Source organism: Mesorhizobium sp. B2-3-7 (genome assembly GCF_006442695.1).
GTDB lineage: Bacteria > Pseudomonadota > Alphaproteobacteria > Rhizobiales > Rhizobiaceae > Mesorhizobium.
Window position 1 is genome coordinate 55975 of record NZ_VFVV01000005.1, and the last position, 114324, is coordinate 170298.

The 114324-nt window shown below is 61.5% G+C and carries 108 protein-coding genes and 8 pseudogenes (2 of these 116 cut by a window edge); 64 read left to right on the plus strand and 52 right to left on the minus strand.

Translation table 11 applies throughout. From position 1 onward, the window contains the following. Window positions 1-444 carry the 5' portion of an FCD domain-containing protein gene (locus FJ940_RS11565; RefSeq protein ID WP_140515030.1) on the minus strand. 360 nt of this gene lie to the left of the window's left edge, so the window shows 444 of its 804 coding nt (coding positions 1-444); the start codon lies at window positions 442-444; its stop codon lies beyond the left edge, outside the window. Between the two features lie 210 nt (window positions 445-654). Here FJ940_RS11565 and FJ940_RS11570 point away from each other — a divergent pair, with 210 nt between their 5' ends. The 4 genes and pseudogenes from FJ940_RS11570 to glcF all read left to right on the plus strand — a co-directional run bounded on the left by FJ940_RS11570 (window position 655) and on the right by glcF (window position 6393). Then, the gene (locus FJ940_RS11570; RefSeq protein WP_140498370.1) at window positions 655-1977 is read left to right on the plus strand and encodes a DUF3422 family protein; all 1323 of its coding nucleotides are present in this window, start codon (window positions 655-657) and stop codon (window positions 1975-1977) included. A gap of 160 nt (window positions 1978-2137) precedes the next feature. Further along, window positions 2138-3634 (plus strand): FAD-linked oxidase C-terminal domain-containing protein, encoded by a 1497-nt coding sequence (locus FJ940_RS11575; protein ID WP_140656596.1) that lies wholly within the window; start codon window positions 2138-2140, stop codon window positions 3632-3634. Window positions 3635-3851: 217 nt separating this feature from the next. After that, a pseudogene (glcE, locus tag FJ940_RS11585) lies at window positions 3852-5056 on the plus strand (glycolate oxidase subunit GlcE). Window positions 5057-5067: 11 nt separating this feature from the next. After that, the gene (gene glcF / locus FJ940_RS11590; RefSeq protein WP_140656598.1) at window positions 5068-6393 is read left to right on the plus strand and encodes a glycolate oxidase subunit GlcF; all 1326 of its coding nucleotides are present in this window, start codon (window positions 5068-5070) and stop codon (window positions 6391-6393) included. A gap of 14 nt (window positions 6394-6407) precedes the next feature. Here the strand turns inward: glcF and FJ940_RS11595 are convergent, their stop codons facing one another. Together FJ940_RS11595 and FJ940_RS11600 are read right to left on the minus strand one after the other, a co-directional pair. Next, a complete protein-coding gene (locus tag FJ940_RS11595; protein ID WP_140524795.1) occupies window positions 6408-7328 on the minus strand; it encodes a bifunctional 5,10-methylenetetrahydrofolate dehydrogenase/5,10-methenyltetrahydrofolate cyclohydrolase in 921 nt (306 codons plus the stop codon). 252 nt (window positions 7329-7580) lie between these two features. Further along, window positions 7581-8315, minus strand: coding sequence for a L,D-transpeptidase (locus FJ940_RS11600; protein ID WP_140498365.1), 735 nt, complete (start codon window positions 8313-8315; stop codon window positions 7581-7583). A 214-nt stretch (window positions 8316-8529) separates the two neighbouring features. Here FJ940_RS11600 and FJ940_RS11605 point away from each other — a divergent pair, with 214 nt between their 5' ends. Beyond that, complete coding sequence (locus tag FJ940_RS11605) at window positions 8530-9168, plus strand: DNA-3-methyladenine glycosylase I (protein ID WP_140656599.1); 639 nt, start codon at window positions 8530-8532, stop codon at window positions 9166-9168. A gap of 2 nt (window positions 9169-9170) precedes the next feature. Here FJ940_RS11605 and FJ940_RS11610 read toward each other — a convergent pair whose 3' ends face one another. Continuing rightward, entirely contained in the window at window positions 9171-9416 is a 246-nt protein-coding gene (locus FJ940_RS11610; RefSeq protein WP_140560408.1) for a hypothetical protein, read from the minus strand. A gap of 249 nt (window positions 9417-9665) precedes the next feature. Here FJ940_RS11610 and hisS point away from each other — a divergent pair, with 249 nt between their 5' ends. From hisS to FJ940_RS11645, 7 genes are all read left to right on the plus strand, one after another. Next, window positions 9666-11171, plus strand: a complete 1506-nt coding sequence (gene hisS, locus FJ940_RS11615; RefSeq protein WP_140558679.1) for a histidine--tRNA ligase — start codon at window positions 9666-9668, stop codon at window positions 11169-11171. A gap of 178 nt (window positions 11172-11349) precedes the next feature. After that, window positions 11350-12471, plus strand: a complete 1122-nt coding sequence (locus FJ940_RS11620; protein WP_140656749.1) for an ATP phosphoribosyltransferase regulatory subunit — start codon at window positions 11350-11352, stop codon at window positions 12469-12471. Continuing rightward, window positions 12468-13166: an ATP phosphoribosyltransferase gene (hisG, locus tag FJ940_RS11625; protein WP_140656600.1), complete on the plus strand. Its 699-nt coding sequence runs from the start codon at window positions 12468-12470 to the stop codon at window positions 13164-13166. Before FJ940_RS11620 ends, hisG begins: the two co-directional genes overlap by 4 nt. Before the next feature lie 246 nt (window positions 13167-13412). Further along, window positions 13413-15185: an AMP-binding protein gene (locus FJ940_RS11630; protein ID WP_140656601.1), complete on the plus strand. Its 1773-nt coding sequence runs from the start codon at window positions 13413-13415 to the stop codon at window positions 15183-15185. Between the two features lie 432 nt (window positions 15186-15617). Next, window positions 15618-16433 carry a DUF427 domain-containing protein gene (locus FJ940_RS11635; protein ID WP_246671022.1) on the plus strand — a complete coding sequence of 272 codons (816 nt, stop codon included), beginning with the start codon at window positions 15618-15620 and terminating at the stop codon, window positions 16431-16433. Window positions 16434-16462: 29 nt separating this feature from the next. Further along, entirely contained in the window at window positions 16463-18226 is a 1764-nt protein-coding gene (locus tag FJ940_RS11640) for an MOSC and FAD-binding oxidoreductase domain-containing protein (RefSeq protein ID WP_140498357.1), read from the plus strand. Window positions 18227-18247: 21 nt separating this feature from the next. Then, window positions 18248-18703 (plus strand): VOC family protein, encoded by a 456-nt coding sequence (locus tag FJ940_RS11645; RefSeq protein WP_140515048.1) that lies wholly within the window; start codon window positions 18248-18250, stop codon window positions 18701-18703. Between the two features lie 341 nt (window positions 18704-19044). Here the strand turns inward: FJ940_RS11645 and FJ940_RS28720 are convergent, their stop codons facing one another. From FJ940_RS28720 to FJ940_RS11660, 3 genes are all read right to left on the minus strand, one after another. After that, complete coding sequence (locus FJ940_RS28720) at window positions 19045-19314, minus strand: TMEM175 family protein (RefSeq protein WP_246670999.1); 270 nt, start codon at window positions 19312-19314, stop codon at window positions 19045-19047. Window positions 19315-19877: 563 nt separating this feature from the next. Then, the gene (locus FJ940_RS11655; protein ID WP_140515049.1) at window positions 19878-20750 is read right to left on the minus strand and encodes an NmrA family NAD(P)-binding protein; all 873 of its coding nucleotides are present in this window, start codon (window positions 20748-20750) and stop codon (window positions 19878-19880) included. Between the two features lie 45 nt (window positions 20751-20795). Then, window positions 20796-21218 carry a DoxX family protein gene (locus tag FJ940_RS11660; protein WP_140515051.1) on the minus strand — a complete coding sequence of 141 codons (423 nt, stop codon included), beginning with the start codon at window positions 21216-21218 and terminating at the stop codon, window positions 20796-20798. Between the two features lie 117 nt (window positions 21219-21335). On the opposite strand from FJ940_RS11660, the gene FJ940_RS11665 reads away from it, so the two are divergent. Beyond that, window positions 21336-22241 (plus strand): LysR family transcriptional regulator, encoded by a 906-nt coding sequence (locus tag FJ940_RS11665; protein ID WP_140498353.1) that lies wholly within the window; start codon window positions 21336-21338, stop codon window positions 22239-22241. 195 nt (window positions 22242-22436) lie between these two features. Here the strand turns inward: FJ940_RS11665 and FJ940_RS11670 are convergent. From FJ940_RS11670 to FJ940_RS11680, 3 genes and pseudogenes are all read right to left on the minus strand, one after another. Further along, a pseudogene (locus FJ940_RS11670) lies at window positions 22437-23353 on the minus strand (NADP-dependent oxidoreductase). Between the two features lie 154 nt (window positions 23354-23507). Next, window positions 23508-24209 carry a nitroreductase family protein gene (locus FJ940_RS11675; protein WP_246671000.1) on the minus strand — a complete coding sequence of 234 codons (702 nt, stop codon included), beginning with the start codon at window positions 24207-24209 and terminating at the stop codon, window positions 23508-23510. A gap of 130 nt (window positions 24210-24339) precedes the next feature. After that, on the minus strand, window positions 24340-25296 hold the full coding sequence (locus FJ940_RS11680; protein ID WP_140498351.1) for an AraC family transcriptional regulator: 957 nt from the start codon (window positions 25294-25296) through the stop codon (window positions 24340-24342). Between FJ940_RS11680 and FJ940_RS11685 the strand changes: the two genes are divergently transcribed. Continuing rightward, window positions 25270-26127 (plus strand): EamA family transporter, encoded by an 858-nt coding sequence (locus FJ940_RS11685; protein WP_281405875.1) that lies wholly within the window; start codon window positions 25270-25272, stop codon window positions 26125-26127. The genes FJ940_RS11680 and FJ940_RS11685 overlap by 27 nt on opposite strands. Before the next feature lie 12 nt (window positions 26128-26139). On the opposite strand, the gene FJ940_RS11690 is transcribed toward FJ940_RS11685, so the two are convergent. Further along, window positions 26140-27576: a PLP-dependent aminotransferase family protein gene (locus FJ940_RS11690; RefSeq protein ID WP_140656604.1), complete on the minus strand. Its 1437-nt coding sequence runs from the start codon at window positions 27574-27576 to the stop codon at window positions 26140-26142. 598 nt (window positions 27577-28174) lie between these two features. On the opposite strand from FJ940_RS11690, the gene FJ940_RS11695 reads away from it, so the two are divergent. Both FJ940_RS11695 and FJ940_RS11700 read left to right on the plus strand, forming a co-directional pair. Beyond that, a complete protein-coding gene (locus tag FJ940_RS11695) occupies window positions 28175-29299 on the plus strand; it encodes an acetylserotonin O-methyltransferase (protein WP_246671002.1) in 1125 nt (374 codons plus the stop codon). Between the two features lie 121 nt (window positions 29300-29420). Continuing rightward, window positions 29421-29948, plus strand: coding sequence for a cytochrome c (locus tag FJ940_RS11700; RefSeq protein WP_140498540.1), 528 nt, complete (start codon window positions 29421-29423; stop codon window positions 29946-29948). Between the two features lie 160 nt (window positions 29949-30108). Here FJ940_RS11700 and FJ940_RS11705 read toward each other — a convergent pair whose 3' ends face one another. Continuing rightward, a complete protein-coding gene (locus FJ940_RS11705) occupies window positions 30109-31653 on the minus strand; it encodes an alpha/beta hydrolase (RefSeq protein ID WP_140656753.1) in 1545 nt (514 codons plus the stop codon). Window positions 31654-31948: 295 nt separating this feature from the next. On the opposite strand from FJ940_RS11705, the gene FJ940_RS11710 reads away from it, so the two are divergent. Beyond that, on the plus strand, window positions 31949-32731 hold the full coding sequence (locus FJ940_RS11710) for a class I SAM-dependent methyltransferase (RefSeq protein ID WP_246671003.1): 783 nt from the start codon (window positions 31949-31951) through the stop codon (window positions 32729-32731). On the opposite strand, the gene FJ940_RS11715 is transcribed toward FJ940_RS11710, so the two are convergent. Further along, the gene (locus FJ940_RS11715) at window positions 32725-33795 is read right to left on the minus strand and encodes an ROK family transcriptional regulator (protein WP_224684945.1); all 1071 of its coding nucleotides are present in this window, start codon (window positions 33793-33795) and stop codon (window positions 32725-32727) included. The genes FJ940_RS11710 and FJ940_RS11715 overlap by 7 nt on opposite strands. An 81-nt stretch (window positions 33796-33876) precedes the next feature. Beyond that, on the minus strand, window positions 33877-34527 hold the full coding sequence (locus FJ940_RS11720; RefSeq protein ID WP_140566495.1) for an SGNH/GDSL hydrolase family protein: 651 nt from the start codon (window positions 34525-34527) through the stop codon (window positions 33877-33879). 321 nt (window positions 34528-34848) lie between these two features. Here FJ940_RS11720 and FJ940_RS11725 point away from each other — a divergent pair, with 321 nt between their 5' ends. The 5 genes from FJ940_RS11725 to FJ940_RS11745 all read left to right on the plus strand — a co-directional run bounded on the left by FJ940_RS11725 (window position 34849) and on the right by FJ940_RS11745 (window position 40209). Next, window positions 34849-35928, plus strand: coding sequence for a substrate-binding domain-containing protein (locus tag FJ940_RS11725; RefSeq protein ID WP_140656605.1), 1080 nt, complete (start codon window positions 34849-34851; stop codon window positions 35926-35928). A 68-nt stretch (window positions 35929-35996) separates the two neighbouring features. Beyond that, window positions 35997-37508, plus strand: coding sequence for a sugar ABC transporter ATP-binding protein (locus tag FJ940_RS11730; protein WP_140656606.1), 1512 nt, complete (start codon window positions 35997-35999; stop codon window positions 37506-37508). A gap of 9 nt (window positions 37509-37517) precedes the next feature. Further along, window positions 37518-38480 (plus strand): ABC transporter permease, encoded by a 963-nt coding sequence (locus FJ940_RS11735; protein ID WP_140656607.1) that lies wholly within the window; start codon window positions 37518-37520, stop codon window positions 38478-38480. Window positions 38481-38483: 3 nt separating this feature from the next. Then, window positions 38484-39437 carry an ABC transporter permease gene (locus FJ940_RS11740; protein ID WP_140498342.1) on the plus strand — a complete coding sequence of 318 codons (954 nt, stop codon included), beginning with the start codon at window positions 38484-38486 and terminating at the stop codon, window positions 39435-39437. 88 nt (window positions 39438-39525) lie between these two features. Beyond that, window positions 39526-40209, plus strand: a complete 684-nt coding sequence (locus FJ940_RS11745) for an SGNH/GDSL hydrolase family protein (RefSeq protein ID WP_140656608.1) — start codon at window positions 39526-39528, stop codon at window positions 40207-40209. A gap of 228 nt (window positions 40210-40437) precedes the next feature. On the opposite strand, the gene FJ940_RS11750 is transcribed toward FJ940_RS11745, so the two are convergent. Continuing rightward, window positions 40438-41346: a hydrogen peroxide-inducible genes activator gene (locus FJ940_RS11750; RefSeq protein WP_140515065.1), complete on the minus strand. Its 909-nt coding sequence runs from the start codon at window positions 41344-41346 to the stop codon at window positions 40438-40440. A 125-nt stretch (window positions 41347-41471) separates the two neighbouring features. Here FJ940_RS11750 and katG point away from each other — a divergent pair, with 125 nt between their 5' ends. Next, window positions 41472-43670: a catalase/peroxidase HPI gene (gene katG, locus FJ940_RS11755; RefSeq protein WP_140581174.1), complete on the plus strand. Its 2199-nt coding sequence runs from the start codon at window positions 41472-41474 to the stop codon at window positions 43668-43670. Between the two features lie 78 nt (window positions 43671-43748). On the opposite strand, the gene FJ940_RS11760 is transcribed toward katG, so the two are convergent. Next, the gene (locus FJ940_RS11760) at window positions 43749-44426 is read right to left on the minus strand and encodes an MIP family channel protein (protein WP_140498338.1); all 678 of its coding nucleotides are present in this window, start codon (window positions 44424-44426) and stop codon (window positions 43749-43751) included. Window positions 44427-44743: 317 nt separating this feature from the next. Here FJ940_RS11760 and FJ940_RS11765 point away from each other — a divergent pair, with 317 nt between their 5' ends. The 5 genes from FJ940_RS11765 to FJ940_RS11785 all read left to right on the plus strand — a co-directional run bounded on the left by FJ940_RS11765 (window position 44744) and on the right by FJ940_RS11785 (window position 50591). Then, entirely contained in the window at window positions 44744-46033 is a 1290-nt protein-coding gene (locus FJ940_RS11765) for an RsmB/NOP family class I SAM-dependent RNA methyltransferase (RefSeq protein ID WP_140656609.1), read from the plus strand. Between the two features lie 128 nt (window positions 46034-46161). Next, entirely contained in the window at window positions 46162-46620 is a 459-nt protein-coding gene (locus FJ940_RS11770; protein ID WP_027146613.1) for a PaaI family thioesterase, read from the plus strand. 134 nt (window positions 46621-46754) lie between these two features. Then, entirely contained in the window at window positions 46755-47423 is a 669-nt protein-coding gene (locus tag FJ940_RS11775) for a 5'-methylthioadenosine/S-adenosylhomocysteine nucleosidase (protein ID WP_140656611.1), read from the plus strand. Window positions 47424-47477: 54 nt separating this feature from the next. Beyond that, window positions 47478-49040 (plus strand): glutamine-hydrolyzing GMP synthase, encoded by a 1563-nt coding sequence (gene guaA / locus FJ940_RS11780; RefSeq protein ID WP_140498335.1) that lies wholly within the window; start codon window positions 47478-47480, stop codon window positions 49038-49040. Window positions 49041-49334: 294 nt separating this feature from the next. Beyond that, window positions 49335-50591 carry a site-specific integrase gene (locus FJ940_RS11785; protein ID WP_140656612.1) on the plus strand — a complete coding sequence of 419 codons (1257 nt, stop codon included), beginning with the start codon at window positions 49335-49337 and terminating at the stop codon, window positions 50589-50591. Here FJ940_RS11785 and FJ940_RS11790 read toward each other — a convergent pair. From FJ940_RS11790 to FJ940_RS11825, 8 genes are all read right to left on the minus strand, one after another. Continuing rightward, window positions 50545-50841, minus strand: coding sequence for an AlpA family phage regulatory protein (locus FJ940_RS11790; RefSeq protein WP_140656613.1), 297 nt, complete (start codon window positions 50839-50841; stop codon window positions 50545-50547). The two genes, FJ940_RS11785 and FJ940_RS11790, sit on opposite strands and share 47 nt — an antisense overlap. A gap of 656 nt (window positions 50842-51497) precedes the next feature. Then, complete coding sequence (locus FJ940_RS11795; RefSeq protein WP_140656614.1) at window positions 51498-52256, minus strand: ABC transporter ATP-binding protein; 759 nt, start codon at window positions 52254-52256, stop codon at window positions 51498-51500. Further along, complete coding sequence (locus FJ940_RS11800; RefSeq protein ID WP_140656615.1) at window positions 52249-53409, minus strand: hypothetical protein; 1161 nt, start codon at window positions 53407-53409, stop codon at window positions 52249-52251. Before FJ940_RS11800 ends, FJ940_RS11795 begins: the two co-directional genes overlap by 8 nt. A gap of 81 nt (window positions 53410-53490) precedes the next feature. Continuing rightward, window positions 53491-53892 (minus strand): periplasmic heavy metal sensor, encoded by a 402-nt coding sequence (locus tag FJ940_RS11805; RefSeq protein ID WP_140656616.1) that lies wholly within the window; start codon window positions 53890-53892, stop codon window positions 53491-53493. Next, entirely contained in the window at window positions 53889-54323 is a 435-nt protein-coding gene (locus FJ940_RS11810) for a hypothetical protein (RefSeq protein WP_140656618.1), read from the minus strand. Before FJ940_RS11810 ends, FJ940_RS11805 begins: the two co-directional genes overlap by 4 nt. Continuing rightward, window positions 54320-54904 (minus strand): sigma-70 family RNA polymerase sigma factor, encoded by a 585-nt coding sequence (locus FJ940_RS11815; protein ID WP_246671004.1) that lies wholly within the window; start codon window positions 54902-54904, stop codon window positions 54320-54322. The genes FJ940_RS11810 and FJ940_RS11815 overlap by 4 nt, the downstream gene beginning before the upstream one ends. Window positions 54905-55012: 108 nt before the next feature. Further along, a complete protein-coding gene (locus FJ940_RS11820) occupies window positions 55013-55396 on the minus strand; it encodes a hypothetical protein (RefSeq protein WP_140656620.1) in 384 nt (127 codons plus the stop codon). 43 nt (window positions 55397-55439) lie between these two features. Then, window positions 55440-55874 carry an EF-hand domain-containing protein gene (locus FJ940_RS11825; RefSeq protein ID WP_140656621.1) on the minus strand — a complete coding sequence of 145 codons (435 nt, stop codon included), beginning with the start codon at window positions 55872-55874 and terminating at the stop codon, window positions 55440-55442. A gap of 249 nt (window positions 55875-56123) precedes the next feature. Between FJ940_RS11825 and FJ940_RS11830 the strand changes: the two genes are divergently transcribed. Genes FJ940_RS11830 through FJ940_RS11840 form a run of 3 tightly spaced genes read left to right on the plus strand, consistent with a single transcriptional unit; the run spans window position 56124 to window position 57504 of the window. Continuing rightward, complete coding sequence (locus FJ940_RS11830) at window positions 56124-56546, plus strand: EF-hand domain-containing protein (protein ID WP_140656622.1); 423 nt, start codon at window positions 56124-56126, stop codon at window positions 56544-56546. Between the two features lie 36 nt (window positions 56547-56582). Further along, window positions 56583-57008: a BA14K family protein gene (locus FJ940_RS11835; RefSeq protein WP_140581741.1), complete on the plus strand. Its 426-nt coding sequence runs from the start codon at window positions 56583-56585 to the stop codon at window positions 57006-57008. A gap of 52 nt (window positions 57009-57060) precedes the next feature. Continuing rightward, window positions 57061-57504, plus strand: coding sequence for a VOC family protein (locus FJ940_RS11840; RefSeq protein ID WP_140656623.1), 444 nt, complete (start codon window positions 57061-57063; stop codon window positions 57502-57504). Window positions 57505-57865: 361 nt separating this feature from the next. Here FJ940_RS11840 and FJ940_RS11850 read toward each other — a convergent pair. Then, window positions 57866-59059 (minus strand): annotated as a pseudogene (locus FJ940_RS11850) (IS91 family transposase). 2 nt (window positions 59060-59061) lie between these two features. After that, window positions 59062-59970: a tyrosine-type recombinase/integrase gene (locus FJ940_RS11855; RefSeq protein ID WP_140656626.1), complete on the minus strand. Its 909-nt coding sequence runs from the start codon at window positions 59968-59970 to the stop codon at window positions 59062-59064. On the opposite strand from FJ940_RS11855, the gene FJ940_RS11860 reads away from it, so the two are divergent. Next, entirely contained in the window at window positions 59969-60208 is a 240-nt protein-coding gene (locus FJ940_RS11860; RefSeq protein WP_140656627.1) for a hypothetical protein, read from the plus strand. The two genes, FJ940_RS11855 and FJ940_RS11860, sit on opposite strands and share 2 nt — an antisense overlap. Window positions 60209-60520: 312 nt before the next feature. Here the strand turns inward: FJ940_RS11860 and FJ940_RS11865 are convergent, their stop codons facing one another. Continuing rightward, complete coding sequence (locus FJ940_RS11865; protein ID WP_140656628.1) at window positions 60521-61294, minus strand: HAD-IIA family hydrolase; 774 nt, start codon at window positions 61292-61294, stop codon at window positions 60521-60523. A 470-nt stretch (window positions 61295-61764) separates the two neighbouring features. On the opposite strand from FJ940_RS11865, the gene FJ940_RS11870 reads away from it, so the two are divergent. The 3 genes from FJ940_RS11870 (at window position 61765) to FJ940_RS11880 (ending at window position 63595) form a co-directional block, all read left to right on the plus strand. Next, a complete protein-coding gene (locus FJ940_RS11870; RefSeq protein ID WP_140656629.1) occupies window positions 61765-62052 on the plus strand; it encodes a hypothetical protein in 288 nt (95 codons plus the stop codon). 175 nt (window positions 62053-62227) lie between these two features. Further along, window positions 62228-62899 (plus strand): DUF4145 domain-containing protein, encoded by a 672-nt coding sequence (locus tag FJ940_RS11875; RefSeq protein ID WP_140656630.1) that lies wholly within the window; start codon window positions 62228-62230, stop codon window positions 62897-62899. Between the two features lie 102 nt (window positions 62900-63001). Next, the gene (locus tag FJ940_RS11880) at window positions 63002-63595 is read left to right on the plus strand and encodes an SOS response-associated peptidase (RefSeq protein WP_140656632.1); all 594 of its coding nucleotides are present in this window, start codon (window positions 63002-63004) and stop codon (window positions 63593-63595) included. 1 nt (window position 63596) lies between these two features. Here FJ940_RS11880 and FJ940_RS11885 read toward each other — a convergent pair whose 3' ends face one another. After that, a complete protein-coding gene (locus tag FJ940_RS11885) occupies window positions 63597-63872 on the minus strand; it encodes a hypothetical protein (protein ID WP_140656633.1) in 276 nt (91 codons plus the stop codon). 104 nt (window positions 63873-63976) lie between these two features. Beyond that, window positions 63977-64732, minus strand: coding sequence for a hypothetical protein (locus tag FJ940_RS11890; RefSeq protein WP_140656634.1), 756 nt, complete (start codon window positions 64730-64732; stop codon window positions 63977-63979). A gap of 158 nt (window positions 64733-64890) precedes the next feature. Here FJ940_RS11890 and FJ940_RS11895 point away from each other — a divergent pair, with 158 nt between their 5' ends. Further along, window positions 64891-65352, plus strand: a complete 462-nt coding sequence (locus FJ940_RS11895; RefSeq protein ID WP_140656635.1) for a hypothetical protein — start codon at window positions 64891-64893, stop codon at window positions 65350-65352. 475 nt (window positions 65353-65827) lie between these two features. On the opposite strand, the gene FJ940_RS11900 is transcribed toward FJ940_RS11895, so the two are convergent. The 3 genes from FJ940_RS11900 to FJ940_RS11910 form a co-directional block, all read right to left on the minus strand. Further along, window positions 65828-67855: a hypothetical protein gene (locus tag FJ940_RS11900; protein WP_140656636.1), complete on the minus strand. Its 2028-nt coding sequence runs from the start codon at window positions 67853-67855 to the stop codon at window positions 65828-65830. Further along, the gene (locus tag FJ940_RS11905) at window positions 67801-68118 is read right to left on the minus strand and encodes a DUF1003 domain-containing protein (RefSeq protein WP_246671005.1); all 318 of its coding nucleotides are present in this window, start codon (window positions 68116-68118) and stop codon (window positions 67801-67803) included. Before FJ940_RS11905 ends, FJ940_RS11900 begins: the two co-directional genes overlap by 55 nt. 227 nt (window positions 68119-68345) lie before the next feature. Next, on the minus strand, window positions 68346-69356 hold the full coding sequence (locus FJ940_RS11910) for an alpha/beta hydrolase (protein ID WP_181171760.1): 1011 nt from the start codon (window positions 69354-69356) through the stop codon (window positions 68346-68348). A 515-nt stretch (window positions 69357-69871) separates the two neighbouring features. On the opposite strand from FJ940_RS11910, the gene FJ940_RS11915 reads away from it, so the two are divergent. The 5 genes from FJ940_RS11915 (at window position 69872) to FJ940_RS11935 (ending at window position 73395) form a co-directional block, all read left to right on the plus strand. Next, entirely contained in the window at window positions 69872-70447 is a 576-nt protein-coding gene (locus FJ940_RS11915) for a hypothetical protein (protein WP_140656639.1), read from the plus strand. A 41-nt stretch (window positions 70448-70488) separates the two neighbouring features. Further along, complete coding sequence (locus FJ940_RS11920) at window positions 70489-70884, plus strand: phage holin family protein (protein WP_140656640.1); 396 nt, start codon at window positions 70489-70491, stop codon at window positions 70882-70884. After that, window positions 70881-71795, plus strand: coding sequence for a hypothetical protein (locus FJ940_RS11925; protein ID WP_140656641.1), 915 nt, complete (start codon window positions 70881-70883; stop codon window positions 71793-71795). The genes FJ940_RS11920 and FJ940_RS11925 overlap by 4 nt, the downstream gene beginning before the upstream one ends. 260 nt (window positions 71796-72055) lie before the next feature. Beyond that, a complete protein-coding gene (locus FJ940_RS11930) occupies window positions 72056-72400 on the plus strand; it encodes a SemiSWEET transporter (protein ID WP_246671006.1) in 345 nt (114 codons plus the stop codon). An 80-nt stretch (window positions 72401-72480) separates the two neighbouring features. Next, window positions 72481-73395, plus strand: coding sequence for an NAD(P)/FAD-dependent oxidoreductase (locus FJ940_RS11935; RefSeq protein WP_140656642.1), 915 nt, complete (start codon window positions 72481-72483; stop codon window positions 73393-73395). A gap of 615 nt (window positions 73396-74010) precedes the next feature. Here FJ940_RS11935 and FJ940_RS11945 read toward each other — a convergent pair. After that, complete coding sequence (locus FJ940_RS11945; RefSeq protein WP_140516719.1) at window positions 74011-74235, minus strand: hypothetical protein; 225 nt, start codon at window positions 74233-74235, stop codon at window positions 74011-74013. A 969-nt stretch (window positions 74236-75204) separates the two neighbouring features. On the opposite strand from FJ940_RS11945, the gene FJ940_RS28600 reads away from it, so the two are divergent. Then, window positions 75205-75399, plus strand: coding sequence for a Na+/H+ antiporter NhaA (locus tag FJ940_RS28600; RefSeq protein WP_210239747.1), 195 nt, complete (start codon window positions 75205-75207; stop codon window positions 75397-75399). A 197-nt stretch (window positions 75400-75596) separates the two neighbouring features. After that, window positions 75597-75999: pseudogene (locus FJ940_RS11955) on the plus strand (host attachment protein). Between the two features lie 757 nt (window positions 76000-76756). On the opposite strand, the gene FJ940_RS28725 reads toward FJ940_RS11955, so the two are convergent. The 8 genes and pseudogenes from FJ940_RS28725 to FJ940_RS11995 all read right to left on the minus strand — a co-directional run bounded on the left by FJ940_RS28725 (window position 76757) and on the right by FJ940_RS11995 (window position 84583). Beyond that, complete coding sequence (locus FJ940_RS28725; protein WP_246671023.1) at window positions 76757-77143, minus strand: hypothetical protein; 387 nt, start codon at window positions 77141-77143, stop codon at window positions 76757-76759. A 146-nt stretch (window positions 77144-77289) separates the two neighbouring features. Next, window positions 77290-77580: pseudogene (locus tag FJ940_RS28730) on the minus strand (acetyl-CoA C-acetyltransferase); the annotation flags it as partial. A gap of 13 nt (window positions 77581-77593) precedes the next feature. After that, window positions 77594-79063 (minus strand): annotated as a pseudogene (gene ctaD / locus FJ940_RS11965) (cytochrome c oxidase subunit I); the annotation flags it as partial. 49 nt (window positions 79064-79112) lie between these two features. Beyond that, window positions 79113-79298 (minus strand): annotated as a pseudogene (locus FJ940_RS11970) (GNAT family N-acetyltransferase); the annotation flags it as partial. Between the two features lie 74 nt (window positions 79299-79372). Continuing rightward, window positions 79373-79738, minus strand: a complete 366-nt coding sequence (locus FJ940_RS11975; protein ID WP_140518341.1) for a response regulator — start codon at window positions 79736-79738, stop codon at window positions 79373-79375. A gap of 106 nt (window positions 79739-79844) precedes the next feature. Further along, complete coding sequence (locus tag FJ940_RS11980) at window positions 79845-82547, minus strand: PAS domain S-box protein (protein WP_140656645.1); 2703 nt, start codon at window positions 82545-82547, stop codon at window positions 79845-79847. Between the two features lie 252 nt (window positions 82548-82799). Next, the gene (locus FJ940_RS11985; protein ID WP_140518343.1) at window positions 82800-83558 is read right to left on the minus strand and encodes a Crp/Fnr family transcriptional regulator; all 759 of its coding nucleotides are present in this window, start codon (window positions 83556-83558) and stop codon (window positions 82800-82802) included. Window positions 83559-84262: 704 nt separating this feature from the next. Continuing rightward, window positions 84263-84583, minus strand: a complete 321-nt coding sequence (locus tag FJ940_RS11995) for a DUF768 domain-containing protein (protein WP_140656646.1) — start codon at window positions 84581-84583, stop codon at window positions 84263-84265. Window positions 84584-84881: 298 nt separating this feature from the next. Between FJ940_RS11995 and FJ940_RS12000 the strand changes: the two genes are divergently transcribed. The 6 genes from FJ940_RS12000 (at window position 84882) to FJ940_RS12025 (ending at window position 89452) form a co-directional block, all read left to right on the plus strand. Beyond that, entirely contained in the window at window positions 84882-85208 is a 327-nt protein-coding gene (locus FJ940_RS12000; RefSeq protein ID WP_140632143.1) for a low affinity iron permease family protein, read from the plus strand. Window positions 85209-85301: 93 nt separating this feature from the next. Then, window positions 85302-86552 (plus strand): phospholipase D-like domain-containing protein, encoded by a 1251-nt coding sequence (locus FJ940_RS12005; protein WP_246672554.1) that lies wholly within the window; start codon window positions 85302-85304, stop codon window positions 86550-86552. Between the two features lie 258 nt (window positions 86553-86810). Continuing rightward, entirely contained in the window at window positions 86811-87329 is a 519-nt protein-coding gene (locus FJ940_RS12010; RefSeq protein ID WP_140518325.1) for a ferritin-like domain-containing protein, read from the plus strand. Window positions 87330-87363: 34 nt separating this feature from the next. Next, entirely contained in the window at window positions 87364-87684 is a 321-nt protein-coding gene (locus FJ940_RS12015; protein WP_140656647.1) for a Rieske 2Fe-2S domain-containing protein, read from the plus strand. Window positions 87685-87686: 2 nt separating this feature from the next. Continuing rightward, window positions 87687-88973, plus strand: a complete 1287-nt coding sequence (locus FJ940_RS12020; protein WP_140518323.1) for an SDR family oxidoreductase — start codon at window positions 87687-87689, stop codon at window positions 88971-88973. Beyond that, the gene (locus tag FJ940_RS12025) at window positions 88973-89452 is read left to right on the plus strand and encodes a DUF2269 family protein (RefSeq protein ID WP_140518322.1); all 480 of its coding nucleotides are present in this window, start codon (window positions 88973-88975) and stop codon (window positions 89450-89452) included. The genes FJ940_RS12020 and FJ940_RS12025 overlap by 1 nt, the downstream gene beginning before the upstream one ends. 159 nt (window positions 89453-89611) lie before the next feature. On the opposite strand, the gene FJ940_RS12030 is transcribed toward FJ940_RS12025, so the two are convergent. Next, entirely contained in the window at window positions 89612-90493 is an 882-nt protein-coding gene (locus FJ940_RS12030) for a manganese catalase family protein (RefSeq protein WP_140518321.1), read from the minus strand. Window positions 90494-90689: 196 nt separating this feature from the next. Beyond that, window positions 90690-91532 carry an SIR2 family protein gene (locus FJ940_RS12035; RefSeq protein ID WP_140656648.1) on the minus strand — a complete coding sequence of 281 codons (843 nt, stop codon included), beginning with the start codon at window positions 91530-91532 and terminating at the stop codon, window positions 90690-90692. Window positions 91533-92028: 496 nt separating this feature from the next. On the opposite strand from FJ940_RS12035, the gene FJ940_RS12040 reads away from it, so the two are divergent. Further along, window positions 92029-93105: a beta-glucosidase gene (locus FJ940_RS12040; protein WP_140656650.1), complete on the plus strand. Its 1077-nt coding sequence runs from the start codon at window positions 92029-92031 to the stop codon at window positions 93103-93105. Between the two features lie 73 nt (window positions 93106-93178). On the opposite strand, the gene glf is transcribed toward FJ940_RS12040, so the two are convergent. Both glf and FJ940_RS12050 read right to left on the minus strand, forming a co-directional pair. Next, window positions 93179-94321 carry a UDP-galactopyranose mutase gene (gene glf / locus FJ940_RS12045; RefSeq protein ID WP_140518318.1) on the minus strand — a complete coding sequence of 381 codons (1143 nt, stop codon included), beginning with the start codon at window positions 94319-94321 and terminating at the stop codon, window positions 93179-93181. Window positions 94322-94323: 2 nt separating this feature from the next. Then, window positions 94324-95574 (minus strand): glycosyltransferase family 1 protein, encoded by a 1251-nt coding sequence (locus tag FJ940_RS12050; protein WP_246671008.1) that lies wholly within the window; start codon window positions 95572-95574, stop codon window positions 94324-94326. Window positions 95575-95890: 316 nt separating this feature from the next. Here FJ940_RS12050 and FJ940_RS12055 point away from each other — a divergent pair, with 316 nt between their 5' ends. Next, window positions 95891-96814, plus strand: coding sequence for a hypothetical protein (locus FJ940_RS12055; RefSeq protein ID WP_140656651.1), 924 nt, complete (start codon window positions 95891-95893; stop codon window positions 96812-96814). Window positions 96815-97745: 931 nt separating this feature from the next. Here the strand turns inward: FJ940_RS12055 and FJ940_RS28735 are convergent. The 4 genes from FJ940_RS28735 to FJ940_RS12070 all read right to left on the minus strand — a co-directional run bounded on the left by FJ940_RS28735 (window position 97746) and on the right by FJ940_RS12070 (window position 100139). Beyond that, window positions 97746-97940 carry a hypothetical protein gene (locus tag FJ940_RS28735; RefSeq protein ID WP_246671009.1) on the minus strand — a complete coding sequence of 65 codons (195 nt, stop codon included), beginning with the start codon at window positions 97938-97940 and terminating at the stop codon, window positions 97746-97748. A 40-nt stretch (window positions 97941-97980) separates the two neighbouring features. Further along, a complete protein-coding gene (locus tag FJ940_RS12060; protein ID WP_246671010.1) occupies window positions 97981-98478 on the minus strand; it encodes an ATP-binding cassette domain-containing protein in 498 nt (165 codons plus the stop codon). Further along, on the minus strand, window positions 98471-99631 hold the full coding sequence (locus FJ940_RS12065; RefSeq protein WP_140656652.1) for a hypothetical protein: 1161 nt from the start codon (window positions 99629-99631) through the stop codon (window positions 98471-98473). The genes FJ940_RS12060 and FJ940_RS12065 overlap by 8 nt, the downstream gene beginning before the upstream one ends. Window positions 99632-99872: 241 nt before the next feature. After that, window positions 99873-100139, minus strand: a complete 267-nt coding sequence (locus tag FJ940_RS12070) for a hypothetical protein (RefSeq protein ID WP_348641155.1) — start codon at window positions 100137-100139, stop codon at window positions 99873-99875. Between the two features lie 639 nt (window positions 100140-100778). On the opposite strand from FJ940_RS12070, the gene FJ940_RS12080 reads away from it, so the two are divergent. Together FJ940_RS12080 and FJ940_RS12090 are read left to right on the plus strand one after the other, a co-directional pair. After that, entirely contained in the window at window positions 100779-100958 is a 180-nt protein-coding gene (locus FJ940_RS12080; protein WP_140656654.1) for a hypothetical protein, read from the plus strand. A 682-nt stretch (window positions 100959-101640) separates the two neighbouring features. Beyond that, window positions 101641-102033, plus strand: a complete 393-nt coding sequence (locus FJ940_RS12090; protein WP_140656655.1) for a hypothetical protein — start codon at window positions 101641-101643, stop codon at window positions 102031-102033. A gap of 176 nt (window positions 102034-102209) precedes the next feature. On the opposite strand, the gene FJ940_RS12095 is transcribed toward FJ940_RS12090, so the two are convergent. Further along, window positions 102210-102509, minus strand: a complete 300-nt coding sequence (locus FJ940_RS12095; protein ID WP_140656657.1) for a DUF1236 domain-containing protein — start codon at window positions 102507-102509, stop codon at window positions 102210-102212. 1324 nt (window positions 102510-103833) lie between these two features. Here FJ940_RS12095 and FJ940_RS28970 point away from each other — a divergent pair. The 6 genes from FJ940_RS28970 (at window position 103834) to FJ940_RS29045 (ending at window position 108055) form a co-directional block, all read left to right on the plus strand. Then, window positions 103834-104202 (plus strand): GMC family oxidoreductase N-terminal domain-containing protein, encoded by a 369-nt coding sequence (locus FJ940_RS28970; RefSeq protein ID WP_140656658.1) that lies wholly within the window; start codon window positions 103834-103836, stop codon window positions 104200-104202. Window positions 104203-104218: 16 nt separating this feature from the next. Further along, window positions 104219-105169: a GMC oxidoreductase gene (locus FJ940_RS12105; protein WP_140656659.1), complete on the plus strand. Its 951-nt coding sequence runs from the start codon at window positions 104219-104221 to the stop codon at window positions 105167-105169. A gap of 17 nt (window positions 105170-105186) precedes the next feature. Continuing rightward, a complete protein-coding gene (locus FJ940_RS28975; RefSeq protein WP_210242425.1) occupies window positions 105187-105618 on the plus strand; it encodes an aldehyde dehydrogenase family protein in 432 nt (143 codons plus the stop codon). 213 nt (window positions 105619-105831) lie between these two features. Then, on the plus strand, window positions 105832-106620 hold the full coding sequence (locus tag FJ940_RS28980; RefSeq protein ID WP_281405877.1) for an aldehyde dehydrogenase family protein: 789 nt from the start codon (window positions 105832-105834) through the stop codon (window positions 106618-106620). A gap of 11 nt (window positions 106621-106631) precedes the next feature. Next, complete coding sequence (locus FJ940_RS29040; protein ID WP_348641152.1) at window positions 106632-107276, plus strand: hypothetical protein; 645 nt, start codon at window positions 106632-106634, stop codon at window positions 107274-107276. Beyond that, window positions 107162-108055 carry a peptidase dimerization domain-containing protein gene (locus FJ940_RS29045; protein ID WP_348641153.1) on the plus strand — a complete coding sequence of 298 codons (894 nt, stop codon included), beginning with the start codon at window positions 107162-107164 and terminating at the stop codon, window positions 108053-108055. Before FJ940_RS29040 ends, FJ940_RS29045 begins: the two co-directional genes overlap by 115 nt. Here the strand turns inward: FJ940_RS29045 and FJ940_RS28755 are convergent. Together FJ940_RS28755 and FJ940_RS12125 are read right to left on the minus strand one after the other, a co-directional pair. Beyond that, window positions 108052-108205, minus strand: a pseudogene (locus FJ940_RS28755) (IS630 family transposase); the annotation flags it as partial. The gene FJ940_RS29045 and the pseudogene FJ940_RS28755 sit on opposite strands and share 4 nt — an antisense overlap. 922 nt (window positions 108206-109127) lie before the next feature. Then, window positions 109128-110042: a LysR substrate-binding domain-containing protein gene (locus tag FJ940_RS12125; protein WP_140656661.1), complete on the minus strand. Its 915-nt coding sequence runs from the start codon at window positions 110040-110042 to the stop codon at window positions 109128-109130. A gap of 153 nt (window positions 110043-110195) precedes the next feature. On the opposite strand from FJ940_RS12125, the gene FJ940_RS12130 reads away from it, so the two are divergent. From FJ940_RS12130 to FJ940_RS12150, 5 genes are all read left to right on the plus strand, one after another. Then, entirely contained in the window at window positions 110196-111077 is an 882-nt protein-coding gene (locus FJ940_RS12130; RefSeq protein WP_140656663.1) for an ABC transporter substrate-binding protein, read from the plus strand. Between the two features lie 75 nt (window positions 111078-111152). Beyond that, complete coding sequence (locus FJ940_RS12135; protein WP_140656664.1) at window positions 111153-112079, plus strand: amino acid ABC transporter permease; 927 nt, start codon at window positions 111153-111155, stop codon at window positions 112077-112079. Further along, complete coding sequence (locus FJ940_RS12140; protein WP_140656665.1) at window positions 112072-112836, plus strand: amino acid ABC transporter ATP-binding protein; 765 nt, start codon at window positions 112072-112074, stop codon at window positions 112834-112836. The genes FJ940_RS12135 and FJ940_RS12140 overlap by 8 nt, the downstream gene beginning before the upstream one ends. A gap of 75 nt (window positions 112837-112911) precedes the next feature. Continuing rightward, window positions 112912-114090 (plus strand): PLP-dependent aminotransferase family protein, encoded by a 1179-nt coding sequence (locus FJ940_RS12145; RefSeq protein ID WP_140656666.1) that lies wholly within the window; start codon window positions 112912-112914, stop codon window positions 114088-114090. 167 nt (window positions 114091-114257) lie between these two features. Further along, window positions 114258-114324: the start of a GNAT family N-acetyltransferase gene (locus FJ940_RS12150; RefSeq protein ID WP_246671011.1), read on the plus strand. It continues 1181 nt past the right edge of the window; 67 of the gene's 1248 nt are visible here — the first part of the coding sequence; the start codon lies at window positions 114258-114260; its stop codon lies beyond the right edge, outside the window.

Sequence of the window (114324 nt, forward strand, 5' to 3'; positions counted from 1 at the left end):
TTCGTCGTCGAAATCCCCGGTGCGGTGCGCTTCGTCCATGCGTGCCATGATGCGGTCGAGCAGGGCCAGGTCCTCCGGCGTGGCGCGCCGCGCCGCATATTCGGCGGCGATCCCCTCCACCTCGCGGCGATATTCCAGGTAATCGGCCACCGCCTTGCGATGCGTCGAGATCAGGTCCGCCACCGGCTTGGTGAACAGCTGGCCGATGATGTCGGCTACATATGTGCCGCCGCCCGGCCGCGTCGTCAAAAGGCCGCGTCCCTCGAGCGCCTTCAGCGCGTCGCGCAGGATCGGCCGGGACACATCGAACTGGCGTGCCAGCTCGCGCTCGCCAGGCAGCCGGTCGCCGGTGCGCAGCACGCCTTCGAGGACGAGGCTTTCGATCTGCTGCACCACCTCGTCGGCGGTTCGCGAGTGCTCGATCCTGGAAAAAATGTCGCTCAACGGCATGCCTGGGAGTGTTGAACCGGTGTCACGCAAGATAAAGCCAGCGTCGCCAACTGGTCAAATTATTTATCCAATTGGTCGAAGCGTGTCGGCTTCCCCGCTCGCGCCCATATCGTCTTCGGCTAAACTTTGCTGTTTGCGTCAGGAGCCTATTGGCTCTAGAGGACGCAACTGCAAGAGGGTTCAAAGAAACCCGGGGAACAAGCCGTGTCGCACGACCCGTCCAATCTCGAATTTCAGCCGCGCGCCAAGGGCAGCGTGCTCGGCTTTCCGGCGCATGAGGGACGGCCCGGCGCGCTGGGCGAAGTCCATGCCCGTCCGCACCCGCTGGTCGAGAAGCCGCGTGTGCTGATCCAGCTCGCCTTCATGACCGAGGGTGGCGCCGGCGTCGATCATTCGGTGCTTTCCGAGCTGTCGCGCCGGCTCGGCATAGCCGCGCCCGACCGTCAGGCCCGCCATCACGCCATGAGATGGGGCCAGGGCTCGTTGCGCTGGGAGCGGCATACCGAATTCTCCACCTATCTGTGGGAAGGGCCGCTTGCCGAAGGCGGCAAGGGCCAGGAGGATTCGCCGTTCGGCAACGGATTTTCTCCACCCGGAACCGTTATTTCAGGCATCCGGCTCGAGATCCGCAAATGGACGCAGGCGGGCGAGCGGTCGATCGCCGGCTTCGATCCGACCAGCCTCTGCTATTCGCTGGTCGAACGCGGCAATGCAGCAATCGTCACCGATTTCCGCCAGGATGGCGACGGCCTGACCCGTATGCTGATCCTTGACCGCGCCCTGACGCCGGCCAGTACCGGCGCCTTGTCGCAGCGGCTGATCGACATCGAGACCTACCGCACGCTCGCCATGCTCGGCCTGCCGTTGGCGCTGGCCTTGTCCGGTCGCGCCCGCCGTATCGAGGACAGGCTGGCCCAGATCACGCTGGAGATGAAACTCGCCGAGACCCGCGACAGCCAGAAATTGCTTGCCGACCTGACCGAACTCGCGGCTGAGTTGGAAGCCGACGCGGCGTCGAGCCTCTACCGCTTCGGTGCCAGCCGTGCCTATGACGGTATCGTCGGCGAAAGGCTGGAAGCGCTCGAGGAAGAAGCCGTACAGGGATATGACACCTGGGCGGGGTTCCTGCGGCGGCGCATGGCGCCTGCCATGCGCACCTGCCGTTCGGTCGAGGAGCGTCAGGCCAACCTGTCGCGCAAGCTGACGCGCGCCACCACGCTGCTGCGCACCTGGGTCGATGTCGAGGTCGAGAAGCAGAACCGCGACCTGCTCGCCTCGATGAACAATCGCGCCCGGTTGCAACTGCGCCTGCAGCAGACCGTCGAAGGCCTGTCGGTCGCGGCCGTTTCCTACTATGTCGTCGGCCTCGTCGGCTATGTCGCCAAGGGCGCCTCGATCTTCGGCCATGCCTTCGCGCCCGAAGTGGTCACGGCGGCGTGCGTGCCGCTCGCCATCCTGCTGGTCTGGTGGGGCGTGCGGCGGGTGCGGCGCATGCATTCCGAGCCGACGAAACATCCGGGCGAGTAGGCGCGCCTTTACTTCCCACAGGGTAAAGCGCGCCAGCGGCAGATTGCCGCTACGGAAGGCGTCCGTTGCGTCCGTGTCCGCTCTCGGTCAAAGCGGGGTTTGCAACCGACGCCCTTCACTGGTAAAAGATTTTGACCAGTCACGCGAGATGAGGCTGCCGATGTCCGGCCTTGCCATGCCCAAGCCAGACGACGCCACGATGCGCCGGCGCGGCGAGATCGTCGCCGACATGCGCATTATCGTGCCGGGCGAGGGTGTGGTCGACGCGGCCAACGAAATGCGCGCCTTCGAGAGCGATGGCCTGACCGCCTACCGGCAATTGCCATTGGTCGTGGTGCTTCCCGAAACGGTGGCACAGGTTTCGCGCGTGCTGAAATACTGCAATGACCGCAACATCCGCGTCGTGCCGCGCGGCTCCGGCACCTCGCTGTCGGGCGGTGCGCTGCCGCTGGAGGACGCGGTGCTCCTGGTCATGAGCCGCTTCAACCGCATTATCGAGATCGATTTCCCCAATCGCATCGTCGTCGCCCAGCCGGGCGTCACCAATCTCGGCATCACCACCGCCGTCGAGCAGGAGGGTTTTTACTACGCCCCCGACCCATCTTCCCAGATCGCCTGCTCGATCGGCGGCAATGTCGCCGAAAATTCCGGCGGCGTGCACTGCCTCAAATACGGCCTGACCGCCAACAATGTGCTCGGCATCGAGATGGTGCTGATGAGCGGCGAGGTGGTGCGGCTCGGCGGCAGGCATCTGGACGCGGAAGGCTACGACCTGCTCGGCGTCATGACCGGCTCCGAAGGCCTGCTGGGCGTCGTCACCGAAGTCATCGTGCGCATTTTGAAGAAGCCGGAGACGGCACGTGCGCTGCTGATCGGCTTCCCGACCAGCGAGCAGGGTGGCCAATGCGTCGCCGACATTATCGGCGCCGGCATCATTCCAGGTGGCATGGAGATGATGGACCGTCCGGCGATTCATGCGGCGGAGGATTTCGTCCATGCCGGATATCCCCTGGATGTCGAGGCTCTGCTGATCGTCGAGCTCGATGGGCCCAGCGTCGAGGTCGATCATCTCATCACCGCGGTCGAGGCGATCGCCATCCGCAACGGTTCGACCACCTGCCGCATTTCGCAGTCGGAGCAGGAGCGATTGAGCTTCTGGGCAGGGCGCAAGGCTGCCTTCCCCGCGGTCGGCCGTATCTCGCCCGACTATTATTGCATGGACGGCACCATCCCGCGCAAGGAACTGCCGCGCGTGCTGGCCGGCATGCGCGAGCTCTCCGAAAAATACGGGCTCGGCGTCGCCAATGTCTTCCATGCCGGCGACGGCAATCTGCACCCGCTGATCCTCTATGACGCCAACGTGCCGGGCGAACTCGACAAGGCCGAGAGTTTCGGCGCCGACATATTGCGGCTGTGCGTCAAGGTCGGCGGCGTCTTGACCGGCGAGCATGGGGTGGGCGTCGAGAAACGCGACCTGATGCCGGAAATGTTCAACCAGATCGACCTCGACCAGCAGATGCGGGTCAAATGCGCCTTCGATCCCAATCATCTGCTCAACCCGGGAAAGGTGTTCCCGCAACTGCGCCGCTGCGCGGAGCTGGGGCGCATGCATGTGCATCGCGGACAGATGGCGTTTCCGGACATTCCGAGGTTTTGAGGGTTATGTCAGCGCCTGAACGCCCCCCTCTGTCCTGCCGGACATCTCCCCCTCACGGGGGGAGATTGGCAGCTTCGTCGCTTCGCCCTTCCGCCAACGCTGGAGATTGGCGAAACCCGGCGCGGCATCCAATCTCCCCCCTTGAGGGGGAGATGTCCGGCAGGACAGAGGGGGGCGCGAAGGAACGCGGCATTCCCGCATATTGCGCATCGGCGCCATGACCACCTTCACTCCCATCACCCCTTCCGAAGTCCTCTCCACCGTCGCCTGGGCGGCGGCGGAAGGCTCGCCGCTCGAAATCCTCGGTCACGGCTCCAAGCGCGGCATCGGCCGTCCGCTGCAGACGGAGCACACGCTCGACCTGTCGAGGCTCGCCGGGGTCACGCTCTATGAACCAGCCGAACTGGTGCTGTCCGCAAAGGCCGGCACGCCGCTGGCCGAAATCGAGACGCTGCTGGCGCAAAACGGCCAGCAACTCGCTTTCGAGCCGATGGACTACGGCCCGCTGCTCGGCGGCGAGCCGGGCAAGGGCACGCTTGGTGGTGCGCTTGCAGCGAACCTCTCCGGCCCGCGCCGGCTGAAAGCGGGGGCGGCGCGCGATCACATCCTGGGCATCCATGTGGTTTCCGGGCGCGGCGAGGCCTTCAAATCCGGGGGCCGCGTGGTGAAGAACGTCACCGGTTATGACTTGTCCAAGCTGATGGCCAACAGTTGGGGCACGCTGGCTGTGTTCACCGACGTCACCTTCAAGGTGCTGCCGTCGGCCGAGACCGAGGTTACGCTCGCCATCCGCGGCCTGCTCGACGATGCGGCCGCCGCGGCCATGGCCCTGGCGCTCGGCTCCAGTGCTGAAGTATCGAGCGCCGCGCACCTTCCGGAGCGGATTGCCGCACGGGTTGCCGCAGGTGCGCTCGGCAATGATGCGGCCACGCTGCTTCGGGTGGAGGGTTTTGGCCCCTCCGTCGCCTATCGCATCGCCGCGCTGAAGGCGTTGCTCGGAAATGCCGGACCACTGGAGGAGATTTGCAGCGAAGCGTCAGCTGCCCTGTGGCGTGACGTGCGCGATTGCAGGCCTTTCGCGGACAACAACGACAAACCGCTCTGGCGCGTATCGATGGCGCCTGCCCAGGCGCACCAGATGGTTTTGACGCTGCGCATGCAGGCCGCCGTCAGCGCCTTCTATGACTGGCAGGGCGGACTGGTGTGGCTGCGCATGGAGGAGGGTGACCCGGAAGCGACGCTGCTGCGCGGACTTCTGAGAAAACATGGCGGCGGCCATGCGACTTGGTGCGCGCGGCTCCTTCGCACCGCGCCGCCCTGCCGGTGTTCGAGCCGCAGGCTCCCTCACTGGCAGCGCTCAGCCAGCGGCTGAAGCACGAATTCGACCCCAAGAACATCCTCAATCCCGGCCGCATGGCCTAGGACATCAAGAGATGCAGACCAATTTCTCGCCCGCACAGCTTGCCGACCCGCATGTCGCCGAGTCGGAAAAGATTCTGCGCAAATGCGTGCATTGCGGCTTCTGCACCGCCACCTGTCCAACCTATGTGACGCTGGGCAACGAGCTCGATTCACCGCGCGGGCGCATCTACCTGATCAAGGACATGCTGGAAAACGGCCGCCCGGCCGACAAAGAGATCGTCACCCATATCGATCGCTGCCTTTCCTGCCTCGCCTGCATGACCACCTGCCCGTCTGGCGTCAACTACATGCATCTGGTCGACCATGCCCGCGCCCATATCCAGCAGACCTATAGGCGGCCGCTGCTCGATCGCCTGACCCGCGCCATGCTGGCCTTCGTCCTGCCCTATCCCCCGCGTTTTCGCGCCGCGCTCAAATTGGCGAAACTGGGCAAGCCGTTCATCGGCCTGTTCGAGAAGATCCCGGCATTGAAGCCGCTTGGCGCAATGCTCAAGCTCGCGCCGGAATCGATCCCGGGAGCATCGCCGATGGCTTCGCCGGGCACCCATACCGGGCAGGGGGCGAAGAGGGGCCGCGTCGCCATCCTCACCGGTTGCGCGCAATCGGTGCTCGATCCCGCCATCAACGACACGACCATTTCACTGCTGACGCGGCTTGGCGTCGAGGTCGTGGTGCCGCCGGGCGAGGGCTGTTGCGGCGCGCTCGTCCATCACATGGGCCGCGAGCAAGCCGCCCTTGCTTCTGCAAGGCAAAATGTTGATGCCTGGACCCGCGCGATTGAACAAGGCGGGATCGATGCCATCATCATCACCGCGTCGGGCTGCGGCACGACCATCAAGGATTACGGTTTCATGCTGCGGCTTGATCCGGCCTACGCCGAAAAGGCTGCACGTGTCTCCGCGCTGGCCAAGGACATTACCGAATACCTGACCGCCATCGACCTGCCCGAACCGGTGCGCAAGCCGGGCACGGTCGTCGCCTATCATTCGGCCTGTTCGATCCAGCACGGCCAGAAGATCACCCGCCAGCCTAGGGAATTGCTGGCCAAAGCCGGTTTCATCGTGCGCGAGCCGCGCGAAGGGCATTTGTGCTGCGGTTCGGCCGGCACATACAACATCCTGCAGCCGGAGATTTCGGCCAGGCTGCGCGACCGCAAGGTGAAAAACATCGAGGCTACCGGCGCTTCGGTCGTCGCCACCGGCAATATCGGCTGCATAACGCAGATCGCATCCGCCGCGAAGCTGCCGGTGGTGCATACGATCAAGCTGCTCGACTGGGCCTATGGCGGGCCGAGGCCGGAAGGTGTCGCCGAACCCGGCCTGATCGCCGCTGAGTAGGGGCCGCCCCGGCGTTATTCGGCCGCCAGCCTGTCGATCGTGCCGTAGGTCGCCTCGTAGAGCGCGCGCTGGCGGCTGAGCGCCACCATCGTGTTGCGCAGCAGGATCGCAACGGTGATCGGGCCGACGCCGCCCGGCACCGGCGTGATCCAGGAGGCCACGTCCTTCACGCTGTCGGTGTCGACGTCGCCGACGATACGGGTGGAACCGTCCGGCAGCGTCTCGGAATTGATGCCGATATCGATGACGGCCGCACCCGGCTTTACCATGTCGGCCTTGATCAGGCGCGGCTTGCCGACGGCGACGAACAGCGCATCGGCGCGGCGCGCGTGCGCGGCGACCGAGCGCGTCATGTGGTGACAGACCGTGACCGTCGCGCCTTCGCTCATCAACAGGAAGGCGATCGGCTTGCCGACGATCTCGGAGTGGCCGACCATCACCACTTCCAGGCCCTTGAGGTCGAGGCCGGTTTCCTTGAGCAACTCGACCGAGGCGGCCGCCGTGCAGGGCGCCAGATCGAGCTGGTTGTAGACGATGTTGCCGATCGAGGCCGGATGCATGCCTTCGACGTCCTTCAGCGGATGCACCGCCGCCTGCAACGTCCTGATCGGGATATGTGCCGGCACCGGCCGCTGGATGATGATGCCGGTAACGCGCGGATCGGCGTTCAGGCCGTGGATCGCCGCTTCCAGTTCGCCCGCGGTGATGGTGGCGGGAAAGCGCCGTTCGTCGAAATCGATGTCCGCCAGCTCTGCCTTGGCGCGCTGGTTTCGTACATAGACATCCACCGCCGCCGTATCGCCGACGGTGATCGACACCAGTTTGGGCGGGAACCCTTCGGCCCTTGCGATCGCCGCATCCTCGCGCACGGAGGCGATGATGCGCCGGGCAACCGGGCCGCCCTTGAGATAGCGGCTGTCGTCGGACAGTGACATGATCGGACTCTTCTGACCTGAGCGTTGCCTTGCCATAGCAAAAGAACAGCGGCAATGGCAGCACGAATGCGAACCGTCATGCCTTTTGCGCGACGTGCGGGCGCGGCAGTGCTTCGTCCGAAACGGAAAGGGCAGCACGGTTTCCCGTGCCGCCCTTTCTGACCGGCCGCATCCCCATACGGCCCGTCCCCCGTTATTCCTTCCGATCCCGGGAAGCGCTGCGCTTCCGGATCGGGTGATTCGCAGCAACTATTATATCACCTCGACAGTGGTTCCGACATCGACCCGTTCATAAAGGTCGACGACATCCTCGTTGCGCATGCGGATGCAGCCCGACGACACGGCGCCGCCGATCGTCCAGGGCTGGTTGGTGCCGTGGATGCGATATTCCGTACTACCGAGATAGAGCGCGCGCGCGCCGAGCGGGTTCTCCATGCCCCCGGCCAGGTAGGTTGGCAGGTAACGCCCCTTGGCGGCCTCGCGCTTGATCATCGCGGCCGGCGGGCGCCAGTCCGGCCAGACCCGCTTGTTGGTGATCTTGTGCGTGCCCGACCATTCGAAGCCCGGCTTGCCGGTGCCGACGCCATAGCGCCGCGCCTTGCCGTTCTTTTCGACCAGATAGAGGAAGTTCTGGGTCGTATCGATGACGATGGTGCCCGGCTTCTGGGAGCCGTCATAGGCGACTTCCTGCGGCAGGTAGATCGGATTGATCTGCGGGCGCGCGACCATGCGCTTGGCCGGGGCCTGCACGGCCGCCGTTTGCACGCGGTCGGGCTGCGCATAACGCGGGCGCGGCTGCTGCGCGACCTGCCGGTTCTGCCGCACGATCCCCGGCGCTTGGCCAAGCTGCAGCACCCAGGGGGCGGAAAGGTCGGGGCTCACCATCACCGGCGGTCTGTCGGCATAGCGGTCTCCGGCCGTGGAAGGTGTGACGCCTGCGGCAAACGCAGCCACGGCGCCGAGCACGGAAAACAAAACTCTCTTCATCGGGAAAGCACCTTGATCGTCTGACAAACCGGGTGGAAACCACCTCCCGGTTCAGCGATCATTGGCGCGGGAACAGCAACCGAAACATGAATCGGAATGTGTAAAATGCGGAACTGTCGGTAAACCTTTTGGTGTGGTTACCGCCGCGTTCAGGAATCTGGTAAAGCCAAGGTAAAGCAGCGCAACCAGCGCGTTAACGAATGGAATTCTCGCCATGGACAAGGAAAGAACCGGCCTTCTCGCCGGACCCGACGGTGTCGCGCGCTGCTTCTGGCACGGCAATCTGCCCGACTACCTGCATTACCATGACCATGAATGGGGCCGCCCGGTGGCGGACGACCGCCGGCTGTTCGAGAAGATCTGTCTCGAAGGCTTCCAGTCGGGCCTGTCCTGGCTGACCATCCTGCGCAAGCGCGAGAATTTTCGCGCCGCTTTCGCCGGATTCGATTTCGACAAAGTCGCCGCCTTCACCGACAAGGACGTCGAGCGCCTGCTCGGCGATGCCGGCATCATCCGCCATCGCGGCAAGATCGTCTCGACCATCAACAACGCCAAACGCGCCCGCGAAATGGCCGATGAATTCGGCTCGCTCGCTGCCTGGTTCTGGAAGTGCGAACCCGGCAGGGAGGAACGGCCGCAGGTGGTCGACCTCGCCCATCTGCGCGCCAATCCGACCACGGCGGTCTCGATCCGCATTTCCAAGGATCTGAAGAAGCGCGGCTGGACCTTCGTCGGCCCGACCACGGTCTACGCCTTCATGCAGGCGATGGGCCTGGTCAACGATCATCTCGAGGGGTGTGTGTGCCGCAAAGAGGTCGAGAAAGAACGGAAGGCTTTCAAACGGCCGAAATAGCCTCAGGCGCCGTTGGCACTTCCCAGGAACAGGCCGGCGACGATCGCGACCACGGTGGCGACGGTTGGATAGATCACCAGCAGGCCGGTCACCAATGCGTCGCGCAGGGAAGGTCCGGTATCGGCGTGTACCTCGAACGGTCCGGCCGGCTGGCCGATCATGCTGGGAGCATGGACATCTGCGGCGCGCAGGCGTGCCGGCATGTCGCCCGCATCCCTGTTGTCATGAAATTCCACCGCGCTCATCATGTCCCGAACCCCTCCATTGCGGTGCGCTGTATCGGCCTCGATTATGTCGGCACGATGCCGCGCCGATGGCGGGATTGTTTCATTTTCGGTGCGTTTTTGTTTCGGCGAACGCCCGCGTGCCTTCTCGCATGCATGGAGACAGCGCCTGCCGCCGGCCTTGCCCGGTAGGACCTGTTCGGTTAGGACACGCCCGTTGCGAAAATCGCAACGCTGTTGAGTTTTCAGCAACACGAAACACCGGGCGAATCCATGGCCGACAAATCGGAAAAGACGAAAGCGCGGCTGCCGCGCGGTTTTGCCGACCGCAGCGCCGAAGATATCCGCGCCGTCGAGAAGATGATGGCGACGATCCGCTCGGTCTACGAACTCTACGGTTTCGAGCCCGCCGACCAGCCGCTGATCGAATACACAGATGCGCTCGGAAAATTCCTGCCCGACCAGGACCGGCCGAACGAAGGCGTGTTCTCCTTCCAGGACGATGACGACCAGTGGCTGTCGCTGCGCTACGACCTGACCGCGCCGACGGCGCGTTTCGTCGCCGAGAATTTCGAGCGCCTGCCAAAACCCTATCGCAGCTACCGTTCCGGCTGGGTGTTCCGCAACGAGAAGCCCGGTCCCGGCCGCTTCCGCCAGTTCATGCAGTTCGACGCCGACACGATCGGCACGCCGGGCGTCGCGGCCGACGCCGAGATGGCGATGATGATGGCCGATGTGATGGAAGCGCTCGGCATCAAGCGCGGCGACTACGTCATCCGCGTCAACAACCGCAAGGTGCTGGACGGCGTGCTCGAGGCGATCGGCCTCGGAGGTGAAGGGAATACGAGTCGTCGGCTGACCGTGCTGCGGGCGATCGACAAGCTGGACAAGCTCGGGCCGGAAGGCGTGCGGCTTCTCTTGGGACCAGGGCGCTGGGACGGCGGCAAGGAAGGCGAGGGCGACTTCGCCAAAGGCGCCGGGCTGAATGATACGCAAGCCGAGGCGGTTCTTCTGGCGACGGCGCGAAACGCGCAGGCCGGCCAGGATGCCAGCGTCGGTGCGAACGCCGTCTACCAGGAGGGCGTTGGCGAGCTCGCGACCATCGAGGCCCTGGTCAGGGCGGCGGGATACGGCGAAGATCGCGTCGCCATGGACCGCTCCGTCGTGCGTGGTCTCGAATATTACACCGGCCCGGTCTTCGAGGCCGAGCTCCTGGCCGAGATTCCCAACGAGGATGGCCAGATCGTGCGCTTCGGTTCGGTCGGCGGCGGCGGCCGCTATGACGGGCTGGTGTCGCGCTTCCGCGGCGAGCCGGTGCCGGCGACGGGCTTCTCCATCGGCGTTTCCAGGCTGATGACGGCGCTGAAGAACCTCGGCAAGCTCGACAGCGCCGACGTGATCGCGCCGGTCGTCGTGCTGGTGATGGACAGGGATACCGAAAGCCTCGGCCGCTACCAGAAGATGGTGGGCGAGCTGCGTGCCGCCGGCATCCGCTCCGAAATGTATCTCGGCGGCGCCGGCATGAAGGCGCAGCTCAAATATGCCGACCGTCGCGGCTGTCCGGTCGCGATCATCCAGGGCGGCGACGAGCGCGCCAAGGGCGAATTGCAGATCAAGGACCTGATCGAAGGCGCGCGCCTGTCGGCCGAGATCACCGATAACGCCGAATGGCGTGCCGCCCGCCCGGCGCAGGTCACGGTGGCGGAAAGCGAGCTGGTGGCAGAGGTGAGGAAGATCCTGGCGGCGCAGGCAGCCGACCGCGCGAAGGGTGGCGCTTGAGCACCCCCCTCTGGCCTGCCGGCCATCTCCCCCGCAAGGGGGGAGATTGGATGTCGCGTATGCTTTCGCCAATCTCCGTCGTGGCAGAAAAGGCGCTGCGCTCGAAGCTGCCGATCTCCCCCCTTGCGGGGGAGATGTCCGGCAGGACAGAGGGGGGTGCCTCGCGCCCATGGGCTCTATGACCTCCCGCTATCCCGCCATCGCGGCCGACATCGCCGGCCTCTTCGCGACCCGCGACACGCATGCGGTGGAGGTCGCCGTGCTCCAGCCGGCCGATCCGTTCCTCGACATGGCGGGCGAGGATTTGCGCCGCCGCATTTTCCTGACCGAGAGCGAGACTGGCCAGACGCTCTGCCTGCGGCCGGAATTCACCATTCCCGTCTGCCTCGACCATATCGCCAGCCAGGCCGGTACGCCGCGTCGCTACTCCTATCTGGGCGAAGTGTTCCGCCAACGCCGCGAAGGCCGCAACGAGTTCTTCCAGGCCGGCATCGAGGATCTCGGCGACCGCGACACGGCCGCTGCCGATGCCCGTTCGGTGGCCGACGCGCATGCACTGCTGTCGCTGGCGCTGCCGGGCCAGCCGCTCTCGATCACGCTCGGCGACCAGGCCATCTTCGAGGCGGTGCTGGCGGCTCTCGGCCTGCCGCGCGGCTGGCGCATGCGGCTCGCCCGCGCCTTCGGCTCGGCGACGATGCTGGAGGCAGCCCTTGCCGATCTCGCCAATCCGCCGCGCAACAGCCAGCTCTCCGGCCCGGTCGCGGCACTTGTGCTCGACGGTGACCTGGACGGTCTCTCCGCGCATATAGCCGGCGGCATGGAACAGGCCGGCCTGTCGGCTTCGGCCGGACGCGCGCCGGCCGATATCGCGCGGCGGCTGATCGAAAAGGCCGAGCTGCGCAGCGTGCGGCTGTCCAACGAAGCCTTCGCGGCGCTGAAGACCTTTCTGGCGATCGACGTGCCGCTCGACGGCGCGGCCCAGGCGCTCGAGAGTTTTGCCGGTGCCGCCGGGCTATCGCTCGGGGCCGCGCTGGAAAAATTCGCGGCGCGCGCCAAGGCCGTCGAGGCGAACGGCCTGCCGGCGCAAAAGATCCGCTATGACGCCGCCTTCGGCCGCCCGCTCGATTATTACACCGGCCTCGTCTTCGAGATCGCGGCGCAAGATGGTGAAAGGCCGCTGGCCGGCGGCGGCCGCTACGACCGGCTGCTGACGCTGCTCGGCGCCAAGACGCCGATCCCCGGCGTCGGCTTCTCGGTCTGGCTCGACCGCATCGAGGCATTGCGGGAGCACGCGCCATGATCACGCTGGCGATCCCGTCCAAGGGCCGGTTGAAGGAGCAGGCGCTGGAGGTGCTGGCGAAAGCCGGCCTCGCCATCAGCCTGCCCGGTGACGAGCGCAAATATCACGCCCGCGTCGAAGGCATGGACAATGTCGAGGTCGTTTTCCTGTCCGCCTCCGAAATATCGGGCGAGATCGGTCAAGGTGCCGTCGATCTCGGCATCACCGGCGAGGACCTCGTGCGCGAGAACCTCGCCGACTGGGAGGCGCGCGCCGAAATCGTCGCCCGTCTCGGCTTCGGCCATGCCGATGTCGTGGTGGCCGTGCCCGACATCTGGCTCGACGTCGAGACCATGGCCGACCTCGATGATGTCGCCGCCGATTTCCGCCAGCGTCACGGAAGGCGGCTCAGGATCGCCACCAAATACTGGCGGCTGACCCAGCAATTCTTCTCGCAGAAGCACGGTATCCAGGTCTATCGCATCGTCGAGAGCCTGGGCGCCACCGAGGGCGCGCCGGCGGCCGGCCTTGCCGATGTCATCGTCGACATCACCACCACCGGCTCGACGCTGCGCGCCAACCATCTCAAGGTGCTGGTCGACGGCGTCGTGCTGCGGTCGCAGGCGTGTCTTGTCGCATCGCGAAAGACGCGTTCCACGGCCGACGAGACGATGCTGCGCGACATAGCGGCGAGCATGGCCTCGGTGAAGGAATAGCTGGCGGCGGACAAATTTTGTTCTTGTTTTGTGCCGGCCACTATGCTACAAATATCGGTATGGTGATGATTTGCGCCACCCGCCCGTCGAGGCGGGTTTTTCGTTTCTGCGCCATTCTCATGACCCTGCCATTCTCATCACCGTGGAAGGCGGTGCGGCCCGTCTTCGAAGCTTGGCCCTACCTTCGGCGGGATTTCCACCGTCCCGGCAGGCTGATAGGCTCGGATGTCCTGGGAGGAGAGAGCGATGCCGGTCAATCTCGACGAGCTGAAGAACGCCACCAGTTTGCGCGGACGCGGGGCGCGCGCCGGCAGCGTCTTTGTCGCGCCCGTCGACGGCAAGGCGCACGTCTCGGGCGAGCGCGGCGTGCCGCTGCTCGACAAGACCATCCCCGCGCTGTTCTCCGACACGGCCGGCAAATACGGTACGCTCGATGCCGCCGTCTTCGTCGGCCAGGACAAGCGCTTCACCTGGAGCGAGCTTTCCGACACGGTGGATGCGCTGGCCGCCGGTTTCCTGGCGCTGGGCCTCGAAAAGGGCGATCGCGTCGGCATCTGGTCGCCCAACCGCTGGGAATGGCTGGTGACGCAGTTCGCCACCGCCCGCATCGGCCTGATCCTGGTCAACATCAATCCGGCCTACCGGCTCACCGAGCTGGACTATGCGCTGAACAAGGTCGGCTGCAAGGCTCTGGTCACCGCGGCCAGCTTCAAGACCTCGGATTATATCGGCATGATCGAGACGCTGGCGCCGGAGATCGCGACGGCCACGCCCGGCAAGCTTAGGGCACAGAAACTGCCGGCGCTCCGGATCGTCATCCGCATGGGCGAGGAGAACTCACCCGGCATGTTCAACTTCGCCGATGTGCTGGCCATGGCGGGGCGCGACGAGCATGACAGCCTCGACCGCATCTCCGAGGGGCTGAAGCCGGACGACGCCATCAACATCCAGTTCACGAGCGGAACCACGGGCGCGCCCAAGGGCGCGACGCTGACCCATCTGAACATCGTCAACAACGGCAATTTCGTCACCTCGGCGATCAGGTTGACGGTGGACGACCGGCTCTGCATTCCCGTGCCGCTCTACCATTGCTTTGGCATGTCGATGGGCACGATGGGCTGCGTCACCAAGGGCGCGACCATGGTCTTTCCCGGCGAGGGCTTCGATGCCGGCGCGACACTGAACGCCGTGGCGCAGGAACGCTGCACCGGCCTCTACGGCGTGCCGACCATGTTCGTCGGCCTGCTCGACCATCCCGATTTCGCCGCCTTCGACCTGTCCAGCCTGCGCACCGGCATCATGGCCGGCTCGCCATGCCCGATCGAGGTGATGAAGAAGGTGGTGTCGCTGATGCATATGTCCGAAGTGACCATCGCCTACGGCATGACCGAGACCAGCCCGGTCTCCTTCCAGAGCAGCGTCGACGACCCCTTGGAAAAACGCGTCTCGACTGTCGGGCGCGTTCATCCCCATGTCGAGGTCAAGGCCGTCGATGCCGATGGCGCAACCGTTGCCGTCGGTGCGCCGGGCGAACTCTGCACACGCGGCTATTCCGTGATGAAGGGCTATTGGGACGACGAGGACAAGACCCGCGAGGCGATCGATGCCGACGGCTGGATGCATACGGGCGACCTCGCCACGATCGATGCCGAGGGCTATTGCAACATCGTCGGCCGGGTCAAGGACATGGTCATCCGCGGCGGCGAGAACGTCTATCCGCGCGAGGTCGAGGAGTTCCTCTACCGGCACCCCAAGGTCAGGGAGGTGCAGGTGTTCGGCATTCCCGACGCCAAATACGGCGAGGAGCTCTGCGCCTGGATTGTGCTCAAGCCCGGCCAGATCGCCACCGAGCAGGAGATCAAGGCCTTCTGCGCCGGCCAGATCGCGCATTACAAGGTTCCGCGCCACATCCGCTTCCGCGCCGAATTGCCGATGACGGTGACCGGCAAGCCGCAGAAATTCCTGATGCGCCAGGCGATGGTCGAGGAACTGGGGCTGGTGACGCAGAAGACCGCGTGAGGGGAGCGCGGGGCGGGAAGGTGCGGTTGCCGAGACGAGTGTGAATGTCGCATTTCGGGGCCGAAAGCGGACTGGCAGGTTATAGGCAATGCGCCTGCCAAAGTGGACAATCGCTGGGGTGGTTGAATGGCCGATTGCTGCTGCGCCGCGCCGATTTGATCGACCCATATAGCGTGCGAACGGCCGTCCCTCAGCCGGCTTGCAGTCGCCTAGCCGTCTTCCGCGAAGTGGGTGCGAATTTCCGAGCGCGCGAGCCGCTCTGGAAGTTTGCGATCGGTGGTGGAACCAATTTCTCGGACTTACGTTGCAAATAGCTATTTGCGGCTCTGCCGCGATATCGGGAACTGAGCAGTGGGACTGTCTTGGCAACAAGGTCCTCTCTCGACGGGAGCCATCGGTCGGTTTCTCGTCCCCGAAGCGTTGCCCAAGAGAATGTTATATGTGGAACGGCTGCGCCGGCGCATGCGCGTATTGTTTGGCGGGGTTTGGGTTGCCGAAAGCGACGACGTTCTCCTACTGTTTGAACCCGCCCGCTACCCGGTAGCTTATTTTCCGGAGTCCGACATTTCAGCACATGTGTTGGAGCGGACAGAGCAGATCACCCAACATCCTGATCTTGGGTCTACTTCATGGTACACTGTCCGGGTAGGCGAGCAACACGTGGCGGCCAGAGGAGCGTGGCAACACACGAACCTCCCTGCCCATGCAACAGAACTCCAGGGACGATTGGCGTTCGCATGGCGCGCCATGGATGCCTTCTATGAAGAAGACGAACGAATCCTGGGTCATGCTGCCGACCCATACCATCGCATAGATATTCGACAGAGTTCTCGTCACCTCGTGGTCCGCTACAACGACCGCGTCGTTGCGGATACCAGGCATCCATTGGGCCTGTACGAATCCGGGTTCGCTCCACGCTGGTATGTCCCTCGTGATGACATCCACGAGTCCTCCCTCACAGCGGTAAAGCTTCAGACGTTCTGTCCCTACAAAGGGCTCTGCAGCTATTATTCTATTGGCGACGCTCGTCAGGCGGCATGGTCCTACACCGACGCCTATCCCGAAGTCCGCCGCATTGCCAACCTTGTGTCGTTTGAGCCGGACATAGTTTCGGTCTTCCTCGACGACGTTCAGCTTCATCTCGAGCCTGGCCAGACGGTCGTCCCTCACGGTCCTGATCGAAATCTCGATGTGGCCGAGTTGGAGCGGGCACCTGGTGGAGGCCCCGAAATGATTGCCGGCGGCTAGCTACCGGTCGCGATTAAACGGAGCGGAGCATGGCGCGACTATTGTCCGTGAACGTGGGGCTTCCGCGCAACATCTCTTGGAATGACCGCACCGTATACACCGGCATTTTCAAAAACCCGGTAGCCGGACGTTGTCGCGTTGGCCGATTGAATTTGGACGGTGACGGTCAGGGCGACCTCGCCGGGCACGGGGGCGAGCAGCGGGCCGTCTTCGTCTATCAAATCGCATCATATCGCTACTGGCAGAAGCACCTGAACAGGACCGACTTCGTCTATGGTCAGTTCGGCGAAAACTTCACGGTCGAGGGCTTGCCAGACGATGCAGTTTGCATCGGAGATCGATTTCGTATTGGAGGCGCGCTTTTCGAGGTCACTCAACCTCGCGTCACATGCTACCGGGTTGGCATCCGCATGGACGAGCCCCGAATGCCGGCATTGCTGACTTCCAGCGGCCGGCCAGGATTCTACTTCCGAGTTCTGCAAGAAGGCGAGGTAGGAGCGGGCGACGAAATCCTCAAGGTGGGCGAAGCGAATGAACGGGTAACCGTCGCTGAGCTGAATGCACTGCTTTATTCACCGGAACATCCCCGCGTCGAATTGGAGCGCGCGGCGCGGATCAAAGCGCTTTCGCCAGGATGGCGGGGTTCTTTTGAGGCTTTGCTGCGCAGCCAATCGACCGGCGTAGAGAGCGGCAATGCCGGGCTCGCTCCGCCAGCCGCGTTACACCCTGCTGCTCCCGGATTTCAGCCGCTCGCGGTGGCTGATCTAGAGCAGGAGTCCGTGGACGTCGTCTCTCTGTCGATGCGGCATCCCGATGGAAAACCGCTCCCGCCCGCTCTACCTGGTCAATATATCGTGCTGCGCCTTCGCCCGACCCGTTCCAGTGCTGCGCTATTTCGCAGCTACTCGCTCTCGGGCCCACTCTCGGAAGAGCGCTACAGAATCAGCGTCAAGATCGAACCGCACGGGACGGCCGGCCTTTTTCTGCGGGATCATGTGCGGATAGGCGATCTTGTCGACGTAAGCTCGCCGCGCGGAAGCTTTACATTGCAGCCTGGGCAGAGTCCCGTGGTACTGCTCAGCGCAGGCATCGGCGCGACACCTCTTCTGGCAATACTATACGCGCTGGCGGCAGCCCGGGACACGCGGCAGGTCCTCTGGCTATACGCGGCTCGCGACAGACGGCACCATCCTTTTGCAGCCGAAGTCCGCCGTCTGATGGCCAGTCTCCCCCATGGTCGCAGTTATGTCTGCTATAGCAGGCCAGACCCGGTCGACAGACTCGGCGTCGATTTTGATGCAACCGGCCACCTATCATCATTGGTCTTCAATAGTGTCAGTATCCCGCAGGACGCCGACGTCTATCTCTGCGGACCTGTCGACTTCATGGCAGACATGAAAGAGGCGCTAGCTGCATCGGGCGTCGCCCCGGATCGCGTTCGTATCGAGATCTTCAACGGGAGCGAGCCGCTGAACCCCGGTGTTGTTGCCAGCGAGCGGCGCGCGCCACATCTGCCGGAAGGCGACACCGATGCCGGTCCGCTGGTCTCCTTCGCTCGAAGTGGTGTAGCCGCCCATTGGAACCCTTCAGTGTACCGGAGCATTCTGGAGCTGGCAGAGGCCTGTGACGTTCCCTCCCGGTGGTCATGCCGAACCGGTGTTTGTCACAACTGCGAAAGTGGGTTGATATCAGGCGCGATCGCCTATGAGCCTGAACCGCTTGAAAGGCCGGCCGACGGCAACCTTCTCATTTGCTGCTCGCAACCGACCCGTGATCTAGTCATCGATTTGTAAGCTAATCGAAGGGGACGGACTATGAAGTCTGGCACAGCCGCGTTCGGAATATTATCGCTTGAGGTTGTCACACTGCCGATAAGCGATATCGATCGTGCGCTCCGGTTTTATGTGGACCGGGTCGGCTTTGCGCTCGATGTCGACTATGCGCCGAACACCACCTTCCGTGTGGTCCAGCTCACGCCGCCTGGCTCCCACTGCTCAATACAATTCGGCAAAGGCGTTACGGACGCGCCCGCAGGGTCGCTTCGCAACATCTATCTTGTCGTTACGGATATTGAGACTGCGCGAAGCCGGTTGCTCGAACGCGGAGTGGAAGTCAGCGAACTCAAGCACAAGGCTCCGATCGACGGCTGGGGTGGAGCGTTCGCCCCAGGTTTCGACCCCAACCACCGAGACTATGCCAGCTTCGCGGGCTTCTCGGATCCAGATGGCAACACTTGGGTGCTGCAGGAACGGGGACACCCTGATGTGTGATGCGCGAGCAGCGCTGTGAAATCGCAAAAACGCTGCGGAGTTAGGCCTACTTTTGTCAGTTTCGCCGCGTTTCAGCCATTGGCGGTTCGGGATTCAAATAGCCGAGCAGACAGCAGATGCAGAGACCCAAGCCCGCAAGGGGGTACTTCAGCGCAATCATTGCAGCCACGCCGAAGAGGGCCAAGGTCGTAAGGATCGGACGCGCATGAGCCTGCGTACTTTGGGCGAAATCTTGACGCTGCTTCGCCGATCGAGCAGCTCCCAGATCAGCCCGATGTAGGTTGCATTCACCAGAGAGAAGGCGGCTGCGTAAAAGGCTACGGGCTGCGGCTCGAGTTCGCTCACCGCCATCCAAGCAGTGGATAGCGGAGCAGTGAGATCGAAAACAAATGCGCGAAATTGAACCACATGAGGTGCGGTGTCGTCTCGCGAGCGTAGCGCATGAGGTAGTGGTGATTGGCCCAGACGATGGCGATGAAGATGTAGCTCACGGCGTAACTCAGCCACGTCGGCCACAGGGATAGCAACGCAACGAAAGTCGGCTGACCGGGTGGTCTCAACTCCAGCACCAGCACGGTGATGAGAACGGCGAATACGCCATCAGAGAACATGCTCAGTCGTTTCTAGAGTCGCAGGGCAAGATATTTACGTCAATTGGCTGTCGACTTACCTATCTCGGCTCGGAGTTCCGGCATTCAGGGTCTTGCGAGATAGCGTCTTCCCGTGCCACTCAAACCAAGCGCCAATCGGGAAGGCAATGAAGATCGATGATCCGCTCGGATCCGGCTCACATCTCTGCCGCCATGAACGCAGACGAAAACGACCACTTTCGGGAACGTTTGAAGTTTGCTGAATGGCGGGAAAGAGGCGCATAGCAGCCGTCCAACAAACGCGCATTCGCCTTGCGCCGACCTCAAGCCTGGAGGGCACCGACCTCAGCCCTCACTCCTTCACCGCCCCCCCGTAGAGGGGGCTCGACGAAGAATGATAGAGCACCGGCAGCGGATCGATCAGCGCGCCTGCCATTCATAGACGTTCGGGCGCTCGGTAAGCGCGCCAACCGGCACGTCTTGTTTTCGCCTGCCACATCCGCTTCCGAGGCGCTCGCTCCGCGTGAACGGCTGAGCACTTCCCGCGCCGCGTCTAACGCGGGAAGTCTCCGTCTCTCCCGGACTTACGCCTTGGCGGCGTTCTGTGCAGCCTCGAACACATCGCGTGCGGACGTCGTACCGGCTACGTGCTCCGTACTCGCGACGCCGAGGTCCATCCATCCCGCGTTGACGGCCTCGAACATTTCTTGGGCAGGTCCGGAGTGGCCTTTCGGGATGCCGAATTGCTCGAAGGCTTCCGCCCACCCTGCACGCGGGATTGCAAAGGCTTTCACGTCGCGATTGAGGACCTCACCCAGCTGCCCCGCGACGTCATCGGCGGTGACCATCGAACCAACCTCGATGACGCGCTGGCCCGACCACGCCGGCCCGGTCAAAAGGGTTGCGACCTCCGCGCCTATGTCGTTTGTCGCGACCATGGTCGATTTCCGGTTTGTCGGATTGTAGTAGACCGGTAGCGTTCCGCCTTCGGCGACCTGCAAGCCGTAGAGGAAGTTTTCGAAGAACCCGCCGGCGCGCACAAATGCGATTGGCGATTTCAGGTCGCGAAGACCTTGCTCCAGAAGCGACAGGGCCGTGATCACCCCGTGCCCGCTGGTTCGGTTCGCGCCCATCGACGAAAGCGCAACCACTCGCGGCGGCGCTGCCTTGGTGAGCGCCTCGACATAGTTTGCAATCACGCCCTTTGCTTCTTTGTAATCGGGCGAGGGCGCCCAGACAGGGGGCAACATGACGAACGCGCCTTCGACGCCTCCGAGCGCTTGCTCGATGGCTGCCGGATCATTCCAATCGCCCTCCACCAGCTCCACGCCCTTGTTCGCCCAGTTGGCAGCCTTCTCGCGATTGCGGACGAGCGCGCGTACATCCTTGCGGTGCGCCAACAGATGTTCTGCCGTTGCGCCGCCAACTTTTCCCGTGATTCCCATGACTAGAAACATGTGTTTTCTCCTGATGTCGGGGGACAGGGTACTGCCCCGGTTGGTTCAATGGATGAGTGGTAGAATGGCCCGGACTCGGGGATCGCGCAGATAGAGGCCGCCCCACGCCAGCGCGCCCAGAAGCAGGGAAATGATCTCCGGCGGCGATCCCAACTCACCAATGCGGACGTGGGCGCAGATGGCACCGCCCAGAAAGCCCGTCACCAGGATCGCGCCTAGGACGGCGGTGGCCGGAATGGCGTAGAGGATGGCGCAGGCGAGTATGATCGGCCCCACGACACGGGTCAGGTCCATCGCGAACCCGGTTTCCTGCAACATGCCCGCGATCTGTGCCGGCGCGAAAAGCTGAATGGTGCCGTCTGCCACCAGAGCGATAACGACAAGCGCGCTCATGATCCGGCCGGCCCACAGGGCGCGATGCAAGGTCACGGTTTCGGCTGCCTGACGCGGGTTCATGGTTTCGGACACTTGTCGTTCTCCGATGGGGAGATCCCATATCCGAAACTTACTGTGCCTCCTGAGTGTGATAAACATCGAGAAAATGAACCAACTGTTCTCTTCTTGGAAAACAATACGAGGCACGAAATGCAGAATCTCGAGCACGTCCTCATTTTCATAACGGTAGCGGAAATGGGCAGCTTCACCCGCGCGGCCGATAGCCTGGGCATCCAGAAGGGGAGGGCCTCGACGGCGGTCCGGAAGCTGGAAGAAGACGTCGGTGCCAGGCTCCTGCACCGCACGACGCGCAGCGTGCGCCTGACGGAGGACGGGCGCGCGTTTCATGCCCGTGCCCGCGATCTGCTGGCTGAAGTCGATGATCTGCACTCGATGTTCGCCGGCGATCGCGTGGCGCTTCGCGGGCGCTTACGGGTCGATCTTCCGACCGAAGTGGCGCGCACGACGATCGTGCCGGCCTTGCCGGAGTTCATGGCGGCTCACCCCGAGTTGGAGCTGGAGGTGTCGAGTACCGACCGGCAAGTCGATCTGGTTCAAGAGGGGTTTGACTGCGTCTTGCGACTTGGTCCCATCGGAGACGAGACGCTGATTGCCCGCCCGCTGGGCCTGTTGCGCATGGTCAACGCCGCCAGTCCCGCTTATCTGGCGCGCTATGGCGTCCCTCGGTCGCTGGACGACCTCCAGCGCCAGGAACATCGGACAATTCATTTTTCGACGATGCTGGGCGCGAGACCGCATGGATGGGAATATCCGGACGGCGACGGCTACTCGACGCGTCAGTTGCCAGGCGCGCTACACGTCAACAGCGCGCAGACCTACGACGCTGCCGCCGTCGCCGGCCTTGGCCTGATTCAAGCGCCGCTTCTGGGGATTGGCCAATACTTGAAGAGTGGAGCGCTGGTGGAGATCATGCCCGATTTGCGTCGCCGGGCGATCCCCGTGTCCTTCGTCGTAGCACATCGCAGCAATCTGTCGCGCCGCGTCCGCGCATTCATGAAATGGATCGAAGATGTACTGGCGCCGTATCTCGAATAGCGGGACGAACATCTTCGTCCCGCCTCGAAATCAACATTCTGGGTATGTCTGCCGGTCGGCGGCCCGGCGGGCCAACAGAATGCGACACCGAAACCGGCGGGGCCGACATGAGATATCGCTGCTCGCAACCTATCCGGGGCCGCCCGTCTGGACGAAATCGGGGAGAGAGGAACCGTCCCTCTCTCCCCCAAGACCTCACGGGCGAACGCGGATGACCGTTTTCCCCGCGCGTCGCTCGGTCGAGTTGAAGGCGGCGATCGCCTCGTCGAGAGGAGCGACTTTGCCGATGTTCGTCCGCAGCCGTCCGTTCCGCACCCGCTGGACGATCTCGCTCAGCTGGGCACGATCGGCTTCGACGACGAAGTCGACCGCCAGGCCATCCACGGGCCTCGCCTCGGCCGGGCCGACGACAGTCACCATCGTGCCTCCGGCTCGGATCAGCGCCGCGGACCGCTTCTGGATGTCGCCGCCGATGACATCGAACACCAGATCGACGCCGCGCACGTCTTCGAGGGCGTCGTTCTCGAGGTCGACGAATTCGTTTGCGCCGAAGTCGAGCGCCTTCTGGCGGTCGGCAGAGCGTCCGGTGCCAATGACGTAGGCGCCGGCCTCTCGTGCGAGCTGCGTCACCATCGACCCGACGGCGCCGGCCGCGCCATGCGCAAGGACGCTCTGCCCCGCCTGAAGACGGCCGTGCTGAAACAGTCCCTGCCACGCGGTCAGGCCCGAGATCGGCAGGCTAGCGCCCACCGTGAAGTCGACATCGCCCGGCAATGGCGCGAGGTTGCGGGCCTCGATAGCGATATACTCCGCCAGGGTGCCGTCGCGATACCAGTCGGCGAGGCCGAACACCCGCTGGCCCACCGACAGTCCCGTCGTACCGTAGCCCAGGGCGGTGACCACCCCGGCCAGCTCGTGCCCGGGATCGATGGCGTCCGGTCGCCGTCGACGCGATCGGTCCAGGTCGAGGGCCACGTCAGCTCGGTCGGGACGAACCCCGACGCATGGATCTCGACGACGACATCGTTTATCGCCGCCTGCGGCTCGGGCCGCTGCACCACCTTCATCCCGGCCGTTCCTGCAGCCTGGTCCGTCACTACGATCGCTTTCATGGGAATTGTCTCCTCAGACATTTGTTGGTTCGGGGTAATTTACGGGCGTGGAAGGTCTTCGATCTCTCACGCAATCAGCCATTGGCGCGGCGCCTTCCACGAGAGCGGCAGTTCTTGCCATCCTTGTCTCCGTAAGATCTGGAGTTGCTGGGGATTATGCAAAGTCCAGGACATCGGCCACCGGCATGCGCGGCTTCTGCGGCCAGTTGCCGGCTCGCTCCGGGCCGACGGTCAGCAGCATCACCGGCACTTCGTCTTCGGCCAGGCCGAACTCGCGGTGCACGGCCTCGGCGTCGAAACCGATCATCGGCGTCGAACCCAGGCCCGGCGACCGGGCCGTGTAGATGATCGCCGCGGTGCCAAAGGTCGCGGAGCGTACCGCCTCGTCGCGCTGGCGCCGCGGCTGATCGTCATACAAACCGCGAGCGGGGATCTCCCATTCCGGCACCAGGTGCGCCGGCATGATGCCGGCCTCCACCACGGGCGCCAGGCGGGCTGGGACGGTGCTGGCATCGGCCAGCCTGCCGATGATGATGAAGGTCACGGCCGCATCGGTGATCGCCGGCTGATTCCAGGCGATCGGGCGCAGCCGTGCCTTGGCTTCCGGCGAGCGTACGGCGATGAAGCGCCAGTTCTGCAGGTGGAAGGAGGTTGGCGCGGACGTGCCGATACGCACCAGGTCGCGGATTTGGTCGTCGCTCAGGGTGGCAGCGGGATCGTAGTACTTGGCGGCGCTGCGGCTTAGGATCGTTTCGATGACGGCATTCGTCGCGAAAGCGTTTTCGCTCTTCCCGGTTTGCGCGAAGATCTGGGCGGCTACGCGGGTTGCGGGTCCGGTGGTGGCGAGGCAGTTCATTGGATGGCTCCCTTATCAAGTGATTGCGGAGCCTAATCTACGGGGAAGAGTGATTATTTCGAGGCTGAATTAGCTCAATGTGATGCGCGAAAGGATCAAATTGCGCTTTCTCGATTCCGGACCGCGCGTCTTACTCGCCCTTGTGCGCCAGTCGCCGCCACTCCCCCGGCGTCATCCCCGTCCTTTCGGCGAAAACACGCCGGAACGCCGAAACGGATTGATACCCGACGGTCTCGGCCACGGCCTCGGTGCTGATCGCCGGCTTCTTCAACTCGTTGGCGGCCAGGCTCATGCGGAGATCGGTCAACAAATCGAGCGCGGAGCGACCCAGCTTGTCCTGGAACTGGCGCATGAACGTAGCGCGCGACATCCCGCACAATTCGGCCAGATCGGGCAGTTTCCAGGGCCGTGCCGCATCGGCGAACATCGCGGAAATGGCTGGAGCAAGCCGGGGATTGCCGGCCAGGGCCAACAAGCCTTCGGGGGCTTTCCCGGATTGGCTCGCCGCGCGCAGTACCAGTGTGAACAGGGCCGAAGAAAGCGCGTTGAGAATGGCGCGTCCTCCGGCTCTGTCTCCGGCGGACTCCATTCGCATCAGCGTCACCAGGCCGGCCAGTTGGCTGGAGGCGGAGCCGATGCCGTTTTCTTCATCGCCGTCCTTGGACCGCGCCACCAGATCCGCAGGCAGGTAGTTGCGGACCAGCCGATCATGGGGTGGTGCGATAAAAAATCGCCCACACAGCAGATCCAGTTGCTCGCCCTGGCCATCATTCTCGCTCAGCATCCATCCGGCAGCCCCCCGCCGTTGCTGGGTAGGGATTGGTATTTGCCCGCTGCCGTCGTGCAGCACATGCGCCGCGCCGTGAGGCAGCAGCACAATATCTCCACTCACCAGCTCCCTTGCTGCTCTCGTGTCCGGATCCTCCAAAATGGCCCGGCCCCTGACGATGACATGGTAGGGAATTTCGTTTGCGGCAGCCTTGCTCCAGGCAATGCGCCACGGCGCACCGTAGGCGCAGCGGACCTCGAGCTGGCCGGTAACGGTGATGATTTGCAAGAGATGGCTGAGCCAGTCCACTTCAGACATTGGACCTCGAAAACCGGAAATGGTGAAACATCTTATCGCAATTGTGCACTGGTTCTATCTGTCGCTCACATTTCCAAACCCGGCTACGCTCGCGCCTGGATCGCGAGCGAGCCACCGAGCGTCGTGGAGGTCGTCGCGGTGGGGGCGATCGGCCTCACCCTGTGCCAAGGTATGATCTACCATGGCCTCAACGACACCGACGCCACCACGGCCGGCATCATCATGGCGCTGTCGCCTGTCATGACGATGGTGCTCGCCCGTTTCGTGCTTGGCGAGCCGCTCGGGCTGTGGAAGTCGCTAGGCGCGCTGGTTGCGCTCGCCGGGATGATTTTCATCGTTGCCCACGGCAACCTGACGGCGCTGCTGCAACTCAAGTTCAACGCCGGCGAGCTGTGGATCGTCGGCAGCGCGTTCTGCTGGGGCCTGTACACCGTGCTTTTGCGCCGTGCCAAATTCGGCATCGAACTCCTGCCGATGGTCGTGCTGCTGCTCGGCGCTGGTGCGCTGGTCGCCTTGCCGTTCCATGTGTGGGAATTGTTCAACGACGAACGCTCCGCCATGGACGTCCACAGCATTCTCGCGCTCGCCTATCTGGCCGGTCCGGGCGGCGCCTTGATGTACTATCTCTACAATAAAAGCGTGGAAACGCTCGGTGCGAGCCGAGCGAGCATGCTGCTCTACCTGCAGACGGTGTTCGTCGCTGTGTTAGCCTATCTGCTGCTCGGCGAGGGCTTGCACGATTACGATCTGGTCGGCGCGGCCTTCATCGTCACCGGCATCGTACTCGCCACCGTGGTCAAACCCAGGCCAGCTCAACCACGCGTGGCGTAGATAAATCGAAGGTCAGGACGGTTCACTGTCGAAACAGGCGCGCAGCAAATGCAACCCTTCTTCGATGCGGGGCGTCGGAATGGCGCCATACCCCAGCATGATGCCGGCTCGCGGTATGGCGTTCACGGCGAACCGTGACAGGATCTGGACGGCGACGCTCCGATCGGCTGCGCGGCGCGCGACCTCGGCGATCTGGTCCGCCGACATTTTCCGGGCAAGAGCGGTGAGATGGAGCCCCGTTGTCGATGGGATGAGTTCGAGATGATCGGCAAAATCATTGGCGATGGCGTTCGCGATGATCTGGTGCCGTTCCCGGTAGATTGCGTTCACCCGACGGATGTGACGCGCAAAGGCGCCCTCATCGATGAAGCGCGCGAGCGCTGCTTGCGCCGGGGTCGATGAATGCCAGTCGCTGACGAATTTCGCTTTGTGCACGGCCGCTCGCAGCGATGGCGGCGTCAATATGAAGCCCAGCCGAAGCGTCGGCAGCATTGTCTTCGAGAAGGAGCCGACGTAGATGACCCGGCCTTTTGCGTCGAGCGTCTGCAACGGCTCGAGGGGACGGCCTCCGAAACGGAACTCGCTGTCGTAGTCGTCTTCGATGATGGCCGCGTTATTTCGCTCGGCCCAGGCCAGCAGCGCCTGCCGGCGCGGCAGCGTCATCGTCACCGAAAGCGGAAATTGATGAGACGGCGTGACATACACGGCTCGGACTCCGCGCGGTAGCGCATCAACGACCAGGCCCTGGCGATCCACCGGTACACCGACCACACGAATACCCAAGGCCTTGAACAAATGCCTCGGAGGACCGTAGCCCGGATCTTCAATGGCAATTGCATCGCCCGGTGCCAGCAGGACGCGGGCCAGGACATCCAGTGCCTGCTGCGTACCGTTTGTGACAATGATGTCGTCCGCAGCCGCCCCGATCCCTCGGGAGATGCCTATGTGCCTGGCGATTGCGACCCTGAGATCGTGATGTCCGGCGGGATGCTCGTAAGTGCCGGCGGTCGCTTCGCCCGAACGCAGCGCCCAAACCACCGACCGCCGCCACGCCCCGTGCGGAAACAGCGAAGCATCGCAAAACCCGGCGTGAAAGTCGAACCGAACCGGCTCGAATGCGGGTGGTGGGGCTATCGCCTCCCAGATCTGGCGTGGCTGGAGCACGCCGGTAGATCGGCGTCCGGTCTTTTCTCGCCCGGCCGGCACGACCAATTCGCTGATGAACGTCCCAGACCCCTGCCGGGATGTCACGAACCCTTCCGCGGCGAGCCGTTCATAAACCACGGTCACGGTGGCACGCGACACGGCAAGCGTCCGCGCCAGTTCGCGGCCAGGCGGCAGAGGGTCGCCGGGCCGCAGCCGTCGATCCAGAACGGCGCGCCGTATCTGACGATAAATCTCGCCGCTGAGATTCTTGCGCCCGACCAGGCTTATGTGAAAGGTGGTCATTGTTCAGCAACTGGAATTGGTCTGACGCAGGCACTGGAATTCAGCCTGCCACCAGTCCTCCTGCGTCCTGCCGGCTTAGCGGCAGCGCCTTGCAAGTGTCGTCATGCCAATTGGAATTGGACTGGCCAAGAATCCATGAATTGGCACTTCTATCGGTCCTCTAGCCTCCTTACCATTGCTTCGGCGGCAAGGGAAGAAGCGGATGGCTGGCTATGGGAGGCTGAAATGCCTCGAGCGGAGACTCGAATCCATCACCCGTCGAGCGTGCGACTACCTTGGTCTGTGCCGAAAACCACAGTCGCGGCCCTCAAGACTTGGCAATTATCCGTCTCAAGAGGTCGGGCAATCGCGGATTTGTCCCCCGAGCTGTTGAGGGACATTCGGGTCCATGCCATCGATCTGCCGGACCACGGGGCCGATCCTACGCCGGTCGCCACGGCTGACCCTATTCGCGCCATCGGCGCGGCCTTGCGAGCACAAGGCCGCCGCCGCATGCTGGTGGACCGTTCGATCGGCGGCATTTTCGAAACCCGCGCCGTCGAGACCACCGCGCGGCTCGAAGCTGCGAACCAACCGTCAACATTTTGGGGAGAGTGCCATGCCCAACCATCAGCGCTCTGCTACGCGCACGACAACGCTTGCCCACCAGCCCGGTTCGATCCCGGGCGAGACAGGGCTGCGCGCGGCCGACCGACCAATCGTCACCAAGCAAGAGCTTCCTTCCGCTGTCCCACTGATGGCGCTTTCGACCGGTTTCTGGGTCTTCAAGACTCTGGCCGCCGCGCACGAGTTGGACCTCTTCAGCCGCCTTGCGAGCGGCGCCGCCATCACGGTTGCCGGTTTGGCGGAAGCGCTCGGCCTGCATCAACGACCGGCCGAGATGCTGTTGACCGGCTGCGCTGCACTTGGGCTCCTGGAGAAAACGGACGGCCGCTATCGCAACACGCCCTTAAGCGAAACTTATCTCGTGAAGGGTAAGCCGTATTACTTCGGTGGCTTCGTGCAGATGGCCGACAAGCGACTCTATGCGGGCTGGGGAAGGCTTGCAGAGGCGCTGCGCACGAACCGGCCAACCACATGGGATCCGGCAGTGCAATCCTCGATGTTCGAGGGCGAGGATCCTACGATGCTGGCGCTTTTTTGGGAGGCGATGCATTCGCTTTCCACGATGACCGCGCGCAAGCTCGGCGAAGCCGTGGATCTCAGTCATTTCCGCCGCCTCCTGGACATCGGCGGCGGATCGGGCGCGTACGACATCGAGCTTTGCAAACAATATGGGGCGCTGCGTGCGACCGTGTTCGACTTGCCGCATGTCGCCGCGATCGCCGCGGGAAAGATCGCCGAGGCCGGCTTGACCGACCGCATCGAGACCGCGGACGGCAATTTCTTCGAACAGCTTCCCGGGGATCACGACGTGCATCTCCTGTCGATGATCATGCACGATTGGGACGAGGCGAAGAACCGCGCCCTGCTGCGCCGATCCTTCGAGGCTTTGCCAAGCGGCGGCGCGGTCGTCATCAGCGAGCTTCTCGTCAATGATGAAAAGACCGGCCCGGCGCCGGCCGCGCTGATGAGCCTCAACATGCTGATCGAGACGGAAGGACGAAACTACACCCCGGCCGAGTATTCGGCGTGGCTCGAGGAAGCCGGATTCAGGCACGTCGAGACGGTCTGGTTCGATGCTCCCGCCGCGAACGGCGCCGTGATCGGCCGCAAACCGTAAGGCGCAACGTAGAGCGGATCAGGTGCGCCGCAATCGGCTGGCCGGGCTGCGTAACGGCAGCCCCCGACGGGAGCACGACAAAGGTCATAGGAGAAGCCAAGAACAACCAAGGGAGAAAACCATGTTTCCAGCGTCAGTTCGTCTCGCATTGCTCACGGCCTCGGTCGTCGCCCTTCCATCATACGTCGCCGTGGCCGACGACGCGCAGGTCGCGCGTGGCGAGTACCTGGTCACGATCGCCGGCTGCAACGACTGCCACACGCCCGGCTACTTCTTCGGCAAACCCGATATGTCGCGCTTTCTTGGCGGCTCGGATGTGGGCTTTGAGATACCTGGCGTCGGTGTCTTTCCCGGTCGAAACATCACGCCCGACAGGGAGACCGGCATCGGCAGCTGGACCCCGGAGCAGATCGTCGCTGCGATCCAGACTGGCCAGCGGCCGGACGGCCGCACCCTGGCGCCGATTATGCCCTGGCCTGCTTTTGCGCATCTCACAGCGGACGATGCCATGGCCATCGCGGCGTTCCTGCAAAGCGTGAAGCCGGTAAGCAACAAGGTCCCGGGCCCGTTCAAGCCTGGCGACACGGTGTCGACATCCATGATGCGGATCATCCCGCCGGGCGGAACCGCTGCCGCTGCACCGAAATAGGCCGAAAACCGGCCTTCCACCGGACGTCGTGTTCGACGCCGCCCGGCGTCGTCCCGGAGCATGGCCAAAATGGCATCCGCGCCGGCCTCGCCATTCGCGGCCAGTCCCCACAACCATTTGCACACGCGGAACTGACGGCGGCAGATGCCGCATCCGCGCATCAACTGCTTCGTGCAAGCGCGCCGATGCTGTCGAGCAGCGGCTGTTGGTCGCCGACCCAAAACCAGTGGTCGTCACCGGCGATCTCGATGAACCGCGCGCCCGGGATCCCGGCGGCCAGGAGCCGCCCTGCCTCGACGCGCACGGCGGGGTCGCCGGACCGGTGCAGGACCACCGTCGGGACGGAGACCTTTGCGAGCAGGGGACGGACATCGGTATCACGCAGGGCTTCGAGCAGGCCCGCGACCGCGCCGGGGCTGGAGGCTGCCCTGAGCAATCCCGCCCACCAGGTCTCCGCCTGGCGGTCTCCGGTGAGGCCCGGGGCGAACGTCTCGATTTCCGCCGGGCCGCCCCAGCCGGCGATCAGCCGCTGCTTCCACAGATCGTATTGCGCGGCGGTCAAGGCGAAGGGATAGTCCGACGCGCGGCTGCCTTTCGCGAGCGAGCCCCACAGGACAAGGCCGATGAGCCGATCCGGATGATCGATGGCGAAACGGACACAACCCGGCCCGCCTTCCGAGGCGCCGATGAGCAAGGCCCGGCTGCTGCCGGCCGCGTTCATGACTGCCAGAATATCCTGCGCTGTCGTTTCGACTGTGGCACGGACACCGACACGGTCGGAAAGTCCCATGCCGCGCCGGTCGAACAGGATCAGGCGGCCCAAGCGCGAAACCGCTGATATCCAGGCGCGGCAGCGTCTGTCTTCCCAGATACGCTCGACATGCGAAATGAAGCCGGGAACAAGCACGATGTCCGTCGGTCCGCTGCCGACGATCTGATAGGCGAGATGGATGCCGTCCACTTCGACGTAGCGCGTCCTGGGCACGTCCAAAGTGACATCTTGAGTTGGCTCCCGCACCAGGGCAAGCGTGGCCGGGTCCGGCGCTACGCCGAGTTCGTCTCGTAACAGCCGGACACAGCTTTCGGCCTGGCGCTCGGCTGCCGCCCTGTCCCCGGCCGCCAGGTGGGCGCGGATCAGGTGACGGTGCGCACTTTCGCTCAAGGGGTCGAGTGCCGCCAGGCGCGTCGCATGCACCACCCCGCTGCGTGGTTCGCCGCCGGCGATCTTCGCTTGGATGGTACGCTCCAGCGTCTGCACCAGTCGGCTACGCAAGGCCTCGCGCCTGAAAAAGACCCATTCGTCGAATTCCGGACAATCCGGGAGTGAGAAGCCGCCGAGATAGTCGCCCTTATAGATGTCGGCCGCCTCGTCGAGCGGGCCGACATTGCAGGCATGCTCGAAAACCTTGGAGTCGAGCTCGACGAAAAGCGCCGGGTGTAGGCTGAGGGATGCCCCCGTGGCGGCGATGACCTCCGTGCCGAACGCGATGCGAATTTTATGCAGTGTGCGCCGAAGGCGTGCTCGTGCGGCTTCTTCGTCGGTTTCGGGCCACAGAAGCGTGGCGGCGACCTCGCGCGCCACGGGCCCGCCGGCCTCGGCGACATAGATGAGGAGCGCGGCCGCCTTGCGCAAGGCGAGCTCCACCGGCTGCCCGTTCAGACGGAACTCCGGAAACCCCAGAAGTCGGAACTCCAATCTTTCCATCGACCCGTACGCGGCCGAGCGGGGACGTTCAGGGGACGCCGGCCTTCTATCCATCCCACGACGTCGGGCCGATCGGGCCCGATCAGGAGACTCCTTGGAGCGAGAAATGTCACCGGTCAATACTCTCAGCCAGCATTGCACGTCCGAGGCCATTGCCGGGGGTGGCGTTCCCATCGGCGTCAAGAACGCAGGGAAAGGAGGCTGAGACATGTGCCAATCCTGTCTCTCCTGGTACGCACGCTGCATTGCTCCCTACCTCGTCCACGCCGGCTGTTCGGCAAACGTGTTCGCGCGCATGCGAAGGCGCCTGATCCCGCGGGCGCAGGGCATTGTCGTCGAAGTCGGCTTCGGGTCCGGCCTGAACCTTCCCTATTACGACGCCGCCAGGGTGGAGCGGCTGGTCGGCATCGATCCCGACGGCACAATGCTTGGCCTGGCCGAACCGAAGATCCGTTCCCTGCCGTTCGACGTCGACTGCATCCGGGCCAGCGGCGAAAGGCTGCCCTTGATCGATGGCCTCGCCGACACGGTCGTCGTCACCTATGCCTTCTGCACCATTCCCGACCCTGACGCGGCGCTGACCGAGATCCGCCGCATATTGAAACCTATGGGCCGGCTGATCTTCATCGAGCACGGCCAGGCCGAGGGGCCGCGCGGCCGCAGATGGCAGGAGCGGCTGAACAAGCCGTGGGGACAGATCGCCGGCGGCTGTCATCTCAACCGCCAACCGCTGCACTTGATCCGAGAGGCGGGCTTCCGCATCGTTGAAGAGGAGCGCGGGCGGTTCCCGCTGCCCTTCTGGCAATTGGGAAGCCACTACGCCGGCGTCGCGGTGCTCCGACAGGGTGACGGGCCATCACCCCAGGCCAGATCGTGCATTACGAGGTCCCACGCACATCCGCTTCCGCGCGGAATTGCCGATGACGGTCGTCGGCATCCCGTTCCTGATGCGCGAGGTCACAGAAGATGGCGTGAGGGACAGCTTCTCGCACCGGAGTTAGCCGACATTCAAACCGGGTGCATCCACGTCTCAGATGGGGCTTTGCAACCCTTCTGTTATCAGCGTTCCGATCATTGAATCATAAACCGCGAGCTGAACGGCAGGCTGGCTGCGCCGACGGCTTTCGGGCTGATGGTCACCCGCGCTGGCAACGCTTGGACAGCGGCAAATTCCCGGCCGATATCGGCGCACAAGGCCTTGGCGATTTTCTGCGGCGCATAGCTGGACAGGAGGACCGTCCTGAACTCGACAAACTGGGTCAGCGCCGAGATCGATGCTTTCAGGCGGTTTGAGCATTCCCCCAGCCATTCGGTGTAGGCCTCTCCAAGATCAGGCCACTCAGGGCTGCTGCTCCAGATGATTTCGGACGAGCGTCCGCGCATGGCCAGTTCGCTTTCCAGGCGCATGAGGCCATGATCGAAGCTGGCACTGGAGTTTCCCTTATAGATCTGGTGGTTGAGGATGAGCCTGCTCTGCAGCCTAGCTCCGAGATAGAAGAACAAATAGTCGTTCAGCGGCTTTGCGACGCCGAACATGCTCTCGCCGCCGGCCGCCGCGGTGATGTCGTTCTGGACGAAGACCGGCAGCTTGATCTGCTCTTCGATCTCGCTTTGCAAAGCCTTCAGGGACGTGCTCGATCCGTTGCCGGTTGCAGCCATGGCGTCGACCTCATCGGGAACGGCCAGCCCGATACCCGCGACCCGGCTGCGCGCCTCGACCGGCAGGCTCGTCATGGCTTGCCTGATCGTCGCAAGCAAATCGCTGCTTTGCGGAAACGGATTGGCTTCATCCGCGGGCAACTGCGTGTGGAAGCGCACGGTGCCGATGAAGTCGATGAGCGCGATGTCGATCCTGCGCCGGCTGAAGCCGACGCCGACCGCGTAGGCGCCTTCCGGGTTGAGTGAAAGCGGGATGGTGGGGGGCCCGACACGGCCGCGCTGCGCCTCGCCCTGCGAGACCAGCCCTTCCTGTTCGAGGGAGCGGACGATGACCGAGGCCGTCTGCGCCGACAGACCGGTCTTCTCGCCGATTTCCATCCGCGATATGCCCTCGTTCTGAAGCAGCAGCGACAGCACCAGACGCTCGTTGTAGCTGCGCACGCTCAACGCGTTCAGCCCGCTCGCACGATCGGCGATGCGCAAGGGATTGGGTGGTGCAAACCTCATGTCAGGCAAGGGTCGCCCCATCGGTAAGAGCGCATTGCCGGGCGGCGGTATGGTTGCTCATGTCGAGCGGCTCCAGCCGATCGCATCGACCGCGCGGGCGAGTGCGATGCCAAGCAGTCTGTGCGCTTCGGCATCGATGTGAAATCCGTCCGCTTCGCTGCAGGACACCACCGAGCCAGCATCGAAAAAGTGCAGTTCGAGCGAATCCGCCAGCACCTCGAACTCGAGCGCCAGCAGCCGCGATTTCTCCGGTGCGCCGGCGAAGATGGACTTCCACTCCTTGACGTCGTCCTGCATCGGCGGCGGTGCGACGATCATGATTTCGGGTGTGGTGCCGCCCGGACCGGGCGCCAGTTCCTTGATGTCGTAGACAAGGCAGCCGATGCCCATAGCCACTTCCGACGGCGGTTTGTTGAAGCGGATCTTGAGGTCATTGGTGCCGAGCATGATGATGACGAGGTCGAGCGTCGCATGGCTCTGCAGACAGGGGCGGAGATAGGTTCTACCGTTCTTGTGTGTCCCCTCGATCGGATCGTCGTGGACGGTGGTTCGACCGCTCAATCCTTCCTCGATGACATACCAGTCGGGGCCTAGCTGAGCGCGCAGTATCCCCGGCCAGCGCTCAGCCGGGCCATAGCGCTCGAGCGGCCCCTTGCCGGGGATCTGGCCGTGTGTGTTGGAGTCGCCGTAGCACAAGACTGATCGCATGATTTCCCGCCGGGACTGACCGCGCGCCGGTGCAGGACGAGCGCTCTTCATGATGAATAGCGGAGTGGCGAAAGGCAAGCAACGGAATAGTCATTCAACATGACTAACTATTGACAGGTCAAACCCACTATGCTTCTAAAGTGCCCGGAGGAGTTCTCGACCGTCATCATTGTCCAGCCGAAATTGGGCCTCGACACACATGTGTTCGGGGGCGGGAGAATTGCGTGCATAGGTCGGTTCGCGACGACAAGCATGCATGGGGAGAGCGTCTCGCGGCCCGTGCGCGTCCGTACGGCTGGAGCAACCACAAGGAGGAGTTCAATGTTAGGATTGCTGAAAACCGTCGGGCTGGGGATGCTCGTTGTATCAGCGCTTGCCGTAACGTCCCTGGCGCACGCGGAAGATATCAAGCTGATGGACGGCGTCGCGCCGCGCCCCGACGACACGCGCATGACCGCGGCCGGCGCATTCAAGAAGGATCCCCCCTGGGTCATCGGAATGAGCGACTTCGGCGTCAACGCCAACACCTGGACCGTGCAGGTCGCGCATGAGGCGGAAAATGCCGCGGCGAAGGACAAGCGCATCTCGAAGTTCATCCTGCTCGATGCCGGCTTCGACCAGAAGAAGCAGGTAGCCGATATCGAGGATCTGATCGCCCAGCATGTCGACGCGATCATCGTTCAGCCGGTGACCAGCACGTCGGCCAACGCCAGCATCGCCAAGGCGGTCGCCGCCGGCATCCCCGTCATCCTTCACACCGGCCGCATCGATTCCGATGCCTACACCACCGAAATCCAAGGTGGAGCCGAGCACTTCGGCAAGGTGATGGGCGACTGGCTGGTGAAGACCGTTGGCGACAACGGCAAGATCTGGGTCCTGCGCGGCCTTGCCGGCCACCCGGAAGACACCAACCGCTACAACGGGCTACTGGAATCACTCAAGGGCACGCATGTGCAGATCATCGCCGAGGAGCATGGCGACTGGCAGTATGACAAGGCCAAGAAGCTGTGCGAGACGCTCTATCTGAACAATCCGCAGGTCGACGGCATCTGGTCGTCCGGCGCCGACATGACGCGCGCCTGCGTCGATGTCTTCAAGCAGTTCGGCACGCCGATCCCGCCGATTTCGGGCGAGGGCAACAATGGCTATTTCGGCCAGTGGATCACGGATGGATTCAAGTCGATCTCTCCGGAATACAGCCCGGCCCAGGGTGCTGCCGGCGTGCGCGCCGCTGTAGCCCTGCTCGAGGACAAGCAACTCTACAAGCGCTATGTCTACAACCCTGATGGCTGGGACAAGGACAAGGCCGCGAAATACTATCGCGACGACCTGACGGCCAATGTCTGGTGGCCGAGCGAACTCCCCGAAGAAAAGCTCAAGGAATATTACGGCAAGAAGTGACACGCCGTGGCCGGCGGGGAGTGGACAAGCGTCCCCGCGGGCCCTTCCAGTGGTGAAGCGAGGGTTTAGTGGCCAATCTTATCGAGATGTCGCACATTTCGAAGGCATTCGGGGGAAGCAAGGCGCTCCACTCCGTTTCCCTCGATCTGAAGGCCGGCAGCGTTCACGCCCTGATGGGCGAGAACGGCGCCGGAAAATCGACCTTGATGAAGATCCTGGCGGGCGTGTATCAGCCCGATTCCGGCGGGATCTTCATGAATGGGGAAAAGCTCGATCTGAAGTCACCGCGCGCCGCGCTCGATGCCGGCATCTCGACCGTTTTCCAGGAACACTCGCTGCTGCCTAATCTGTCGATCGCCGAGAACATGTTTCTCGGCCGGGAGCCGACGAACCGGTTCGGCTCGATCGACTATTCCGCGATGAACAGCCGAACCGCCAAGGCACTCGGCGAACTCGGTCTCACGCTAGACTCCTCGCAACTCGTTTCCAACCTGACCATTGCCGAGCGGCAATTCGTCGAGATCGCGCATTGCATCCAGGCCGACGCCGGCGTGCTTATTCTCGACGAGCCGACAGCGGCGCTCAACGCGGCCGATGTCGATGTGCTCAACCGCAATATCCGCCGCCTGCGCGATAGGGGAAAGGCAATCGTCTACATTTCGCATCGCATGGAGGAAATCTTCGAGCTGTGCGACACTGTGACGGTGCTGAAGGACGGCGCACTGGTCGGCACCAGAACGGTGTCCGAGATCACCACAGACGAACTCATCGCCATGATGGTCGGGCGCGAACTCCAGGACCTGTTCCCAGATCGCACGGGCGACAGGGGCGGCGAAATCCTGCGCGTCGAGAATCTCAGGATCGCCGAGACATCGCAGCCTCTCTCGCTGACGTTGCACAAGGGCGAGATCGTCGCCCTCGCCGGGCTTGAGGGACAGGGCCAGCAGCGCTTCCTGCGCTCCCTCATCGGCCGCTACCATCCTTTTGCCGGGACGATTTCCATCAACGGCAAAACGCTCGACATGCCGCTCTCGACATCATCAGGCGTTCGCCATTTGCAGCAGCTGAAGGTCGGTTTCGTCCCCGAGGACCGCAAGGAGGAGGGGCTCTTTCTCGCTTTGCCGATCGCCCACAACATCGCCATCGGATTGCATTCGAGGCGACGCGAACTTGCGCCGGCGCGGCCCTATCGAAGCGTCATCGCCCGCATGATGGATGTCATGAACATAAAGGCGACAGGGCCGTCCGCTCCGGTCGGTTCGCTGTCGGGCGGCAATCAGCAAAAAGTGCTGCTCGGCCGCTACCTCGCCGCGGATCTCGATCTTCTCCTGGTGGAAGAGCCGACCCGCGGCGTCGACATCGGCGCCAAGTCCGAGATCTACCATCTGCTGCGCGACTTCACCCGCAAGGGTGGCGCGGTGCTGGTGCTGTCGCGCGAGACGATCGAGCTGATCGGGCTGTGCGACCGCATCTATGTCGTCCACCACGACACAATCGTGGCCGAAATGCCGGCAGCACAGGCGACGGAGCACAAGATCCTCGACGCGGCCCTGACGGGCGGCTCGGCGCGCCGGCACTAGGGGCCTTCCATGTATCGTAGCCTGTCCAACATCGTGAGTGGCCGGAACACACGGCAGGGCCAATGGGGTCTTCCATTGTTGGTTGCCTTGCTCATTTCGCTGTGGCTGTCGGTTCAGACGACGCAGTTCGCAACGGCCGAAAACCTTTTCAACCTGGTTGCGCAGGCGATGCCGCTGGTCATCGCGGCGGTCGGACAACTCGTCGTCGTGCTCGTCGGCGGGCTCGATCTATCGGTCGGCTCGGTCATCAGTTTCACGACGGCGGTGCTGGCGCTCGACCAGCCGGCGATCGTGCTGATCCCGGCGGTCTTCGTGCTGGCCGCATTCATCGGGCTGATCAACGGCCTGGCGATCACCCGTTTCAACGTCCATCCAATCATCGCCACGCTATCGACGCAGTACATTGTCCTTGGCATCACGCGCATCTTGCGTCCCGTCTCCGGCGGCACCGTTCCGGAGATCGTCATTGCTGCCGTCTCAGGCAGTTTCCTCGGTATTCCTTATCCGGTCTTTTGGGGAATCGTCGTGATGCTGTTGGCCTGGAAGCTGCTCTACGGATCGCGATACGGCCTGCATCTGTTTGCGATCGGCGGCGGCATCGCGTCGGGGGCCGAAAGCGCTGCCCGCAATTTCGGCGTCTCCGATCGCCGCAACATCATCCTCGCCTATGTGGTCTGCTCCTGTTTCGCGGCCGTTGCCGGTGTCTTCCTGGCCGGGCGCATCGTGTCGGGTGATCCAAATGTCGGGTTGCTTTTCGAACTCGACACGGTCACCGCCGTGGCACTTGGAGGCACCCAGCTTTCAGGCGGAATCGGCAGCCTGCACGGCACGGTGATCGGCGCGCTTGTGATGGCACTGCTGGCCAATGGCATGAACCTCGCCAACGTCTCGCCCTTTGTCCAGACGGCGATCAAGGGCGGCATTCTCTTGGCCGTGGTCGGGCTGCAATCCCGCAAGAAGATGGGGCTCTGAGCGATGACTGCCGTTCTCGCAAACCCGATCGCCCGGCGTCTGCTTCGCATACCGCCGTCCTACTTTGTCTTCCTCGTGCTTCTGGCCACGCTGTGGGTCGCACGGCCGAACATGCTCAACCTCAACATCATGGGCATCTTCATCAGGCAGATCGTTCCGCTCGGCATTCTCGTGCTGGGGCAGCTCGTCGTCATGCGCGTGAAGTCGATCGACCTCTCCGGCGGCGGCATCATCCTGCTGATCAACTATTTCATCTCGTCGGGCAGTTTCCCGGGCGCGTCGCTGCCCTTCTTCGTCGTACTGGCGCTCGCCACGGGCCTCGTCATTGGCCTGTTCAACGGCTTCATGATCGGCATCCGGCGGGTGTCGGCCGTCATAGTCACGCTGGCCGTCAGCATCATCCTGGTCGGACTGGTGCAGTTCCTGTCGAGCGGCAATCCACCCGGCGATGTGCCGAAACTGTTCAACGACCTCTACAACACGAAGTTCCTGTCGGTTCCGACGCCGGTGCTGTTCTGGATCATGCTGACCGCCGCGGTGTGGCTGCTTCTGTCGCAGACAGTGTTTGGTCGTTACGTGGCCTCTGTCGGCGAGAATGCCGAAGCCGCCCATTTTTCCGGCGTGCCGGTCCAGCGCACGGTCATCCTGGCGCATACGCTCGCCGGCCTGATCGCGGCGATCGCGGCCCTGGTACAGACAGGTTCAATCGCCGTCGGCAGCGTGCGCGTCGGTCTCGACCTGCCGATCCTGGCAGTCGCGGCGACAATCCTTGGCGGCGTCGCCTTCGGTCGCGGCGACGGCGGCGTCTGGGGACCTTTCTTCGGCTCGCTGTGCTTCGCGCTTTTGTTCGTCGTGATGACGGTGCTCGGCATCGACGAACCCGGCAAGCTCATCGCCCAGGGCGTCATCATCCTCGGTGCGGCGATCTTCTACGGAGTGCGCGTGCGAACCTCCTGAATCGAAACAAGGCAAGCCGGCACCGGCGTTAGGGCTGGATCGATAGATCTGCACGTTCAGACAACTGCAAACAGATGGAGAAACATGGATGTCACCGCCAAAAAATATCATGTGCTACGGCGACTCGCTGACCTGGGGCTGGGTTCCGGTCAAGGAAGGGTCGCCGACCTACCGCTACCCCTATGATCAGCGCTGGACGGGTGTTATGGCGGCGGCGCTGGGAGCGGGCTACCACATCATCGAAGAAGGTTTGAGTGCGCGCACGACCTGTCTCGACGATCCCAACGACCCGCGCCTCAACGGCGCCAATTACCTGCCCTCTGCCATCGCCAGCCATCTGCCGCTGGATCTGGTCATCGTCATGCTGGGCACCAATGACACGAAATCCTATTTTCGCCGGACACCCTACGAGATCGCTAACGGAATGGCGAAACTGGTCGGGCAGATCCTGACGAGCGCCGGCGGTATCGGCACGCCTTATCCGGCTCCGAAGGCGCTGGTCATCGCGCCGCCGCCGCTGACCCCGATGCCCGATCCCTGGTTCGAGGGCATGTTCGGCGGCGGCCACGAAAAATCCAGGGAGCTGGCCAGGCAGTACAAGGCGATGGCGGATTTCATGAAGATCGACTTTCTGAATGCCGGCGATTTCGTCACCACGGACGGTATCGACGGCATCCATTTCACCGCTGGCAACAACGCCGATCTCGGCCGCGCGATCGCCGACAAGGTCAAGTCTATTCTTGAGCCAAGCCGCGCCAGCACCGCCGCCTGAAGTCGCAACGCCCGCCGGCTTGCGACATACAGACCGGATCGCAGACATATCGCATTTGTGACACACATTATGGACCCAACGATGAGCCCGGTTCCGTAATTCTGCCCAACACGTTCCGTGGCACTTGACCCACTTGCTTTTATGAAGACGAGCTATCCACTCAAGCCGTTCAACAAGCGCACATTCGAGGTTTGCCTGGGCCGATAGTAAGCTTGGGCTCCTCGTCCTTCACACCGCCTGCACCGCCGCCGCCAATCCTCGTATGATCTTCGCCAGCTCCCTGCACTCATTGTGCAAGGTGCTGTTGCGCCGCCAGGCAAAGCAGATCGTGCGCTGCGGCATGGGTTCCTGGAACGGCACGATCTTGAGATCGGGGATAGTGCCGGCAGGTCCCGTGGCCATTTCCGGGATCAGCGTCACGCCGAGCCCGTGCGCCACCATCTGCAAGAGCGTGGTCAGGCTGGTGGCGCCGTAGCTTGCCATCGCCACCGGCCGCACATTGCCGCAGACAGCCAGCGCCTGCTCGCGCAGGCAATGGCCCTCCTCCAGCAGCATCAGCCTTTCCAGCGCCGGGCTTTCAGGCGGCACCGGCGGCGAGGCGAAAGCCGGATCGCCTGACGGCACGGCCAGGAAAAACCGGTCGGGGAACAAAGCCTCGGTCACCAGGCCGGGATGGTCGAGCGGAAGCGCGGCGATGAAAGCATCGAGCTTTTGCGACGCGATGTCCTCGACGAGCGAGGCGGTCACCGCCTCGCGCAGTTCGAGCATCAAGTCCGGGAAATGCATTTTCAGCTCGGGCAGCGCACGCGGCAAAAGGTAGGGCGCGACGGTCGGAATGATGCCCAGCCGGAAGCGCCCTCCCATGGCAGGGCGGCCACGCCGGGCGATGGTCTCGACCTCGCGTATGTCGGAAAGGATGCGTTCGATGCGCGGCAAAAGGGCTGCCGCCTCGTCGGTCATGCGCACCGATTTGCCGCCGCGTTCGAACAGCCGGCAGTTCAGCCGCTGCTCCATTTCCGCGATCTGCGAGGACAGCGCCGGCTGGCTCACGCCTGCAAGTTTCGCCGCACGCCCGAAATGCAGCGTCTGCGCAAGTGCGTCGAAATAATGCATCTGGCGGACGGTTAGGCCTATCATAAGAAAATCCTATTGAAAGGAACAGGAAAGGCAATTTGTTTTTATCGGCAGGCTGGCCTAGTCTGGAATCATTCCAGGATGGCGGCGCTGGCTGCCCGGAACCCTCGGCAAAATTGGAGTGCAAGATGGACGCGAAAACCGACGACAACAGCGCGGGCAAATGCCCTGTCGCGCATGGACCCGGTGCCAGGACCAACCGTGACTGGTGGCCCAACCAGCTGGACCTCGGCGTTCTCCACCAGCAGTCGAACCTCTCCGACCCGATGGGCGAGGACTTCGACTATGCCAAGGAGTTCGCGAGCCTCGATCTCGACGCGGTGATCAAGGACCTGCACCATGTCATGACGGATTCGCAGGATTGGTGGCCGGCCGACTTCGGCCATTACGGGCCGCTGTTCATCCGCATGGCCTGGCACAGCGCCGGCACCTACCGCATCGGTGACGGCCGCGGCGGCGCCGGCGCCGGCCAGCAGCGTTTCGCACCGCTCAACAGCTGGCCTGACAACGCCAATCTCGACAAGGCGCGCCGCCTGCTGTGGCCGGTCAAGCAGAAATATGGCCGCAAGATTTCCTGGGCCGACCTGCTGATCCTCACCGGCAATGTCGCCCTGGAATCGATGGGCTTCAAGACCTTCGGCTTCGCCGGCGGCCGCGCCGACGTCTGGGAACCCGAGCAGGACGTCGATTGGGGATCGGAAACCAAATGGCTCGACGACGAGCGCTACTCCGGCGACCGCGAGCTTCGCGGCCATCTCGGGGCCGTGCAGATGGGCCTGATCTATGTCAATCCGGAAGGCCCGAACGGCAAGCCCGATCCGCTGGCCTCGGCACGCGATATCAGGGAAACCTTCGGCCGCATGGCGATGAATGACGAGGAGACGGTGGCGCTGATCGCCGGCGGCCACACCTTCGGCAAAACCCACGGCGCCGGCGATGCCTCGCTGGTTGGCGCCGAGCCGGAAGGCGCCGGCATCGAGGCGCAGGGCCTCGGCTGGTCGAGCAAGCACGCGTCGGGCATTGCCGGCGATGCCATCACTTCGGGGCTCGAGGTCACCTGGACCACGACGCCGACCAAATGGAGCAATAACTTCTTCGACAACCTGTTCAACTACGAATGGGAATTGACGAAAAGCCCGGCCGGCGCCCATCAGTGGACGCCTAAGGGCGGCGCAGGTGCCGGCACGGTGCCGGACGCGCATGATCCCTCCAAGCGCCGCGCGCCGGCCATGCTGACCACCGATCTCGCGCTGCGGGTCGACCCGGCTTACGAGAAGATCTCGCGGCGGTTCCACCAGAATCCGGATCAGTTCGCCGATGCCTTCGCCCGCGCCTGGTTCAAGCTCACCCATCGCGATATGGGCCCGGTCGTTCGCTACCTTGGCCCGCTCGTGCCGAAGGAGGAGCTGATCTGGCAGGATCCGATCCCGGCCGTCGACCATGAACTGGTCAGCGAACAGGATATCGCATCGCTGAAGGCCAAGATCCTGGCCTCGGGCCTGTCAGTTTCCGAACTGGTCTCGACCGCCTGGGCTTCGGCCTCGACGTTCAGGGGTTCCGACAAGCGCGGCGGCGCCAATGGCGCCCGTATTCGGCTGGCGCCGCAGAAGGACTGGGACGTCAACCAGCCTGCTGAATTGGCCAAGGTGCTTGCCACGCTCGAATCCATCCAGAAGGCGTTCAACGCGGCACAGACCGGCGGGAAAAAGATCTCGCTGGCCGATCTGATCGTGCTCGGCGGCGTCGCCGCGGTCGAGAAGGCGGCAAAGGATGGCGGCAACGAGGTGAAGGTGCCGTTCACGCCGGGCCGCATGGATGCCTCGCAGGAACAGACCGACGTCGCCTCCTTTGCCGCGCTTGAGCCGAAAGTCGACGGCTTCCGCAACTATGTCCGGGGGCCGCAGCCGATGTCGATCGAGGCGATGCTGGTCGACCGGGCACAGTTGCTGACGCTGACCGCGCCGGAGATGACGGTGCTGGTCGGCGGCCTGCGGGTGCTCGGCGCCAATACCGGCAAGTCCAGGCACGGCGTGTTCACCGACAGGCCGGGCACGCTGACGAACGACTTCTTCGTCAACCTGCTCAGCATGAACACGGTCTGGGATCCGGCCGCCGGTTCGGATGAGATCTACGAAGCGCGCGACCGCAAGACCAAGGCGGTCAGGTGGACCGGTACCCGCGCCGACCTTATCTTCGGCTCGCATGCGCAGCTGCGTGCGCTGTCTGAGGTGTACGGGTCCGCGGATGCCGGGCAGAAATTCGCCAGGGATTTCGTCGCGGCGTGGACCAAGGTGATGAACGCCGACCGGTTCGACATCGCTGCCTGATCCGAGCAAGGACTTCTCGACCCAAGAAAAAGGCGCGGGGCTTGGCCCCGCGCCTTTTTCTTGTCCAGGCTTCCGAAGTCAGTCCTTTTCGAAGACGCGCGCCTTGGCGACGACGCCGGCAATGGCGCCGCCGATCAGCGGCGCGACGATGAACAGCCAGAGCTGGCTGATCGCGGCGCCGCCCGAAAACAGCGCCGGGCCAATGGAACGGGCCGGATTGACCGATGTGCCGGTCACCGGGATCATGGCGAAGTGGATGCCCGCCAGCGTCAGGCCAATGACCAGTCCGGCGAAGGCCGTCGCATGCCTTTCCGCGGTAACGCCGAGGATCACGGTGACGAAGGTGAAGGTGCCGATCAGCTCCCACAGGAACGCGGAAGAGACGCCCCATTTCGTCTCGTCCCAGCCATTGGCGCCGAAGCCGCCAGTGTGTCCCCCGGCCTGGCCGGAGACGATGATCCACAGCGCCAGCGATGCCAGGATGGCGCCGATGATCTGCGCGATCCAGTAGGGGATGACGTCCTTGGCCGGCAACCGGCCGGCAAGGAACACGCCGAGTGTCACAGCCGGGTTGAGATGCGCGCCCGAAATGGGGCCGATCGCGTAAGCGGCCGCGATAAGGCCGATGCCGAAGGCCAGCCCGATGCCTTCTTGTCCCAGCGGCAGCGCGCCGCCGAAGCCACCCGTCACCACCGACGCGGTACCGATGAACACCAACAGAAATGTGCCTAGAACTTCCGCCAGATAAGTCTTCATTGCCATCTCCTCGTGACGATCCGCCGGTCCACGCTTTCCGCGCCGCGAATCATGGCGTCAAGAGTATTCCCAACCGAAAAACTTGGAAAGCTGAGTTGTCGCATCCCTACCGTGCTTGCAGCCGCCAGTTAAGAACATTAGAGAGCTTGCATTTATTGACGATCTGCTGTTGACCGCACCGGAAGATTTACTGATCGAGCGGTTTTCGCCGATCTCAACAGGCGGCCTGCCGTCGCGAGAGGGGGCGGGGTTCAATCTCACCGTGAAAGGCTCTAAGAGCAGACCGAGATGATGCGCTCGATTTGGTGGACTGAAGAATGCGACTAGGCGGACGGCTGGCTGCGGCCATCGAAGTGCTGGAAGACATTGGCCGGCGTCACCGGCCGGTGGCCGATGCGCTGAAGGACTGGGGCCTGTCGCACCGTTTCGCCGGCGGCGGCGATCGTGCGGCGATCGGCAACATCGTCTACGATGCGCTACGCCGCAAGCGCTCGGCAGGCTGGCTGCTGGGCGAGGACACGCCGCGCGCCATCGGCTTCGGCGCCCTGCTGCTCGAATGGGGCCAGACCGCGCGCTCGCTCAACGAAGCGCTCGACGGCGACAGGTTCGCGCCGCCGTTGCTGACGGCTACCGAACTCCAGGCAACCGACGAGCGGCGGCTTGCCGACGCCTCGCCCGCGGTGCGCGCCGACATACCGGATTGGTGCGAGCCGCTTTTGCAACGCGCGTTCGGTGAGGCCTGGGTCGAGGAGGGCGCGGCGCTCGCCACCCGCCCGCCGCTCGACATCCGCGTCAACACTTTGCAGGCCGATCAGGCCAAAGTGCTGGCGGAACTTGCCGAAACCGGCGCCAAGCCAGCCCAAATCGCACCCCAAGGCATTCGCATACCGCCGATCGACGGCGACGGCCGGCATCCCAACGTGCAGGCCGAGCCGGCTTTCCAGAAGGGCTGGTTCGAAGTCCAGGACGAGGGATCGCAAATCGCCGCCGCTCTTGCCGGCGCCGAGCCTGGAATGCAGGTGCTCGATTTCTGCGCCGGCGCCGGCGGCAAGACGCTGGCGCTGTCGGCGGCGATGGGCAATACGGGTCAGGTCTTCGCCCATGATGCCGAGAAGGCGCGGCTGGCGCCGATCTTCGACCGCATCCGCCGCTCGGAAAACCGCAACGTGCAGATCGTCACCAAGCCGGCGGAATTGTCGCCGCTCACTGGCCACATGGACCTCGTCCTGGTCGACGCGCCTTGCACCGGCAGCGGCACCTGGCGGCGGCGCCCGGACGCCAAATGGCGGCTGACGCAAAGGCAGCTCGACGCCCGCAAGGGCGAGCAGATGGCGATCCTCGATGCCGCAAGCAGCTTCGTCAAGCCGGGTGGCCTGCTGGTCTACGTCACCTGTTCGGTGTTCGACGAGGAGAATGGCGACCAGGTCGCAGCGTTTTGCCAGCGCAATGGCGGTTTTGCCCCGGTCGACCATCGCCGGCTCTGGGACAGCCGTTTTCCCGGCCATGAAACGGCGATGCGGCTCGGCGCGCTGGGCGGTATCTGCCTGTCGCCGGCGCTGAGCGGCACCGACGGTTTCTACATCTGCGCGCTGCGTAGGGCTTCCTGAATGGAGCGGAAGCGAAACTTGCGCTTCCGCTCTCGAGATCAAATTGCTGCAGTGCAGCATTGGATGATTGCTTGCCGCTCACGCCTCTGCAATAAGCTTTTCCGGCAAAGGTGAAAGCAGCGACGGCCATGGCAGCAAAGATCGTACCCGCTCCGGACTATGAGGACCGCGTCAGGGCGTCCTTCGCGCGCCAGCAGGCGATGGCGACCATCGGCGCCGAATTGACGCTGGTGACGCCCGGCATCATCGAAATCGAAATGCCCTATTCGGCCGCACTCACCCAGCAGCATGGTTTCCTGCATGCCGGCGTCATCTCGACCGCGCTGGACTCGGCTTGCGGCTATGCGGCCTTCTCGCTGATGCCGGAGAATTCCGGCGTGCTGACCATCGAGTTCAAGGTCAATCTGCTGGCGCCGGGCAGGGGCGAGCGCTTCCTGTTCCGCGGCTCGGTGACCAAGCCTGGCCGCACCATCATCGTCGCCGACGGCCAGGCCTATGCCTTCGCCGCCGACGGCGAAGCCAAGTTGATCGCCACCATGACCGGCACCATGATGACGATGGTGGGCCGCGACGGGATTGCTGGGTGAGTCGCAGGTTCGCCGCAGGCGAATTCATCGTGCCAGTGGCACGATGAAAGGCCACGAACGCCGGGAGCTGCCTCAGGCAGCGGGTCCCGGCGAGCAGGCGGTGAAGACTGCAGGACAGGGAGGAGTAAATCATCATGACCGACAAAGTGTCGCGCCTGTCCGGCAAGAACGTCCTCTTCGTCATGGCGGTGCAGGCCGAATACGGGCCGCATCTACAGCGGCTGTTTACCCCGCTGATGACCGGTGTCGGCCCGATCGAGGCAGCCGTCCGGCTTGGCGCCGAATTGTCCTGGCTGAAGTCGCAAGATGCGCTGCCGGACCTCGTCGTGTCGCTCGGCTCCGCCGGCAGCCGGACCTTGGAGCAGACGGAGATCTATCAGGCGGTCTCGGTCAGCTATCGCGACATCGACGCCTCGCCGCTCGGCTTCGAGAAAGGCGCGACGCCATTTCTCGATTTGCCGGTTACGGTGCCGCTGCCGTTGCGCATCCCGGGCATAAAGGAGGCGACGCTGTCGACGGGCGGCGCAATCATCACCGGCGCGGCCTTTGACGCCATCGCGGCCGACATGGTCGACATGGAGACCTTCGCCTGCCTGCGCGCCTGCCAACTGTTCGAGGTGCCCCTGATTGGGCTGCGCGGCATTTCCGACGGCGCGGCTGATCTCAGGCATGTCGGCGACTGGACCGAATATCTGCACGTCATCGACGAAAAGCTGGCGGATGCCGTCATGCGCCTCGAACAGGCGATCGGCTCGGGCTTGCTTCGGACGGCATCTCCCGGTGACGTGACGGGACCGGTCTGAAAGTCAGGCTCGCAACCCATTGCGTCGACTCGTTTCTTTCTCTAAACGCTCGCCATGAAAACAGCCAATCAACCCGACACCGTCCTGATTGTCGATTTCGGCAGCCAGTTCACCCAGCTCATTGCCCGCCGCATCCGCGAGGCCGGCGTGTTTTCCGAGATCGTGCCGTTCCAGTCGGCCGAGGCGGCATTCAAGCGCATCAATCCAAAAGCCGTGATCCTATCCGGCGGTCCGGCCTCGACCACGGATATCGGCAGTCCGCGGGCGCCGCAGATCGTCTTCGAGGCCGGCGTGCCGGTGCTCGGCATCTGCTATGGCCAGATGGCCATGTGCGTGCAGATGGGCGGCGTTGCCGAAAGCTCCAATCATCGCGAATTCGGCCGCGCCTTCGTCGAGATCGAGAAGGAAAGTCCGCTGTTCGAGGGCCTCTGGGCAATCGGCCAGCGTCACCAGGTGTGGATGAGCCATGGCGACCGCGTCATCTCCTTGCCCAAGGGGTTCGAGGTGTTCGGCAAGTCGGAAGGCTCGCCCTTCGCCATCTTCGGCAATGTCGAGCGCAAGATGTATGGCATCATGTTCCATCCGGAAGTGGTGCATACGCCCGACGGCGCCCGGCTGCTCAGGAATTTCGTCCACAACATCGCCGGCATCGAGGGCGACTGGACGATGCGCGCCTACCGCGAGCACGCGGTCGAGGCGATCCGCAAGCAGGTCGGCAAGGGCAAGGTCATCTGCGCGCTCTCGGGCGGGGTCGACTCCTCGGTCGCCGCGCTGCTCATCCACGAGGCCGTCGGTGACCAGCTCACTTGCATCCTCGTCGACCATGGCCTGATGCGCAAAGACGAGGCCGCCGGCGTCGTTTCGATGTTCCGCGAACATTACAATTTGCCGCTCATTCTGGTGAACGCGTCGGATCGCTTCATCGGTGCGCTCGAAGGCGAGGCGGATCCCGAGAAGAAACGCAAGACCATTGGCCGGCTCTTCATCGAGGTGTTCGAGGAAGAGGCCAAGAAACTCGGTGGCGCCGATTTCCTGGCGCAAGGCACGCTCTATCCCGACGTCATCGAAAGCGTCTCCTTCACCGGTGGCCCGTCGGTGACGATCAAGTCGCACCACAATGTCGGCGGCCTGCCCGAGCGCATGAACATGAAGCTGGTCGAGCCGCTGCGCGAACTGTTCAAGGACGAGGTCCGCGCACTCGGCAAGGAACTCGGCCTGCCCGAGAGTTTCATCGGCCGCCACCCGTTCCCGGGCCCGGGCCTTGCCATACGCTGCCCCGGCGGCATCACGCGCGAGAAGCTGGAGATCCTGCGCGAGGCCGACGCCATCTATCTCGACGAGATCCGCAAGGCGGGGCTGTACGACGCCATCTGGCAGGCCTTCGCCGTGCTCTTGCCGGTGCAGACGGTTGGCGTCATGGGCGACGGCCGCACCTACGAATTCGTCTGCGCGCTGCGCGCCGTCACCTCGGTCGATGGCATGACGGCAGATTTCTATCACTACGACATGGCCTTCCTGGGCGCCGCCGCCACCCGCATCATCAACGAGGTCCGCGGCATCAACCGCGTGGTCTATGATGTGACGTCGAAGCCGCCGGGAACAATTGAGTGGGAATGATTCAGGCCCACTCAAACGCCGCCGAAAACACGCCGGTCTGCGACGTAACTATCTGATAAAAAAAATAAATCCTGTCAGTGACAATCAGCGACAATCGGTACGCAGAGATTGGCTCTGACGGACCGTTTGACGGACCTCCCACATATTGCCCAGCCGAATTTTTCTGAGTACCGTCACAGCCAATGAGGCTCGTGACGGTACTTTTTTGCCCATTAAGGCATTGAAGAAACAGGAAATTTTCTGCTGCCGAGCCTTGAAATTGTACTGACGGTACTTTTTCAGGAGACCATTGGGATGCTGACGGACGCCGCCCTTAAAGCGCTGAAACCAAAAGAAAAAATCTACAAGATTGCTGACCGTGATGGGATGTACGTCCGCGTCATGCCCAGTGGTGCGATCTCGTTTCGGCTGGATTACAGGCTGAACGGTCGCCGTGAGACGGTCTATCTGGGCAGATATGGCAGAGACGGAATCTCGCTCGCGTTGGCCCGAGAAAAGTGCCTCGACGCGAAGCGCGCTATTGGCGAAGGGCGATCGCCGGCGATCGAGAAGCAGCGCGAGAAGCGCCGCCTGAAAGAGGCTAAGAGTTTTGGCGAGTTCGGAGAGAAGTGGCTCGCTGGCGCGCCGATGGCCGCCAGCACGCGCGCCATGCGGCGCTCCATCTTCGAGCGAGAGCTTCTACCGGTCTGGCGCAATCGCCTGCTGACGGAGATCACTCCTGACGATCTAAGAGCCCACTGCGGCAGCATCGTCGAACGTGGTGCTCCGGCGACCGCTATCCACGTACGAGACATCCTGAAGCAGATTTACGGCTTTGCCATTCTCCACGGGGAGAAGGTTGCCAACCCGGCTGAAGACGTTGGGCCTGCATCGATTGCTACATTCGTACCGAAGGACCGCTCGCTTTCGCCGTCAGAAATCCGCGTGATGCTGAAGCAGCTGGAGCATGTCGCCACACTACCCACGATCCGTTTGGGAATGCGACTTTACTTGCTGACTATGGTGCGCAAGAGCGAGCTGCAGGACGCGGTGTGGGACGAGGTCGATTTCGAAAATGCGGTCTGGACGATCCCGAAGGAACGCATGAAGCGATCAAAAGCGCATAACGTCTACCTGTCTCGCCAAGCGCTCGACATCATGATCGCCTTGAAGACCTGTGCAGGAAATTCCAAGTTCTTGCTTCCATCGAGGTACGACGCGGATGCTCCGATGTCGCGAGCCACGTTCAATCGGATCACTTACGCGGTTGTCGAACGGGCAAAGGCGAATGGGCTGCCTCTGGAGCCGTTCACGGTTCATGACCTGCGGCGAACGGGCTCGACTCTGTTGAATGAACTTGGCTTCAATAGCGATTGGATCGAGAAATGCCTGGCCCACGAGGACGGACGCTCATCGCGAGGGGTCTACAACAAGGCCGAGTATGAGGCGCAGCGTCGCCACATGATGCAGGAATGGTCGGATATCATAGATGCCTGGGTCGGTGGCAAGAAGCACGTCCCGATGCTCATCCCGCCGTCGATGCCGCTCCTGGAACCTGATCCTGCTCTCTGACCGGCCGGGCCCGACGCTGCTTCAGGTCAGGTTTTGGCGCGCGCAGGATTGGCTTTGACCGGCGTGCTGCGAGCCATGCTTGAACCTCGCCCAGATCCCAGACCACGCATCTCGGGGACAAAGCAAACCGTCGCGGAAATTCGCCTCGCTGCTCCATCTCGTAGATGGTGCTGTCCGCAAGCGGCACGATCTCGCGCAGTTGCTGCCTTCGGATTGTACGGTTCAGGGGTTGTTCATGTGATCGGGCCATCTCAAACTCCTCAACAATGAGCCGAGATTGAAGGCGATTGTCTTCGATGAGAAAAGAGCTTCAGCCGAGGTGTCGCGTTATCGGCGGTTTCGACCTGCGAGAAGGACAGTTCACCTAGGCTGATGTTTCGACCGAAATGGAAGAATGCCGCCTTTTTGTGTGTAGCGAGGGAGATCCCTTCACCGGTCGGGGGTTGGTAGCGGTAGAGCGCTACCGCCAATCAGCGCTGCAACCGAGTTCGTCTGTTGAAGGGACTTCGCAAGCGAGGTCAGCAGATTCAAATCCTGTCCCCGCAACCAATTTCATCATAAATCAATTACCGTCCCGGTCTGACCGGGGCGGTTTTTGCGTTTAAGGGCTGTTCAACGTCCAGAATGGCTGAGTGTCCGCCCCGCCCCCCTTGGTCTCGGCGTGATCCCGCGGCTCGATACGCTGGGTGAGCCTGTCGCGAGCAACAGGTTCGGGCGGTATGTCGATCGCCTAAGCCGCGTCACATAAACTGAACTTTGTCCGCATTGTGCTTGTCTACGGATCGTCAAGTTGGCCCAAGGCTGCCGGTCGGCAATGCGCCTTATTCCGGTGGTTCGGGATGTCTTTGCCATTATCCAAAAGCAGACGTCACCTGAAAGCCATCCCCTCTCGGCAAATATGCCGTGTTACCTCCTTTGCCAGCTCATGGGTTCCGACAGTGCCTGCATAACGTGGAGCTCAAAGGCGCCGGGCGCGTGGCTGGCCTCGGCCAACTGCCGGGCGTCCCACTCTCGGGCAATGCCGCCCTCGGCCAGAAGCACGGCGCGGCTGCACAGGCCGGGAACCGCTTCGACCACGTGGGTGGAGATGATGACGGCTTGGCCGCGGCTCGCCGCCAATGCAAGGATGACGCGTTTGACCTCGAAGGCGGCAAGCGGATCAAGGCCGTTCAGGGACTCGTCGAGGATCAGCAGCGGCGGCGCACCGAGCAGAGCCGCGGCAATGGCGATCTTGGCCCGCGTACCGAGTGAATATTCGGCGATTGGCCGGTCGATCCAGCGCTTGAGCCCGAGCCGTTCGGCGACATTGACGCCAGGCCAGTCATCTTCGGCACAGCCGCGGATCGAGGCGACGAGCTGGAGATATTGCCGGCCGGTCAGCGCCCCCGGCAGGTCGGGCGGCTCGATGGCAAGGCCGAAGCCGGACTTGGCGCGCTCCGGCGCAGCGGCAAGATCGACGCCGTTGATCGCCACGCTTCCCGCGAGCGGCCGGATCTGACCGCTGATCGCTCTCAGCAAGGTGGATTTGCCCGAGCCGTTGGCGCCAAGCAGGCCAAGCATGTCGCCCAGACCGAGCGACAGGTCGACGCCGCGGACGACCGGGCGGCCACCATAGCCGGCGCTGAGCCCGCGAACCGCGAGGATCCCGGCAGGACTGCTATCCATGGCGATATCTCCGTTGCGCCCGATGCCACAGGAACAGGACAAGGGCGGCAAAGCCGATCAGCACCGTGCGCCCATATTCGAGCGACTCGTAGCTGGTGTAGGCGATGGCACCGAGGAAGCTCAGCGCGGCGACGAACGGCGCGGTCATGAAATACGCGGCAAACACCGCATAGGCGCCGTTCAGCGCCAGTAGCCAGAAACCGCTGGCGATCGGCATCGCCCAAGCCGATGGCTCCGCCGCCAGGGCAGCACCCGCCGGCAGGAGAAAGAAGGCGAGAGACAGTTGCAGCGGCAGCCGCGCCAGACGTAACCAGGCCCTGACGAACCCGAGCGGAGCCGTGCGCAGTACCGGCGAGCCGAGCGGATGGAAACGCGCGCTCAGCATGAAGACGAGAAGGCCGCCGGTCAGGCCGGCCATGGCGGCCGGGACCGCATCGTGATGAACGAGGCTGATCGCTGCGGAAAGGGCCGCGACGGTACCGAAGAAGACGGCCGCGCCCACCAGTCGCCAGGACGGGCGCACATGGCCAGCCGGCAGGCCCCAGGCCCAGCTGGACAGCCAGGCTGGTGCCGAACGGTCGAAGACACCGAGCCAGGAACTGCGTCCACTTGGATTCCTCGCCAGATCGGAGTTGCTGATGCGGACGAGGTCGCGAGCGCTCCGCAGGCGCAGGACGGCCGCCGCGCAAAAGCCGGTGCCAAACAGGATCGCGGCGCCGAGACCACAGGCTGGTACGAGTGGTTTTGCAACGACGAAACAGCCAAGGTCCACTGCCGCGGCGACGATGAAGGCAATGGGAACGCCCAGCGCGCATGCCGCCACCGCCGCCATGTGCCGACGCTCCTGAAGCGAGAGCGGCAACGCCTTCAGGAACGGCGAGAAGGCGCGCGACAGGCAAAGTCTCGCGAGCGCGCTGCCGGCGAAGCCGCCAAGAATGAGAAGCGCGCCCGGCAAACCAAGCAGCCACAGCGCCTGCTCCTGCTGCAGCGTGGCGGATGCCGCCTGCAAAGCAAGAACGATGTCTGCGATGGCATAGGCAAGCAGAGCCCCGCCGCCGAGCCCAATCCAGGCAAGGTCGCGGCGGCGCATCGAGCGCAAGCCAGCCAAGAGCTCGCGCCAAAGCAAGGTCAGGACAAGCCTGTCGTGCCGCATTGTTCCATCATCGTGATCGCAGACCGGTTGGATATCGACATAGGTCGGCGACGATTGTGCCGCCAGTAGGGCCGTCGCGCCTCAACCTCCCACGGCGGGCTTGGCGTTGACATTCTTCAGCGCGGCCAGGAGATAGTCCTGCATGGTCGCCTGCAGGTTGGTCGTTGCACCGCGCACCGCCGCCATCGCGTCCTTCACCGCCGCTTCGTCAAAGGGTTTGGCTGTTTGTGCCGCCGCCAGATTGGCGCGCGCGGCACGCAGCTCGCGCAGTGCCTGAAAGGTGCGCGCGCGGTTGTCGCGCAGCACACCACGGAACTCCTTCCTCACCTCGGGCGGATAAGTGCTGGCAATCTCCGACAACAGCACGCGCGCCGCCGCGCCCTGGCGCAGCCCATGCACGGCATAACCGACCAGGAAGAAGTTGACGGCCAGCGACAGCGCAAGCAGCACCAGCGTCGCCGTCCATATCCAGGAACGCTTCAAAGCGAGCCCTCCTCTGCCGGATCATCCGCGACAACACCGCCGTCGGCCAATGACGATCCCGACGCCAGCGCCAGAAGCTCCGTATCGGACGGATCGTCCTGCAGCCGCGCCATCTGGTAGCCGGCCAGCGTCACCGCCACGACCACAGCAGCGGCGCATGCCGCAAACCCGGCTGGACTCAAGAGCAGGCGCGGCAGGAAGGACGGCCGGGTCGAGCCGGCTTCGATGCGGGCCAGCACCTTGCGCGCCAGCGCCTGGTCGTCGCCACCGGTCAGCGCCGCCTCGAGCACGAGGCGGTCGAGCGCGGCATCGGGATCGTTATTCCGCTCCGCCGCCATCAAGGCCAGCGCCTGCTGGCGGAAAGGCGCCGGCCATGCTTCGACGGTATCGCCGAAGCGGCGCCTGCATCGTTCAAATTCGTCCCGTGTCATGAGGACTTCCTTTCGCGGCCCACGGCCGCCATTGCCAAATGATCCCTGAGCGCGCGCCGTCCGCGGACAAGCAATTGCTCGGCCGAGCCGGCACTGCTGCCCATCACTTCGGCGATCGCCGCGATGTCGAGGTCGCCTACGGCCCGCAGCAGCACCGCCATGCGTTGCCGCTCCGGCAGACGCGACAGCCCGTCGCGCACGATCGCCAGTTCCTGCCGCGCCGCGGTCGTCTTCTCCGCATCCGCCTCCGGCGTGGCGACTTCGTCCCTTATATCGTCCAGCCCGATGAAGCTGCGCAGCGCCCGGCGACGGCGCTGGTCGATGCAGCGATTGGCGGTGATCCGGTAGAGCCAGGTCGAAGCCCGCCCCCTGCCCGGATCGAACCGCGCGGCCTGTTTCCAGACGGTCACGAACACCTCCTGCACCACATCCTCGGCGTCGCCGGCATTGCCGAGATAGCGCGCTGCAAATATCCGCAGCCCACGGCCATGGCGGGCGATGAGCTCGGACAGCGCACTTTGGCTGCCCGAGGCGATGCGCGCCAGAAGCTCATCGTCGGCGTGGGGCTCCTCATGTCGCAAGGCGGCGCGCATCCACGGACGAGGCTACCGGTGTGGCGAATCCCAAATTCGCATCGATCCGAGGCAGCATAGAAACGAATTTCGGGTTCAAATCCATCACACCAGATGTCAGCGCCGCCAGCGACGGAAGCCATGGACCGTGTTGCCGTTCGGGCCGGTGAAGCTGCCGGCCGATCGGCCATGGAACGGCCCACGCGCCGACACTCGTTTCCCCGAAAAGGTCTGCCCGTTCGGCCCGGTGCCAGAATAGCTTCTGGCGCAGCGGTCAACAACGCCTCCCACGCATTTGGAACTCGACGTGTAGGTGCCGCCATTGGGACCGGTGCGGGTGGTCGAGCCGGTATAGACGTTGCCGTCCTTGCCGACGCTGCGGCTGATCTCGCCGCCATGCGCGGTCGGACGCTGCCACTCCTCGGCCGAGGCCGGCGAAGCGGTCCACCAGACAAGCATCGCACCGAGACATAAAATCGGAATCTTTACCGAAGACAACATGTCGTACTCCTTGTTTTGTAAAGGGAATGATCGCTGCCGATCATCAGTTGGCGTGCTCGGCGATCAGCTTGCGGACGGAAGCGATCTCGTCGGCCGAGAGCTTGCCGTCACCATCCCGGTCCGCGAGGTCGAACAAAGGCATGCTGCTGGCGAATTCCTTCTCGGAGACCTTGCCATCGCCATTTGTGTCGAGGCGGCGCCAGCGATTGCCGAGCCGCGCCTGCGCCACCTCGGCGCGATCCTTGATCGCCTGGCGGGCGCTCTCGATCTCCTTCTCGTCGATGACGACATCGCCATTGCGGTCGAGCTTCCTGAACAAGCGCTCGCGGGCGGCCGTCATCTCATCCTTGGAGATGGCGCCGTCGCCATTGGTGTCGATCCGTTGCAGAATGCGCTGGCCGGGCATGTCCTGTGCCTGCGCCGCGCAGAGCGGTGCAAGCCCGATGAGCAAGGCCGCAATCAATACTGAGCGTTTCATGATGATGTCCTTTCATTGTCAGGCCACAGTGGCGACTGCTGACCGATACGCAGCGAGAACCGGGCTCCTACGCTCGACACGAAAGATTCTTTGCCGGCCTTGAATTCTCTATCGCGGCGGGGATAGGCGGCTGTGCTGGCCGCACGTCGAAAAAATCATCTCGCGTTGCGTAGGAGCACAAAAGGCGCCGCGTAGAAGGCTCTGCAAGGACGGTCCGCGGCGGACCATCCGACCAATGCGGAGACCAGCATGAATAAGATCGTCATGGCCTTTGCCGGCCTGCTGCTTGGCGCGGGTAGCGCCTGTGCGGCGGACGGCGGTGCCAGGGAACTCTTCCGGCGCATAGACACCAACGGCGACCGCAAGCTCGAATTCAGCGAAATCCAGGCCGCGCGGGCGCAGATGTTCGACCGGATGGATGCCAACCACAATGGTTTGCTCGACGCGGGCGAAGTGCGCACCGCGGTGGAACAGGTGAAGTCGAAGCGCGACTTCCAGGCCGCGCAATTCGCGGGCTTCCAGGGCCAGGCCGGCCGCATCGACCGCAATGGCGACGGGAAGATTTCGCGAGACGAGTTTGCCGCCTTCATTCCCGACCGATTGCTGCAGGCGGACACGAACGGCGATGGCTCGCTTTCGATCTCCGAACTGCGGACGCTCCGACGTCAGTAATCCCAACCCTTCGACCCCATCCACAGGAGTGAAAAGATGAAACGGACAATCACAGCGTTTTGCGGTTTGATGATTGGAGCTACGGTGCTGGCCTCGCCGGCCCAGGCCCTGCCGGTCGTGCCGACCTCTGCCCCGGCATCGGTCACCACAGCGCCGACGCCGGTCTGGTTTCGGCGCGGCTTCTACGTCGTCGGCGGCGGATACTACTACAATGGCTATCGCGGCTATGTGCGCGTGCGACCAGGCTATCGCTATTACAACGGCTACTGGTTCCCCGCCGCCGCCTTTGCCGCCGGTGTCGCGGCCGCGTCCGTCGCACCCTTGCCGCCGCGTCCCGCCGTCCGTCTGGAAGCGGCGCATATACGCTGGTGTTACGAGCGCTACGTCTCCTACCGCGCCTGGGACAACAGCTACCAGCCCTATAACGGTCCTCGCCAACAATGTTGGTCGCCCTATAGTTGAGGGCTCTTCGCTGAGAGCCTTCAACTCTTTCAAGGCAGCATAGGAGATGACCATGATCGACAACCGCTCGATGCCCACGAGCACGGTCATACCGGTGCTTTCGTATCCCGATGTCGAGACGGCCAGCCATTGGCTTTGCGGGGCCTTCGGGTTCGAAATACGGCTGATGATCGGCAATCACCGTGCCCAGCTCGGCTTCGGAGACGGCGCCGTCGTTGTCACAGAATTGAAGTCTGGCGGACTGACGCGGACAGGTGGGCCATTCGCAGTGATGGTACGCGTCGAGGATGTCGACGCGCACCACAGCCGAGCCGCGAGGCATGGCGCAGTTATTCTCAGCGGCCCAACGAGCCATCCCTATGGCGAGCGTCAATATTCCTGCCGTGACCTCGCCGGCCACAATTGGACCTTTTCGCAGTCGATAGCTGATGTAGTGCCCGAGGACTGGGGTGGCATCGTGGTGCAAAGCTCAAACGGTCCTGATGTGGAGAGCTGACACCAACCTGCTGCAGCGACACCGTTTGGGTTGCGAAGCCGTTGCGCTGCCGGTCTGCTTTCGTGAAGAGTTTCGGGCGCCGGCAGGCGTACGAAAGTCCCCGAGGAAGGAACCCGCGGGCCACGGGCGATGGCTTATGGGGATTTCGATTTTCGGCTGATGTCGGCGATGGCGCGATCGCCGCCGGGAAGCGGCGGGTTTGACGCGGACGGACTGCTTCGTTGCGCCTGCGCGCGGTGTTGTCGGGACGGTGGGCGGCTGGGCGCGGCTCTGTCGGAGTCGATAATCATCATAGGCGTGCGTCGATCCATTGCCGGAGGCTGAGTGCCTGCAGCTGAAGGCTGAACCATTCCATGCCGGGTCATGGACAGCTCTCCCGGTCCGGTGCCGATGCGTTCGGCGGTCCGCGCGGCTGCCTCCACCGTTCGAACACCTCGATGACGATCATGCGGCCGCCGCAGCATGGGCACGGCGGGCGGAAGTTGTCCGTTTCGTCTGTGGTGTCATCGTCGGACGGCGCGGCGACGTTCAGGAGTTCACGCGCAAGCGCGAGGCTGGCCTTGCGAGCAGAGCCGGCAAGCAGGCCGTAATGCCGGATGCGGTGGAATCCCTTTGGCAACACGTGGAGCAGGAAGCGGCGGATGAACTCGTCTGTGGCGAGCGTCATGACCTGCTGCCGATCGGGGCCGTCACGACGATAGTCCTTGTAGCGGAAGGTGACGCCGCTCTTGTCGAAGGCGATCAGCCAGCTGTTCGAGATCGCGACCCGGTGGGTATAGCGGGACAGATAGGCGAGCACCGCCTCCGGGCCGGCGAAGGGCGCCTTCACGTAGACCACCCAGCGCTTCTTCCGGACCGGCGACAGGTGGCGCAGGAATGCCCGCCGTTCCGCGAGATGAGCAATTGCGCCGAAGAAGGCGAGCCGGCCAGCGTCGTGCAGCGCGACCAGCCGGGTGAGGAAGAGCCGTCGGAACAGCTTGCCGAGTACGCGCACCGGAAGCAGGAAGGCCGACCGAGAAGATATCCAGCGGCTTCCGTCCGGCGCGATGCCGCCGCCTGGCACGATCATGTGCACGTGCGGATGGTGTGTCATCGCCGAACCCCAGGTGTGGAGGACGGCGGTGATGCCCATCCTGGCGCCGAGGTGCTGGGGATCCGCCGCGATCGTCAGCATCGTCTCCGATGCCGCCCTGAACAGCAGATCATAGACCAGCGCCTTGTTGTGGAAGGCGATGACGGCGACCTCGGCCGGCAGCGTGAAGACAACGTGGAAGTAGCCGACCGGCAGCAGGTCGGCCTCGCGCTCGGCCAATCACGTCCGCGCCGCCGCGCCCTGGCACTTCGGACAGTGCCGGTTGCGGCAGGAGTTGTAGGCGATGCGCCACTGGCCGCAGTCCTCGCAGGCCTCCACGTGACCGCCAAGGGCCGCGGTGCGGCAGTGCTCGATCGCCGACATGACCTTGAGCTGGACGAGGCTCAGGTGACCTGCATGGGCGGCCCGGTAAGCGGGTCCGGCAGCACGGAAGATGTCGGCGACCTCGATCGAGGCGCGCACGCTCAGCCGTCGGGCGAGATCTCTTCCGGCTTGAACAGGCCAAGCTTGTCGAGCGGGCTCGTGACGGTGCGCACCGTGCGGGTTGCAACCTTGGTGTAGAAGGCGGTGCTATTTAGCTTGGCGTGCCCGAGCAGGGCCTGGATGATCCGGATGTCGGTGCCGTCCTCCAGCAGGTGGGTGGCGAAGCTGTGACGCAGCGTATGCGGCCCGACCCGCTTGGCGATGTCGGCGGCCTGCGCTGCCTCGACGACCACGCGATAGAGCTGGCGGGTGCTGATGGGCTTCATCGCATGCTGCCCCGGAAACAGCCAGCCCTCGCGATGCATCACCCCCTGCTGGCGTCCGACCTTCCACCACTGGCGCAGCAACAAGAGCAGGTCTTGCGACAGCATGGCGTTCCGGTATCGCCCGCCCTTGCCGCGCTCGACACGCAGCAGCATGCGCTCGCTGTCGACGTCGGCGACCTTCAGCGTCGACACCTCCGCCACGCGCAGGCCCGCGCCATAAGCGACCGACAGCGCGGCCTGGTGCTTGAGGCAGGTGGTGGCGTTGAGCAGCCGGGCAACCTCGTCGCGGCTGAGCACCACCGGCAGCTTGCGCGGATGCGCCAGACGAACGAGCTTGCGCGCCAGATCGGGACGATCGACCGTATGCGTGAAGAAGAAGCGCAGCGCCGACACGATGCTGTTCATCGTCGGCACGGGAACACCGTCGTCCTGCTGCTCGATCTGGAACCGGCGCAGGTCGTCGGTGGTCGCTGTGTCCGGTGAACGCCCGAGGAACGTCGCCAGGCGTCCGATGTCGCGGAGATAGTTGCGCTGCGTCTCCCGGGAGAAACGCCGCATGTTCATGTCGTCGATCAGCCGCTGACGCAGCGGGCTGATGGGTGCATCAAGAACAGGATAGGGCATGGTCAGGCTCCTTGTTGAAGAAGCCCGTGATGCTCTGCCGCTGCCGAACCGCCCTCAATGCAGGCGCAACGTCCGGTTCGTGATCTCTACCTCATCCCGCGCGCCCATCCCGCGCAGCGGGTTCGTTCTGCGGCCCCATTGCGGACGTCAGACGGTCTACAAGGCCATCGACTGGGGTTCGTGGAAGCTTTTCGAACTTTCTGGGTTGCGCATCGGCCCGAATTTCGCGGGCTTATGAAGGACGTCGGGGCGGCTGAACTAGCCGCGGTGCAAACTTGATCGCGATGCTCATCTGGGGTTCGAGTCGGTAGACCGCTACATCGCAACACCCACTATCAAAGAGGCCTTCTTCTGCTATCGGAGGCACACGGCTTAGTCCAAAACTTTCCAATTTGGGGACAGAGATTAGCCGATGCCGTCCGAAGGCCGGGGTCACCGGTTCGAATCCTGTCGGGTGCGCTCGACGGCTTCGGTCCGTTCAGGACAACGAAAGCCCACAAAGAGATTGCGACCGACCGACTGGGCACCAATGCTCGTAGTTTCCACATGTTCATTCCTTCATGACGATCTCGCCAAGATCGGCGAGGCGCTCGATCACGTGGTCCGGTCTGAATGGAAACCGCTCCATGTCAGCCCGCGTGCTCACCCCAGTAAGAACAAGGGCTGTCTTCAGACCCGATTTCAATCCGCCGACAATGTCCGTATCCATTCTGTCTCCGACCATGATCGTGTCGGCTGCACTAACTCCCAGGCGGTCGAGCGCGCTTCGCATCATGAATGAGTTCGGTTTGCCGATGAAATAGGGCTGACGGCCGGTAGCCTTTTCAATCAGGGCTGCGACTGCCCCGCAGGCCGGATGGAACCCGCGCTCGGTCGGGCCGGTGGCATCCGGATTGGTGGCGAGAAACCACGCGCCCTTTGCGACAAGCTCGGCGCCGGCGGCGATCTGCTCGTAGTGGTACGAAGTGGTGTCGCCGAGGACCACGAAATCTGGGGCAAACTGCGTGATCCGACAGCCTACGTGCCGGAGAGCCTCGACCAGTCCATTGTCGCCGATGACATACACGGATGATCCGGGCTTTTGCAGCTCCACGAATCGCGCAGTGGCGAGCGCCGATGTGTAGATGTGCTCAGGCTGAACGAGGAAGCCAACCGCCCTCAAACGTTCGGCATGATCCTCCGGCGTGAAGCGGGAGCTGTTGGTGAAGATCTGAAAAGGTTTGCGGTTGCAGACCAGCCTGGCGACATAGTCGATCGAGCCTGCAATCGGCTGGCCGCCGCGGACCAAAACCCCGTCCATGTCGAGCAGGTGCGCTACGATCATCAGACTTCAACCCTTGATGTCTTTGGATGGACGCGTGGCTTAATTCCGTTGTGGGTCACGTGCGTTGTTCCCTTTCTAGGTGTTTGCGCGGGCAATGTACGCACCGAGAGCAACGTGGGAATGGCAACCGATCGCTGGTTCGGCAATTAGGACATTGCAGCGTGCAAAAGGGTCCATTGTAGTTCGCTCGAAGATGACGCGGTGACCGATGGCCGGCCTTTTCGGGACGGATCAGACGCTTCGGCTCTCGGGTTTGGTATGGTTGATGTGGGTAGCGCCGGCACGCGACCTAGTCGAAATTTTCCAATTTTGGGACGGAGGAGGGCGAGTCGGAGGGCAGCCGACTGCGGAGCCGCGGGCCCGCGATGGCGATGACCTCCGGCACTTCGTGTCGGATGTGAGGCTGGCGATCGGGCACAACGTGCTGGACCGCCAGCGGCCATTGGTCAGCCTGACCGTTTGAGATCCTGATGGCGCGTCCGCGCTGCAATGAGCAGCATGGTCTCGTCATTTATGCCGCTCTGGAAAAGGCGGACAAGATCAGCTGCAAGCCTTTCGGCTTCCGGCGACCCGGGCACCACCTGGCCTTCCAGGCACACTTGGATGAAAATCCGTTTCAGGGCTTCCAGGTCGGACGGATACAGGGGGCGGGGTCAATGTTCATGGGGTCAACCATGTCTGTGCCTCCCAATGCCAGCAATGATCAAGAGTCGAAAAATGCCCCTGCCAGTGAAGCCTGTCATCTAAATTTGCCGTGACTGTAGCCTGTCTTGAGCCGTCGATGGCGTGAAGCTAGCTGCCGAATGCCAACTGCTCTATGCAAAGTGGTCAAACAGCTTTTGGTGACCCGTGGAACGAAATCTTTGGCGGACTTCATACAGCGCCTTTCCAAAGCTGCCCTGCGCACGATGCGCGACCGGCCGTCTCAGCCTGATGAAGGACACCCTTCAAATCTTGGAGACCGGGTATTCCAAGAAGGAGCAGAACGACCCGGAATGGGAATTGCATTGGTTAACCGAACGATTCATCGGCTTCTTGGAGTGTGGAAATAAGTTTTGCGGCGAAATTGTCACTGTCTGCGGGAGTGTTCACCGCCAGCATCATGAGCAATACGAGGAGGCTCTTGGTGGGGAGGTCAGCTTCGACAACACCTATTATTCGCCATCTCTAATCCACCCGGCGCCGCCAGTGTTCGCAGTTTCGAAGAAGTTGAACAAGGACTGCGCCGCCCATTTGCGAAAAGCATTTGAGTTGCTGTGGGTGGACCCAGCTTCGTGCGCCAACCGCGTCCGAATTTTTGTCGAGCGCCTGCTGGATCAATTTGGGGTTCCTTGTGTCGGCGTCAACAAAAAGGGCGACGACTACGACATGAATCTGGCCCAGCGCATCGAGTTTCTCGAAGGTCAGAAACCGGGTCATAAGGATGCATTCAACGCGATGCGCAACGTCGGAAACTATGGCAGCCATCAAGGAAAGGCAAAGTTCGATACCCTGATCGACTGCTTCGAAATCCTCGAGGAGATGCTCAAGGATCTGGTCGACGGTCGAAAGAGCCGACTGGAGAAGATGACAGCGGCACTACTGGTTAAGGGCGGCGATTTCTAAATACTGACTCTCAAAGGGATCGTCCAGTTGAGCGCCGATCCGCTTTTCATCGTGCCCTCGATAGCCTTACTGTAAACAGGTCGCCCAGGTCCGGAGCCTCCCATGTGCAACGATTACGAACAGCATGTACTCTGGGCTGAATATTGCCGGATGATGGCGTCACTGGCGCTCAAAATCCCCAGCCACCAAACCGAACTTGACTTGCCCCAGGCAGATGACGTCCGCATCAGTGACCCGGCGCCAATAATGCGTGCCGCTGATGACACGATCGAACTGGCATCGATGACGTTCGGATTTCCGCCGACCGGACCAAAAGGTGGGCCTGTGTTCAACTTCCGCTCCGAGGGTCGGCAATTCGGAAACAGCAACCGCTGCCTCGTTCCTGCGTCCGCGTTCTTCGAATTCACAGGCACGAAATATCCGAAGGCCAAACATCGCTTCACACTCAACGGCTCTCCCTTTATGGTCGTCGCGGGGCTTTGGCGAGAAGCCGTCGGTAACAAACCTCCGACCTTCACAATGCTAACGACTGACCCCGGACCGGATGTAGCGCCGTATCACAATCGGCAGGTTGTGGTCCTTCAGCCCGAGAATTGGGCGGCCTGGATCAATTTGACAAAGCCTGAGGCCGAGCTCTTGCGGCCGCTTCCAGCCGGATCGCTCTCGGTCGAGACAGTTCGTCCTGAAAGCTCATAACTTAGCTGCGCAGGATCTCTGGTACGCTGAGCGGCCCGAGATCGAGAACCGGCGTGTATTCGCCCGTGCGGCGCCAGACGCCTCGCACCTTTCCATTCTCCCGATCCTGCCTCGGATCGAATCTCAGCCCGTCGAAGTGATCCAGAAAGGCCTCTGCAGATGCGGCATCGCTGAAGCAATGGAGCCGATAGGTTTCATATTTCCCGTTCGGCCATATCGCCTGCACATGCCGCGTCTGGTGCTTAAGCCCTCGTTCCTGGCAGAACTTCGCGATCATGGTGAAGTTCCGGTCGGTGCAAAGGTCATCTGGCAGCGCAACCTGGTGAGGCCAGTCGCGGTCGATGACCGATGGCGTTTGTGAACCCCGACTGCGTTTGACCACTATTCGAAATGCATCGACTGGCCACGCATCATGGCCAGCGTCAGCGCGATTGCAGGATTTGCCGGTGGCTTCTCCATATGCAGGGAGCCGTCGAAATCACGCCATGCCGCCATGCGCAATTCATCATCGTCATCACTGGCCGCCGGGTCGAAAACGTGGGCATCGCAGGGATCCCGGTTGATCTCGATTGTCCAGTCCTTGAGCGCCTTGCGGGCCATCTCTTCGACCTGGGCAAGGTCGCTGGTGAAGAAGGGGATACGGTCTCCCTCTTCGGAAAGCGGCTCAACCCGATCCAGCGTCGGCCGCTCGGGCACCCAACCCAGAACGAAGGCAATGTCGAAATCGATCTGGCGGTCTGGGCCAGCTGTAATCTCCAGCCGTTTGACGACCTCAGGATAGAGCTGTTTGCGCGCCGGCCACGTGTCCGGAAGAGCCTCGGCCTGCAACTTCGTGCGGGGAACGTTGATCAGTTCCATGACCTGATGGCGCGGAACTTTGTCCTCCGGCCAGCCCGCACAACAAGCAGTCGTCGCAGCCTCGTCGGCCTCCAGCCAGACTGTGGCGGCCTGGTCCTCGTCTTCGGTAGGCTTGTCGTCTTCTGGAAAGCCTTTGATATCCCACCCCTCCAACGCAAACAGTCCTTCCGCGCCCTCCAAAGCCGTAATGCCGGCGCGTGCAAACACGGCTTCGGCTGCGGCGATGCCGCGTGCGAGCTCTTCGGGTGTTGCGTTCTCGATGTTCAAGCGAAGTTCCATGGTTCGCCTCCTATGGCCTATCTCTGCCGATGTGAACAAAAAGAGAACAAGGAGTCAAGTGTGCCCCTTGACGAGAGAGGAATATGTTCCTTATCTCAGCGTGATCTGGAGCAGCAAAGGACCATGGCTCGGCGTCAATCGCGCTGGCCGGCGAAGCTATGGCAAAAACAGCGGAAGACAATTTTCGGATCGAGGTCTGGGATCGCGAGGAGCAGGCTTTGTCAGAAACCATCTCGCGTTCTCCCGATTCAACGGTCAGTCAGGCAGCCTGGCAGGCCGCCATCCGGCGCCGGCCGGGCATGTTGCTAATCCACTACAACAGTCGGCATGTGATGGAGAAAATTCTGACACCTGGTGAGGTGACGATCCCGCCACAGACCATCATCGACGGCAGCGTTCACGCCGGCCTTGATGTTGCGCTCGGCGATCTTCGCGAATGGCATGTGTTGCGGGCCTGGTGCAGATCCTGTTCGCACCACGCAACGGTAAAACCAGCCGGGCTCATCAAACGCTACGGAAAAGGCGCTCTGTTCAGTTCGGTCGAGCGCGCGCTTTTCTGCACCAGTTGCGACAGGGGCGGGCCTGTCAGGCTGGAAATTCACAAGCTGCCACGCAATTGAGAGGAGCCGAAGGGCGCAGGAGTTCATCGATTTCCGGGCCAACTCGGCGCTGGTGCTGGCAACCCGGCAGCATCCATGCGATCAGCGGCTTGACTGCCGAGGACCGGAACTGCGCGCGATCACTGCTGGTCGGCTTTCATCGTGACGCAAAGTCATGCGGACCGCCCCGGACGGGGACAGTCGGTCCCGCGTCCCGTCCTGCGGCCGGCGCTATGCTGACGCTCCTACGGCTGTCCCGTTCACCGCCCGCGGCAGGGGCGAATTTCCTCCGTCCTGCGCGCGACAACGTTGCCTGTTGCGGACGCGCGGAAGACTGCGGTTTATACGCCGTTCTTCCTTGGAGCGCCGACAGTCGCCGGCGCAGAGATCGAGGAGACAAGAAAGGCATGCCCCACGCTGGAGACAGTGCATCAACTCATGAGATTGGTGTGGTTGATGATTGTAGCTCAAGGGCGCGACAAGCGCTTCCCACCGCTTAAGTTGCGGCCTTCTCTTCGTCCGACATGAGGGCCGAGTACGGGCTGTGAGCCACAGGATAAGTTTTCTCGCCAGCCCGCAATTCGCGAACCGGGGACAACAGCGGCAGCGTGACCATCTCAGCGCGCCAATTGCCCGGTTGCCGCATTGCAGTCAGCACAAAATGGCCGTTGATCCGCTTATCGTCGATCGGCGCGCCACTCTGCGGATCGAACTTGCGCATATTGATTTGCGGCTCGAGCTTGTCACCTGCCTGATCACGATCGCTTGCATCGCGTGAGCCGTAGCCACGGCTGCGAGCGCCGCCGTGGGAGTTGTCGCCGGGAACAAACTCACGGAAGGTGAACCGGCAGTTGCCGTCTTCATCGAGGGAGTAGCGAAGCGCCTCGTCGGGCCGGCGCGAATTGCGAACCTCGTCGTTCGCGCGAGCAATGCGGAAGTCGGGATAAGTCGGGTATAGGCGCTCGCGCACCCCTTGCTGTTCAAGATGGTCAAACAATCCCAATTCATCTGCAATGCGCAGCAGAGGCCCGGTACGATAAGGCTTCGTACCACCGCGGCGGGCTTTCAGCTTCGCCTCGTTCTGAATCAGGTTCGGCTCGACGACCTCTTTGTCGACGCGCTGGAAAAATTTTGCAATGAGGGGGTCGGACATGTCGCGGCGTACTCGGATCAGACTGGTCGGTGCACCGCGCCGATAACCTCCCGTAATGTAGCTGTGGCGGCTCGGCTTGTAGATGTACCCGCCATGCTGGCGCTGATAGTCGTTGACAAGATCGGCATTTTCGCTCGACATCACCACCGTTGAGTTTTTGCCGTAGCCGCAAGCGCGGCCAAGCAGACCCTGCAACAGAGCGTTGAGATCAGAAGCTTTCTTCGAGAATTCCAAGAACCACTCCACGCCCGCCGGAAAGGCATCACCCATGCGCGCACGGTTGGTCACGGCGATCAGGTACGGCAGGTCAGGGCGAGCACGGGCGCGGATAGCCCGCTTCACACTCTGCCCCTTATGATCCGAGCCAAAATACTCTACCACGTCGATCTGATTTTTCGGTAGATTAAGATTTTGTATCAAGCCATGGGACCGGAAGTTGTTATTGAACAGGCGGATGCAGATGCCCGTTGATGCCGTCGCGCCGTCGGCGATCAGCTTCAAAATGGCGGAGCGCAACGTCTGCTCTACGTCGCGCCGATAGAGCTCCTGGTTCTGACTATAGCCTATCTTGTTCGCGAACCGGGCGAAGACGTGAGGATCCGCATCGTAGGCCGCTAGGGAGATGTTCGCCATGAAGGGTTCGTACAACTCGGAACCAAGCCGCGCGAAACTGATGGTGCGTGGTGGCGAAACGTCCGCATCCGCGTCGATTACCTCGCCACCGAAATAGTTGAAGCCCGAGTAGGATGAAGTCAGGTACTGCTTGACCTTCCAAACCGCGTCGATGTCATGCAACTCGTAGGGTGTCGCCGACAGACCGATGAACACACGGTCTCCGGCATGATCGCCAATGGCAGCATCGATCTGATTGAAGATTTGGAGCATCACGCACGGCCGCTGCTCAACACCGTCATCGACCTTCACGAAGCGATCGCTTGCGCCATATTGCGGTTCGTCGATAATTAGCAAGGGGGCGTAGCCTTTGCCATTGGCCTTCTTACACAGCGTGGCGACTTGGCGGATAGCGTCGCCGTGGACCCGACGCTTCAGAAAGTCCTCCAGCCGGGGCCCGACCATAGTGTCAGGTAAGGCCTGCTGAAGAACGTGCTCACGGTAGGTGTTGATGGTCGGCGAATATTCGAAGAACGGATCGATCTTCTGCTTCACGTAGTCGATGAGACGACACTTGCGCTGATCATCAACGAGGACGGTCAACTCGCCATAGAAGTCGAGGAACCGCGCCAACTCGATCTTGGTCTGATCCTCCTGGCTGGTGTGGCTCGTGATCAGATAGATCGGGTAGAGACGCCGTCCGGTCAGATCGCCTCCACGGATGCAATCATCGCCAGGATAACCAAGGATGGGTCCCAAGGCTGAACAAAGCCGACGGGCTTGATGTTGAGGACGATCCAGCCCCCAAAGAAAACAAGATGGATATAGACGAACATCATGCTGCCTGCGAACTGGCTGATTGCCCCCGCGGCGCGTTGCTCCGCAGTGGCAGCGTTCGCATCGCGCTTCCGTCGTTGAACGATTGCTTCGATGTTGCGGGCCAAGGCAGGAGCGAGGCCGTCCGCGGGTGGTGTGGTTGGGGTGGCGTATCCCATGTCATTGCCTGAGGTGTTCGGGCGCATAGCTCTCTCCGTGTCTGCACCTGACCCACTTAACTGGTCGGTTGGCGTTTCGATCCATGCAGCCTCAGGAGCGCTGACGGACCTTCATCACGAATGGCTCACCCAATGAGACAGACCTATAAAGGCGGACGCAAATCGGCATAATCGCGGCATCTGGCTGTCTGCTTTCTTCGAACTATGACAAAACGACTCTGTGCCGGGATCCGAAAAGATGGCTTCCGCCCGAGTCATTCGCGCGGTGCAGGAGCATTGTAAGAAGCTTTTTCAGGTGAGGGGGGTCCGGCCGCCGCGATGCTGTCCACCATCTTCAGCACAAGGTGCGGCGCAGCATGATGCACCATGTGACCGGCGCCCGCGACGATGCGTATCATCGAGCCCGGTAGGACTGCGTGCAAACGATGGGAATGATAGTTGGTATCGAGCAGGCTGTCCGCGTCCCCGGCCATGATACCTATCGGCGCGTTTGTCCTCCCTGCGGTCTTGGGAGCTAATGCGGCAACGGGGATCAGCAGACCAGATTCCGCAGCGGTCGTTCGCAAGTGCGACGGTGCGCTGACCAGATTTCGCAACGCATTTGAAAACTCTGGCGGGACAAGTTGCGGCCCGAACAGGCGGCGCATCAACACGGGCCAGATCAGCCTAACGACAGGCGGCAGGATGGTGTGGCAAAGGATGGTTCCCACGATCGGCAGTGCCGGCAGGGCGGCAAGCAGGGCATCGAGCCTTGGGGAAGGGGAATGATAGCCGGAGAGGAGAACCGCGCCACCAATCTCGTCAGGATACCGGGCCGCCCACTGGAGGGCGACCGATGCCCCCCAGGAATGGCCAAGAACGATAGGATTGTCTGCCCCGATCCTCTGCGTGGCGCTCTGGAGCAGATCTGCCTGGGCCGCGGCGGTCCATAGGCGACCGCGCGGTCGTGTACTGCCGCCAAACCCGGGACGGTCGAAGACAATAACGCGATAACGCTTGGCGGCTTTGTCGACTAGACCGCTGGTTTGGAAGTCCTCAGCGGCGGAACCGTTCCCGTGCAGGAGAACTAGGTCCCTGCCGCTTCCAACCTCGATATATCGTAGGCGGACACCGTCGACCTCTATGGTCCTTCCTTTCGCGCGGACGGAAAGCGCTTGCTTGGTCGCCGCTCGATTGTTCAACGCTAGCAGGGCCACCGCCGCAATCAGGCCGCCGACCCAGACGCGTGATGATCGTTTCAGTGAGAATTGGAACCGCAAAGACAAGCTGCCGTGCTCCTTGTGTAGGTTCAGGCGACTGGCGAATGGCCGCTGGGACGTCGCACCCCAAACGCTCACCGTTTTTCGCCATCCGAACCGAGACGCCACAAGGTTGTTCCGGCGCCTGATCGCCTGACCTCCGAACGAGCCTACGGGCTTACCTCGCCGTAGGGCTCCTCGAGATTGAGCCCGCGGAAAGTCAAATGACAGCCGGAAGATGCGTTAGTCTTACCAGCCGTTTCCACAGACTGGATAGCCAAAAGAGCGCCGGTGACGAGTAACCCTTGGGCTCCAAACATGGCGACGTGCTCGCGTTTAACTCGCACGGTCTACCCACGCAGGGGGTCTGTAAATCTAAGAGAGCTAAAAAAGTTTTGGCTAATGGAACATCGCGCGGTTCAGCGTGTTTGCTTTCGACGAAAATGGAGAAATCAGGCCGTGAACAGCGTCATTTATCTCATAGGTCTCGTTGTCGTCGTGCTGGCAATTCTCTCCTTCCTCGGTTTTCACTAGGAGCCATCATGCAACGAGAAGGCGATCAGGGACGTCCAGCGCCCGATTTCGATAAAGCAAAGAGCGAGCTGTCCGAGCGGCTCCAGGAAGAGACCCAAAGTGCCACCCGATTGATTCACGACGCCAGTGACGAAGTCGTCAACAAAGCTGGCAAGTACGCGTCGGAAGCGCAGGAGGCGTTGTCAGGGAAGGCGCAGGAAACGCAGCGTGATATGAGCGCGAGCTTAGCCGCTTTTGGGGGCGCGCTGCGGGCAGCAAGTGAGCATCTGGCCAACTGCGATCAAGCCACCGTTTCGAAGGTCGTGCTTACTGCCGCTGGTGGGCTGGAGCGCCTCTCGTCCTCTTTGCGGGACAAACCAGTCGAACAAGTCTTAGGCGAGGTCAGGTCCTTCGGGCGCGAAAACTCTGGAGTGCTTTTCGCCGGGTCGGTTCTCGCCGGTTTGGCTCTGGGACGTTTCATCAAAAGCTCGCCACCCGCTGATTCGAGCGAAGCGGACGGTCGGCTGAAAAGCGGTGGCGTCGCAAACACTGTGAGGCGCCCGAAGACTTCAGACACCTCTCCACGGGACGACCTCACGTCTTAACGAATGCAGCCACTGGCTTGGCCGAGCACGGAGCATGACCGATGAACAACGATCAGGACGGCCGCAGCCTGGCGAGCCTTGTGAGCGACCTTACACTGCAAGTGACAACCCTGCTACAGACGGAAGCAAGGCTCTTGCGGGCCGAAATATCCGAAAACGTCAGCAAAGCTGGGCGCGGCGCGGTCGAAGTCATAGGTGGTGCCGTGTGCTTGCTGGCATCGCTAATGGTACTGCTCCAAGCCCTCGTGATCGCTTTGGCTAAGGCGGGTCTGGGGGCAGGGTGGTCCTCGCTGCTTGTCGGTGTCGTCGTGGCGGTCCTGGGAGTGATTCTCCTGCGCACGGGAATGGCCAGCATAGCGCCTTCGGAATTGGCTCCTGACCGCACACAAGAACAACTCAAGAGCGATGCGCGTGTAATCAAAGGACAAATGAGATGAGCGAGAAATCGGCAGCCGAACTCGAACGCGAAGCCGAGATTGCCCGCGCAGCGGTCGTCGATACCGCCGAATCCATCCGCAGCAAAATGACACCCGGTCAGTTGATCGATGAGTTCACCGGGTTGTTTGCCGGCGGCGCAGGGACCGCCGCCCTCGGCAGGCTCCAGACCCAAGTCAGCGACAACCCTTTGGCCCTGATGCTGGTTGGGACCGGCCTAGCTTGGCTGATGCTTGGCAGCGGTGCTTCGGCGGGTGAGTCGCCGGCAACACAGGCTGCAAACAATCAGCCAGAACCCGACAGGGGGGCGTTCGGGGGCAGCGATATGAAAGGGGCTGCGGAAGGGCTGAGTTCTGGGCGGGAGATCCCCGGCGGACGACCGTCAGCCGGAGAGATGCTCTCGGATGCCGGCGATGCCGTTGCCTCTGTTGCAAGCAACGCAAGCGAAGCGGCGCCAACAGCGGCTGGCGAGACCAAGGATAAGCTTGTAAACACCATGGGGCAGCTTGGCTCCAGTGCGGGTGATATGGCTGCGCAGGCGAGTCGAACCTGGCAGGAACTATTTGAGCGCGAACCACTGGCACTTGCCGTCCTCGGCCTGGCGGCGGGTACGGCTATCGGTGTGCTTCTGCCTCGCACAGCTTTGGAAGACGAGCAACTCGGCGGCTATCGCGACAAACTACTTGGCAGCGCCAACAGTGCTTTAGAGGAAAGCGTGGAGCAAGCGAAAGAGATCGCTGCCGAAGCTTACGAGACAGTCAAGAGCGAGGCGGACCGGCAGGGCTCGAGCGGCGCCGCCGACACGGTAGCCGGTAAGATCGGTCAGGTCGTCAACGCCGCCGCAAAGACTACCGAAAAGGCCGTTCGACATCGACTTCCCGAATCGGATCAGTCCTCCACGACCAAGTCTTAAAGTGTCTGCACAGGCGAAACACCGGCTAGCTGCTCAGACAAGCTTTTCATGCGTCGGCATCGTGTAAGATTAAGATTCAGAGAATCTTCTTGAGGTTCTCATCCCACACCGGTTTCTCGTTTCTTTTCGTTGATCGTTTGGCAAGCCTCGACAGGGCTCAGTCAGCTTGCCGCCGCCAGGCGTATTCAGTTGCTGACTTCCTCGTAGGCAGTTGAATGGGACGTCAGTCAGCGGTCAAATTGAACTTGGAGTCGCCTGTCGTGAACAAAACCGCGCGCCGACGGTTTGATTGCATGGAAACTGAAACACTCGTCGGCTATGTCGCGGCACTATGCTCGATGGTGAGCTTTGCGCCGCAGGCCTGGAAGATCATAAAGACGCGGGACACGGGCAGTATCTCCGCGCCGATGTATGCGATTACGGTGGTGGGCTTCGCGTTTTGGCTCATCTTCGGATTCATGAAAGGCGAGTGGCCAATCATTATTACAAACGCCGCCTGCTTCGCTCTCTCGGCATTCATTCTTCTGATGACCGTCCTTCCCCGCGCAAAGAAGGACGCAGTCGCGGACGTGCTGGATGCCGCTGCCACAAGGAATGAGCGGTGATTTTCCTTTGGTTGCGTTGTGAGATTTGTGAGGCGCTCAGGTGGCAGCAGGAATAACGCCTTTATGTCGGGAGTTCTCTTGTGGTTCGAGACGAAATCCGTCCTGGCGAATTATACGACTGCCTGGTCATCGGCGCGGGACCGGCCGGCCTGACCGCCGCGACCTATCTGGGGCGGTTCCGGCGCCGCGTCATCGTTGTGGACGCCGGCCAAAGCCGCGCAAAGTTGATACCGACAACGCACAACTGTCCCGGTTTTCCTGACGGTATTTCCGGGGTGGAGTTGCTTGACCGTCTGCGGCAGCAGGCCCTGCTGAGCGAAGTCGAACTCCTGGACGATACGGTCCACCACGTTGAACGGAACGGGACGGATTTCGTCGCCACGGCATCCCTTCCCATTCGGGCTCGCGCGGTGCTCATGGGGACCGGCATTGTTGATAAGCTTCCAGACACGCCCGAGGCTGCCGCTATGATCAAAGCCGGCACATTGCGGCTGTGCCCCATCTGTGACGCCTACGAGGTCATCGACAGACGGGTTGCGGTGATCGGCCCGGCAGACCAGGCAGTGAAAAAGGCTTTGTTCATACGAAGCTACACAAGCGACGTTACCATGCTGGTCGAGACGGGAACTCGATCCGACCCCGCCGCCGACGCTTTGCTAAGAGAGGCGGGAATCAATGTCGAGGAGTGCATTCCAAACTCAATCAGCTCTGCCGGCAATCACGCGACCGTCAGGCTCGTCGCCGGGAACACAGTTTCTTTCGATACCATCTATCCCGCATTGGGCTGCACGATACGATCGAAGCTCGCGACCGATCTCGGCGCGGAATGTGACGAAGTCGGCAACCTTGTTGTGGATTCGCGCCAGCGCACCGCAATTGCAGGCCTCTATGCCGCAGGCGATGTGGTTGACGAGATCAATCAGATCGCGGTCGCTTTCGGACACGCGGCGATCGCCGCAACCGATATGCACAGCTATCTCGCGCATAACGAGTGAACATACATTCGGCCCGGTTTATGGCGGCGGGCACGTTCCCGCCGGCGAAGTCATAGGTACGGAAATCTTCCGCGTTCCGTATTTTCGATAGAGCATTTACGATCCGGTGAATAACAGACCACAATGGTGCGCATTGAGGGAGCTCAGCGAAAGAAAGACGTTGGGCCCGCCGAGGGGCAGAAATGATGTAGATGCTCTTCGGGCAGCGAAAGCCGCGGACATAGCTGGCATCAGCTTGGATGAAATATCTGAAGAGGTCGGGAGTGTCTTCGAGGTGATTTCGGAGGCCATGCAGCATCGCGATGGCGGCTCGCCTGACTAATTTTAATTAGAGCAGTTCACCGTTTCACGGAAACGGCGAACCGCTCCGACTCTTTGTTTGGGGTCGCTGGCTCCGTCGACGTTCACGACGCAGTAGGGCGAGGGCGCTGCGATTTCTCCCGTTGAACTAGGGCCCTGTGAGCCAGTCTCGATCTTTTCCTTGGTGTCAGGATCACGGATCGGCGCAATGATAGTTTCGACTTTGTTGTCCCAAAGCCTAAACCTTTCGCACACCCTGCCTGGCGTAACACCGGCCCGCGAAGATGCCCACTATGTGGGGGCAGAAAAGGGGACCTAACCCACCATTTGAAGCGGCATAGTGCGACGAGAAATGATGCGTTCGAGTTCGCCTTCGTCCTCGATGCCGGCCTGGAACAGTGCCATCAGCTCACATGCTGCGTCATGGGCCGTGTTGGAATCAAGGCTGCACCGCCTGTCTGAGCAATATCGGATAAGAACCCGCTGCAGCATTTCGAGATCGTTTGGGTAAATGGCGATGTCGGCCGGATGCAACCGCATGCTGTAGTCCCTTTCAAGCCAATGCTTTCATTGAGCAGCTCAGGGAGCCGCTGACGACCTTCAATCGCACTTCGCTCCGGCTCCGTCATTTAACAATGATATCCCCGCCCCAGTCTGCCGCAGCCAGCCACGCCGTGGCCCCCCTTTACCGATTTTGCTCGTTGGAACCAATAACTCGGCTAGAACGCATGGAAGACAGCTGACGCGGGCTCGTCCATTGACAGCAACAGCCCCGTGAGTTGGACGTCATTTGTGTCGACAAATCGAGAGGTAGTCTGGTTAAGTGCTATGATCGTTACAAACAACAAAGGGAGGCAAATCAAAATGAATATTCCTGGATTTGCTGCAGAAGCCGCTCGCTTACAAGAAAGAACCGGGCGCTGCCTCATGCGATTTCCGATTCAAGCAAGGCCAATGGCGCCGAGTCATGAAGGACGTTGGAGCAAGCTGGTGAATCCCCAAGCGCTGAGTTGGGGAGGAAGTCGACCGGGGAGCTGTGTGGACGGTTGTTTGGCGTCGTGCTCAAGGGACTCCGTTGGTGGAATTGCGGCCGCGTGTGCCCTCAACTGCCTTTGGATCTGCTTCGGATCTCGAGTTCTTGGGTGTGCTTCCTTTGCCGCCACCTAAGTGCCCGTGCTCATAAACTCAGTCCCGAAATGTAGGTCATTCGATCTCGTCAGTGGCATTCAGCACTGCAAGCACGGGAACAACCTGGTGCGTCCGAAGTGGCGCACGCGCTTCGCCCGGGAATCTCGAGCACGGCTTCTCAAACGATATTGACGTGCCGCATTACCTGGCCATTGCTCTCCAGTATGTGTGCTTTTTTGCAATCAAAGGATCGTCCATAGCCGGTTGGTTGACCTGGCGACCGTGGTGGCGATCTTCTTGATGAACTCGCCGATCGGGCCGGCGTTCGAGGCGCTCTGGCGCCAGGAGCTCGGCATGACCTAGGGCAACGCATCCTTTCGGATGTCCATCCTCCATTGGGTCGATGACGGCCTGCTGACGGTGTTCTTCCTCGTCGTGGGAATGGAAGTGAAGCGCGAGATGACAGTCGGTCACCTCGCAAGCCGCCGCTCCGCCGCGCCTCCGATCGCGGCTGCGCTCGGCGGCATGGTCGTGCCCGCGCTTCTCTATGCGCTCGTCGTCCCGGCGGGACCGTAGTCGCGCGGGTGGGGCGTTCCGATGGCGACCAACACTGCGTTTGCAATTGCTTGATCGCCGTGATGGGTGCTCGCGTCCCCGTCGAGCTGCGCATCTTCCTCACAGCAGCCGCTATCGTCGAGGCGCCGCAAAGCGCTGGCACGCAAATATCATAGCCCGCTGACGTTTATGTGGGGTCTTGAACATGAGGTTTTTGGATGGTTCTACCTACCGGCACGACAGTAGCAGTTGCTGACGGCGAGAGGGTCCGCCTGTTCCACAATACGGGCGTGAAATCTGGGGCGCATTTGGCCGAGATCACGGCGGCTTCGCCAACGTCCGCCCATCCGGGTTCCGGCGTGCGCCACCACACCGGCTCCGCCAACCCGGACAGTAGACAACTCGTGGAGGACGACTTCGCGGCAGCGACGGCGGCGTTCCTCAACAAGCTCAGTCTGGACGGGACCATAGGGCACCTGGTCCTTGTCTCCGACCCGGACCTTGGGGGAGATGCGCAAGCATTTTGACCGCGACCTCAAGGGCAAGATCATTGGCGAGCTCGCGGAGGACTTCACCCGGCGTCCGCTCGAGGACATCGCCTGTTTGATCGCCGATGCCTGACGCACCTCTGGAAACGGCTGCTCATGCAACTCCGTGCAGGCATAACCTAAGCGAAGTCAAAGTTGCCGACGACGACTGCTCTTGGAGGTCCGACAGGTCTTCTCCATCCGCCGCCAGGTCTCTCCGGCGGTAGCGCACTTCGCCGAATCCCTGCGCCAGAGGCAACGACAATATCGCCACGCTTCCAAACAATCCGCTTGCGCCTTCTGGTGATCGTAACCTGACAGATGGCGGCCCTAAGGAGAGGCGGCTCAACTCGCAACCCGGCGGCGCAGCACTCAAAGTGTCTAAAAGCCTGCTGCCATGATTATTGAATTTACAAAAAAAATGCCTAGTGGGGCGATGACGGTACCTTCACGTTGGTGTGGTCACGCCGTCGAATGCCGCAAAATATGAAAAATCGTCCGATTGGTCCCGATAGTTAGTGAAACCTCGAAATTTTTTTCGCAATAGTTTTCCTTTTAAAATCAATAGCGTAACTTTTTGACGGTTCTTGAGTCGGATTCTATGCGGTTGCAGGAAATATTTGACAGCAATTTCAATGGGTTAAATGTTGTTTAAACAATCGGGTGGGAAATCATGCCCGCGAAGGGCATTTATCTCACACCGAGTGGCAGCTTTGCGCCCAAACTCCGTCCTAGAGTTGCGCTTTGCCGTTGACCCAAAGCTGCCGTTCGTCGGATCATGAAATTAGAAGGCGGCGTGGCCAAGACCGTGCCCTGTTCTTCTCACGCTAAAACTGCGCAGAGGTTCAGCCTCATCGTTCGAGGCAGATCGCCACGCCCTGGCCGCCGCCGATGCAGAGTGAGGCCAGGCCTTTGCGGGCGTTGCGCCTCGTCATCTCGTGGAGCAGCGTCACCACGATGCGGCAGCCGGATCCGGCCAGCGGATGGCCGAGCGCGATGGCGCCGCCACTGATGTTGATGATCTCCTCGTTCCAGCCCATCTCGCGGTTGACCGCGATCGCCTGCGCGGCGAAGGCTTCGTTGATCTCCATAACGTCGAGGGCGGACGGCCGCCAGCCGGCCTTCTGCAGCGCAAGGCGTGACGCCGCGACGGGACCCAGCCCCATATCCATCGGCTCGACACCCGCCGAAGCATAGGACGCGATCCGGGCGAGGGGCTTTAGCCCGAGTTCGTTCATCCGTGTCTCCGCCATCACCAGCACGGCGGCGGCACCATCGTTGAGGCCGGAGGAGTTGCCGGCGGTGATTGTCCCCGCCGGGTTGAAGACCGCTTAAGCCGGCCAAGCCCTTCGAGGGTGGTCGAGGGGTTTGGATGCTCGTCCCGGTCGACGACGGCATCGCCTTGCCTGGTCTTTACGGAGACAGGCACAACCTCATCGTCGAACCTTGCCGAGCGGATGGCTGCGCCGGCTTTCTCCTGTGACCGAAGCGCGAAACGGTCCTGCTCATCGCGCGTGATCTGGTAGCGCAGCGCCAGCGACTCGACCGTGACGCCCATGTGGACTTGATGGAATGCGTCCCACAGCCCGTCGGTGATCATCGAATCCTTGACGGCCTGGTCGCCCATGCGCACGCCGCCGCGAACGCCTGGAAGGAAGTGCGGCGCCGATGTCATCGAGTCCTGTCCGCCGGATGCGCGGCAGCTTCTCCCATTGATGGAAGGGCGGCGGCGACGGCAGCAGCCATTCCAGCGTGGTCGCCCCTTCGCCCCAAGGATTGGCGCTTGCCGGGCGTCTGCGGCTGAAGGCCTCGGCAACCGCGATGAAGAAAACGATGAGCCCGGCCGTTGAGATGTAGGAACCGATCGACGAGACGAAATTCCAGCCGGCAAAAGCATCGGGATAGTCGGCGTAACGTCGCGGCATGCCCGCCATGCCCAGAAAATGCTGGGGGAAAAAGACGAGGTTGACGCCGATGAACATCAGCCAGAAATGCAGCTTGCCGAGCGTTTCGCTGTACATATAGCCGGTCATCTTCGGGAACCAGTAGTAGAAGCCGGCGAAGATCGCGAAGACCGCCCCCAAAGACAGCACATAGTGGAAGTGAGCGATCACGAAATAAGTGTCGTGGTACACGCGGTCGATGCCGGGGTTCGCAACCATGATGCCAGTGACGCCACCAATGGTGAACAGCAGGACGAAACCGAGAGCCCACATCATGGGTGTCTTGAACTCTATCGATCCTCCCCACATGGTCGCCAACCACGAAAACACCTTCACGCCGGTTGGAACGGCGATGACCATCGATGCGAAGGCGAAGTAGCGCTGCGTGTCGACCGACAGGCCGGTCGTATACATATGATGTGCCCAGACGACAAAGCCGATCGCGCCGATTGCCACCATTGCATAGGCCATGCCGATGTAGCCGAAGATCGGCTTCTTGGCGAAGGTGGAGATGACATGGCTGATGATGCCGAAACCAGGCAGGATCATGATGTAGACTTCAGGGTGGCCGAAGAACCAGAACAGATGCTGGTAGAGGATCGGATCACCGCCGCCGGACGGCGAAAAGAAGGTCGTCCCGAAGTTGCGATCGGTCAACAGCATGGTGACCGCGCCGGCGAGCACCGGCAGCGACATGAGAAGCATGAAGGCGGTGACCAGCATCGACCAAGCGAACAGAGGCATCTTGTGCATGGTCATGCCGGGTGCGCGCATGTTGAAGATGGTGGTGATGAAGTTGATCGCGCCGAGGATCGAGGAGGCCCCCGAAAGGTGGATGGACAGAATAACGAGGTCGACGGCGGGACCTGGCTGGCCCTCCGTCGAATAAGGCGGATAGAGCGTCCAGCCGCCGCCATGGCCGAGCGTACCGGGCGCTCCCGGAACGAACATCGAGGTGATGAAGAGGATGAATGACACCACCAGCAGCCAGAACGAGATGTTGTTCAAGCGGGGGAAAGCCATGTCGGGCGCGCCAATCATGATCGGCACCATCCAGTTGCCGAAGCCACCAATCAGCGCCGGCATGAGCACGAAAAAGATCATGACCAGCCCATGGGCACTGACGACGACATTGTAGACGCCCGGATCGCCAAATATCTGCAAACCCGGTTCCTGCAACTCCATGCGGATCAACACGGAAAGCGCGGTACCGAGGCACCACTGTAAGGGAGCTATTTTTGGCTGAAGCTTCTTTGCATGCGCGTCAGCTCAATGCGTGGCCGGCCAATCCATAAACCCACGGTCCGTTTTCTTCCCGGTTCAGGAATCGGCCCCCTTTGGACATGGTCGGAACGGTCTCGGCAATGCCAAGGCGGCACTGCTCGAGAAATGCGGCAAACATGCCATCCTTCTCCCGGGTATCGACTCGGGCGAAGCGCCCAGCAAGATTTACATCCGGTTGTCGATTAATTCACAGCGATGCCAACCAGGGATCCGCCAGCCTTGACGTGGCGGTTGTGACGCTCAGCCTTCGTTGTCGAGCTCCTGCAAACCATTCTGGATGGCTTCGATGAGCATCGGCGTAGAGTAGGGTTTCTGAACCCAGCCGAGTGGTCTTGCCGCTTCGGCCCGAAGCTTTACATCGCGGTCAGCGTGCGCAGTTGCAAAGATGCACCGGATACCGAAGGCCCGGTAAAGTTCCAACGCTGCGTCGATTCCGTCGCGCTTGCCAAGCAAACGGATATCCATCAAGGCAATCGTGGGCTGAGCCGAGCGCGCAATTATGATGGCCTCCTCGGCTGTGCTGGCTATCCCAGCCAACACGAAACCTGCATCGCTAAGACTGGCCTCGATATCAAGTGCAATCAGGTAGTCGTCTTCGACGATCATGATGGATGGTTTGCCGGAAACTCTCGCTTCTGCACCAGTCCCATCGTCTCTGGAGAAAACTAGCTGAGGTCTGGATGGTCGGCTCGAAACCCCCGTCCGGCTTGTCTCAACTATTGCCGTTTTTAACGTCAAAGCCGTTCTCCCCGGGAGCCTGAGAAAAAATCACGATGCAGCGAGACGGATCTCGCTCAACTTCGAAAATCCCACCAATCTGGCGCGCCAATCCCTCAACCAACCGCAAACCTGACGAGGAATGACGCTCTGCCCGCAAATCGAAACCTGGACCTTCATCCTCGACCGTCAACACCTGCTTTTGACCGTTTTGCTTGATCTCAACCCGAATGGTGCTGCTTCCCTTGGCCGCTGATCCATGTTTGACCGCATTGACCAAAAGCTCATTGACTATGAGCGCAAGCGGCATTGCGATATCGTTGGGCAATTGGATGGGATCGGCGTCGCAAACTAGTTGGACATTCGCTGGAAACATCTGCTTTGTGGTTTCGCAAATGGCCCCGACAAAAAGTGGCGCGCTGAAATTGGATGCATCTGGCGTGTCGTAGAGGACACGTTGAGCCGCAGCCATGGTCGCCACTCGTTTGCTTGCCTCACCAATTGTCTTGCGAGCCTCGGGATTTTGACTGGTCCTGGCCGCTACCGAAAGCAAGGACGTCAACATCATCATGTTGTTCTTAACGCGATGGTTGAGTTCGTTAAGCAGGATCCGCTGTTGTGTCTCAGCTTGCTTGCGCTCACTTACGTCGACCAGCATGTTGATGCCGCCGACAATTTCTCCAGCTGCATCCCGCATCGGCGTCGGATAGGGAATGAATGGGATCCGGGTGCCGTCCGGCCGCTCGGCAATCGCCTCAACTCCCCGGACCGGTCGCCCTTCACGAAGCGAAACAGCCATTGGACACTGGTCGTGAGGAAGTGGCGTTCCATCTGGCCAATAGAGCTTCCAGGTAACGCACCATTCATCACTGCCGATCACCGGCGTTCGGCCGGCGAGTTCGACCGCTGCCTCATTGAAATAGGTGATCTTGCCCTGCTGATCGGTTGTGTAGATTGCTGCAGGGATGGCGGCGAGCAAATCCTGAAGGTGACGTTCACTGTCGCGCACCTTTGCCTCCGCGACTTTCTGCTCGGTTATGTCCCGGGCAATTTTGGAGGCGCCCACGATACGGCCCGCTGCGTCTCGGACAGGCGATATTGTCAGAGAAATGTCGACTAGCGACCCATCCTTGCGGCGCCGGATTGTTTCGAAATGATCGACAATTTCGCCATTGCGTATCCGACCCAGGATGAGCGGCTCCTCCCCCAGCCGATCCGGAGGGATGATGATCGTGATGGACTTGCCGAGCACTTCCGAGGCCGAATAGCCGAACAGCCGCTCAGCCCCCCGGTTCCACGTTAAAATGACCCCATTCAAATCCTTGCTGACGATCGCGTCATGGGAAGACTCCACGATTGCTGCCAGCCTCTGAGCAGCATTTTCGCCCTTTATGCGCTGAATGCCGAAACCGAGCTGACGAGCGATGGTCCGACCCAATTCAATCTGCTCTTCCGGATACTCCTGAGGCTGGTCGAAGTAGGCCATGAACTTACCAAGGAGCCGTCCACCTTGTGTGATCGGAATGAAGTAGACCGCACCGATTCCCTCGCTGCGGATCGCCTGTTTTAATTGTTCCGGCAAGTCCGCATGCTTTGCATCGCCGACACAGATAGGCTGCGGATCTTGGCTCTCCGTCGACCAAGGCGAGTGTCCTTCCACCGCTAAGCGGTAAGTATCGGACAGGCCACGCCAAGCCACAAACTTCATGCGCCCATCTTTATCCAACAGCAATATCGAAGCACGCTGGCATTGGAGCGCACGTTGGATTGCATCGAGCGCCGGCTCATACACATCCTCTTGCGTGCGCGCATGCTGCAGCATTTCAGTGAATCGATGTATCGCACCCTGTTCCTCGGCACGTTTGGCAAGCGCCGCCTCAACCCGCTTGCGCTCGCTGATATCGTGCTGAACCCGTACAGCGTATCGAAACGACCCCTCGCAGTCATGAACACTCGACGAAGTCACAACAGCCCAAAAAACTGATCCATTCTTGCGAACAAATCGCTTCTCAAGTGTGTAGCTGTCGATTTCACCGGCCATTTGCCGTCGATACTGCTCTCGATCTGCTTCAACATCGGCCGGAAAGGTGCGGTCAAAAATCGACCGTCCAATCAGCTCATCCTGCGTGTACCCCAAAAGGGCACACAGATGGGAATTCACCCGCAGCAGTTGGCCTTCGACATTCGCTTCTACGATACCTGCGGCAGCGTTCTCATAGGTGATGGCAAGGCGCCGATCCTGTTCGCGTATAAGCTCCTGCGCCTTGATCATTTCAGTCACATCGATGGTGATGCAGCGGGTGTTGAGGAAGCGGTCAGCCACTAGGCGAACGTTGGACGTTATTTCTACCCAGCGGATCGACCCATCTTTGGCCCGCAGCCGGGCCCGGTAGTTTTTAAGTTCCTCCCGCCGGGACAGGCGGTCCAATATGTCTCCAATAGCAACCTGATCTGCGTGAAATTCGCGAATATTGCGGCCTATATATTCCTCGGCCGTGAATCCCAACATTTCCAATTCTGCGCGATTGGCACGCAGAATCGTGCCGTCTTTTCCGACGAAGTGAAGTGCGATGGCGGCATTCTCGAAAAAATCCTCAAACTCATCAGTGAGGATCGGATCGGGAAGCTGACGCTCGCGACTCCTCTCCGAGAAAGATGCCACCTCATCGACTCGAGCAGGAAGACCCCCTTGTTTCATTTGGTACCCCCGTCTCCTAAGAAGCAGTTGGAAATGCGTGAGAGGACCAAAGGTTCCACATTGACCCTTCAGTCGGCGCCAGGCGCATCAGATCCGTCAATGCCAGGTGCATCGACACCGTGGATCGCGGGCTCCGTGGGTCGCCTGGATAGGTGCAAATTCAGCAGAGGAGCTCAAAAGAAAATCGCTTGCCGCGCGCCTTTGCTAGGCCTCATTGCTGCCTCTGGGGGAAGAAGCAGGCGAATAACCTTTCTATCGTGGCTCTTTGCGAAGGTTGAGATAAGTCGCATCGAACTCAGCGGCTCGCGCCAAGCGATCCCAGTTCGTGATGGTCACCACCTTACGCTGCCAGGTGATAAGGCCAGCACGGCGCAATGCCATGAGCGTCCGATTGAGATGGACAACAGACAGTCCGATCGTATCCGCCAGCATGTTTTGCGTGACAGGGAATTCGAATGACCATTCCCGGGTCAAGCCGACGACCTCCATCCGCAGGAACATCTCGCAAATGATGTGCGCCAGGTGGGCTTCAGCGGACCGGCGCCCCAGGCAGGCAATCCATACCCTCTGAATGGCGGCATCCACCGCCAATATCGTTGTCAGCACGCGGAACAGATGCTGGTGGGTCTCAGTGATCCGACGCAGCGGATCATGGCCGATGAACGCCATGCGAGCCGGTGCCAAAGCAACGACGTTGTGGTCCATTACGTGCAACAGGAATGCATGCAGATCAACGAAGTCGCCGGGAATGTGGAGGGCCGTTATCTGGCGCCTGCCGTCGGCGAAGGTGACAGTTCTTCCCGTGATCCCCGAGACGATAACGCAGCTCTCCTTGGGTTCGGCGTGCTCCGCGACGATTTCGTCACCGACTTCGTAGTCACGTACCCGCCAGGGACCGTCCTGAAGTACTGCCCGGTCTTGATCCGTGAGAACGTCCCGTCGCTCCAGCACTTTGAACAACACCGATACGTCGACAACTGATCGGTTCGGCAGTATCGTCTCACTTGGCAAGAGTTACCTCCTCAATGTCGAGCGCCGCTCAGAAGCTCAGATCAGGCCGGATGGCGTGCCGTGCCTCGCCGCTATGCTTGGGAACTGATCACGTCGACAGCCATCAAAATCGTAGCATCATGGATAGTACCGCTGTCTAAGGGGTCGAGAGCGGCAAGCCAGACCATCCATTTCTTCGTGTGGCCGATAGCTCTGGCGTTGCCGAGCGCTCGCTCGCGATGCCCAGCACCCATTCCGGCAAGCTGCATCTCCCCTCATTCACCTAATGAACGTAAGGCTGCACGAGGCCGAAGGTTCCGCTCCACAGGAAGAAGAACGCTTCATATCTTCCCCTGGAGCGACACCTTCGCCCCAACGGCCGGACCACGATATGCATGTAAGGGACTTGGCCGGAGACCGGGGCTGCCCTCACCCCGACCGCATTACGCCTGGTTCGTCGGTATCGTCGATCGCGCCCATCGCCTTCTGGAGTGGATACCAGATCCTGAAATCCGCTCGTGGCAACGAGATAGCCGGGTTCCTCGTAAACTTCCCAAGATGTCGATCCAGACCTGAGGCGAATCCGGCAAGCATTGCTTCTTTGCTGCTCGTTTCGCCTGCCCGTCGGCCGCAGCAAGGTTCGCGAGCTCGGCGTGAATTGCCGGGTCCGCCGTGCTTTCTATGGACTCAAAACGGAATTTCGGCATTCACATCTCTCATTCTAGTTAGGGCGAAGCGCCGGCAGCCGGTTGTTGGCGGCTGTCGCTGTTCGAGCCATCGTCCGCGAGCACGGTCTTGGCGATGTATTCCTTGAGGTCGCCGACTTCCTCGCTGATCTCGTCCGCCAGTATCCCTTTGCTTTCAGCATCGGAGATACATTGATCGGCTAGCTTCTCGGCGACTATTTCGGCCGCCATTGCCGAAGGGGCATCGCTGATATGTTCATCGATCCATTCTCCGACGAAATGTGCCGTTTTATTCACCAGGAGGTCCGCGTCGCCGGCAGCAGCGGTCTTGGGATTGGCAAAAGCGGGTTTGGAATCCATTTGAGCACCACCTTCAATGTGCACCTACCAACGCGGATTTCGCACGAAGGATGCAAACACCTTGTCGAAAGTGCCGTGGGCTCGGCGATCGACCCGAGTGACTTCTTGCGCCGATTTGAACGGTGATCATTGCTGCCGAAATGGTGAGATGGAGAATGCTCGCAGGCTGCTCCTAAAACGGTCATCGAACGCCGCTTGGAATGGAACATGCGCTCCCACCACTGCTTGGCGCTCCGCCGGCATGCATTGTAGAGCTTGGCACAACGGGAACCTGCGTTGCAGTCGAAAGTTCTTGATGATGGCAACTCGCCCGATCACGAGCGTGCTCACCTCAATTGGCACGTTGACCTCTCGGCCGGCAGCATTCCTGGTGCTGCTGGCTTACGCGGCCCTTTGGCTATTTCTCGACAGGGCGAGTTTGAACTGGCACGGCGCGGCGACCCTGTTCACCTGGGCCATGACACTGTTCATTCAACGCGCAGAACATCGCGACACGCAGGCGATCCATGCCAAGCTGGATGAGATGTTGCGAACGAATAGCTCGGCATCGAACATCACCAGAATCGATGATGAGGAACCAGAGGAAATCGAAAAGCATCGCACTCGTAAACAGCAGGGCGATTGAGATGTGCCATGCGGACTCGCGGCGCTACGGGCGGGTGCGGACCCAGTGAGGTTTGGCGTAAACCGGGGAAGGCTGCTTAAGAGCCTCAAATACGTGGCCGTTGCCGTCATCGCCAGCCTGATCACGTTGCTCAGCATGAACTTGGCACCAGAGCCACGCATTTTGCGAACGCTTGTCCCGCACCGATTCGACGCGTCGGATCCCGAATTTGCAAGGAGCATGAGCAGTTATTCACAAGGACAGCTGTTCGATTCAAACGCGGTACAAACCCTTGTCAACGGAGATGAGATCTTTCCTTCAATGCTGCAGGCAATCCATGCGGCTCGGTCTACAATTGATTTCGAGACCTATATCTATTGGTCGGGGGTCGTCGGTTATGAGTTCGCGACCGCGTTGGCAACCAAAGCCCGGGAGGGTGTCGAGGTCCGTGTGCTCGTTGACTGGGTCGGCAGCCTGCCGTTCGATGAAGACCTGATCGAGATCATGACAAGCGCCGGCGTGCGGTTCCAGCGCTATAGACCTATTCATTGGTATACGTTGGATCGTGTAAACAACCGGACCCATCGCAAGCTGCTCATCGTCGACGGGCTGGTCGCGTTCACCGGCGGCGTCGGTATTGCCGACAACTGGCTCGGAAACGCCCGCAATCCAGATGAGTGGCGCGACACGCACTATCAAGTCAAAGGACCCGCAGTGTCTGCCTTCCAGGCGGCATTCGCGGAAAACTGGTTGGAGACGGCCGGCGAGACATTGCAAGGTGAGAAGTTCTACTCACCCTCCGAACCTGCGGGGTCGCTTAGCGCTCAGCTGATCCTGTCATCGCAGCCAAATGGCTCGGAGAACATGGAACTGATGATGCTGGCGGCGATCGCTGCCGCCAGGGATCATCTTCGCATCGGAATGGCCTATTTCGTGCCTGACGATATTGCCCTGCAGCAGATCTTGGACGCCAGGAAACGAGGGGTAGCAGTCGACGTGATCGTGCCCAACTGGCTCATAGACGTGCCCCTGGTCCGAAAGGGCTCGCGGTACTTCTGGGGCGACTTGCTCAAAGCTGGGGTCCGGATCTTCGAGTTCCAGCCAACGATGTATCATCCCAAACTCCTGATCGTCGACGACGTCTGGACGAGCTTTGGCTCTGCCAACCTGGACGAGCGCTCTTTGCGACTGAACGACGAAGCCACGCTGAATGTATACGGCCGGGATTTTGCCAAAACGCAGATCGACCTGTTCAGCCAGGATCTTGCGCGATCAAGGCAGATCAGTTTGGGCGAATGGGAAGCGCGCCCCCTGACCGAAAAAATATCGGACTGGCTGGCCAGCAGACTACACTCGCAACTCTAGAGCCTCTTGGTGGACGAGTCCCCGCAAACGGATACTCGTCGCTCGCGTTATCGAAGTGTCGCATCGGCGCCGTGATAGCGCGCCTGGATGCGGCATTGGCGAGACAGCACCATCGTGTGCGCGTTTAGGCAGTGCGTCGATACCGGTTGTTCGCAACCGACGGCGTGCCGGCCGCCTGCTGAAACACGGCGGAACAAACAACTAGCCGCCTCGTTTGAGCAGGGTGCCGCCCGGCGCGCTCTCAAGCAGGAGATGACGATGGCAACCAAGAAAGCTTCGCAGACAAAGGGACTTGAGGATCTCTTCCAGGATGGCTTGAAGGATATCTACTACGCTGAGCGCAAAATCCTTTCCGCCTTGAAGAAGATGGCGAAGGGAGCTGAATCCGAAAAGGTGATTGCTGCCTTTGAGAAGCATCGAGGGGAGACGGAAGGCCAGATCGAGCGCCTGCAGCAGGTGTTCGAGATCTTCGGCAAGCGGGCACAGGGAAAGACCTGCCCGGCAATCGACGGCATCATCGAAGAAGGGCAGGAGATCCTGGAGGAGTTTCAAGAGGCTCCGGCCCTGGATGCCGGGCTCGTAGCCGCCGCGCAAGCCGTCGAGCACTATGAAATCGCCCGATATGGAACGTTGATCACCTGGGCCGGTTTGCTTGGTCTGAAAAAGGCCGTTCCGCTGCTCGAACAGTCGCTCAAGGAGGAAAAGGCGACGGATGAAGCACTGACGCAACTCGGGGAGGCCGGTGTGAACGAGAGAGCTATGCAAAAGGCAGCATAGATATCCGTACTGGATCACGCCGAGGACGTGCGTCATGGATATCCGGCAAGCCGAAGTAGCGGTCTCCGGGCCTACGGCCGCGAAACAGGTGCCGGTAGATGGGATCGGCTCAGGCGAGGGTCGGCTGATCAATCATGATGGCGAGCGACTCGCTATCAGCAAGGCGGCGGACCGTTCGATTACCGCGTATTCGGCGATCTGTACCCATCTTGAGTGCATCGACGGGCGGAACCCGGTTGACCAGACATGGTCCTGCTCCTGCCACGGATGCGGCTTCGGCCAGCAAGATGTGGTTCTTTCCGGGCCGGTAACCAGACCGCTCGAGGCCCGGGTGCCGGCGCAGGCCGGACTCTAGGGATGGAGATCCTCGTCACCGGTGCTACAGGTTTGATAGGCTCGTCAGTGTGCGCGCGCCTGGAGGCGGAGGGACACGAAGTACGGCGCGTGCTCCGCAGCGCCCGACCTGCGGGCTTTCCGAAGAATTCGGACGTCATCGTGGATATGACGAAGGCGGTCCGACCGGAGGACTGGTCTTCCCCTCTTTCAGGCGTCGATGCCGTCGTGAACTGCGCCGGCGTGCTGCAGGACAACGCGCGGGAAAGAGTTCAGGAGGTCCATGCCATCGCCGCTTCCGCTCTCTTCAGGGCCTGCGAACGGGCCGGCATCAAGACGGTCATCCACTTCTCGGCGATCGGTGTCGACCGCGATCAGCCGTCCGCCTTCTCCGCCAGCAAGCTGGCCGGCGACAAGGCATTGATGGCGCTCGATGTCGGCTGGGTGATCTTGCGTCCCTCGGTGGTGCTGGGGCGCGGCGTCTTTGGCGCAAGCGCATTGTTGCGTGGGCTGGCCGCACTGCCATTGTTGCCGGCCATGCCTGGTACCGGTCGCCTGCAAGTCGTTCAGCTCGATGACATTGTCTCGACCGTTCTTTTCTTCCTCCAGCCCGCGAGTCCTACTCGCTTGACGCTGGAACTTGCGGGGCCGGAGGCACTCACCATGACAGAGCTCATCAGTCGTTACCGCCAGTGGTTCGGATGGAAAAAGACAGCCGTATTCACCTTGCCCGGCTGGGCGGCGAGAGGCATCTATCGTCTGGGCGATCTGGCTGGGTGGCTCGGCTGGCGACCGCCGATCCGCAGCAATGCGCAAAAAGAAATCACTCGAGGCGCTGTCGGTGATCCGCAGCCTTGGATCGCGACGACAGGCATTCACCCGGCAAGCCTCGCATCAGCACTTGCGGCCGACCCGGCAACGGTCCAGGAGCGATGGTTTGCCGGGCTCTATTTCATCAAGCCGGCGATCTTCGTTGTGCTGCCATTCTTCTGGATCATGACCGGCATCATCTCGCTCACGACAGGCTGGCGTAATGGCGTCGAACTGCTGATCGGCACTGCGGTGGCGCCCCACGCCGAGGCCGCGGTCGTGGCCGGTGCAATCGCCGACGCGGCTGTCGGCGCGCTAATTGCCTTCCGGCCGACAAGCCGCCCGGGTCTTTGGGGTGCGATCGCGATCTCGCTGTTCTATGCCATCGCCGGCACCATCCTGCGCCCGGATCTCTGGAACGAGCCACTCGGCCCGCTGATGAAGATCCTGCCGATCCTCACCTTGCACTTCGTTGCCCTGGCGATCCTGGATGAGCGCTGATGCTTTATTTCGTGGTCAAATATCTGCACGTCATCGGCGCAGCCGTGCTGCTTGGGACAGGGGCGGGGATCGCCTTCTTCATGCTCCTCGCCCACCGGACCGGCAATGCCGCAACGATCGCGGCAGTTGCCCGCATCGTGGTTGTCGCTGATTTCCTCTTTACCGCGACTGCCGTCGTCGCGCAGCCGATCACCGGGGTAGCCCTTGCCTGGCAGGCTGGCTATTCACTGAGGGAAGGATGGATCGTGCTGTCGATTGTGCTTTATATCGTGACCGGCCTGTTCTGGCTGCCGGTTGTTTGGATGCAGATGGAGATGCGCAATCTGGCGGCGCGCGCCGCCACATCTGGCGACCCGCCGCCGGAGCGATACAACAAGCTGTTTCGGTTGTGGTTTGTCTTCGGCTTCCCAGCCTTCGCCGCCGTGCTCGCCATCTTCTGGCTCATGATCACGCGTCCCCTCATCGATTTGTTCGATTGACGGTGACGATGGTTCGCTGGCCAAGTGATGGGCAGCAGGTGAGTTCCGCCAATACGGCTACTTCACCCTGAGCAGAGGCGCGACGCCGTAGAGTGCTTTCCCCCGGGATTGGCGGCACGGGAGAAAGCGTTGGCGTCAGCCCCGAGCTGGAAGGTGTCACTAGGCGCGAGCGCGGTTGCCGTCCGACCCCCTGGCGCGACTGGAGCCTTTGGCAGAACCGATCTGTTCGCTCTGTGCTCCGCTGTCCACGCGGGGTGAGCCAAGCATGGGTTCCTCACCCATCGGCTGGCCCGCGACCGTCGTGAACTCTCCGTTGCCGTCAATGGATTTGCCGCTCGACCAACGGCCCTCGGGCGGCGGCACGCCGTCGACGAAACAGTTGACGAAAGCATAGCTGACGTCGCGAAATTCCTGTTCCTGGGGGAAGGAGTTTGGAACCGGCAGCGAGGTCGCGAGCCCACCCATATCCTCGATGGCTGCTAGCCATTGCTGCTGGTGCATCGTGTCGCGGGCGATCAGGAACGATAGCATCTCCTTCATGCCGGGATCGTCGGTCATGTTGTAGAGGCGTGTGGCAAGCACCCTGCCACTGCTTTCCGCCGTGACATTGGCGACCATGTCGGCGGCGAGATTGCCGCTGGCGTAGACGTGTGAAGCGTTGAAGGGCACGCCGTTTGAATTTTCCGGCAATGCCGCGAGTCCGGTGGAAAGGATGTGGCGGAAGTTCATGCCGTTCAACACGGAGCCGCCGATCGTATCGGCCGAAACGTCTTCCTGCAAAGAGAGCGGCGCTCCTTCCAGATTCAACGCCACGGCTGTCGCGAGCATCTCGATATGGGCGAGTTCTTCGGTGGCGGTGTTCAGCAGCAGATCCCGGTATTTGCCTGGGCCGCGCGCGCCCCAGGCCTGGAAGAAATACTGCAGCGCAACTCGTATCTCGCCTTCGACGCCGCCGATCGCCTGCTGCAAAGCACGAGCAAAGATCGGGCTGGGCGTTTTCACGCGCACAGGGAATTGCAATTTCTTGTCGGTGTAAAACATCTCATGTTATCTCCGTTGATCTCGCCCAACCGACCGCAGAACAAGATGTTCCTTCTGTTCGACAGTATTTATCCTGACCATGTCGAGTTGTACGCGCGTGCGCGCAACGTGTGCAATCCGCTTCGGCAGGGCGCGATTGTTTGGCGCAAGACCACGATGAAGCGAACCGCGACGGTGACCGCCTTCACCGTCGCCCTCAGGACGCCTTGGTCTCCGGTTCATCGCCGGTCATGGTGTGAAGGAGCTTGGACAGGAACGCTGCTAGCGCTTGTTCAGGCTGGGCCGCCTCTTCGCTCAACATTTCTATGCCCCATCGACCCAGCACCGCTTCCTGGACCACGTTCGGGCTAGGCATGAATATGAACGATCTGGGGCGGTCGTCCTCGTAGCCCGACAGCCTCCAAGTCTGCCACAGGCGGTGCAAAAGCAGGCGGATGTTCATATCCGACATGCTGTAGCCGATGAAAAGGATCGTCCGCCCCAATGCATCCGAGCGGAATTTCACATCCAGGGGTGAATCGAAGGACAGCCGGTCGAAATAGTCCGTCTCGGCCAGAATGAGGGAGGAGTCGTCGTCGAAGTCGCCGTGGTATTTGACGATCTGGGTGACGCCGTTGCTTGCCTTGGCGATGTCTTTTGCGTTTGCCACCTTCACGTAGTCGCGGCGATGGACTTCGAAGGCGACCTCGAGATTGCGATCGTAGTTGGTCGTGTAGATGATCGGGAAGTCTAGTTCCACGATCAGGCGATGGATCTCCGAACATCTCACTTTCTCACGCGAGACACTCCAGTGCCGATCCATCCAGCTTCGCAGCGGTCCGATGGCGCCCCGCGTCAACCGGTAGAACTCCGCCAGCGTCTGGTAGCTGACGTCCGACGGCGCGACGATGCCGTGATCGATGCCCAGGTCCTCGACCAGATGATCGATGAGCTTACGCCAGGAGGGCAGGCCGACACTCATTGACACGCCAGCCCCAACGAACAGGATCGCGCGCCGCTCCCTGACGGAACGCGCGAGCTGCTCGATGGGGGAAAGCATGGACAAACCTCCGACCGATAATCATCCCAACTACCGGGACGGTCGCCGGTTCCATTCTCGTGCCGGCGGTGACCCGCCGTGGGGTTTGCGACGCGCCGGGGAACAATCGTCCGCATGGGGTTCGTAACGGGCGCAGTCGGAACAAAGCATTGTGCTCGCGGTTTAGCTCCGGCGCCGATCGCCAGCGGAGAAATGCATCAATGACAATCAAGGAGCCGGCACGCTTGGGTAGGCTAGCCTGGCCGCAGACAGCCAAGCGCGGCATGGACGAGCAGGACAGAAGCCAAGCAGAAGCTCGCGCCAGTCGGCATCCTGAAGCCGATCCTGTCGACGAATCGCGTAGCACCGTGAACTGTAACGAGCTACGGGCAAATCGCCAGACCCGCGAGAGAGCATGATGGCTAGGCCGGCCCCCACCGAACGATCCGGCCCGGTCCAGGATGCGGTAGACGGTGGTCAACACCGAGCGGTCGGCCGAACCTTCGAAAGCTTCTTCATGGCCGGCTTTGAATGTTCCTCCCACAGGCGGAACGACGGTGTCCGGCTCGATCTTGTTCGCGCTACCTCGCACAACATCCATGCCTTGGCGGACTACCGGAGCTGTGCCGAGCTCGGGCTTCGAACGATCCGAGACGGGTTGCGCTGGCACCTGATCGAAACGGCGCCGGGCATCTATGACTGGTCGAGTTGGGCGGCCATGATCGAAGCGGCTCGTGCCGTTGGCGTGCAGGTGATCTGGGATGTTTTTCATTACGGGTCGCCCGATCACATCGATCAGGGATCGCAGGAATTCATCGATTCATACGCCGCTTTTGCCGCGGAGGCCGTGCGGTTCCATCGGTCCTTCACGGGCACCTCTCCGCTGCTTTGTCCAATCAACGAAATCTCGTTCTTTGCCTGGGCCGTCGAAGTCGGCTACTTCCCGCGTGTCGGCCCAAAGAAGCGCGGATGGTTCAAACGGCATCTCGTCAAGGCAGCGGTCGCGGGCATCCGTGCAATGCGACAGGCCGACCCCGACTGTCGATTCGTCTGGGCTGAGCCGCTGATCCATATCGCGCCTCGCGACGGTAGCCGAGCGGAACGGCAACGCGCGCAGAACGCCCGGCGAGGTCAGTTCGAGGCGTATGAGATGCTGATGGGACAGGTCGAGCCTGAACTGGGCGGCAGCCAAGATCTTGTCGACGTGATTGGCCTGAACTTTTATCCTCACAACCAGTGGTATCTAAACGGTCCGACCATTCCCATGGGCCACCATGAATATCGGGCGCTGTCCGAGATGTTGCTCGAGGTCGCTCACAGGTTCCGCAAGCCGATGTTCATTGCTGAAACCGGGTCCGAAGGATCCGCCGGGCCAGCATGGCTGCATTACGTCTGCGATGAGGTCCGCGCCGCGATGGAGCTGGGCGTCCCCATCCAAGGCATTTGCATTTATCCCGTGACAGCCTATCCGGGTTGGGACAATTCCCGCCACGCCGAAGTCGGCTTGTTTTCTACCGTGCACGCGGATGGTTCGCGCAGCATCCGGCAGCCAGTTGCGGACGAGCTGGCGCGCCAGCGCCTTCTGTTCGCGTAAGCCCGGCTATCACGCGTGCAGCATGGGCCTGTCGGGTAGAACGGCATCGCGTTCGGCTTCGTCCGGCAAATGGTTACGGCGCGAGCACAGCAAATGTCGGCGCCTCCAAAGAAGCCGAGGCCGGCAGGGTCTTTTGTATCCTCGCGAATGTGGCCAAGGCCTGACCCACCACTTGATCCATGTTGTAATAACGGTAGGTCGCTAGCCGTCCAACGAACCAGACGTTTGGGCAGGCGTCCGCCATTGCCTCGTAGCGTTTGTACAGCTCCTCGTTCTCGGCTCTCGGAACAGGATAATAGGGATCGCCTATATCGGTCGGGTATTCGTAGGTGAGGCTGGTTTTCGGATGCCGTTGGCCTGTCAGATGCTTATACTCCGTGACGCGGGTGTAGTTTTCCGTCTGCGGATAGTTCACCACCGCCACTGGCTGGAATTGTTCGCAATCCACTGTCACATGGTCGAACCGCAAGGAACGGTAAGGCAGACGGCCGAGCCTCCAATCAAAATATTCGTCAATCGGCCCGGTATAGATCAGCTGCCGAAAGCCGATCTTCTCGCGTATCTCGCCATAGTCGGTCTGCAGCATCACCTTGATTTCAGGCCTGTCCAGCATCCGCTCGAACATCCGCGTATAGCCACCGGCGGGCATGTTCTGGAACGTGTCGCCAAAATAGCGGTCGTCGCGGGTGGTGCGGGTCGGCACCCGTGCCGTTACGGACTTGCTCAGTTGAGACGGATCCACGCCCCATTGTTTACGGGTATAACCGCGGAAGAATTTTTCGTAGAGTTCCCTGCCCACGGTGCTGACCACCACGTCTTCGGCGGTTCGGACCTCCTCCACCGTTTCGCGTCGCGAAGCGAAGAAGTCTTCCAGTTGGTCGGAGGTGAGATCAAGTCCGTAAAGACGATTGATTGTGTCGAGATTGATCGGGATGGGCAGCAGTTTGCCGTCCACCGAAGACAGGACGCGATGTTCGTAGGGCCGCCACGCCGTGAACTGCGACAGATAGTCGACGATGGATTGCGCGTTGGTGTGGAAGATGTGGGGACCATAGCGATGGATCAGGAGTCCCGCTTCGTCGTAGCAGTCATAGGCGTTGCCGCCGACATGATTTCTGCGGTCTATGAGCAGGACACTTTCGCGGCGTTGCGATGCAATGCGCTCGGCAAGCACGCTGCCGGCAAAGCCGGCTCCGACGATCAGCCAGTCGAACATCGTCAGGCTCTCCTGCGCAGCGGAACGACAGTTTTCATCGCCTGGACACCCTGGATGTGTGAGGCCATGGCATCCCAAGTACGTTCCCACGACTTGTCGGCGAGGTAGGCATCAACTTCCCTCACCTGCAGGTCTTTGGGGCGGGCCAGAATGGCGCGAAGCTTGATCGCAATATCGTCGGCGTCGACGATCTCGACGAGACCCGCCGCACCGTAGGTGCGAACGACATCGACGATGGCGGTGGAGATCACCGGCAGTCCGGCCGCAAGAAACTCGGGGGTCTTGGTTGGGCTGATGTATCTCGTTGCCTCATTGAGTGCGAATGGCATCCATCCGCCTGCCCAATGACGGAGATAGCTCGGCAGGTCGGCATAGTTCTTGGGACCGAGCCAATGCAAATTGCCAGCCCGTGGCAGGATCGCCGAATCGATCTTGACCACCGGCCCCAGCATGACGAACTGGATGTCGGGCATTGCCGCAGCCGTCTGGCCCACAAGGGCGATGTCGAGCCGTTCATCTATCACGCCGAAATAGCCGACCCTTGGATGGGGGATGCCTGCCTGGTCGGCCGGTTCGTCGCCACCCCCTCTCGCCCTGCTGAAATGAGCAGCATCGATGCTGCTTGGGAACGGAAAAATTGAACGATGCTGACTGCGCTTTGCCTCATAGAGGCTTTGCCCGCCCGTGAAGACCAGATCGGCGCGGCCGAACAACTCCTTTTCCATCTGTGCCAATTCCGCCGGCGCGTCGCGGAAGGCGGACAACTCGTCCATGCAATCGTAGATGCACACATTGCAGCGAAGATGGCTGCTGAAGCGCAGCGCCATTGGCGTGTAATACCAGGCAATCAGCCGGTCATGAGGAACCGGCGCGACGAGTTCATTGACGAAACTTCGCTGGATCGCATCCACCTTTGTCGCTGATGTTCCAATGGGGACGACCGGCGTGACAACCCTGATTGCCGGAGCTACGTCGTTCACGCGCATGAAGGGACCGCGGACATCTTCGAAGGCTGGTTCTTCGAAGTAAATTACCTGTTGCTGCCGGGCGGCGAGGGTCAGGAGGTGCTGTGGCCTTTGAAATACAAAATTCCATCGGAGATGTGAAAAGCAGATAAGTACTGAATTATACGCCTGTGATGTGCTTTTTTTTGTTTTTGAAAGCGCGATGTCCATATATTTTCCCTTTTTATACGAGTTATAACCGCGAAAATTAACGTAGGTTAATTTTTCACGTTGCCATCTGATGCCCATCAGTTCTATCTAACTTGCGATTCAGTAAGTTGTTCCAACGGGATTAATTGACCCGCGTAGGTCGATCGCCGGCCCCGACGATCAGAGGCAGGGTCGCCCGACTGCTTCGCAGGCGGTGTCGGAATGCGGCATGAGATCCGCTGGAATTGGGACTGCGGCGGCGCCCTAACGTGGCGCTTTGCCACGCATCCAGCTGTTGAAGGCCGGCGGGAAAATCAACACGTGTTAGCCGACGCTGCTAGAATACGAACGCCTCGAATCAGTTTGTTTGGACCTGGGTGTCGGAAGCTGAGAGAGGCGGTCGAGGTTTGTGGACATGAAGATCAATTTCGAAACGCACGTCTTTCCGTTGTTTCACCCGCAGCAGGTGGACGACCTGAAAGATCCTTGTCCCGTATTCGACGGGACGGTCTGGCACATGTTCGGATCGAGCGGCACCGTTACGAGCGAGGAATGGAAGATACTGCACGCCACAGCGCCGGATCCGCGTGGCCCCTGGACCGAGCATGAACCGATCGCCTTGCCGATCACCGGCTCGGGCGTGGCGGCGCCCGGTGTCATCCACGAAGGCGGGGTTTTCCACATGTTCATCCAGACCGAATTCATGAAGTCGGGTGGGCGGTGCGAGCATGCGGTGTCTAACGATGGTTTCCACTGGGTTGTTTTGACGTCGGCGATATTATCCCTGCCGGACACCGATGAGGATGGCATCTACGATCCCCATCCGGCGGTCATCGGCGGCAAGCGCTACATCGTTTATTCGGGAATGCCGAAGTTCAGCAGGGTCCCGCAACCCGACGTCTATCTCGCACGCAGCCAGTCCGACTCCTGGTTCGGACCATGGAAGCGCGTTGGCAAGATCCTGGACCACCTGGACGTTCCGCATCACAACGCACGCGAGCATCCCGACTATGAATGGGGCATCGAAGGCGCTCAACTGGTCGAGTTGCCGGATGGACGCGTGCTGCTCAATGCAACCTGCTTCCTCCCTGAGGGTCCGCGCGGCAGCCGCCAGCGTGTATTCTTCGCAATTGCCGATCGCGTCGAAGGACCTTACGTGTCCGTCGGCCCAGTGCTGGATCCGGGCGAGCCGGGAGAGAACGGGCACTCGACTGTAATGATAGAGGGCCGGCAACTGACGCTGTTCTATCAGAGCCGGCGCGAGGCAACGAATCATAAGTGGCGCTACGGGCTGGCCACGTGCGACCTGGATCAGCAGATTTTTTCAAACGTCGCTTGACCCAGCGCGCCCGGAAAGGCGCCATCACCGCGACGGTCAACCGTCCCTACCGCTGTAAGTGAGGACACAAGTGCTCGCTTCGATGGCGGATCGGACGACACCCGCAGGCAATCAGCCCTGGGGTGGATCTCCGCGATCGCGGTAGCGGCGACGTCTTCGCTGAATCTGATACGGACGTTCGGGCATTGCGGTCGCGGGAGGATTCCGGGTCGATGGTTGGTCTTCCTTGAGAAGGCGAATGATGGCGTCAACCGGATCCGCCAGCGATTCACGCGCCTGCGGTCGAAGCATGTGCCTGAGACCTGATACGATTTGCTGCAGCATCAAACTCCACCTATCGTTCGGGCTGCCAAACATCGTTTACCAAGATTTGTTCCGGCCCGTGGCTGCGCGGTCGTGGTCTGGACATGGACTATCATCATCCTCATCGCCGCAATGCCGAAAACAGAGCATCAGACCCTTATGCTTCGACCACCGACCCATCCCTTCCCACGGGCGAGCACGGAGCGGGGCATGGCCGAGTCGCTGGTGAAAACGGCAGAGTGACGTCAAAATTTCCCACTAATCAGCTGCCAACGACTTCTCAACCGTCGAGCAGATAGCCCTTGATGGGAGCGGGGTCTCCCCACGACATTGGCGACCGGCCAGCTTCTTCCATCTGCGGGTGACGATGAGGCCATCTGGCAGTGGTGCCGTCGGCGGGAGGGACTGGCGCTGAGGAGGACAACCGGTTTCCCTTTCCCAACGGCTCGTCGGTGGGGATGGGAGTGCCAGGCTGACGCCGGCGGCCCACGTTTCGGTTGGCAACGCTGCTGTCGACCAGAGACCTCGAAAGCTCGCTGGCGATCGCCTAGGCTCAGGGTGCACCCCGCCGGTTGATCGTCACTCTCGACTTCCCCATGTCTGCGGCCGAGGTTACCGCTTCACCAGCTCATGGGTTCCACAGCACCTGCATGATGTTGAGCTCAAAGGTCCCGGGTGCGTGGCTGGCGTCGGCCAACTGCCGGGTATCCCATTCCCGGGCAATGCTGCCCTCGGCCAGAAGCACCGCGCGGTTGCACAGGCCGGGAACCGATTCGACCACGTGGGTGGAGATGATGACGGCCTGGTGGCCGCTCGCCGCCAATGCAAGGATGATGCGTTTGACCTCGAAGGCGGCAAGCGGATCAAGGCCGTTCAGGGACTCGTCGAGGATCAGCAGCGGCGGCGCGCCAAGCAGGGCCGGCGATGGCGATCTTCGCCCGCGTGCCGAGCGAATATTCGGCGATTAGCCGGTCGATCCAGCGCTTGAGCCCGAGCCGTTCGGCGACATTGACGCCAGGCCAGTCGTTCTCGGCGCAGCAGCGGATCGAGGCGACGAGCTGGAGATATTGCCGGCCGGTCAGCGTCCCCGGGAGATCGGGCGGATCGATGGCGAGGCCGAAGCTGGACTTGGCGCGCTCCGGTGCATCGCCAAGGTCGACGCCGTTGATCACGACACTTCCCGCGAGCGGCCTGATCTGCCCGCTGATCGCTCTCAGCAAGGTGGACTTGCCTGAACCGTTTGCGCCAAGCAGGCCAAGGATGTCGCCCCGGCCGAGCGAGAGATCGATGCCACTGACGACCGCGTGGCCACCGTAGCCGGCGCTGAGCCCGCGAACCGCGAGTATCTCGCTGCTATCCATGGCGGTATCTCCGTTCCGCCCGGTGCCACAGGAACAGGACAAGGGCGGCAAAGCCGATCAGCACCGTGCGCCCATATTCGAGCGATTCGTAGCTGGTGTAGGCGATGGCGCTGAGGAAGCTCAGCGCGGCGACGAACGGCGCCGTCATGAAATAGGCGGCGAACACCGCATAGGCGCCGTTCAACGCCAGCAGCCAGAAGCCACTGGCGAGCGGCATCGCCCAGGCGGACGGCTCCGCCGCTAGGGCAGCACCTGCCGGCATGAGAAAGAAGCAAAGCGACAATTGCAGGGGCAGCCGCGCCAGCCGCAGCCACGCCTTGACAAAGCCGATTGGAGCCGTGCGCAGTACCGGCGAGCCGAGCGGATGGAAGCGCGCGCTCAGCATGAAGACGAGAAGGCCGCCGGCCAGGCCGGCCATGGCCGCCGGCACGGCATCGTGATGAACGAGGCTGATGGCTGCGGAAAGGGCCGCGACGACACCAAAGAAGGTGGCCGCGCCCACCAGTCGCCAGGAAAAGGGCACATGGCCAGCCGGCAAACCCCAGGCCCAGCTGGAGAGCCAGGCTGGTGCGGAACGATCGAAGGCACCGAGCCAGGGCCGGCGCCCGCTTGGATCCCTCGCCAGATCGGAATTGTTGATGCGGACGAGGTCGCGAGCGCACTGCAGACGCAGGACGGCCGCCGCGCAAAAACCGGCGCCAAACAGGATGGCGGCGCCGAGACCCCAGACCGGGGCGAGTGGTTTTGCGATGACGGCGCAGCCAAGACCGACCGCCGCCGTGACGGCCTCGACAAGCGGAACGCCCATCGCAAATGTCGCCACCGCCGCCATGCGCCGGCGCTCCCGAAGCGAGAGCGGCAATGCCTTCAGGAAGGGCGCGAAGGCGCGCGACAGGCAAAGCCTGGCGAGCGCGCTGCCGGTAAAGGCGCCAAGAATAAGAAGTGCGCCCGGCAAACCAAGCAACCACAGCGCCTGCTCCTGCCGCAGCGTGGCGGATGCCGACTGCAGAGCGAGAACGATGTCAGCGATGGCATAGGCAAGCAGCGCCCCGCCGCCGAGCCCAATCCAGGCAAGGTCGCGGCGGCGCATCGAGCGCAAGCCAGCCGAGAACTCGCGCCAAATCAGGGTCAGGACAAGCCTGTCGTGCCGCATTGTTCCATCTTCGCGATCGCAAGCCGGGTTGGATATCGACATAGGTCGGCGACGATTGTGCCGCCAGTAGGGCCGTCGCCCTCAGCCTCCCATGCGCGAACTTTGCGCTGACGTTTCTCAGCGCTGACAGGAGACAGTCCTGCATCGTCGCCTGAAGGCTGGTCGTGACGGTGCGCACCGCTGTCATCGCGTTGTTCACCGCGGCTTCGTTGAAGGGCGTGGCTACTGCGCCGTCGCCAAATTAGCGCGCGGTGCGCAGGTCACCCAGCGCCTGGAAGGCGCGCCCACGGTTGTCGCACCGCATGCCGCGGTTGCCGAGCCGCGCCTGCGCGGTCTCGGCGCGGTCCTTAATGGCGTGGCGGGCGCTCTCTATTTCATTCCTCTCGATGACGCCGTTGCCATTACGGTCGAGATTCCTGAACAGGCGCTCGCGGGCGGTCGCCACCTCCTTCGAGATGACGCCGTCGCCGTTGGTGTCCATCCGTTGCTGAATACGCTTGCCGGGTATGTCCGTGCCGACCGGCGGGTGCTCGCTCGGCCTGCGCGGCTATCAGATTACCGAGGCCGGCGCCGAAGTCGGCGGCTGCGTCGCGCGCGAATGCCGCTTGCCCAGCCTCTCGGCATGGGGCCGGGTGGGCGACTATCGCGAGTATCAGCTCAGCCAGATGCCCAATGTCGACGTCTATTTCGAAAGCCGATTGTCGGCGCAGGACATACTGGCCTTCGGCTTTCAGAACATCGCCATCGCCACCGGATCGACATGGCCCCGCGACGGCGTGGCGCGCATATCGAGCCGATGCCGGTGGACCCAGCCATGGCGGTATACATGCCGCCATGTCGCACGGCCTGCCGGTTATCTCCTAATCGGAGGCTTTCAATTTGTTTATCGCCCACGCCGCGAAACTCCGGCCCTTGCACCGTTCCCATACAATGTATGTGTTCCCCCAGACTCGCCCGCTTGCCGAGATGTGGCAGGCTAGTTTCCGCTTAGATGCAACCGTTTGGGGCCACGTTGCTGCCCTGGGCCAGCATCGTCCTCTGCTGGCCGGCTACCTGAGGCCCGTCGCTGCTTCTCAGTGGCGGTTTTTTTCTTGTCCGAGAAACGAAGGGCCAGTTGGCTAGTTGGGTGCGAAGGAGGATCGATCCGATGCAAAAGGATAGCGATGGGCACGAGAGGGAGAATCAGCAATTGCTCGCCCGACGGCTCGCAAGCGAGGTCGGCATTCCCGAAGGGGATGCACTGGATCTGATCAAGCTCATCGGGACAGACTGGAACTCGCTGCTGCGCGAAGCCCGGTTTCTAAAAACCCAGCGCCGGCCATTTTGATGTCGGCCAGGATCGCGGCCCGTGAAGCCCTCGCGCGACCGGAGGTCCTGCTGCATGTTTTCGCGGTTGGTCTTCCGGGAGAAAATCATGCCAATTCAACGAAAGGCGGCCGAGGCCGGTATTTTCGATGAATCCGAGTTGGCACTGCTTGGGCGGGTCTTCGACGAGCTTAAGCTAGACAACCCATTGCCTGATGAGTGCGACTCGATTGCCTCCCGGATCATTGCAAGGGGGAGGTCGAGGCCGAGTTGATTTCGCTATCGAAGCAGCCGCTGGGCCGTTAGCCAAAGTCACGGAAACTTACCGCCTGCCCAGTCTTTGCGTTTAAGGGCGTCTCTCCCGCATTTCGCCTACGTCTTTTTGCGGCCAAACACTTGCTACCGAAGGGTGGCGGGCTTTTTACTGTGTGGGTGGAACCCCATCTGGCGACAATCGTTCTGTGCGGCAACACTGCGGGACCGTTAGATCGGGGCAACGATGCGGAGAAGGCAACGGTTCACCGACAAAGAAAGGCACGAGAGAAAGGAGCGTACCTCGGATGCTGCGCGCGAGTTGATCGAGGTCGAGCGGGCGGCACGGGATGCGAAGACAGCTCGGCTCCGGGAGCAGCGGCTGACGGCTGAGATTCACAGCTCAGCACCTAAGAAGGTGCAGCCCCGATAGCTGCTTAAGGGAGGCAGCGATGCTCGATACCCATGATACCCATATAGACATTGCGCGGGCGGCTATTGAAGCCACCTTTTTGTTGCGACGTCATTCCATGGTAGCAAACGCCGCATTTCGGCGCGATATTGATCACTCCCGATGCGTGATCGCGGCATCACGCGAGCTTCTGAAACGCCTGCGCCAAAGCCATGGCGATGACACCGCCCGAGCTTGGGAGGTTGCAGACCCGGCTCCCTTTGCTGTTTCAGCGTTCGATGCCGATGTCCTCCGCGCAGCGTTCAGAGATTTGGTGTTGGGAACGAACGTGCCCGAGTGTCAATGGCGCGATCTGGCTAAGACCCTGGTACTCGAATACGCCGGGTGTGATGAGGTCCAAATTGGTTTGCTGGATTGGATCACCAGGAAGTAAGTACCTGTGCCAAGCCGAGTTGAGCGCGTTTCTGGAGATCAACCAGGAGCGCCACGAGGGTTTTCGACGTCTCGGCTTCGGGAGTTCACGATTTTCATTTGTCCGGTTGACTGGCGATTTGACATGCACAACCCGCCGCCAAATGTGGCGGCGGGTTGTGGGTTTCGTTCGAGATTTCAGTCGTAGACCTTGACGATCTTGCGGGTGCTCGGGTCCACCAAAAACGTGCGGTTGTCGACCACCACATATCGGTATTTGACATTGGGAACTTCATGGAGCTCGACCGTGTCCGGCAGAGCCGTGCCGACATTCAGCTCAAGTCCGAGAAGGTTCACGGAAGCCAGCGGTTGCTTCTTCACGTATTCGCGCACGACGGTATCCTGTTCCGGTGTGATGACAACATCCTGTGCCGCAACTGCGCCGACGCCGGCCAAAAGCAATAGCGCGGCAGCGGTGCTGGTAAGGGGGATCCTCATGGTTTTTCTCCTGTTGTTCCGGCGACAGCACAAGTCTTCTGTGCGCCAGGCAACTGAACACGTCGGCAGGCCGAACGTTCCTCGATCAGGCTTCAGTCGGAATCCTGACCAGACCAAAGGCCGATCACAAAACGCAATGGTCTTATCTCTTGAGACTAGGCGGAACGGCTTAGGGCTAGGCTAGTTGCTTCTCCAGACTCGGAGAAAGCAGATGGATAAAAGCATTGGCCAAGCGCGTTGGTTGCTCGCGCCAACTTTCGCCGCAGCCGTCACATTTTTGGTGATCGGCATATTCCTTGGCTGACATGTCGTGGATCGGCACAGCTACGTCCCTTCCTGTGCTGATAGGGCCCGCAAGCCGCTTCGGTGGCTGGCGGGCCCTCTATTTCCAGTATGTTTGGTGAGCAAAAGACAATGACATCGATCCAGAGAACCAATGAGAGTGGCAACGCAAACCAACCGGCAAATGCGGGCTGCTCTTGCTCAATGGAACATACCTCCGCCCTCGCAGTTATGTGCGTTCCGATTGGCTAGTGTGGAGAAACCATGAAGCGAGACTTTGAATACCTGTGCGCTTGGGCCAGCGCACGGGGCATTAAAATCTATCAGCGTTCAAAGACAGTATGGATCGCGGCTGGCGGCTTTCGAGGTCGCGATTTGGAAGTTAAGGGGCGGTCGCCAGCTATTGCACTCTCATTATGGATTGAGGCTACCCAGTACAAAGGTACCATATAGAACTGTTGGCCGGCGCCTTTTTGGGGGGCGGGGGGGTAAACCCGGCTTTTAATGGGCGCCGGCCTAGCGGGTTGGGGTCCGCCAAGAAGTATATTACCAGAAAACCCTGATGGTAGATATCCCGCGATAACAGAATATCTGCGCGTAAGATTTGGTCCGAGTCAGTCGATCTCGAGCGGCTCGTGGTCTGGGCAGTTCATGACACATCACCTGACGCAGGTCGCGCATATCGAGCTTCCGGTCACGGATTTTGCAGGTATAGAAGTTGTCCGCTTCAAGCGCCGGATCGCCACCATGCCCATGCCCATGGCCGGGCCTGGGCGGGCGGGGTCGGGCCGGTGTTCGGCCAGGTCGGCTTCTCCAACAAATTCGCCGGGAAGTTTAAGCGGCGGTCGAACTGGGTGCGACAGAAGAAGCGACCGTTGCTTGGACCGCCACACTAGAACACCGAGCAGCGTTGTAGGCCTCTCTTCCGCATTCCACTCGACGGCCTGGCGCTCGAACGAATCCTATAGCTCGTTCACTGGGATTCAGTTGAAAGACGCAGTCGACCCATAGACGCATCAAGTCGGCAGAATGAGCCCGGGCTGTGTGGGATACGGTCACTTGCCATCACAGCAAGAGCAACGCTCAACTCTGGTCCACAACCGCTGGGGCCGACTACGACGCCTGGGAGGCGATGGGCAACAAGGGATGGGGATGGAATTCGGTGCTTCCCTATTTCCGCAAGATGGAGACCGCCGATAACGACAAGGATAATGCCTATCGCGGCGGCATGGGACCTCTCCGGGTGTCGGCCTTACGCTGGAAGCACCCGATATCGGCCAAGTTCATCGACAGCTTCGTCAATGCGGGCGTCCCCCTGAACCCAGACCTCAACGGAAGATCCCACGAGGGTGTCGCCTGGAATCAGGGCTCCACCAGAGGCGGCGTTCGTCACTCGGCCTCGCCTCGGTGACGCCAAGCTCACATTCATGGACGATGCGTTGGTCGAGCGCATCGTACTGGAAGGCAAACGGGCTACCGGCGTCGACATTCTGCGCGGCAGCCAGAAGGTACGAGCCACGGCACGGCGCGGCGTGGTCTTGTCGGCCGGATCCATCAACTCGCCGCAGATACTGATGCTCTCTGGCATCGGCGATCCGGACCAACTGGCCCCCCATGGGATTGGCGTGCGGATCGCAAGTCCCGAGGTCGGCCGCAACCTGATGGAACATCCGGGCCTCTATCTCCGTGCGGAGATGAACGTCAAGACGGGGAATGCCTATGCATCGCCGATCGGACGGGCAAAAGCATTCGCCGAATGGATTCTCTCGCGCAACGGTGTGTTGAGCGTGCCCACCGCCCAGGTGCTCGCCTTCCTGAAATCGACGCCGGATAGGGAGATACCGGACCTCCAGTTCCATCTCTTCCCCTTCGGATACGTCAACGACAACGGCCGTTTGCACGTGCCGACGCGCAACCTTGTTACCATCCTGGCCAACGTCAACTATCCCAAGAGCACCGGCCACCTCGAGCTTCGTTCCAGCGATCCGCGACAGCCGGTGGCGATCTATTCGCGCCTGCTCGACCATCCAGACGACGTTGCCTGCGTGCTGCGCGGCTTGGATTGGATACGCAGGCTCGCTTCGACGCCCCCGTTCGGCAGCCATGTGCGCGAGCTCATCGACGTGCCGGCTGAAGGCGCGGGGCCTGCCGCGGACGAAGCCTATGCGCGCAAGGCCACGGTGCCGTTCCTGCATCCGGTGGGCACTTGCCGGATGGGATCGGACGAAAACGCGGTCGTCAGCCCGGAGCTTCGCGTACACGGCACCGAAGGGCTCTGGGCCGCGGATGCCTCGATCTTCCCGCGTCATATCGCCGGCAACACCAACGCGACGGCGATCATGATCGGCGAGCGTGCGGCCGACCTCATCCATCCGTAGCGGAGAACTAGTTTATCATGACGCGGAATTTCACGCAGAACTTCGTCGGCGGCAGGCGCGTGGATCCCCTGGGCGCCGATTTCATCGAGGTCCGCTCGCCCTACGACGGAAGCCAGGTCGGCGCGGTGCCGCTGGCAGCGCAGGCCGACGTGGATCTTGCGGTCGCGACGGCGCGCAAGGCATTCGACGAGGGCGCTTGGCCGCGCATGCCGGTGGTCGACCGTATTGCTGTTATCCGCAGGTTCGCGGAATTCTACGAGACCCGCTCCGACGAGTTCGCCGGTTTGGTGACGGCGGAGATGGGCGCGCCGGCCTGGTTTGCCAAAGCCATCCAGACCTCATTCGTGATCAGGGCCAAGCCTATCTGGTTGCCGCCGAGGGGTATCCTTGGGAAGTGCATCGCGCTGGCTATCCCCGGGGTAACGCAGTTTGGGTCCGTGACCCGGTAGGCCTGGTCGCCGCTGTCATCCCGTGGAACGCGCCACATCAGGTCGCTCTGGCGAAGCTCTTTCCGGCGCTGCTCGCCGGCTGCACGGTGATCCTGAAGCTGGCGCCGGAAACCGCGATTGACGGCCAGTATCTGGGCGAGTTGTTCAGTGAGGCGGGACTGCCGGAGGGTGTCCTGAGCATCCTGGTCGCTCACCGGGAGGTAAGCGAATCTGGTGACGCGTCCGGGCGTGGACAAGATCGGCTTCACCGGCTCCACTGCTGCCGGCAGCCGCATCGCCAGTCTGGCGGGCGCACAACTGAAGCGCGTCAGCCTCGAGCTCGGTGGCAAATCCGCGGCAATCGTGCTGGACGATGCTGATATCGGCCAGACAGTCGATGCGCTCCGCTATCGTTCCTTTCCCGACAATGGGCAGGTCTGCGTCGCGCAAACGCGTATCCTCGTGCCGCGCCGGCGCCACGATGCCTTTGTCGACGCGCTTGTGGACAATGTCTCTGGCATGACGATTGGCGATCCGGCGGATCCTGAGACTTTTCTGGGGCCGCTGGTGGCGGAACGCCAGCGTCAGCGTGTGCTCGACTTCATCGCTGCGGGCATCGAAAGCGGAGCCGATCTTGCCGCCGGAGGGCTGGGGATGCCGGAAGGCATCAATCACGGCGCCTTCGTCAAGCCCACGGTTTTTGCCAATGTCAATGACGCCTCGCGCATCGCTCAGGAGGAAATCTTCGGCCCGGTCGTGTGCGTCATTCCCTACGACTGCGTGGACGATGCCGTTCGGCTCGCGAACGACTCTATCTATGGCCTGTCGGGTTCGGTGTGGACCTCGGATCCTGATCGAGGATTGGAGGTCGCGCGTCGCATCCGAACCGGGGGAGTGACCGTCAACAACGCGGCCTCCGATCTCCTGTCGCCATTCGGCGGCTTCAAGCGCAGTGGGATCGGACGCGAATTCGGTCCCGAGGCGATCAACCACTACATCGAACACAAGACCGTAGCTGTCTGAGCGGGGACGACATGAGCAATAGTCCTGCCGTCTGGGGGCACGTTGAGGCATTGGCCAGGCGCTTTGTTGAGCTGAGCGACAGGGTGTGGGGAACGCCCGAACTCAACTATCAGGAACGCCGCTCGTCACAGGAGCACGCGCGCATGCTGCGGGAGCAGGGTTTTCGGGTCGAGACGGGGCTCGCCGGAATGCCGACCGTAGTCATGGGAGAAGCGGGGGAGGGCGGATCGGTAATAGCCTTCCTCGGAGAGTTCGATGCGCTGCCGGAACTCAGCCAGGAGGCTGGCGCGGCGGAACATCGGCCTCTCGCAGGAAACGGGCCAGGCCATGGCTGCGGCCACAACCTTCTGGGGTCCGGTGCGATGCTCGCCGCCACGGCGGTGAAGGAATGGCTGGCCGCGGGCAACCTGCCCGGCCGCGTGCGCTACTATGGCTGTCCGGCAGAGAAGGCGGGGCCGGCAAGGCCTTCATGGTTCGCGACGGCAATTTTCGATGATGTGGATGCGGCGATCTCGTGGCATCCCTTTGCATTCGCCGGCGTATGGAGCCAGCAGCGCTGGCCTATGCCATTCTCGATTTTTCCTTCACGGGGCGCTCGGCTCATGCTGCTGGCTCACCGCACCTTGGGCGTAGCGCGCTCGATGCCGTCGAGCTGATGAGCGTTGGCTCGAACTACCTGCGCGAGCATATCCCCTCCGACTGCCGGCTTCACTATGCCTATCTCGACACAGGTGGGCCGGCGCCCAACATCGTACAGGCTCAGGCGACGGTGCATTACATCGTGCGATCGCCACGCGCCGGCGAAGTCGTGGCGCTTGTCGACCGTGTCAAGGGCATCGCCGATGGCGCGGCCCTGATGAGTGAGACCACAGTAAAGTCGCGCCTCGTATGCGCCATGAACAGCTTGCTTGGGAATCGCGTGTTGGAGCGGGCTTTGGCCCGCAATTTCGAAATGCTCGGGCCACCGGAATTCGACGCGGAGGACGAGGCCTTCGCGCAACGGATACAGGCAAGTCTGACGCAGGATCATGTGCAGTCGGCATATGCGATGTTCAGGCTGGGGCCCGGCGCAACGGCATTGTGCGACCGCATCGTTGGAGTCGGATCGAACGGCAAGCAGATGCTCGGATCGACTGATGTGGGAGACGTGAGTTGGAAGGTACCGACGGTCCAGGCTTATGGCGCCACTATGGCGATCGGGACGCCGCTTCACACCTGGCAGGTCACAGCCCAAGGCAAATCGCCTCATGCCCATAAGGGAAGGGTGCATGTTTCGAAGGTGATGGCAGCCACCGGGGCGGATCTGCTGAGCGACGCTGCCGTGTTGATCGAGGCGAAGAAGGAGCACGCCTCCAGACTGGCGCGCGATCCTGTGGTGAACATTCTTCCGGCCGACCTTTCTCCGCCGCTTCTTGGCTGGAGCAGGTCCGCTTAATCCGGATCATATCCTGTGGCGTGGAAGTAGTTTTGGCACTCACCCTGAGAGCAGCTCGACGATCGAACCGACTGCGCCCCACAGCGCCTTGATGAGTCGCGCTGCTTTGGAGCGCAGAAGCGCCGTGAGTTTTGAGAATGCGTTCTCGATTGCTTGTCGCGAACCAATGGTCAACGCTGGCGAGACACGAGAGTTTCTGAAATCGAAGCGCTCGCGGTCGAGGTAAAACGCCACATCAGGATGCGCATAGGTCAGGAAGAAGCCAGCCTTCCCATCTGTCAGCGCGGACAGGTTTGCTTCGATCCCGCCTCCATCCGGGATCAGCGAGCTTTGCAAGTCGGGTATTTCCGCCGCCAGCGCGCGAGGCCAGTTTGGGAAGAACGTGATGGTCAGCGTATGCAGAGCGGCAAGGTAATGAGCAGGCCTCGCAGGGAGAGTTTCCGGGCGTCCCGGACCACGCTGTCCGAACTTGCAGCGCAACTGCCGGCACAGATCGCGTGCCGACCTTCGACAAGCGAAAAGTCCAGCTTCAGCGCTGCCATGCCGCTCTCGGGATCGCCTGGATAGCGCTGCCCATCAGCACGCCAAGGCCGGACAGTTCGTCAGCCGTTGTTTGCCACTGATTTAAGCCGCGTCGGGCTGAGCTTGATGCAAGGTCAGCTTTCCCTCCAGACCATATCGAGACGGTCAACCCGCTTTCGTGACGAATGCGGCCGCGCTCATAACGCTATCATCAAAATGCATGACTACCTTCTTTGTGGTTAGAACTGAGGCACCGCTCTCAGAGAAACTAGTCGTCTTTTTGGTCCTTTGGTTCGCCAGACCATACGAGAGAATACGAAGGAAAAGGTTTGGCGAACCAGCTACTAACGTATTGTTTTCCCGTAGAAAACGATGACCCTCAGAGACTAACATAACCGTCACCTGTCAGGAGGTTACGAAGCGGTTCGCCCAAAATGATTCAAGAAGCTGATCCAGCATTCGCTGACCGCTTTTATCTTATACCGAACGGCAGCTTTGCGCCCATTGTCAGACATTCGGGTGTGACCGTTGCCTACCCCGAAAGCAGCCATTATTGGGTGCCCGACGCCACTCGGCTGCCGAAGTTCGCGGCAATCTGAATCTGTAGAAAGCTCGAAAAATCTTCCAACAACCGCGATTGTTTGCTCAACCGCGCACGGAACAGCCAGACTTTGAACGAAATGCTCGGCTCGAATGGGATCGCGACGATGCGCTCGTCCTTATACCAGGACATGGTGAGCTGATCGACGATCGATATTCCGCAGCCCTCCGCGACAAAGCTGCAGGCGGTGTCGGATTGGGTGGTTTCGATATGAAGCCTTCGGACAACGCCAAGGGATTCAAAAGCCTTGTCGATTGCCAGTCGGGATTGATCGTTTCGTCCGAGTGAGATGAAAGGCTCACCGCCGAGATCTTTCGCGCTTATCCTGGCAGAGCCTGCCAGGCGATGCGATTGCGGTACGACGCAGAGGGCCTGGAGTGTGCCGATATGGACCGCTTCAACCTCATCGCGATCACTAGGAAGCACTGATAGTGCGAGGTCAGCGTCTTGCCGCACAATCAGATCGGACACGTTCCGCGATTGCACGGAATCCAGCGACACATTCACTTCGGGCTTGTCTTTGCAATATCCGGCAATGATTTGAGGCAAAACCTGTCGGCTGATTGCCGGGAACCCGGCGATGCGCAGCGTTCCATAACGGTTGAAGCGAAGACCTTCCGCAACCCGTTCGATCTTCTTTACACCTGCGTAAACGCGTTCAGACTCCCCGAAGAGAATGCTTGCTTCCGAGGTTGGGAAGATCCTTCCGTTTCGCCGTTGGAAAAGCTGAATTCCGCTTTGACGTTCAAACTGACGAATGAGTTGGCTGACAGCTGGCTGGGAGACCCGCAGCATGTGCGCCGCACCGACCATGCTGCCGGCAACCATGACGGCACGGAACGCTTCAAGCTGCCTGAGATTCATGCACTATCCTCTATAAGGGAACCTTATCGTTCCACACAAACTTCCAATTGGACATACGCAAATGCAAGTGAAAACATGAGAAAAATCCAGCCCATTAGCTGTTTCCAATAGCTGTATGCCAAAACAAGAACTTATAGAAAGGGAACGAGCACGATGAATTCACTTTCGTTCGAGAATGACCACTCAAAAGCGCCGGCAGCCCGAACTGCCAGACAGTGCTTTTTAAAAATGGCCTTGGCCGGTTGTGTTGCTATCGGGGCTACCGCCTATGGGTGGGCTGAAGATCTGGGTGTCATTAAGGAAGGCACGCTCACCGTTGCCGCCACGGCCTCGTTTCCGCCGATCGTCTCGGTCGACCAAAGTGGCGCCTATGTCGGCATTGATGCCGACATCATAGAGGCTGTGGCAAAAAACCTCGGCCTCAAGGTCAACTGGATCAACATTAAATTCGACAGCATCATCCCCGGTGTGACCGCCAAGCGTTTTGATGTCGGCATGACCGGCATCACCGATACGGTCGAACGCGAGAAGGTGGTGGATTTTGTCAATTATGCCAATGTCGGCTCGGGCATCATCGTACAGGCGGGCAATCCCAAGAACGTCGGCAAACTCGACGATATCTGCGGTTTGATCGTAGCGTCCCAAACCGGCGATGTAGCCACCTCTTACGCGAAAGCTCAGTCGGAAAAGTGTGTTGCCGAAGGACGTCAACCTGTCATTGTCAACGAATTTCCTGAAGCGACGCAGTCCATGCTGCAGCTCCAGAATGGCCGTGCCGACATCATCATCCATGATTATCCCCTGTCAGCCTATCAGGTGGAGCAATCCGGCGGGAAACTCGCGCTGGCCGGTGGGCAGTTTTCTGAGGCCCCTTACGGTATGGCCGTCTACAAGGACAACACCGCCCTGCGGGACGCACTTGTCAAAGGTCTCGACGCCATCATTGCCAGTGGCGAGTATGGCAAGATCCTCGACAAATACGGCGTGGCAGAAATGGGCATTGAGAAAGCTGGCTACAACGGCGCGTCAAAATAGTCTCCAATAGCGGGCCGATTAGCGAGCGAACGCCTTCGGCCCGCTTGAGAGCCCTGTAGCACAGCAGAAAAACCAATGACTGTTTCAGAATTTCCCATCGTCCGCCGGCGGCATCCATGGCGTTGGATATCCACGATCATCATGCTCGCTCTGGCGGCGGCGGTGGCGGCACATGTTTCGCAAAACCCCGTCTTCTCGTTTCAGTCGGTTGCCGAGTACTTGTTCGAGCCGCGGATTATTTCGGGCGTCCTCATCACTATCTATGTGACATGTGGATCGATGCTCTTCGGTCTGGTTCTGGGAGTCGCGCTCGCCGTAATGCGGATTTCGGACAATCCGGTGATGAGCGCCGCATCCGGCCTTTTCATTTGGTTCTTTCGCGGAACGCCGGTGCTCGTCCAGCTCATATTCTGGTTCAACATCGGCATCATCTTTCCGGCGATCACCTTGGCGTTGCCGGGAGGTGACATCCTCTTCCACGTCTCCACCAACAGCCTCATGACGCCCGCCGTGACAGCGCTTCTAGGTCTCGGCCTGAACGAAAGCGCATATATGTCGGAGATTGTACGAGCCGGCATTCTGAGCGTCGACGACGGTCAGAGGGAAGCGGCCAAAGCGCTCGGACTGCCCCCATCCAAGGTCATGAGTCGTATCGTCCTTCCGCAGGCCCTGCGTGTGATTATCCCACCAACAGGCAACCAGTTCGTCTCGCTGTTGAAGACATCGTCGCTGGTATCTGTGATCGCGGCGGGCGATCTGCTGACGCAGGCTACCCGCATCTACAACGAGAACTTCCGGATCCTCGAACTGCTCGCCGTGGCAAGTCTCTGGTACCTGCTGCTGACCACGCTGGCCAACATCGCGCAGCATTATATCGAGCGCCGCTACTCCCGCGGATTTGTCGACCGCCCCAAACAGAGCTTTTTCGGCACAGTGAAGATCGCAGCCTGGCGAACCCGGGCCTTTCCAGCGGGGAAGCAAGGTGCTGCACGCCATGACTGACAACATCGTTGAGATCAGGAATGTCAGCAAATCCTACGGCGGCACGGCTGTTCTGAAGGATGTCCGACTGGACGTCCGTGACGGTGAAGTTGCCTGCATCATCGGCCCCTCCGGTGCTGGAAAGTCGACGCTGTTGCGATGCGTCAACCGACTGGAAAAACAGGACGCCGGCATGATTTTCGTCGCCGGACAGCCAATGGGCTTTGCGCTGCGCGCCGGCAAGTTCCATGAGCTCGACGAAGGAGCACTGGCTCGGCAAAGAGCCGGCATCGGCATGGTGTTTCAACGCTTCAATCTATTTCCGCACATGACCGTGCTGGAAAACATCGTCGAAGCCCCGGTGACATTGCGCAAGACAACAAAAGCCCAAGCAGGTGATCATGCCCGCGAGCTGTTGGCGAAGGTCGGCCTCACGGAAAAGCTTCACCAGTTTCCCGCGCAGCTTTCCGGTGGGCAACAACAGCGCGTCGCGATCGTTCGCGCCCTGGCGATGAACCCGCGCCTGATGCTGTTCGATGAGCCAACCTCGGCTCTCGATCCGGAGCTCGTGGGCGAAGTGCTCGCCGCGATGAAAGACCTCGCCAAAGACGGAATGACGATGATTGTGGTGACCCACGAGATGGGCTTTGCCCGCGAGGTTGCAGACACCATTCACTTCATGGTCGAGGGCGAGATCGTGGAAAGCGGCCCCGCCGAGAAGATGCTCCGCTCACCGCAACAGCAGCGGACCCGGTCATTCCTCAGCAGAGTCATGTGAACGCCAGCAGGGCCGCTTGCCAATACAGCGGCTGCCTCCGAGCCCCGACCATCTGTCCAACGGGAGAACCAGCCCTTGCTCTACAACGATATTGTCGACTTGTCGGGTGGCTACGCCTTCCCAGCCTGTCTGCCGGACGTGACGCGTGAAGCGGCGATTGCCGCGAGCACATACCGCTCCGAAACCATGCAGTACACCGACGTGCTGGGTCTGGATGATCTGCGGGACCTGATCGTCAGCTATGTCAGGGAAGACGGTGTTGTTTGCCATCGTGACAACGTCATGATCGTCAATGGCGCGAAGCATGGCTTGGATCTGACCTGCCGTGCATTCCTATTCTCGGGAGACAGGGTCATCGTCACGGCTCCCACCTACATGACAGCACTCAGTATTTTGCGAACGCACGACGTCGAATTCCTGGCTATCCGTCAGGATGAAGATGGTATCGACACCGAAGACCTGGAAGCCAGGCTTGTCGAGGCTCAAGCGCTTGGCGAGCCTCTACCCAAGCTTCTTTTCGACGTCCCTGACTTTCATAACCCAACAGGCATCACAACAAGCCTTGATCGCCGTCGTCATCTTGTCGCGCTGGCGGAACGCTTCGGTTTTCTCATTATCGAGGATGATCCGTATCGTCGAATACGCTTTGAAGGCGAACCCGTGGCACCCACCAAAAGCCTCGACGCCACGGGCGTGGTGGTTGCCCTGGGAACCGCCTCGAAAATTGTCGCCCCGGGCCTGCGGATCGGGTGGGTTATCGCCGAACCAACCATCATAAAGCGCATAGCAACCTACAAAGCCGATGGCGGGACCAGTCCCTTTAACCAAAGGATCTTTGCCGAACTCCTGCGCACCAATCAGATCGATGGACATATCAAAACTCTGATCGAGGAGCTGCGTGCCCATCGTGACGCGATGGTTGATAGCCTGGCTTCGTTGTTGCCGGCAGCGACTGTCAGAAAGCCGTCAGGCGGTTATTTCCTTTGGGTCGAGCTTCCACCCGACGTGGACGCTGATGTGCTGGCAGGTCTCTGCCCTCGTTTTGGAGTAAAAGCCTATTCCGGGCGGCTGTCGTTTCCTGGGCAGCCGACACAGAACGCTCTACGACTTTGCTACTCATTTGAGGACTCGGCCCGTATCAAAATTGGCATCGGCAGAGTAGCGGACGCTTACAATTCGCTGAGAGCTGGCAAGTTCGATGAAGGAGCGAAGCGATTGGCTGTAGCAGACTCCTTGGACGCAAACATCTATTGAAAAAATCTCCGGCTGTATGCGGGTTCCACCGTATCGACGTAAGCCAAAAGCGGAGCCGTGATTAAAAGCGGACGTCACTTCGCGGCCAAGCCCCACCTTTCCATAGTCGCCTATGGACTTGCCGCGATATCCTCTGCAAGGCGCGCCAAATACAATCCCGTCCGGCATTGTCCCACACCGGTGTCACGAGGTCGGGCAAGCCACCGAAGGAAGGTTGGCTCAAGTCCATTGCGC

Coding starts and splice junctions, on each gene's coding strand:
- FJ940_RS11765 (WP_140656609.1), top strand. CDS start 44,744: ATGCGACTAGGCGGACGGCTGGCTGCGGCCATCGAAGTGCTGGAAGAC.
- FJ940_RS11880 (WP_140656632.1), top strand. CDS start 63,002: ATGTGCAACGATTACGAACAGCATGTACTCTGGGCTGAATATTGCCGG.
- FJ940_RS12000 (WP_140632143.1), top strand. CDS start 84,882: ATGGCAACTCGCCCGATCACGAGCGTGCTCACCTCAATTGGCACGTTG.
- FJ940_RS11710 (WP_246671003.1), top strand. CDS start 31,949: ATGCGAAGGCGCCTGATCCCGCGGGCGCAGGGCATTGTCGTCGAAGTC.
- FJ940_RS11720 (WP_140566495.1), bottom strand. CDS start 34,527: ATGCGATCAGTCTTGTGCTACGGCGACTCCAACACACACGGCCAGATC.
- FJ940_RS11610 (WP_140560408.1), bottom strand. CDS start 9,416: ATGATGAGCGCGGTGGAATTTCATGACAACAGGGATGCGGGCGACATG.
- FJ940_RS11785 (WP_140656612.1), top strand. CDS start 49,335: ATGCTGACGGACGCCGCCCTTAAAGCGCTGAAACCAAAAGAAAAAATC.
- FJ940_RS11770 (WP_027146613.1), top strand. CDS start 46,162: ATGGCAGCAAAGATCGTACCCGCTCCGGACTATGAGGACCGCGTCAGG.
- FJ940_RS12015 (WP_140656647.1), top strand. CDS start 87,364: ATGGATATCCGGCAAGCCGAAGTAGCGGTCTCCGGGCCTACGGCCGCG.
- FJ940_RS11645 (WP_140515048.1), top strand. CDS start 18,248: ATGAAGTCTGGCACAGCCGCGTTCGGAATATTATCGCTTGAGGTTGTC.
- FJ940_RS11875 (WP_140656630.1), top strand. CDS start 62,228: ATGAAGGACACCCTTCAAATCTTGGAGACCGGGTATTCCAAGAAGGAG.
- FJ940_RS11680 (WP_140498351.1), bottom strand. CDS start 25,296: ATGTCTGAAGTGGACTGGCTCAGCCATCTCTTGCAAATCATCACCGTT.
- FJ940_RS11830 (WP_140656622.1), top strand. CDS start 56,124: ATGAATAAGATCGTCATGGCCTTTGCCGGCCTGCTGCTTGGCGCGGGT.
- FJ940_RS11925 (WP_140656641.1), top strand. CDS start 70,881: ATGAGCGAGAAATCGGCAGCCGAACTCGAACGCGAAGCCGAGATTGCC.
- FJ940_RS11760 (WP_140498338.1), bottom strand. CDS start 44,426: ATGAAGACTTATCTGGCGGAAGTTCTAGGCACATTTCTGTTGGTGTTC.
- FJ940_RS11740 (WP_140498342.1), top strand. CDS start 38,484: ATGACTGCCGTTCTCGCAAACCCGATCGCCCGGCGTCTGCTTCGCATA.
- katG (WP_140581174.1), top strand. CDS start 41,472: ATGGACGCGAAAACCGACGACAACAGCGCGGGCAAATGCCCTGTCGCG.
- FJ940_RS11690 (WP_140656604.1), bottom strand. CDS start 27,576: ATGACCACCTTTCACATAAGCCTGGTCGGGCGCAAGAATCTCAGCGGC.
- FJ940_RS28725 (WP_246671023.1), bottom strand. CDS start 77,143: ATGAACGAACTCGGGCTAAAGCCCCTCGCCCGGATCGCGTCCTATGCT.
- FJ940_RS11620 (WP_140656749.1), top strand. CDS start 11,350: ATGACCTCCCGCTATCCCGCCATCGCGGCCGACATCGCCGGCCTCTTC.
- FJ940_RS11905 (WP_246671005.1), bottom strand. CDS start 68,118: ATGCGCCCGAACACCTCAGGCAATGACATGGGATACGCCACCCCAACC.
- FJ940_RS11695 (WP_246671002.1), top strand. CDS start 28,175: ATGCCCAACCATCAGCGCTCTGCTACGCGCACGACAACGCTTGCCCAC.
- FJ940_RS12080 (WP_140656654.1), top strand. CDS start 100,779: ATGCAAAAGGATAGCGATGGGCACGAGAGGGAGAATCAGCAATTGCTC.
- FJ940_RS11700 (WP_140498540.1), top strand. CDS start 29,421: ATGTTTCCAGCGTCAGTTCGTCTCGCATTGCTCACGGCCTCGGTCGTC.
- FJ940_RS11825 (WP_140656621.1), bottom strand. CDS start 55,874: ATGAAACGCTCAGTATTGATTGCGGCCTTGCTCATCGGGCTTGCACCG.
- FJ940_RS11975 (WP_140518341.1), bottom strand. CDS start 79,738: ATGATCGTCGAAGACGACTACCTGATTGCACTTGATATCGAGGCCAGT.
- FJ940_RS29040 (WP_348641152.1), top strand. CDS start 106,632: ATGAGCAATAGTCCTGCCGTCTGGGGGCACGTTGAGGCATTGGCCAGG.
- FJ940_RS29045 (WP_348641153.1), top strand. CDS start 107,162: ATGGAGCCAGCAGCGCTGGCCTATGCCATTCTCGATTTTTCCTTCACG.
- FJ940_RS12125 (WP_140656661.1), bottom strand. CDS start 110,042: ATGAATCTCAGGCAGCTTGAAGCGTTCCGTGCCGTCATGGTTGCCGGC.
- FJ940_RS11855 (WP_140656626.1), bottom strand. CDS start 59,970: ATGCCCTATCCTGTTCTTGATGCACCCATCAGCCCGCTGCGTCAGCGG.
- FJ940_RS11885 (WP_140656633.1), bottom strand. CDS start 63,872: ATGATCGCGAAGTTCTGCCAGGAACGAGGGCTTAAGCACCAGACGCGG.
- FJ940_RS12035 (WP_140656648.1), bottom strand. CDS start 91,532: ATGCTTTCCCCCATCGAGCAGCTCGCGCGTTCCGTCAGGGAGCGGCGC.
- FJ940_RS12135 (WP_140656664.1), top strand. CDS start 111,153: ATGACTGTTTCAGAATTTCCCATCGTCCGCCGGCGGCATCCATGGCGT.
- FJ940_RS12090 (WP_140656655.1), top strand. CDS start 101,641: ATGCTCGATACCCATGATACCCATATAGACATTGCGCGGGCGGCTATT.
- glcF (WP_140656598.1), top strand. CDS start 5,068: ATGCAGACCAATTTCTCGCCCGCACAGCTTGCCGACCCGCATGTCGCC.
- FJ940_RS28600 (WP_210239747.1), top strand. CDS start 75,205: ATGTCCATCCTCCATTGGGTCGATGACGGCCTGCTGACGGTGTTCTTC.
- FJ940_RS11835 (WP_140581741.1), top strand. CDS start 56,583: ATGAAACGGACAATCACAGCGTTTTGCGGTTTGATGATTGGAGCTACG.
- FJ940_RS11685 (WP_281405875.1), top strand. CDS start 25,270: ATGGCTGAGCCAGTCCACTTCAGACATTGGACCTCGAAAACCGGAAAT.
- FJ940_RS12140 (WP_140656665.1), top strand. CDS start 112,072: ATGACTGACAACATCGTTGAGATCAGGAATGTCAGCAAATCCTACGGC.
- FJ940_RS12030 (WP_140518321.1), bottom strand. CDS start 90,493: ATGTTTTACACCGACAAGAAATTGCAATTCCCTGTGCGCGTGAAAACG.
- FJ940_RS11790 (WP_140656613.1), bottom strand. CDS start 50,841: ATGGCCCGATCACATGAACAACCCCTGAACCGTACAATCCGAAGGCAG.
- FJ940_RS11820 (WP_140656620.1), bottom strand. CDS start 55,396: ATGTTGTCTTCGGTAAAGATTCCGATTTTATGTCTCGGTGCGATGCTT.
- FJ940_RS11800 (WP_140656615.1), bottom strand. CDS start 53,409: ATGCGGCACGACAGGCTTGTCCTGACCTTGCTTTGGCGCGAGCTCTTG.
- FJ940_RS11995 (WP_140656646.1), bottom strand. CDS start 84,583: ATGGATTCCAAACCCGCTTTTGCCAATCCCAAGACCGCTGCTGCCGGC.
- FJ940_RS11810 (WP_140656618.1), bottom strand. CDS start 54,323: ATGACACGGGACGAATTTGAACGATGCAGGCGCCGCTTCGGCGATACC.
- FJ940_RS28975 (WP_210242425.1), top strand. CDS start 105,187: ATGACGCGGAATTTCACGCAGAACTTCGTCGGCGGCAGGCGCGTGGAT.
- guaA (WP_140498335.1), top strand. CDS start 47,478: ATGAAAACAGCCAATCAACCCGACACCGTCCTGATTGTCGATTTCGGC.
- FJ940_RS28720 (WP_246670999.1), bottom strand. CDS start 19,314: ATGTTCTCTGATGGCGTATTCGCCGTTCTCATCACCGTGCTGGTGCTG.
- FJ940_RS11980 (WP_140656645.1), bottom strand. CDS start 82,547: ATGAAACAAGGGGGTCTTCCTGCTCGAGTCGATGAGGTGGCATCTTTC.
- FJ940_RS11890 (WP_140656634.1), bottom strand. CDS start 64,732: ATGGAACTTCGCTTGAACATCGAGAACGCAACACCCGAAGAGCTCGCA.
- FJ940_RS11575 (WP_140656596.1), top strand. CDS start 2,138: ATGTCCGGCCTTGCCATGCCCAAGCCAGACGACGCCACGATGCGCCGG.
- FJ940_RS11735 (WP_140656607.1), top strand. CDS start 37,518: ATGTATCGTAGCCTGTCCAACATCGTGAGTGGCCGGAACACACGGCAG.
- FJ940_RS11640 (WP_140498357.1), top strand. CDS start 16,463: ATGGCGCGACTATTGTCCGTGAACGTGGGGCTTCCGCGCAACATCTCT.
- FJ940_RS11635 (WP_246671022.1), top strand. CDS start 15,618: ATGTTATATGTGGAACGGCTGCGCCGGCGCATGCGCGTATTGTTTGGC.
- FJ940_RS11795 (WP_140656614.1), bottom strand. CDS start 52,256: ATGGATAGCAGTCCTGCCGGGATCCTCGCGGTTCGCGGGCTCAGCGCC.
- FJ940_RS11870 (WP_140656629.1), top strand. CDS start 61,765: ATGGCGCGTCCGCGCTGCAATGAGCAGCATGGTCTCGTCATTTATGCC.
- FJ940_RS12010 (WP_140518325.1), top strand. CDS start 86,811: ATGGCAACCAAGAAAGCTTCGCAGACAAAGGGACTTGAGGATCTCTTC.
- FJ940_RS11725 (WP_140656605.1), top strand. CDS start 34,849: ATGTTAGGATTGCTGAAAACCGTCGGGCTGGGGATGCTCGTTGTATCA.
- hisS (WP_140558679.1), top strand. CDS start 9,666: ATGGCCGACAAATCGGAAAAGACGAAAGCGCGGCTGCCGCGCGGTTTT.
- FJ940_RS12050 (WP_246671008.1), bottom strand. CDS start 95,574: ATGGGCATCAGATGGCAACGTGAAAAATTAACCTACGTTAATTTTCGC.
- FJ940_RS11920 (WP_140656640.1), top strand. CDS start 70,489: ATGAACAACGATCAGGACGGCCGCAGCCTGGCGAGCCTTGTGAGCGAC.
- FJ940_RS12040 (WP_140656650.1), top strand. CDS start 92,029: ATGGCCGGCTTTGAATGTTCCTCCCACAGGCGGAACGACGGTGTCCGG.
- FJ940_RS11745 (WP_140656608.1), top strand. CDS start 39,526: ATGTCACCGCCAAAAAATATCATGTGCTACGGCGACTCGCTGACCTGG.
- FJ940_RS11705 (WP_140656753.1), bottom strand. CDS start 31,653: ATGGAAAGATTGGAGTTCCGACTTCTGGGGTTTCCGGAGTTCCGTCTG.
- FJ940_RS12130 (WP_140656663.1), top strand. CDS start 110,196: ATGAATTCACTTTCGTTCGAGAATGACCACTCAAAAGCGCCGGCAGCC.
- FJ940_RS11675 (WP_246671000.1), bottom strand. CDS start 24,209: ATGAACTGCCTCGCCACCACCGGACCCGCAACCCGCGTAGCCGCCCAG.
- glf (WP_140518318.1), bottom strand. CDS start 94,321: ATGTTCGACTGGCTGATCGTCGGAGCCGGCTTTGCCGGCAGCGTGCTT.
- FJ940_RS11630 (WP_140656601.1), top strand. CDS start 13,413: ATGCCGGTCAATCTCGACGAGCTGAAGAACGCCACCAGTTTGCGCGGA.
- FJ940_RS11775 (WP_140656611.1), top strand. CDS start 46,755: ATGACCGACAAAGTGTCGCGCCTGTCCGGCAAGAACGTCCTCTTCGTC.
- FJ940_RS11595 (WP_140524795.1), bottom strand. CDS start 7,328: ATGTCACTGTCCGACGACAGCCGCTATCTCAAGGGCGGCCCGGTTGCC.
- FJ940_RS12055 (WP_140656651.1), top strand. CDS start 95,891: ATGAAGATCAATTTCGAAACGCACGTCTTTCCGTTGTTTCACCCGCAG.
- FJ940_RS11840 (WP_140656623.1), top strand. CDS start 57,061: ATGATCGACAACCGCTCGATGCCCACGAGCACGGTCATACCGGTGCTT.
- FJ940_RS12065 (WP_140656652.1), bottom strand. CDS start 99,631: ATGCGGCACGACAGGCTTGTCCTGACCCTGATTTGGCGCGAGTTCTCG.
- FJ940_RS11895 (WP_140656635.1), top strand. CDS start 64,891: ATGGCAAAAACAGCGGAAGACAATTTTCGGATCGAGGTCTGGGATCGC.
- hisG (WP_140656600.1), top strand. CDS start 12,468: ATGATCACGCTGGCGATCCCGTCCAAGGGCCGGTTGAAGGAGCAGGCG.
- FJ940_RS11655 (WP_140515049.1), bottom strand. CDS start 20,750: ATGTTTCTAGTCATGGGAATCACGGGAAAAGTTGGCGGCGCAACGGCA.
- FJ940_RS11915 (WP_140656639.1), top strand. CDS start 69,872: ATGCAACGAGAAGGCGATCAGGGACGTCCAGCGCCCGATTTCGATAAA.
- FJ940_RS11750 (WP_140515065.1), bottom strand. CDS start 41,346: ATGATAGGCCTAACCGTCCGCCAGATGCATTATTTCGACGCACTTGCG.
- FJ940_RS11945 (WP_140516719.1), bottom strand. CDS start 74,235: ATGCGGTTGCATCCGGCCGACATCGCCATTTACCCAAACGATCTCGAA.
- FJ940_RS12025 (WP_140518322.1), top strand. CDS start 88,973: ATGCTTTATTTCGTGGTCAAATATCTGCACGTCATCGGCGCAGCCGTG.
- FJ940_RS12060 (WP_246671010.1), bottom strand. CDS start 98,478: ATGGATAGCAGCGAGATACTCGCGGTTCGCGGGCTCAGCGCCGGCTAC.
- FJ940_RS11600 (WP_140498365.1), bottom strand. CDS start 8,315: ATGAAGAGAGTTTTGTTTTCCGTGCTCGGCGCCGTGGCTGCGTTTGCC.
- FJ940_RS11665 (WP_140498353.1), top strand. CDS start 21,336: ATGCAGAATCTCGAGCACGTCCTCATTTTCATAACGGTAGCGGAAATG.
- FJ940_RS11860 (WP_140656627.1), top strand. CDS start 59,969: ATGGTCAGGCTCCTTGTTGAAGAAGCCCGTGATGCTCTGCCGCTGCCG.
- FJ940_RS11865 (WP_140656628.1), bottom strand. CDS start 61,294: ATGATCGTAGCGCACCTGCTCGACATGGACGGGGTTTTGGTCCGCGGC.
- FJ940_RS11605 (WP_140656599.1), top strand. CDS start 8,530: ATGGACAAGGAAAGAACCGGCCTTCTCGCCGGACCCGACGGTGTCGCG.
- FJ940_RS12095 (WP_140656657.1), bottom strand. CDS start 102,509: ATGAGGATCCCCCTTACCAGCACCGCTGCCGCGCTATTGCTTTTGGCC.
- FJ940_RS12020 (WP_140518323.1), top strand. CDS start 87,687: ATGGAGATCCTCGTCACCGGTGCTACAGGTTTGATAGGCTCGTCAGTG.
- FJ940_RS12105 (WP_140656659.1), top strand. CDS start 104,219: ATGGACGATGCGTTGGTCGAGCGCATCGTACTGGAAGGCAAACGGGCT.